This window comes from Winogradskyella sp. J14-2 (assembly GCF_001971725.1).
In the GTDB taxonomy this organism is placed as follows: Bacteria; Bacteroidota; Bacteroidia; order Flavobacteriales; family Flavobacteriaceae; genus Winogradskyella.
Genome location: NZ_CP019388.1, coordinates 288,357 through 403,699 on the forward strand (window position 1 = coordinate 288,357; position 115,343 = coordinate 403,699).

At 33.5% G+C, this 115,343-nt stretch carries 110 protein-coding genes (2 of these 110 cut by a window edge); 41 read left to right on the forward strand and 69 right to left on the reverse strand.

The features are described from left to right. From BWZ20_RS01425 to BWZ20_RS01450, 6 genes are all read right to left on the reverse strand, one after another. Positions 1–540, reverse strand: partial view of a heparan-alpha-glucosaminide N-acetyltransferase domain-containing protein gene (locus tag BWZ20_RS01425; RefSeq protein WP_076615270.1) — the beginning only. 555 nt of this gene lie to the left of the window's left edge; only the first 540 of its 1,095 coding nucleotides appear in the window; it begins with the start codon at positions 538–540; its stop codon lies beyond the left edge, outside the window. A 131-nt stretch (positions 541–671) separates the two neighbouring features. After that, positions 672–1,418, reverse strand: coding sequence for a YebC/PmpR family DNA-binding transcriptional regulator (locus BWZ20_RS01430; RefSeq protein ID WP_076615273.1), 747 nt, complete (start codon positions 1,416–1,418; stop codon positions 672–674). A 55-nt stretch (positions 1,419–1,473) separates the two neighbouring features. Then, positions 1,474–1,761 carry a 4a-hydroxytetrahydrobiopterin dehydratase gene (locus tag BWZ20_RS01435; RefSeq protein WP_076615276.1) on the reverse strand — a complete coding sequence of 96 codons (288 nt, stop codon included), beginning with the start codon at positions 1,759–1,761 and terminating at the stop codon, positions 1,474–1,476. Between the two features lie 53 nt (positions 1,762–1,814). Then, the gene (locus BWZ20_RS01440; RefSeq protein ID WP_076615277.1) at positions 1,815–2,645 is read right to left on the reverse strand and encodes a sugar nucleotide-binding protein; all 831 of its coding nucleotides are present in this window, start codon (positions 2,643–2,645) and stop codon (positions 1,815–1,817) included. A 30-nt stretch (positions 2,646–2,675) separates the two neighbouring features. Continuing rightward, positions 2,676–3,758, reverse strand: a complete 1,083-nt coding sequence (gene gcvT, locus BWZ20_RS01445) for a glycine cleavage system aminomethyltransferase GcvT (protein WP_076615280.1) — start codon at positions 3,756–3,758, stop codon at positions 2,676–2,678. A gap of 136 nt (positions 3,759–3,894) precedes the next feature. Beyond that, on the reverse strand, positions 3,895–4,371 hold the full coding sequence (locus tag BWZ20_RS01450; RefSeq protein ID WP_076615282.1) for a hypothetical protein: 477 nt from the start codon (positions 4,369–4,371) through the stop codon (positions 3,895–3,897). Positions 4,372–4,517: 146 nt separating this feature from the next. On the opposite strand from BWZ20_RS01450, the gene BWZ20_RS01455 reads away from it, so the two are divergent. Beyond that, entirely contained in the window at positions 4,518–7,454 is a 2,937-nt protein-coding gene (locus BWZ20_RS01455) for an FAD-binding and (Fe-S)-binding domain-containing protein (protein WP_076615284.1), read from the forward strand. Here the strand turns inward: BWZ20_RS01455 and BWZ20_RS01460 are convergent. Further along, on the reverse strand, positions 7,446–8,297 hold the full coding sequence (locus tag BWZ20_RS01460) for a UDP-2,3-diacylglucosamine diphosphatase (protein WP_076615287.1): 852 nt from the start codon (positions 8,295–8,297) through the stop codon (positions 7,446–7,448). The two genes, BWZ20_RS01455 and BWZ20_RS01460, sit on opposite strands and share 9 nt — an antisense overlap. Before the next feature lie 208 nt (positions 8,298–8,505). On the opposite strand from BWZ20_RS01460, the gene aroC reads away from it, so the two are divergent. The 7 genes from aroC (at position 8,506) to BWZ20_RS01495 (ending at position 15,022) form a co-directional block, all read left to right on the forward strand. Then, positions 8,506–9,576 carry a chorismate synthase gene (gene aroC / locus BWZ20_RS01465; RefSeq protein ID WP_076615289.1) on the forward strand — a complete coding sequence of 357 codons (1,071 nt, stop codon included), beginning with the start codon at positions 8,506–8,508 and terminating at the stop codon, positions 9,574–9,576. 80 nt (positions 9,577–9,656) lie between these two features. Beyond that, positions 9,657–10,982, forward strand: coding sequence for a dicarboxylate/amino acid:cation symporter (locus tag BWZ20_RS01470; RefSeq protein WP_076615291.1), 1,326 nt, complete (start codon positions 9,657–9,659; stop codon positions 10,980–10,982). Between the two features lie 61 nt (positions 10,983–11,043). Further along, on the forward strand, positions 11,044–12,081 hold the full coding sequence (gene gshB / locus BWZ20_RS01475) for a glutathione synthase (RefSeq protein ID WP_076615294.1): 1,038 nt from the start codon (positions 11,044–11,046) through the stop codon (positions 12,079–12,081). A 10-nt stretch (positions 12,082–12,091) separates the two neighbouring features. After that, positions 12,092–12,691: a hypothetical protein gene (locus tag BWZ20_RS01480; RefSeq protein ID WP_157358295.1), complete on the forward strand. Its 600-nt coding sequence runs from the start codon at positions 12,092–12,094 to the stop codon at positions 12,689–12,691. Positions 12,692–12,696: 5 nt separating this feature from the next. Continuing rightward, a complete protein-coding gene (locus tag BWZ20_RS01485) occupies positions 12,697–13,032 on the forward strand; it encodes a hypothetical protein (RefSeq protein WP_076615298.1) in 336 nt (111 codons plus the stop codon). After that, the gene (locus BWZ20_RS01490; protein ID WP_076615300.1) at positions 13,032–13,862 is read left to right on the forward strand and encodes an N-formylglutamate amidohydrolase; all 831 of its coding nucleotides are present in this window, start codon (positions 13,032–13,034) and stop codon (positions 13,860–13,862) included. The genes BWZ20_RS01485 and BWZ20_RS01490 overlap by 1 nt, the downstream gene beginning before the upstream one ends. Beyond that, on the forward strand, positions 13,862–15,022 hold the full coding sequence (locus BWZ20_RS01495; protein ID WP_076615302.1) for a flavohemoglobin expression-modulating QEGLA motif protein: 1,161 nt from the start codon (positions 13,862–13,864) through the stop codon (positions 15,020–15,022). The genes BWZ20_RS01490 and BWZ20_RS01495 overlap by 1 nt, the downstream gene beginning before the upstream one ends. A gap of 505 nt (positions 15,023–15,527) precedes the next feature. Here the strand turns inward: BWZ20_RS01495 and BWZ20_RS01500 are convergent. The 3 genes from BWZ20_RS01500 to BWZ20_RS01510 form a co-directional block, all read right to left on the reverse strand. Continuing rightward, complete coding sequence (locus BWZ20_RS01500; protein WP_076615304.1) at positions 15,528–15,950, reverse strand: thiol-disulfide oxidoreductase DCC family protein; 423 nt, start codon at positions 15,948–15,950, stop codon at positions 15,528–15,530. 60 nt (positions 15,951–16,010) lie between these two features. Beyond that, entirely contained in the window at positions 16,011–18,176 is a 2,166-nt protein-coding gene (locus tag BWZ20_RS01505) for an endonuclease MutS2 (protein WP_076615306.1), read from the reverse strand. 181 nt (positions 18,177–18,357) lie between these two features. Beyond that, a complete protein-coding gene (locus tag BWZ20_RS01510; RefSeq protein ID WP_076615308.1) occupies positions 18,358–19,167 on the reverse strand; it encodes a prohibitin family protein in 810 nt (269 codons plus the stop codon). 148 nt (positions 19,168–19,315) lie between these two features. Between BWZ20_RS01510 and BWZ20_RS01515 the strand changes: the two genes are divergently transcribed. Continuing rightward, positions 19,316–19,990: a uracil-DNA glycosylase gene (locus BWZ20_RS01515; RefSeq protein WP_076615310.1), complete on the forward strand. Its 675-nt coding sequence runs from the start codon at positions 19,316–19,318 to the stop codon at positions 19,988–19,990. 346 nt (positions 19,991–20,336) lie between these two features. On the opposite strand, the gene BWZ20_RS01520 is transcribed toward BWZ20_RS01515, so the two are convergent. From BWZ20_RS01520 to BWZ20_RS01540, 5 genes are all read right to left on the reverse strand, one after another. Further along, positions 20,337–21,194, reverse strand: coding sequence for a substrate-binding domain-containing protein (locus BWZ20_RS01520; RefSeq protein WP_076615312.1), 858 nt, complete (start codon positions 21,192–21,194; stop codon positions 20,337–20,339). Positions 21,195–21,275: 81 nt separating this feature from the next. Further along, entirely contained in the window at positions 21,276–22,148 is an 873-nt protein-coding gene (locus BWZ20_RS01525; RefSeq protein ID WP_076615314.1) for a nucleoside phosphorylase, read from the reverse strand. After that, positions 22,138–23,079, reverse strand: coding sequence for a DUF1835 domain-containing protein (locus BWZ20_RS01530; RefSeq protein ID WP_076615317.1), 942 nt, complete (start codon positions 23,077–23,079; stop codon positions 22,138–22,140). The genes BWZ20_RS01525 and BWZ20_RS01530 overlap by 11 nt, the downstream gene beginning before the upstream one ends. A gap of 5 nt (positions 23,080–23,084) precedes the next feature. Further along, positions 23,085–23,414, reverse strand: a complete 330-nt coding sequence (locus tag BWZ20_RS01535; protein ID WP_076615320.1) for a translation initiation factor — start codon at positions 23,412–23,414, stop codon at positions 23,085–23,087. After that, on the reverse strand, positions 23,414–24,364 hold the full coding sequence (locus BWZ20_RS01540; protein ID WP_076615322.1) for an isopenicillin N synthase family dioxygenase: 951 nt from the start codon (positions 24,362–24,364) through the stop codon (positions 23,414–23,416). The genes BWZ20_RS01535 and BWZ20_RS01540 overlap by 1 nt, the downstream gene beginning before the upstream one ends. A gap of 142 nt (positions 24,365–24,506) precedes the next feature. Here BWZ20_RS01540 and BWZ20_RS01545 point away from each other — a divergent pair, with 142 nt between their 5' ends. The 4 genes from BWZ20_RS01545 to BWZ20_RS01560 all read left to right on the forward strand — a co-directional run bounded on the left by BWZ20_RS01545 (position 24,507) and on the right by BWZ20_RS01560 (position 30,261). Beyond that, the gene (locus BWZ20_RS01545; RefSeq protein ID WP_076615324.1) at positions 24,507–26,507 is read left to right on the forward strand and encodes a thiamine pyrophosphate-dependent enzyme; all 2,001 of its coding nucleotides are present in this window, start codon (positions 24,507–24,509) and stop codon (positions 26,505–26,507) included. 227 nt (positions 26,508–26,734) lie between these two features. Then, on the forward strand, positions 26,735–26,917 hold the full coding sequence (locus BWZ20_RS01550; protein WP_076615327.1) for an Hsp20/alpha crystallin family protein: 183 nt from the start codon (positions 26,735–26,737) through the stop codon (positions 26,915–26,917). A 228-nt stretch (positions 26,918–27,145) separates the two neighbouring features. Beyond that, positions 27,146–29,458, forward strand: coding sequence for a T9SS type A sorting domain-containing protein (locus tag BWZ20_RS01555; protein ID WP_076615329.1), 2,313 nt, complete (start codon positions 27,146–27,148; stop codon positions 29,456–29,458). 413 nt (positions 29,459–29,871) lie between these two features. Then, a complete protein-coding gene (locus BWZ20_RS01560; RefSeq protein WP_410529705.1) occupies positions 29,872–30,261 on the forward strand; it encodes a 3D domain-containing protein in 390 nt (129 codons plus the stop codon). Here the strand turns inward: BWZ20_RS01560 and BWZ20_RS01565 are convergent. After that, positions 30,258–30,824: a biopolymer transporter ExbD gene (locus BWZ20_RS01565; protein WP_076615334.1), complete on the reverse strand. Its 567-nt coding sequence runs from the start codon at positions 30,822–30,824 to the stop codon at positions 30,258–30,260. The genes BWZ20_RS01560 and BWZ20_RS01565 overlap by 4 nt on opposite strands. Before the next feature lie 138 nt (positions 30,825–30,962). Here BWZ20_RS01565 and BWZ20_RS01570 point away from each other — a divergent pair, with 138 nt between their 5' ends. Further along, a complete protein-coding gene (locus tag BWZ20_RS01570; protein WP_076621221.1) occupies positions 30,963–32,471 on the forward strand; it encodes a DEAD/DEAH box helicase in 1,509 nt (502 codons plus the stop codon). Between the two features lie 98 nt (positions 32,472–32,569). Further along, positions 32,570–33,310 (forward strand): hypothetical protein, encoded by a 741-nt coding sequence (locus tag BWZ20_RS01575; RefSeq protein WP_157358296.1) that lies wholly within the window; start codon positions 32,570–32,572, stop codon positions 33,308–33,310. On the opposite strand, the gene BWZ20_RS01580 is transcribed toward BWZ20_RS01575, so the two are convergent. The 8 genes from BWZ20_RS01580 to BWZ20_RS01615 all read right to left on the reverse strand — a co-directional run bounded on the left by BWZ20_RS01580 (position 33,300) and on the right by BWZ20_RS01615 (position 50,278). Next, complete coding sequence (locus BWZ20_RS01580; protein WP_076621222.1) at positions 33,300–33,872, reverse strand: pseudouridine synthase; 573 nt, start codon at positions 33,870–33,872, stop codon at positions 33,300–33,302. The two genes, BWZ20_RS01575 and BWZ20_RS01580, sit on opposite strands and share 11 nt — an antisense overlap. Then, a complete protein-coding gene (locus tag BWZ20_RS01585; protein ID WP_083677133.1) occupies positions 33,863–34,678 on the reverse strand; it encodes a DUF1853 family protein in 816 nt (271 codons plus the stop codon). Before BWZ20_RS01585 ends, BWZ20_RS01580 begins: the two co-directional genes overlap by 10 nt. 53 nt (positions 34,679–34,731) lie before the next feature. After that, positions 34,732–35,721, reverse strand: coding sequence for a type IX secretion system membrane protein PorP/SprF (locus BWZ20_RS01590; protein WP_076615343.1), 990 nt, complete (start codon positions 35,719–35,721; stop codon positions 34,732–34,734). Between the two features lie 31 nt (positions 35,722–35,752). Next, positions 35,753–43,975, reverse strand: coding sequence for a T9SS type B sorting domain-containing protein (locus BWZ20_RS01595; RefSeq protein ID WP_076615346.1), 8,223 nt, complete (start codon positions 43,973–43,975; stop codon positions 35,753–35,755). 65 nt (positions 43,976–44,040) lie between these two features. Next, a complete protein-coding gene (locus BWZ20_RS01600; protein ID WP_232217128.1) occupies positions 44,041–46,626 on the reverse strand; it encodes a PorP/SprF family type IX secretion system membrane protein in 2,586 nt (861 codons plus the stop codon). Positions 46,627–46,675: 49 nt separating this feature from the next. Beyond that, entirely contained in the window at positions 46,676–48,145 is a 1,470-nt protein-coding gene (locus BWZ20_RS01605) for a gliding motility-associated C-terminal domain-containing protein (protein WP_076615351.1), read from the reverse strand. A 75-nt stretch (positions 48,146–48,220) separates the two neighbouring features. Continuing rightward, positions 48,221–49,543 (reverse strand): hypothetical protein, encoded by a 1,323-nt coding sequence (locus BWZ20_RS01610; RefSeq protein ID WP_076615353.1) that lies wholly within the window; start codon positions 49,541–49,543, stop codon positions 48,221–48,223. A 267-nt stretch (positions 49,544–49,810) separates the two neighbouring features. Further along, positions 49,811–50,278, reverse strand: a complete 468-nt coding sequence (locus BWZ20_RS01615) for a hypothetical protein (protein WP_076615355.1) — start codon at positions 50,276–50,278, stop codon at positions 49,811–49,813. Between the two features lie 425 nt (positions 50,279–50,703). Between BWZ20_RS01615 and BWZ20_RS01620 the strand changes: the two genes are divergently transcribed. From BWZ20_RS01620 to BWZ20_RS01635, 4 genes are all read left to right on the forward strand, one after another. Beyond that, positions 50,704–51,288 (forward strand): hypothetical protein, encoded by a 585-nt coding sequence (locus tag BWZ20_RS01620; protein WP_076615357.1) that lies wholly within the window; start codon positions 50,704–50,706, stop codon positions 51,286–51,288. A 218-nt stretch (positions 51,289–51,506) separates the two neighbouring features. Next, positions 51,507–51,857 (forward strand): hypothetical protein, encoded by a 351-nt coding sequence (locus BWZ20_RS01625; RefSeq protein WP_076615359.1) that lies wholly within the window; start codon positions 51,507–51,509, stop codon positions 51,855–51,857. A 1-nt stretch (position 51,858) separates the two neighbouring features. Beyond that, positions 51,859–52,935 (forward strand): hypothetical protein, encoded by a 1,077-nt coding sequence (locus BWZ20_RS01630; protein ID WP_076615361.1) that lies wholly within the window; start codon positions 51,859–51,861, stop codon positions 52,933–52,935. An 11-nt stretch (positions 52,936–52,946) separates the two neighbouring features. After that, entirely contained in the window at positions 52,947–54,620 is a 1,674-nt protein-coding gene (locus BWZ20_RS01635; protein ID WP_076615364.1) for a patatin-like phospholipase family protein, read from the forward strand. Positions 54,621–54,633: 13 nt separating this feature from the next. On the opposite strand, the gene BWZ20_RS01640 is transcribed toward BWZ20_RS01635, so the two are convergent. Beyond that, positions 54,634–55,158, reverse strand: a complete 525-nt coding sequence (locus BWZ20_RS01640) for a 5' nucleotidase, NT5C type (RefSeq protein ID WP_076615366.1) — start codon at positions 55,156–55,158, stop codon at positions 54,634–54,636. A gap of 211 nt (positions 55,159–55,369) precedes the next feature. Here BWZ20_RS01640 and BWZ20_RS01645 point away from each other — a divergent pair, with 211 nt between their 5' ends. Beyond that, positions 55,370–55,798: a peptidylprolyl isomerase gene (locus BWZ20_RS01645; protein WP_076615368.1), complete on the forward strand. Its 429-nt coding sequence runs from the start codon at positions 55,370–55,372 to the stop codon at positions 55,796–55,798. A 791-nt stretch (positions 55,799–56,589) separates the two neighbouring features. Here the strand turns inward: BWZ20_RS01645 and BWZ20_RS01650 are convergent. The 8 genes from BWZ20_RS01650 to BWZ20_RS01685 all read right to left on the reverse strand — a co-directional run bounded on the left by BWZ20_RS01650 (position 56,590) and on the right by BWZ20_RS01685 (position 63,542). After that, positions 56,590–58,080 carry a ThiF family adenylyltransferase gene (locus BWZ20_RS01650; protein WP_076615370.1) on the reverse strand — a complete coding sequence of 497 codons (1,491 nt, stop codon included), beginning with the start codon at positions 58,078–58,080 and terminating at the stop codon, positions 56,590–56,592. Continuing rightward, positions 58,077–58,436, reverse strand: a complete 360-nt coding sequence (locus BWZ20_RS01655; protein ID WP_076615372.1) for a hypothetical protein — start codon at positions 58,434–58,436, stop codon at positions 58,077–58,079. Before BWZ20_RS01655 ends, BWZ20_RS01650 begins: the two co-directional genes overlap by 4 nt. A 2-nt stretch (positions 58,437–58,438) precedes the next feature. After that, positions 58,439–58,882, reverse strand: a complete 444-nt coding sequence (locus tag BWZ20_RS01660) for a multiubiquitin domain-containing protein (RefSeq protein WP_076615374.1) — start codon at positions 58,880–58,882, stop codon at positions 58,439–58,441. A 234-nt stretch (positions 58,883–59,116) separates the two neighbouring features. Next, on the reverse strand, positions 59,117–60,139 hold the full coding sequence (locus tag BWZ20_RS01665) for a type II TA system antitoxin MqsA family protein (RefSeq protein ID WP_076615376.1): 1,023 nt from the start codon (positions 60,137–60,139) through the stop codon (positions 59,117–59,119). Between the two features lie 2 nt (positions 60,140–60,141). Then, positions 60,142–60,489, reverse strand: coding sequence for a type II toxin-antitoxin system MqsR family toxin (locus tag BWZ20_RS01670; protein WP_076615379.1), 348 nt, complete (start codon positions 60,487–60,489; stop codon positions 60,142–60,144). Between the two features lie 580 nt (positions 60,490–61,069). After that, entirely contained in the window at positions 61,070–61,642 is a 573-nt protein-coding gene (locus BWZ20_RS01675) for a DUF4251 domain-containing protein (RefSeq protein ID WP_076615381.1), read from the reverse strand. A 59-nt stretch (positions 61,643–61,701) separates the two neighbouring features. After that, positions 61,702–63,006, reverse strand: a complete 1,305-nt coding sequence (locus BWZ20_RS01680; protein ID WP_076615383.1) for a GAF domain-containing sensor histidine kinase — start codon at positions 63,004–63,006, stop codon at positions 61,702–61,704. A gap of 86 nt (positions 63,007–63,092) precedes the next feature. Next, positions 63,093–63,542, reverse strand: coding sequence for a DUF2452 domain-containing protein (locus BWZ20_RS01685; RefSeq protein WP_076615386.1), 450 nt, complete (start codon positions 63,540–63,542; stop codon positions 63,093–63,095). Between the two features lie 63 nt (positions 63,543–63,605). Here BWZ20_RS01685 and BWZ20_RS01690 point away from each other — a divergent pair, with 63 nt between their 5' ends. Beyond that, complete coding sequence (locus BWZ20_RS01690) at positions 63,606–63,965, forward strand: DUF2237 family protein (RefSeq protein ID WP_076615387.1); 360 nt, start codon at positions 63,606–63,608, stop codon at positions 63,963–63,965. 21 nt (positions 63,966–63,986) lie between these two features. Here the strand turns inward: BWZ20_RS01690 and BWZ20_RS01695 are convergent, their stop codons facing one another. Further along, complete coding sequence (locus BWZ20_RS01695; protein WP_076615390.1) at positions 63,987–64,496, reverse strand: hypothetical protein; 510 nt, start codon at positions 64,494–64,496, stop codon at positions 63,987–63,989. 117 nt (positions 64,497–64,613) lie between these two features. Here BWZ20_RS01695 and hpf point away from each other — a divergent pair, with 117 nt between their 5' ends. Together hpf and BWZ20_RS01705 are read left to right on the forward strand one after the other, a co-directional pair. Then, positions 64,614–64,955, forward strand: coding sequence for a ribosome hibernation-promoting factor, HPF/YfiA family (hpf, locus tag BWZ20_RS01700; RefSeq protein WP_317041687.1), 342 nt, complete (start codon positions 64,614–64,616; stop codon positions 64,953–64,955). A gap of 2 nt (positions 64,956–64,957) precedes the next feature. After that, positions 64,958–65,401, forward strand: coding sequence for an arsenate reductase family protein (locus BWZ20_RS01705; RefSeq protein WP_076615392.1), 444 nt, complete (start codon positions 64,958–64,960; stop codon positions 65,399–65,401). A gap of 44 nt (positions 65,402–65,445) precedes the next feature. Here the strand turns inward: BWZ20_RS01705 and BWZ20_RS01710 are convergent, their stop codons facing one another. The 3 genes from BWZ20_RS01710 to BWZ20_RS01720 form a co-directional block, all read right to left on the reverse strand. Then, entirely contained in the window at positions 65,446–66,516 is a 1,071-nt protein-coding gene (locus BWZ20_RS01710; protein ID WP_076615395.1) for an alkene reductase, read from the reverse strand. Between the two features lie 83 nt (positions 66,517–66,599). Beyond that, the gene (locus BWZ20_RS01715; RefSeq protein ID WP_076615397.1) at positions 66,600–66,971 is read right to left on the reverse strand and encodes a hypothetical protein; all 372 of its coding nucleotides are present in this window, start codon (positions 66,969–66,971) and stop codon (positions 66,600–66,602) included. A gap of 168 nt (positions 66,972–67,139) precedes the next feature. After that, positions 67,140–68,693 (reverse strand): DEAD/DEAH box helicase, encoded by a 1,554-nt coding sequence (locus BWZ20_RS01720; RefSeq protein WP_076615400.1) that lies wholly within the window; start codon positions 68,691–68,693, stop codon positions 67,140–67,142. A gap of 155 nt (positions 68,694–68,848) precedes the next feature. On the opposite strand from BWZ20_RS01720, the gene BWZ20_RS01725 reads away from it, so the two are divergent. Beyond that, the gene (locus BWZ20_RS01725; protein ID WP_076615403.1) at positions 68,849–69,778 is read left to right on the forward strand and encodes a M23 family metallopeptidase; all 930 of its coding nucleotides are present in this window, start codon (positions 68,849–68,851) and stop codon (positions 69,776–69,778) included. A gap of 57 nt (positions 69,779–69,835) precedes the next feature. Further along, on the forward strand, positions 69,836–72,052 hold the full coding sequence (locus tag BWZ20_RS01730; RefSeq protein WP_076615406.1) for a type IA DNA topoisomerase: 2,217 nt from the start codon (positions 69,836–69,838) through the stop codon (positions 72,050–72,052). 120 nt (positions 72,053–72,172) lie between these two features. Here the strand turns inward: BWZ20_RS01730 and BWZ20_RS01735 are convergent, their stop codons facing one another. From BWZ20_RS01735 to BWZ20_RS01750, 4 genes are all read right to left on the reverse strand, one after another. Next, complete coding sequence (locus BWZ20_RS01735; protein ID WP_076615408.1) at positions 72,173–72,637, reverse strand: GyrI-like domain-containing protein; 465 nt, start codon at positions 72,635–72,637, stop codon at positions 72,173–72,175. A gap of 21 nt (positions 72,638–72,658) precedes the next feature. Further along, complete coding sequence (locus tag BWZ20_RS01740) at positions 72,659–73,114, reverse strand: cold-shock protein (RefSeq protein ID WP_076615411.1); 456 nt, start codon at positions 73,112–73,114, stop codon at positions 72,659–72,661. Between the two features lie 169 nt (positions 73,115–73,283). Continuing rightward, the gene (locus BWZ20_RS01745; RefSeq protein ID WP_076615414.1) at positions 73,284–73,739 is read right to left on the reverse strand and encodes a DUF4251 domain-containing protein; all 456 of its coding nucleotides are present in this window, start codon (positions 73,737–73,739) and stop codon (positions 73,284–73,286) included. Between the two features lie 5 nt (positions 73,740–73,744). Beyond that, positions 73,745–76,216, reverse strand: a complete 2,472-nt coding sequence (locus BWZ20_RS01750) for a zinc-dependent metalloprotease (protein WP_076615417.1) — start codon at positions 76,214–76,216, stop codon at positions 73,745–73,747. Between the two features lie 135 nt (positions 76,217–76,351). Between BWZ20_RS01750 and BWZ20_RS01755 the strand changes: the two genes are divergently transcribed. Both BWZ20_RS01755 and BWZ20_RS01760 read left to right on the forward strand, forming a co-directional pair. Next, complete coding sequence (locus tag BWZ20_RS01755) at positions 76,352–76,645, forward strand: DUF3817 domain-containing protein (RefSeq protein WP_076615420.1); 294 nt, start codon at positions 76,352–76,354, stop codon at positions 76,643–76,645. After that, a complete protein-coding gene (locus tag BWZ20_RS01760) occupies positions 76,638–77,876 on the forward strand; it encodes a mechanosensitive ion channel family protein (RefSeq protein WP_076615422.1) in 1,239 nt (412 codons plus the stop codon). Before BWZ20_RS01755 ends, BWZ20_RS01760 begins: the two co-directional genes overlap by 8 nt. Here the strand turns inward: BWZ20_RS01760 and BWZ20_RS01765 are convergent. Together BWZ20_RS01765 and BWZ20_RS01770 are read right to left on the reverse strand one after the other, a co-directional pair. Continuing rightward, a complete protein-coding gene (locus BWZ20_RS01765) occupies positions 77,873–78,271 on the reverse strand; it encodes an acyl-CoA thioesterase (protein WP_076621224.1) in 399 nt (132 codons plus the stop codon). The two genes, BWZ20_RS01760 and BWZ20_RS01765, sit on opposite strands and share 4 nt — an antisense overlap. Before the next feature lie 28 nt (positions 78,272–78,299). Continuing rightward, a complete protein-coding gene (locus BWZ20_RS01770) occupies positions 78,300–79,193 on the reverse strand; it encodes a DUF72 domain-containing protein (protein ID WP_076615425.1) in 894 nt (297 codons plus the stop codon). Positions 79,194–79,371: 178 nt separating this feature from the next. On the opposite strand from BWZ20_RS01770, the gene BWZ20_RS01775 reads away from it, so the two are divergent. The 4 genes from BWZ20_RS01775 (at position 79,372) to BWZ20_RS01790 (ending at position 81,699) form a co-directional block, all read left to right on the forward strand. Continuing rightward, positions 79,372–79,788 (forward strand): glyoxalase, encoded by a 417-nt coding sequence (locus tag BWZ20_RS01775; protein WP_076615428.1) that lies wholly within the window; start codon positions 79,372–79,374, stop codon positions 79,786–79,788. A 9-nt stretch (positions 79,789–79,797) separates the two neighbouring features. Further along, a complete protein-coding gene (locus tag BWZ20_RS01780; protein WP_076615430.1) occupies positions 79,798–80,244 on the forward strand; it encodes a hypothetical protein in 447 nt (148 codons plus the stop codon). Between the two features lie 72 nt (positions 80,245–80,316). Then, the gene (locus tag BWZ20_RS01785) at positions 80,317–80,898 is read left to right on the forward strand and encodes a TetR/AcrR family transcriptional regulator (protein WP_076615433.1); all 582 of its coding nucleotides are present in this window, start codon (positions 80,317–80,319) and stop codon (positions 80,896–80,898) included. A gap of 51 nt (positions 80,899–80,949) precedes the next feature. Beyond that, positions 80,950–81,699 carry an SDR family oxidoreductase gene (locus tag BWZ20_RS01790; protein WP_076615434.1) on the forward strand — a complete coding sequence of 250 codons (750 nt, stop codon included), beginning with the start codon at positions 80,950–80,952 and terminating at the stop codon, positions 81,697–81,699. Between the two features lie 73 nt (positions 81,700–81,772). Here BWZ20_RS01790 and BWZ20_RS01795 read toward each other — a convergent pair whose 3' ends face one another. The 6 genes from BWZ20_RS01795 to BWZ20_RS01820 form a co-directional block, all read right to left on the reverse strand. Further along, positions 81,773–82,450 (reverse strand): DUF2461 domain-containing protein, encoded by a 678-nt coding sequence (locus BWZ20_RS01795; protein WP_076621225.1) that lies wholly within the window; start codon positions 82,448–82,450, stop codon positions 81,773–81,775. Positions 82,451–82,539: 89 nt separating this feature from the next. Then, positions 82,540–82,758: a hypothetical protein gene (locus BWZ20_RS01800; RefSeq protein ID WP_076615437.1), complete on the reverse strand. Its 219-nt coding sequence runs from the start codon at positions 82,756–82,758 to the stop codon at positions 82,540–82,542. An 11-nt stretch (positions 82,759–82,769) separates the two neighbouring features. Then, the gene (locus BWZ20_RS01805) at positions 82,770–82,949 is read right to left on the reverse strand and encodes a hypothetical protein (RefSeq protein ID WP_076615440.1); all 180 of its coding nucleotides are present in this window, start codon (positions 82,947–82,949) and stop codon (positions 82,770–82,772) included. A gap of 30 nt (positions 82,950–82,979) precedes the next feature. Continuing rightward, positions 82,980–83,144: a DUF1328 family protein gene (locus BWZ20_RS01810; protein WP_076615442.1), complete on the reverse strand. Its 165-nt coding sequence runs from the start codon at positions 83,142–83,144 to the stop codon at positions 82,980–82,982. A gap of 107 nt (positions 83,145–83,251) precedes the next feature. After that, entirely contained in the window at positions 83,252–84,154 is a 903-nt protein-coding gene (locus tag BWZ20_RS01815) for a mechanosensitive ion channel family protein (protein ID WP_076615444.1), read from the reverse strand. Between the two features lie 54 nt (positions 84,155–84,208). Then, positions 84,209–84,700 carry a Dps family protein gene (locus BWZ20_RS01820; protein ID WP_076615446.1) on the reverse strand — a complete coding sequence of 164 codons (492 nt, stop codon included), beginning with the start codon at positions 84,698–84,700 and terminating at the stop codon, positions 84,209–84,211. A gap of 253 nt (positions 84,701–84,953) precedes the next feature. Here BWZ20_RS01820 and BWZ20_RS01825 point away from each other — a divergent pair, with 253 nt between their 5' ends. Further along, entirely contained in the window at positions 84,954–85,175 is a 222-nt protein-coding gene (locus tag BWZ20_RS01825; RefSeq protein WP_076615449.1) for a hypothetical protein, read from the forward strand. Positions 85,176–85,337: 162 nt separating this feature from the next. After that, a complete protein-coding gene (locus BWZ20_RS01830) occupies positions 85,338–85,772 on the forward strand; it encodes a hypothetical protein (protein ID WP_076615451.1) in 435 nt (144 codons plus the stop codon). Between the two features lie 56 nt (positions 85,773–85,828). Here the strand turns inward: BWZ20_RS01830 and BWZ20_RS01835 are convergent, their stop codons facing one another. Next, positions 85,829–86,614, reverse strand: coding sequence for a tRNA pseudouridine synthase A (locus BWZ20_RS01835; RefSeq protein WP_076615454.1), 786 nt, complete (start codon positions 86,612–86,614; stop codon positions 85,829–85,831). 62 nt (positions 86,615–86,676) lie between these two features. On the opposite strand from BWZ20_RS01835, the gene BWZ20_RS01840 reads away from it, so the two are divergent. Beyond that, complete coding sequence (locus BWZ20_RS01840; RefSeq protein ID WP_232217129.1) at positions 86,677–87,480, forward strand: LytTR family DNA-binding domain-containing protein; 804 nt, start codon at positions 86,677–86,679, stop codon at positions 87,478–87,480. Positions 87,481–87,576: 96 nt separating this feature from the next. Then, complete coding sequence (locus tag BWZ20_RS01845; protein WP_076615462.1) at positions 87,577–88,782, forward strand: S41 family peptidase; 1,206 nt, start codon at positions 87,577–87,579, stop codon at positions 88,780–88,782. A 158-nt stretch (positions 88,783–88,940) separates the two neighbouring features. Here the strand turns inward: BWZ20_RS01845 and BWZ20_RS01850 are convergent, their stop codons facing one another. From BWZ20_RS01850 to BWZ20_RS01940, 19 genes are all read right to left on the reverse strand, one after another. Then, positions 88,941–90,743 carry a zinc-dependent metalloprotease gene (locus tag BWZ20_RS01850; protein ID WP_083677136.1) on the reverse strand — a complete coding sequence of 601 codons (1,803 nt, stop codon included), beginning with the start codon at positions 90,741–90,743 and terminating at the stop codon, positions 88,941–88,943. Between the two features lie 94 nt (positions 90,744–90,837). Next, entirely contained in the window at positions 90,838–91,437 is a 600-nt protein-coding gene (gene hisIE, locus BWZ20_RS01855; protein WP_076615467.1) for a bifunctional phosphoribosyl-AMP cyclohydrolase/phosphoribosyl-ATP diphosphatase HisIE, read from the reverse strand. A 48-nt stretch (positions 91,438–91,485) separates the two neighbouring features. Next, on the reverse strand, positions 91,486–92,241 hold the full coding sequence (gene hisF, locus BWZ20_RS01860; RefSeq protein WP_076615470.1) for an imidazole glycerol phosphate synthase subunit HisF: 756 nt from the start codon (positions 92,239–92,241) through the stop codon (positions 91,486–91,488). Positions 92,242–92,320: 79 nt separating this feature from the next. After that, entirely contained in the window at positions 92,321–93,055 is a 735-nt protein-coding gene (gene hisA, locus BWZ20_RS01865; protein ID WP_076621226.1) for a 1-(5-phosphoribosyl)-5-[(5-phosphoribosylamino)methylideneamino]imidazole-4-carboxamide isomerase, read from the reverse strand. 76 nt (positions 93,056–93,131) lie between these two features. Next, on the reverse strand, positions 93,132–93,713 hold the full coding sequence (gene hisH / locus BWZ20_RS01870; protein WP_076615473.1) for an imidazole glycerol phosphate synthase subunit HisH: 582 nt from the start codon (positions 93,711–93,713) through the stop codon (positions 93,132–93,134). Between the two features lie 122 nt (positions 93,714–93,835). Continuing rightward, on the reverse strand, positions 93,836–94,969 hold the full coding sequence (gene hisB / locus BWZ20_RS01875) for a bifunctional histidinol-phosphatase/imidazoleglycerol-phosphate dehydratase HisB (protein WP_076615476.1): 1,134 nt from the start codon (positions 94,967–94,969) through the stop codon (positions 93,836–93,838). Between the two features lie 87 nt (positions 94,970–95,056). After that, on the reverse strand, positions 95,057–96,133 hold the full coding sequence (gene hisC / locus BWZ20_RS01880; protein ID WP_076615480.1) for a histidinol-phosphate transaminase: 1,077 nt from the start codon (positions 96,131–96,133) through the stop codon (positions 95,057–95,059). A gap of 155 nt (positions 96,134–96,288) precedes the next feature. Beyond that, on the reverse strand, positions 96,289–97,569 hold the full coding sequence (gene hisD, locus BWZ20_RS01885; RefSeq protein ID WP_076615483.1) for a histidinol dehydrogenase: 1,281 nt from the start codon (positions 97,567–97,569) through the stop codon (positions 96,289–96,291). Between the two features lie 131 nt (positions 97,570–97,700). Next, positions 97,701–98,558: an ATP phosphoribosyltransferase gene (gene hisG, locus BWZ20_RS01890; RefSeq protein ID WP_076615485.1), complete on the reverse strand. Its 858-nt coding sequence runs from the start codon at positions 98,556–98,558 to the stop codon at positions 97,701–97,703. Positions 98,559–98,796: 238 nt separating this feature from the next. Continuing rightward, entirely contained in the window at positions 98,797–99,612 is an 816-nt protein-coding gene (locus BWZ20_RS01895) for a prohibitin family protein (protein WP_076615488.1), read from the reverse strand. An 11-nt stretch (positions 99,613–99,623) separates the two neighbouring features. Continuing rightward, positions 99,624–101,657 carry a hypothetical protein gene (locus BWZ20_RS01900; RefSeq protein WP_076615491.1) on the reverse strand — a complete coding sequence of 678 codons (2,034 nt, stop codon included), beginning with the start codon at positions 101,655–101,657 and terminating at the stop codon, positions 99,624–99,626. 31 nt (positions 101,658–101,688) lie between these two features. Beyond that, the gene (gene fabG, locus BWZ20_RS01905) at positions 101,689–102,435 is read right to left on the reverse strand and encodes a 3-oxoacyl-[acyl-carrier-protein] reductase (RefSeq protein WP_076615494.1); all 747 of its coding nucleotides are present in this window, start codon (positions 102,433–102,435) and stop codon (positions 101,689–101,691) included. Between the two features lie 161 nt (positions 102,436–102,596). Then, entirely contained in the window at positions 102,597–103,469 is an 873-nt protein-coding gene (gene sucD / locus BWZ20_RS01910) for a succinate--CoA ligase subunit alpha (RefSeq protein WP_076615497.1), read from the reverse strand. A 98-nt stretch (positions 103,470–103,567) separates the two neighbouring features. Continuing rightward, entirely contained in the window at positions 103,568–104,503 is a 936-nt protein-coding gene (locus tag BWZ20_RS01915) for a UDP-3-O-(3-hydroxymyristoyl)glucosamine N-acyltransferase (RefSeq protein WP_076615499.1), read from the reverse strand. A 68-nt stretch (positions 104,504–104,571) separates the two neighbouring features. Further along, complete coding sequence (gene efp / locus BWZ20_RS01920) at positions 104,572–105,138, reverse strand: elongation factor P (protein WP_076615502.1); 567 nt, start codon at positions 105,136–105,138, stop codon at positions 104,572–104,574. An 18-nt stretch (positions 105,139–105,156) separates the two neighbouring features. After that, entirely contained in the window at positions 105,157–105,942 is a 786-nt protein-coding gene (lpxA, locus tag BWZ20_RS01925) for an acyl-ACP--UDP-N-acetylglucosamine O-acyltransferase (RefSeq protein ID WP_076615504.1), read from the reverse strand. A gap of 91 nt (positions 105,943–106,033) precedes the next feature. Further along, positions 106,034–107,440: a bifunctional UDP-3-O-[3-hydroxymyristoyl] N-acetylglucosamine deacetylase/3-hydroxyacyl-ACP dehydratase gene (locus tag BWZ20_RS01930; protein ID WP_076615507.1), complete on the reverse strand. Its 1,407-nt coding sequence runs from the start codon at positions 107,438–107,440 to the stop codon at positions 106,034–106,036. Continuing rightward, entirely contained in the window at positions 107,427–108,455 is a 1,029-nt protein-coding gene (gene lpxD, locus BWZ20_RS01935) for a UDP-3-O-(3-hydroxymyristoyl)glucosamine N-acyltransferase (RefSeq protein WP_076615511.1), read from the reverse strand. Before lpxD ends, BWZ20_RS01930 begins: the two co-directional genes overlap by 14 nt. A gap of 51 nt (positions 108,456–108,506) precedes the next feature. After that, positions 108,507–109,730, reverse strand: coding sequence for an HD domain-containing protein (locus BWZ20_RS01940; RefSeq protein ID WP_157358297.1), 1,224 nt, complete (start codon positions 109,728–109,730; stop codon positions 108,507–108,509). Positions 109,731–109,763: 33 nt separating this feature from the next. Here BWZ20_RS01940 and BWZ20_RS01945 point away from each other — a divergent pair, with 33 nt between their 5' ends. The 6 genes from BWZ20_RS01945 to BWZ20_RS01970 all read left to right on the forward strand — a co-directional run. Continuing rightward, positions 109,764–111,317, forward strand: coding sequence for a PglZ domain-containing protein (locus tag BWZ20_RS01945; protein WP_076615517.1), 1,554 nt, complete (start codon positions 109,764–109,766; stop codon positions 111,315–111,317). 97 nt (positions 111,318–111,414) lie between these two features. Then, positions 111,415–111,879, forward strand: a complete 465-nt coding sequence (gene tsaE, locus BWZ20_RS01950; RefSeq protein ID WP_317041688.1) for a tRNA (adenosine(37)-N6)-threonylcarbamoyltransferase complex ATPase subunit type 1 TsaE — start codon at positions 111,415–111,417, stop codon at positions 111,877–111,879. 243 nt (positions 111,880–112,122) lie between these two features. After that, on the forward strand, positions 112,123–112,677 hold the full coding sequence (locus BWZ20_RS01955; RefSeq protein ID WP_076615519.1) for a hypothetical protein: 555 nt from the start codon (positions 112,123–112,125) through the stop codon (positions 112,675–112,677). Between the two features lie 112 nt (positions 112,678–112,789). Continuing rightward, positions 112,790–113,989, forward strand: a complete 1,200-nt coding sequence (locus BWZ20_RS01960) for an alanine dehydrogenase (protein WP_076615522.1) — start codon at positions 112,790–112,792, stop codon at positions 113,987–113,989. Positions 113,990–114,003: 14 nt separating this feature from the next. Continuing rightward, positions 114,004–114,381: a hypothetical protein gene (locus BWZ20_RS01965; protein ID WP_076615523.1), complete on the forward strand. Its 378-nt coding sequence runs from the start codon at positions 114,004–114,006 to the stop codon at positions 114,379–114,381. A gap of 80 nt (positions 114,382–114,461) precedes the next feature. After that, positions 114,462–115,343, forward strand: the 5' portion of a protein-coding gene (locus BWZ20_RS01970; RefSeq protein WP_076615526.1) for an NAD-dependent epimerase. 141 nt of this gene lie beyond the right edge of the window; the window shows 882 of its 1,023 coding nt (coding positions 1–882); it begins with the start codon at positions 114,462–114,464; its stop codon lies off the right edge, out of view.

The window sequence follows — 115,343 nt, forward strand, 5'->3', positions numbered from 1 at the left end:
TGTTAGCCAATTAGCAAAAACTCTTGGTACATTTGGTAAATCTAAGAATCTATAAAGCGGTTCTGTAAGAAAAAGAGTAAAACCAAAAAAACACATTAGTGCTGAAAACAAAAGTGTTTTTTTTAAGGTAAATTTATAAATTCCAACCACTAAAATGAGTGATAACCCTATACATTGTAATACATCTATAAGTAAGAAGTAAGGTGAATTAAAATTACCATATAGCCATTGAAAAATTGGTGCACGCAAAAGGTAGCCTATACCTATTAATAAAAGACCTCTGTATAATCCTTTTTTTATTCTAAACGCTACGTTACCGCTGCGTTTTGCTTTTATTAGTAGGTAGGAGAATATTAATCCAGAAATTGTAAAAAAGGTTGGTGCAGTAATACCTCTAAAATATTTCCACACAATAAAAACTGTATTATTGTCATCTCTGTAAGACACATCTAAGAGTGTGTCAATAAAATGACCCTGTAACATCATTAAGATAGCAAAAGCTCTTACAGCATCAATAAAATAAAGACGTTGTTTGCTCAATTTGAAATGAGTTGAATAACAAAGATAGAGTTTACGTATTTAATTGTCCTTAAAAAATTAAGTTTCTAGTGCAGAGCACAAAAAAGAGAGCATAAACTCTCTTTAACTTTTTGAAATATTTAGATAAGCTCTTAGCCTTCTATTTCTTCCATTGTATGATACACATTTTGAACGTCATCATCTTCCTCTAGCTTTTCGAGAAGTTTTTCTACGTCTTCAGCCTGCTCTGGTGTAAGTTTTTTTGTAACCTGTGGAATACGCTCAAAACCAGACGAAACAATTTCAATATTATTATCTTCTAAGTAAGATTGTATACTACCAAAACTTTCAAAAGGCGCATATATTATAACGCTAGTTACCTCATTTCCGTCTGCATCTGTGTCGGTATCTTCAAAGATTTCTTCTACACCAAAATCTATAAGTTCGAGCTCTAGTGCTTCTAAATCTAAATCATCACCTTTTATTTTAAAATTACAGGTATGATCAAACATAAAAACTACAGAACCAGATGTGCCCAAGCTACCGTCACATTTGTTAAAATAGCTACGAACATTCGCAACTGTACGCGTATTATTATCTGTTGCTGTTTCTATGAGAACTGCAATGCCGTGTTGCGCGTAACCTTCGAAAATTACTTCTTTATAGTCTCCCTGGTTTTTATCTGAGGCACGCTTTATGGCGCGTTCTATATTATCTTTTGGCATATTTACAGATTTTGCATTCTGTATTACTGCCCTTAGACGGGAGTTGCTGTCTGGATCTGGTCCACCTTCTTTTACAGCCATTACAATGTCTTTGCCAATACGAGTAAAAGCTTTACTCATGGCAGACCACCGTTTCATTTTTCTTGCTTTTCTAAATTCAAAAGCTCTTCCCATAGTGATTAAAATTTATTCGCGTAAAAGTAATTAATTAAGTTAAATATTTTAAAGTCTAATCTTCTGCTTCTACAATAGCTTCTATAGCTTCAGCTAGGTCAAAATCTTTTTGCGTTACACCACCTGCATCATGCGTAGATAACGATATTTTTAAAACGTTGTATACGTTACTCCAATTGGGATGATGATTTAATGCTTCACACTCAAAAGCAATTCTGCTCATAGCGCTAAAACAATCTTTAAAGTTGTTAAATTCTAGTTCTGCATGAATAGCATTATCATAATATTCCCATTCAGGAAAGTGAAGCAATTTTTTTTCAATTGTAGAATCATCTAATTTCATATGTTATGTTTTTTATTAACCGAATTTAATAAAATACCATGTGGTAGTCAAGATTATTTTATAAGTTCTTCTAAAACCTTATCACTGGTAATTTGAAGATGCTTAGGTAATTTATTAAACTTTGGTAAAACGGCAAGGTAACGGTCGTCGTTAGTGGTGTAAACATGCTTTAGTGATACTTTTTGGGGACTAATTGCTTCTAAAATCTGTTTTACAAATTCATCATGATGCACCAAATCTGTACTTCCTAAATGAAATATCCCATATTTGTTTCTATTAATAATGTAATGGATTTGCTGTGTTACTTTTTTATCTAGTGTAACATTCATAATGAGATTGGGAAAGATTTCAACCGATTCGTTTTCTGCAATACATAGTTTCATTTCTTGTATTCTGGGACATTGTTGACCAAAAACCATTGGTAACCTTAATATAGCTACTTGTTTTTTTGGCAGACGTAGCAACATATTCTCAATTTTTATTTTAAAATGCCCATAAATGCTATGACTTAACGTTTTATCTAGCTCGTAACTTGGGTATTTGCTGTATGCATCAAAAACATTGGCAGATGACAAAAAGATAATTTTTGTGCCATACTCTAGTGCATACTCAGCGATGTGTTGATGTGCAATGGTCTGTGCGGTAAAATCTCCTCTAATTACAGAAATTACAATTGTGGGTTTTGTAGCATTTAAAATTTCGTAAACATCGTCTTCTTCAACATTATATTGAAAAAAATGTTTATTACTTTCAAACATTTTTTTGGGAGTTCTATAGGTGCCATAGGTTTTAAAATAAGGGCCCAATTCCTTATAAAGGGCATTACCTATGTAGCCACTAGCCCCAAGAATAAGGATTCTGTGTTTGCTTAAATGCTTCTTCATTAATTCCTACTACCTAATTCTCAAAACGTTTTATCCTTTATAAAACGGTAATTTTACAACCGTTGCAGGAATAGCCTTTTTACGCACCTGAATATTAATTTTACTATCTACTTTAGAGAAAACTTTAGGCACATAACCTAGGCCAATGCCAATCCCTAAGCTAGGGCTCATTGTACCAGAAGTTACATTACCAATGGTATTACCATTATTATCTACTATGTCGTAACCTTGACGTGGAATACCTCTTTCGTCTAACTTAAAAGCGACTAATTTGTGCTCTGGTGTGCGTTCTTTTTCTGCTTGTAAGGCTTCACTGTTTGTAAATTCTTTGTTGAATTTGCAAATCCAACTTAAACCAGCTTCAATTGGCGACGTAGTATCATCTATATCATTTCCATATAAACAATAACCCATTTCTAAACGTAAGGTGTCTCTTGCTGCTAAGCCAATTGGCTTAATGCCGAAGTCGGCACCAGCTTCTAATACTTTATCCCAAATTTGCTTTACTTCAGAGTTTTTACAATATATCTCAAAACCACCACTACCAGTGTAACCAGTAGCAGAGATAATTACATGCTCTATACCTGCAAAATCACCAACAACAAAATTGTAGAATGTAATAGCAGATAAATCATGACTAGATAATGACTGCATAGCTTCAACAGCTTTTGGACCTTGTATTGCTAAAAGTGAATAATCTTCACTTAAATCTCGCATATCTGCACCAACATCATTTTTTGAAGTAATCCAGTTCCAGTCTTTTTCAATATTACTGGCATTTACAACAAGTAAATAGGTTTCGTCTTTAACTTTATAAATAATTAGATCGTCTACAATTCCTCCATCATCATTTGGTAAGCAACTGTATTGTGCTTTTCCAATTTCTAATTTTGAAGCGTCATTACTCGATACTTTTTGAATAAGCTCTAAAGCATGTGGGCCTTCAATTAAAAATTCGCCCATATGAGACACATCAAAAACACCAACAGCTTTACGTACAGTTTCGTGTTCTATGTTTACACCTTCATATTGTACAGGCATATTGTATCCTGCAAAAGGAACCATTTTTGCGCCTAGAGCTACGTGTGTTTCTGTTAAAGCAGTATTTTTCATCTAAATATATTTTATGACCTAAAATTAGGATTATAGTCGGTTTAAAAAAGTTGCGCTAAATTAAAGAATTTTTATGGCTTATTATCATAAAAAAAGCCACCAGATTTTGGTAGCTTTATTAATATATTTTTAATAATTAGAACTGATACCTAATACCTAAGGCAATATCAAAATCTAAGTCGTCTCTAAAGTCACCAAAACCAAGCTCTGGTCTAAAGTCTAAAGATAGAAGCAATGGGATGTCAAAGTTATATTCAATCCCTATATCTCCGGCAACAAATAAAAATGTTTCGTCATCAAAATCATTGTCATCAAAGCTATAAGAGCCTAAGCCTCCACCAGCACCAGCATACCAGTTAAAGTTTCCGTCTAATTGCCAAACCCATTGGTATAATCCTGTCAATTTAAAACCATCGTATCTGTTTCCACTTCTCCACCCTAAGTCAACCTCTAGGCGGTTGTTATCGCCAAGAGCGCGTTGATATGATATCTCTGCACCAAAGCCATCGCTATCTCCAAGTCTAAGACCAATAGCGTTATCAGCAATTTCTTGCGCGCTTGCGGCAAAAGTAAAACTTGCAAAAACTGTAAGTAATAAAATTATTTTTTTCATAAGAATTTTGAGTTTTAGTGTTTATATTTCCAACAAGTTGTTTTATTGTTAAACCATAATAACGACGAAATTATGTTAAAATTGAGTTTGAACAATGAGATTTAAGACAACATTAATAGTTGTTAATGTTGAATATTTGAATTAACATGACTGCAAATTTAGAAGCACATTTACAGATCTTAAGCAAGAATTTTGAAGGCGAAATTTACTTTGATGATTTAATGCTGAAGCTCTACGCGACCGATGCATCAGTATATAGAATGTTGCCAACAGCAGTGGCTTTGCCCAAAACAAAAGCAGATATTAAAAAACTTATTGCGTTTGCAAATATTCATAATATAGGACTTATACCCAGAACTGCCGGAACTTCTTTGGCAGGGCAAGTTGTGGGCAAAGGTATTATAGTAGATGTTTCTAAATATTTTACTCAAATTATAAAGGTCAATGAGGTTAAAAAAACTGTTACAGTTCAACCTGGTGTGGTAAGAGATCAACTAAATAACCATCTAAAACCTTATGGTTTGTTTTTTGGACCTAATACCTCCACATCAAATCGTTGTATGATTGGTGGTATGGTAGGTAATAATTCTTCAGGAACTACATCGATTCAGTATGGTGTAACACGAGATAAGGTACTAAGTTTAAAAACACTTTTAAGTAACGGGAGTGAAGCTGCCTTTGAGACAATAACAAAAGATGATTTTCTTCGAAAAACAAAAGAAAACACCTTAGAAGGGCATATTTATAAATCGATTTATGAAGAATTAAAATCTGAATCAGTACAAAAACAAATAAAGGAGAACTTCCCTAAAGCCAGTATTCATAGAAGAAATACAGGTTATGCGATCGATGAATTAATTAAATCTGAAGTTTTCTCTAATTCGGCATCTGAGCGTAGTCAAAGTTCAAAATTCAACATGTGCAAATTGCTAGCAGGAAGTGAAGGTACACTTGCATTTACAACAGAAATAACGCTTCAACTAGATGATTTACCACCAAAAAATAGTGCTATGGTGGCTTTTCATTTTGAAAGCATAGCAAATTGTATGAAGGCTGTAAAACCATTAATGCAACACAATTTGCATACGTGTGAGATGATGGATGACACTATATTAAATCTCACAAAGCATAATAAAATGCAGCAAGAAAACAGAGTATTTATAGAAGGAAATCCTACAGCTATTTTAATGTGCGAGCTAAAAGCTGAAACTCAAGGCGCATTAGATCTTGAAATTAAAAACCTTGTAAAGACAGCTGATGAGCTCGGTTTAAGTTATGCAGCTCCAATTCTTAAAGGCGAAAACATTACCAAAGCATTAGAGTTGCGGAAAGCAGGTTTAGGGCTTTTGGGCAACATGATTGGTGATAAAAAAGCAGTGGCTTGTATTGAAGATACTGCTGTGGCTTTAGATGATTTGGATGCTTACATTGAAGAGTTTACAACACTTATGCGCTCTTATAACCAAAACGCAGTGTACTATGCGCATGCTGGAGCTGGTGAATTGCATCTTAGACCAATTTTAGATTTAAAACAGTCTGAGGATGTTAAATTGTTTAGAGCTATAACCACTGATGTCGCCAAACTTGTAAAGAAATATCAAGGCTCTATGTCTGGCGAGCATGGTGATGGTATTGTGCGTGCTGAGTTTATTCCTTTAATGATTGGTGAAGCAAATTATCAATTATTAAAACGAATAAAATCAGCCTTTGATGTTGATAATATTTTTAATCCTGGAAAGATTGTAGATGCTTTTCCAATGGATAAAAATTTACGGTACAAAAGTGATAGAGAAGAACCGCAAATAGAAACGTTTTTAGATTTTTCACACTCCAAAGGTATTCTTCGTGAAGCCGAAAAATGCAATGGGTCTGGTGATTGTAGAAAGTTACCAGAGTTTGGTGGAGTAATGTGTCCGAGTTACAGAGCTACACGAAACGAAAAAGATACCACAAGAGCGCGAGCTAATGCGTTACGTGAGTATTTAACAAATTCTGAAAAGAAGAATAAATTTAACCATAAAGAATTAAAAGATGTTTTTAGCCTTTGCCTAAGCTGTAAAGCATGTGCAAGTGAATGTCCAAGTAGTGTAGATGTCGCAAGCTTAAAAGCCGAATTTTTATATCAATATCAAAAAGAAAACGGAGTAACTTTTAAAGATAAGTTTTATGCCAATGCAACTAAGTATAACAGAATGGCATCTCGTTTTCCTAGTTTAGCTAATGTATTATTTACAACAAAATTTATACGAGGTTTTATGAATGCTTCTTTAGATCTTCATCCTAAAAGAAGTTTGCCTTTGTTTTCTAAATCATTTTCTAAATGGGCTAAAAAGAAATCATTTCTTGTACGAAACCCAATTAAAGAAGTTTACTTGTTTGTAGATGAGTTTAGTAACTCTTTAGAATTTGATATAGTTTTAGATCTTAAAGTATTACTTTTTAATTTAGGGTATAATGTTATAGATATAAGTCATTTAGAAAGCGGTAGAAGTTTTTTGTCTAAAGGGTTTTTAAAAGAGGCTAAGGCTATAGCTGATAAGAATATAACGTTCTTTAAAAATTTTATTAATGACGATTTTCCTTTGATAGGTATAGAACCTTCAGCCATATTAACATTTAAAGATGAATACTTAAAATTAGCAGATGATAAAATGGCAGCAAAATCTATTGCAGATCGTACTTTTTTGATAGAAGAGTTCATTCAAAAAGAAATTGAAATAGGTAACATTACTTCCAATCAATTTACCAAAGAAAGCAAAACGGTTAAATTTCATGGCCATTGCTATCAAAAGGCGTCAGGTAATCAAAAATCAAGTTTCGATATTCTTAATTTACCAAAAAATTACAAAGTTACCATAATACCAAGTGGCTGCTGTGGAATGGCAGGTAGTTTTGGCTATGAAAAAGATAACTATGAAATTAGTATGCAAATAGGTGAGCAAACGTTGTTTCCTGCTGTAAGAAAAGCGTCAGATGATACTATAATTGCAGCAAATGGCACAAGTTGTAGACATCAAATAAAAGATGGTACAGGACGTATTGCTAAGCATCCTGTTTCAATTCTTAGAGAAGCTTTAGTTTAACTTTTTCTTTTTGGGTTGCTCTACAATGGTAATGGCAGCAATAAGATCTTTAACATCCATATCCTTTAGATCTTCGTCGGCAAAGAAAGGAGAAAGTTTGTCATTATTGTAGTTATAGACTTTCCAGCGTTTAAATTGATACTCCAATGCCGTAAAATTCTCTACCCAATCACCAGAGTTTAAATAGGTGGTTTTACCGTGCTTGTTTTCTTTAATAAGCATTTTTGGCTGATGTATATGACCGCAAACCACATAATCATAACCATTTTTTATTGCAAGATCAGTAGCAACTTTTTCAAAGTCATTTATATACTTCACAGCACCTTTAACACTGTTTTTAATGCGTTTAGAAAGGGAATATCGCTCTTTTCCAAGCTTCTCTAATCCCCAATTCACCACGCTATTCATTAAAATTAAAAGGTCATATCCCCAACCACCAAGCTTGGCAAGCCATTTAGCATTTTGTATAGAAATATCAAAAACATCACCATGAAAAAACCATGCCTTTTTACCATCTAAATCAAGAACTAGTTTATTTACAATAGAGATGTTTCCGATGGCTGTATCGGTAAATTTTCTAAGCATTTCATCATGGTTGCCTGTAATGTAAATGACTTCAGTGCCATTTGCAGCAAAGTCCATCACTTTTTTTATAACGCTTAAATGAGATTTTGGGAAGTAACGTTTTTTAAATTGCCAGATATCAACAATATCGCCGTTAAGAATTAACTTCTTAGGCTCAATACTGTTTAAGTAGGTTAAAAGTTGTTTGGCCTGGCAGCCAAACGTTCCTAAATGAACATCAGATATTACCGCTATTTCTACTTTTCTCTTTAAATTCAAGGCTAAAAATCAATGCTACAAATTACATGTATAGTTATTAACTGATTGTAATGATATAATTAACTAACTATGAGTAAACTGTTACGAAATTGTTATGAGAAAAGTTGTGTTAAAATCACTGGATTTGAAGTTATAATGAATCTCAAAAAACAGATGATGATTTTTGTTTCTGTAATAATACATTTACATTAGCGTAAAATAAGAATTAATGGCAGGAAATTCTTTCGGCAAACTATTTAAACTCACAACTTTTGGTGAATCTCATGGTGTTGCAATAGGTGGAATAATTGATGGATGTCCATCGGGTTTAAAATTAGATTTTGAGGCAATTCAAAACGAACTAAATAGGCGTAAACCAGGACAGTCTAAAATTGTAACGCAACGTAAAGAACCAGATACAGTAGAATTTTTGTCTGGTATTTTTGAAGGCGTAACAACAGGAACTCCAATAGGTTTTGTGATAAAAAACACTAACCAAAAATCAAAAGATTATTCGCATATCAAAGAGGTATACAGACCTAGTCATGCAGACTACACATACGATAAAAAATATGGTGTAAGAGATTACAGAGGCGGAGGAAGAAGTTCTGCACGTGAAACTGCAAGTAGAGTAGTGGCTGGTGCTATTGCTAAGCAAATGTTATCTTCAATAAAGATTAATGCTTTCACCTCTTCTGTAGGTGATATTTTTATAGATAAACCTTATCAGGATTTAGATTTTAGTAAAATTGAATCTAATATCATCCGTTGCCCTGACGAAGCTTCTGCTGAAAAAATGATTGCCAAAGTAAAAGAAGTTAAAAAACAAGGCGATACTATTGGAGGTACCGTAACTTGCGTATTACAAAATGTACCATCAGGATTGGGCGAGCCTGTTTTTGACAAACTACACGCTGAGTTAGGCAAAGCCATGTTATCGATAAACGCAGTAAAAGGTTTTGAGTATGGAAGTGGTTTTTGTGGTGCAAAAATGATTGGTAGCGAACATAACGATAAGTTTAATGAGGATGGAAGTACACAAACCAATTTATCAGGAGGTATACAAGGCGGTATTAGTAACGGTATGGACATTTACTTTAGAGTTGCGTTTAAGCCAGTTGCAACAACATTACAAAAACAAGAAACTATAAACAGCAAAGGCGAAACTGTAGTAATGCAAGGTAAAGGTAGACATGATCCTTGTGTTGTACCGCGTGCTGTGCCAATCGTAGAGGCTATGGCAGCCTTGGTTTTGGCGGATTACACACTCCTACGTAGACAGGAGTCTAATGATTGGTAATGAATTTCTGAGGAAGCAGAAATTTCAGAACATAAAAGTAAGTTTAATTAAAAAGATTCCTGTATTCGCAGGAAGTATGTATGAAGAAACTAGCATTACACTGGAAGATTATTATAGGAATGATTCTGGGAATTATTTTTGGATTCATTATGAATGCCGTGAATGGTCAGCAATTTGTTACCGATTGGATAGCACCTTTTGGCACTATATTTATTAATCTGTTAAAATTAATCGCAGTCCCATTAATACTAGCTTCATTAATAAAAGGAATTTCAGATTTAAAAGACATTTCTAAAATAAGAGATATGGGTTTGCGCACTATCACCATTTATATTGGTACAACATTAGTTGCTATTGTAATTGGACTATCTATTGTAAATATTGTACAACCCGGAACAGGAATGCCAAAAGACACTATTGAAAAAATTAAGACAAAGTATGAAAATGACGAAGGTGTCACTGATAAATTAACCAAAGCTAGTGCCCAAAAAGATTCTGGACCACTACAAGCATTAGTAGATATTTTTCCTAGTAATATTTTTCAGGCCATGGGTGAAGCAAAAATGTTACAGGTGATATTTTTTGCGCTATTTGTAGGAATTTGTTTGCTTTTAATTGGTGATGAGAAAGCCAAACCCATGATAGATATTTTTGATTCGCTCAATGAAGTCGTCATGAAAATGGTAGATCTGATTATGTTGTTTGCGCCATATGCAGTATTTGCGCTTATGGCAAATGTTATTATTGCATTTGATGATACCGAAATATTATTGAAACTACTTCAATATGCATTATGTGTTGTGGTAGGTTTGTTATTAATGATTTGTTTCTATCTGCTATTAGTGAAGATTTTTACAAAAAAATCGCCAATGTGGTTTCTTAATAAAATTAGTCCGGCTCAGTTATTAGCATTTTCAACAAGTAGCAGTGCAGCTACACTTCCTGTAACTATGGAGCGTGTTGAAGAACATCTCGGTGTAGACAAAGAAGTTTCTGGTTTTGTTTTACCAGTTGGCGCAACTGTTAATATGGATGGAACTAGTTTATACCAAGGTATAGCGGCAGTGTTTATTATGCAAGTTATTTGGCCCGAAGGGTTAACCTTTACTAATCAGTTGGTTATTGTATTAACAGCGCTATTAGCATCAATTGGTAGTGCAGCGGTACCAAGTGCAGGTATGGTGATGTTGGTGATAGTTTTAGAGTCGATTGGTTTTCCTGCTGAACTACTTCCCATAGGACTCGCGTTAATATTTGCAGTAGACAGACCGTTAGATATGTGTAGAACAGTAGTAAATGTTACTGGAGATGCTACTGTCTCTATGATGGTTGCTAAATCTTTAGGTAAACTTCATGACGACCCTAAGCCGAAGGAATGGGATGATAATTATAAAAAAGTAAAATAAGTTTGCTAATTATAATTTCATTAAATTAGACAGTCCATTAACCAACAATACATAGATTTAGATGAATATTTGCTTTATAATGTATCCTTGGGATAAAGTAGATCCCGAAAATGATACTAGTCTTGCCTTGATAAAAGAGTGCTCTAAAAGAGGTCATGGCGTAGCCATGTGCACTCCAGCCAACTTAACAATTAGAGATAGTGTTACTAATGCTTTTTGTAATGTTATTGGTAGAATGGATAAGGTGCCCTCAACCCTTAAATCATTCTATAATAAAGTGAAATTAAGAGAAGAAATGCTGCCGCTAGCAGGATTTGATGCTATTTTTTTTAGAGCAAATCCACCTTTAGATCCCATAATGCTCAATTTTTTGGATTCAGTAAAAGATGATGTATTCATTATAAATTCTTTAGAAGGCATGCGTGAGGCCAATAATAAGCTATATACTGCTGCATTTGGAGATGCCCACAGTAATATCATTCCAAATACGCATGTTTCAAAAAATAAAAAGTATTTGGTGCGTCAGATTAAGGAATCTAAGGCAGATAAAATGATTATAAAACCTCTAAATGGATTTGGAGGTTCAGGAGTTATTCTGATAGAAAAGTCAGCTATGAGCAATATTAATTCGCTTTTAGATTTCTATATATCTAATTCCGATGGCACTTCTAATTATGTCATCTTACAAGATTATATAGAAGGCGCTGACCAAGGCGATGTAAGGATTTTAATGCTAAACGGCGAGCCTGTTGGTGCTATGAAACGTGTTCCTGGTTCTGACGATCATCGTTCTAACGTCTCAGCAGGAGGGAGCGTACAAAAGCATACACTTACTAAGGCAGAGAAGGCACTATGCAAACAAATAGGACCAAAACTGGTTAAAGATGGTTTATACTTTGTGGGTATAGATGTTATTGGAGGTAAATTGGTTGAAGTTAATGTAATGTCACCAGGCGGAATTACCTACATCAATAAAGTGTACAAGAATAAGATTAAGGTTGAAGAAAAGGTTATTGACTTCTTAGAAAGTAAGGTACTAGATCAACTTCAAGCTTTTGACAGACGTACAAGACTTCGTAAGGCTGTTGATGAGGCTTAAATTTATTTTGATGAGAAGTAATACTTTATTCATTTCAATAATTACTCTTTTTTGCTTTTATAATTGCGCTACTAAGAGATATAAAAAATCTAAATTTCATGATGGCAAATGCGAATATTTGTATGTTGATGATTTTTCTGGAACGTCCATCTCAACCTCAGATTTTATAGTTCAAAAAGATACTATATCGGTCAGTGCTTTAAAGTTTGAGTGTACTTATTCAGCATTTTATACTTCTTGGGTAATGTATAATAATTATGGGGAATGGAATGATGGTGTTCAACCAGAAAATAGCTACAATACCTATCTTATTTGGAAAGACATAGATTTGTTTTCTAATGGTGGTAAATATACTGTAGTAACGTATGGTGCAGAAAAACCTAGTGATATTTATTCATCATTAATGGTATTTGATGATAAGGGAAGAGACATGCTTTTTGAAAACTCTGGAGTTAAAACTAAATTAATTGATTTATTTTCGACTGAGATTAGGAAGAAAAAGAAGAAAAAATTAAAATCTATTTTTCATCAAAAATACATTAAGCAATTTAGACCTGAATTTTGGGAAACATACAAGACTTATCCTAACGTAAAAATCTATATAGAATAACGATTATGAAAACAATCGACTGGACAAGAGACGAACTTGTGGCATATATTTTATTATTTGCTGCAAACTCAGACTTTAAAGAAAACAATAAAGAGCGTAATGTCATTATTTCTAAAGTAGATATGAAAACCTTTTCAGAAATTCATGATGAGTTTGATAAGGATAACGACTACCAAGGCATCCAAAAAATAATGACTAGTCTTAGACAGCATAATTACGATAGAGAAGATGTAGAAATCCTTCTAGAAGATATAAAAACGCTGTTTTTTTCAGATGGCGATTTTAATATTAATGAACGCATTATGCTGAAATCTTTAGAACGACTCTTCAAGACTTTATAATGGAGCGACTTTCAATAAATGCTATTGTAGCTAAAATAGAAACAGAAGAAACCTTTCATGCAGTTTCTGATGATTATTCTTTTACTTTAAAAGTAGATGATTATGTGCCTTATGTATGCGGAGCAGTGCATGATGGGCAACAATTTAGAAAAGACCTTTGGGATAATTGCCTACACTCAGCGTATGATAGGTGGTATGAAGAAGATCCTGAAACCAAAAACATGGTTATTTCTCATCCTATAGTAATTTCTGGTTGCGATTCACGTTTCGAATATGACCTTAATAGAGATCCGAGCAATGCCGTTTTTGATACTGCTTGGGGAAAACAACTTTGGAAGCATCCTTTACCAAAAACCGAAAAAACCAAAAGTCTGCAGAAACATGCTAGTTTTTATAAAGTCGTAAAAGCATTAATCTCCAAGATTGAAGAAAAGTTTGGTGTGTGCATAGTTTACGATATGCATAGTTATAATTGGCAACGTTGGGATAGGGAAGTGCCAACATGGAATTTAGGAACCTCTAATATTGATAACAATCGCTTTGGTGAAGAAGTGGAATCTTGGCGATGTATGCTAGAAAGTATCGAGTTGCCTAATGATATAAAGCAAACAGCCAAGATTAACGATACCTTTCAAGGAAATGGATATTTCTTAAAATTCATTACCAATACTTTTGAAAATACTTTAGTTTTGGCAACCGAAATAGCTAAGGTGTATTGCGATGAATATAAACAGATAATTTATCCCGAAGTTGTTGCTGCTGTAGAACAGCAATTAAAGACACTTATACCGAAGCATGCAGACGAATTTTACACAAAGTTTAAGGCCTAATGTCCCAGATTAAGACTACAGAAGAGTTTCAAGATTTATTTGATATTGATGCTAATCTTAACAGGTTGGTAAAGAATATAGAGTTACTAAATTATATCAACCCTCAGAATATTGCTGCAGAAAAGAAAAAGTTCTATTCAGCAAAATTTAATTACGAACCAGAGTTTAATTATCCAAAAATGCGATTTAATGGTTACAAGTTACATCGCTTATTTTTTTCGCAGCGTCTAGAGCGTATAGAAGATGAGGCTATTAGACAGTTGTATGAAGACATTATTTACGAATATTCTGGTTTAATAGAATGTATAGAAACTATTGGTCAAGGTCGTAAGTTTTATTTTAATAGTCTTAAGAGTTTTGGTACTCCAACCGAAAAAGACATTGAAAACGCAAAGTTTATTCTACGCTTTGATGATTCTGAGTTTGATGAGGAAATGCTCCCTATGTATAACGCGAGTGAAGCTAGAGATTATTTTGCTGAATTTTCTAAGCGCTACGATTTTAAATACAACATAAAGATTTCTAATAATCTTTCTGCAGCTGCCATGGTTTTGAATAATACGCAAACTTTGGTATTAAGAAAAAGTCATAAATACAGTTTAAATCAGCTTAAAGTATTATCAAATCACGAGATTGGAGTACACATGGTAACGACTTTTAATGCACTAGAACAACCATTAAAAGTATTTTCTAATGGTTTACCTAACAATGTTGAAACTCAAGAAGGTTTGGCAGTGTATTCTGAATTTATGAGTGGTTGCTTAACTATTGAACGGTTAAAAGAGCTGGCATTTAGGGTTATTGCTGTAGACAGCCTAAATAAAGGGTATAATTTTGCTGACACATTCCATTTGTTACACAACCAACATAAGCTAAACCGAGATAAAGCTTTTGCAATTACCTTAAGAGTACACAGAGGTGGTGGATTTACAAAAGATCATCTATACCTTAAAGGCATTAGAAATATTTATAAATACGCTAAAGCTGGAAATGATCTAGGTGTCTTGTTGACAGGTAAAGTTAGTCAAGAATATATACCTACTATGAACAAACTTATTGATCTTGGCTTAGCAGTAAAACCAAAGTATTTTACAGATGCCTATGTGGTAAATGACAATACTAATCCTAACTTAGATTTTATTTTAAAGAGTTTAAAGTAAAAACCTCAAAGCTAAATATTTTCTATCCATATTTTCAGGATACCTCAAAGAAGTTAGACTTATTTCTTTAAGGAATTTAACTCGTTCCTAACTAACAGAAGTTAGGGTTAAACTGAAAATTATCTTGCCTTGAGGCTTAAAATTACTAAGCTTAAAACCATTAACTTAAAAAAGCTCGCAACCAAAAGTATCTTAAGCTATGTTTTTAGAAAACTAGTATTTAGCAAGGTTTTGTTTTCAGTAAGTAAATGGTGTTTCTCAGTGAGTATGCTATCATGTTATAGAAGATATGTGCATTTTTAACATTTAGAACAATAATAATGGGTTTATATCGAGTTTTTTCAATTAGACAAAGTTGATTGTTTTATTTTTGAGTAAACAAAATTGTGCTATTAACCAATTCGAATTTCCCTCAAAACGAATTGAATTTTGTTTGAGTTAAATTAGTTTTAAGTAAGTTGTTAATTTGAAGAAGGCCTTTTAGAATTTATTTTAAAAGGCTTTTTTACATCAAGAATTTAGCTTTTAACTCAGGTGTAGGTATCATACATGCATCTTTCTTTCCGTACCATTTGTATCGATTTTTAGCTACAAAGTCATAAACCCAGTTTCTAATAAACGCAGGTATCAGAAAAAATATAGCCATTAATTTTGTCGGAAAATTAAGTTGTTTTGCAACGTACAAAGCTGCGGTAGATTTATGATAAACCTTTTGCTCTAATGGATTATAAAGTAAAATAGAGTCTACTTTATTAGTGTCTATTTTAAATTGAGATGTTATAGATTTTCCAATGTCGCTTTGGAGTGGTGCAAACAAGAACTTATTCTTTGTGTCGCGTTTAATCACATACAAGACACTGCTGTTGCAAAGATTGCATACACCATCAAAAAGTATAAGTTGCTTATTTTTTGGCACACCGTTCACCATATTACAAAGATAAGGTTTAGAACAGTTATTGAGATTGGTATTAACAAGGTCTTAAGGCAATTATTTTTTTGCTTGGACTAGTTCCAATAAATTGAGGCTTACGTTAGTTGTAAACATACCATAATTAACGATTGCTTTACCTTTTTCAATGTCTTCAATATTGCCTACTGCCTTTCCATCGTGCATTCGCACGCGATCTCCAACCTTTAATATTGGTTTTGGCTTTTCTATAACCACTTCTTGCTTTTTGGCAGCTTTCTTCTTTTTACGTATGACTTCAACTTTCTTTTCAGCCTCTTGTTTTATCTGCTTTTCTTTGGCTTTTTCTGCTCGCTTTTGTTTAGCAGACATTTTTTTGCGCTTAGCATTTTCTATTTGTACGAGTCTGAATAACTCAGACATCAATTCGCGCTTTCGTTTATTTTCAAGAAACTTCTCCGCAAGATCGTTAACTTTCTGTCCGAGATAAATTAACCGTTGATTACTATCATACAATTCTTGAAAGCTTTCTAACTTCTTCTGAATCTTTTCATTAGTTGCTTCAAGCTTTTCAGCTTCAGAAAGTTTCTTCTTTTCGTTTTCTTTTAGAGAGCGCTCAGTACGTTCTAGCTTACTGCGTTCTTTTTGTAGTTTAGCAATTGTAGCATCAAACCTTACTTTGCCTCGTTCTATCTTCTTTTTTGATTTGTTGATTAAACTGTATGGAATACCATTTTTCTGCGCTACTTCAAAGGTAAAAGAACTTCCTGCTTGTCCTGTAACAAGCTTGTACATAGGTTCTAAGCTCTTTTCATTAAAAAGCATATTGGCGTTTTGCATGTGTGGTAATTCATTAGCCAATAATTTTAAGTTAGAGTAGTGGGTTGTAATTATTCCAAAAGCTTCTCGTTCATAAAAAACTTCTAAAAATGTTTCAGCCAAAGCTCCACCAAGCTCAGGATCACTACCAGTACCAAATTCATCTATTAAAAAAAGCGTTTTGTTATTGACTTTCTTTAAAAAATAATTCATTTGTTTTAATCTATAACTGTAGGTGCTCAGATGATTTTCGATGGATTGATTATCGCCAATATCACTCACTACACGATCAAAAAGACAAGCTACACTGCGCTCATGAACTGGAATAAGCATACCGCTTTGCAACATAACTTGTAATAAACCAACCGTTTTTAGCGTAATACTTTTACCACCAGCATTTGGGCCAGAAATAACGATAATTCTATTGTCGCTAGACAATGCCACTGTTTGTGGAAAAGTTTTCTCACCTTTTTCATTATTTGTTAAATAGAGTAGTGGATGGTAAGCATCTTTTAATAACAGTTTGCGTTCACTGCTTATTTCTGGTAATATGCCATTCATGCTTCTAGCGTATTTTGCCTTTGCAGAAATGACATCTATCTTAGTTAAAAATGTTTGATAATCGTTTAATAGTGGAAGAAAGAGCCTTATGTAATCAGTTAATTCCTTCAGAATTTTGATGACTTCTTCTTTTTCTTCGTATTCTAAGTTGTTGAGTTCTCTGGTATATTGTAAGGTCGTTTCTGGTTCTATGTAAACTATACTACCAGTTTTACTACCTCCCATTATAGCACCTCTTACCTTGCGTCTGTACATTGCTTTTACAGCAAGCACACGTCTGTTATCTACAACAGATTCCCTAATGTCATCTAAGTAATCTAAACCATGATATCTTGAAAGGGCTGATGAAAAACTACTGTTAATCTTTCCTTTAAGCTTACCGATTTCTTGTCTTAATGTAGAAAGCTGTGGTGAGGCATCATCTTTAATATCACCAAAGCGGTCTACAACAGCATCAACCTGTTCTATAATTGCAGTGGTAACTTCAATATGGGTACTATATTGATATAATTTTGGATAATATTCTTTAAACTTTTCTAAAAACTTAACAATTGCATTAGACGTAAGTGACATACTAACGAGCTTTTGCAAACTCGCCACTTCTAAATAAGTGTTTTCAATATTTAGAAGTTTAATTTCTTTTGAAATCGGATCAAACCCATGATTAGGAATTCGGTTATCATTATCAAAAGAAGATAGGTATTCATTGACGTACTCTAACTCACGCAGCAATTGTGTTTCAACCTCAATAGGTCGTATATTTAATACAGCGGCTTTACCTAAGGCTGTTATGGTGTGTTCGGAAATTTGTTCTAAAACCGTGAAAAACTCAAGGTCTTTCAGGGTTTTTTCATGAATACGTATCATGAGGTTTTTTTAATTTTAGAATTGCAAATTTAGGTTAAAAGTAGCGATATGCCTAATGCCATGGAAAACCCCATAATGAATAAAACAACGTTTAAAAAGTGTTTTCTAATGATTCAGTCATCTTATAAAAAAATCGCCTAAAACAGTTTAGGCGATTTTTAAATATTGATTATAAACGCTTTTATTTTTGTTTATCATCGATAATTAATGGTGTTTGGCCATCAGTTACGATAATTTTAGCATTTGGTGAATTGCTAAGTTTTTCAAAAGCTTGAATTGCCCGCAAGCGAAGCAACAATTCATTTAGTCCAACGCTTAGTTCTTGATTGGCTTTTGCCTTTCCCTTCGCAGCTATTATACTTGCTTGTGCTTCACCGTCAGCCTCAATAAGTTTACGCTCATTTTCTAAACGCTCTCTTTCTAGTACAAATTGCATTTGTTGTGCCTGTTGTTCTGCGGTTAGTTTTTGTTCTATAGCCATGGATAATGATTGAGGTAGAACAATGCGTTTCATCAATACTTGCTCAATTACAATACCTTTTTCCTCTAACGTTGCATTAATCATACTTTTAACTTCATCCTCAATAGAAGCTCTGTTTCCTGTATGCATATCTTTTGCCATAAACCTAGCACTTACATCGGCTAAGGCAGAACGAAAAACAGGTGCAATTAATTCTTGTTCGTAATTCATTCCAACATTTTCAAGCAAGTTAGTCACCTCGCTCGATTTTACTCGATACAGAATTGACATTTCCGACCCAATGGTTAACCCTTCTTTTGATGGTATATCCAAATTGATTTTAAGGTTAACAATGCGTGTGGGTATTTTAATGTAGGTTGCCACTAACGGATTGTAAATCCTAGCGGTTTGTGTAATTGGTTGGCCAATTAGTTTTCCTTGTCGACGCTTTACAGCGACTTCATCTTGGCGTACGACAACACACGAACTAAACAAAAACAGGAACAGGAATAAGTAATAGTAGACTTTCATAGTTTTTTTATTTTAAAGATAATTATAATGTCACTTTTTTATTTAGTGTTTAATTTAATATTAACAGATCCTTTCGTTTTTTATGAAGGTTTTTAACAAAATGGATGTGTTTTAAGTCGCTAAGTATGGGTTGTATATATTTGTATTTATGAACGTATCTATTGACCAAAGTTGGAAACAACATTTAAATTCTGAATTTGATAAACCTTATTTTAAGAATCTGGTGGAGTTTGTGAAAGATGAATATCTAAACCATATTTGTTACCCAAAGGGTTCGGAGATTTTTAATGCTTTTAATCATTGTTCATTTTATAACACCAAAGTAGTTATTATAGGTCAAGACCCTTATCATGGTATTGGGCAAGCCAATGGTTTATGCTTCTCTGTTAATGATGGTATTGTTCATCCGCCATCACTAAAAAATATTTTTAAAGAGATTGAAGAAGACTTAGGCCTACCTTATCCTAAAGGTGGTAATCTAATGCCTTGGGCAGACCAAGGTGTTTTATTATTAAACGCTACACTTACAGTTAGAGCGCACCAAGCAGGAAGTCACCAAAATAAGGGCTGGGAACAATTTACAGACGCTGTCATTAAACTCATAAGTGAGAAAAAACAAAATGTAGTATTCTTACTTTGGGGAGGTTTTGCTAAAAAGAAAAAGAAATTAATTGATAAGTCTTCTCATTCAATTTTAGAAACAGGACATCCATCCCCATTGAGCGCTAACAGAGGTTATTGGTTTGGTAATAAGCACTTTAGTAAAACTAACTACCTGTTGCAGCAAGCTGGCCAGTCTGTAATTGATTGGAAACTAGAGTAGGTGTAGGCTTTTTGGTGCGTATAATACGCGGCTTTTTGTATTCAACTTTCTTTGAAGTTTTGTTGCAACTGAATATTAATAATAAAAAGTTAACAGCAACTAAAAAGGATAGAATCAGAGTAATTGTTAAAATCATATTAATCTTTTTCTTGTGTTAATAGCGTCGATTTGGTTAAACAAATGTAACTAAAAATTTGAAATACTGAAAGTTATGAACAAAAAGTGAAAGATTTAACTTTATGATATTTAACAATTATTAACGCCATTGGTCGACTTTTACTAGTGTTTCAGCGATTTTTGTTTACTGTAAATAGATTGTAAAATTGTTGACTTAAAAGCTACCTTTTTAGTGAATGTTGTGTATTAAATCAGCATATTCTGCTTTTCTAGGGATAATATTTAAATCAAAGAGCTGTTCTTGTACATTGTTAATAGTCTTTTTATCTATTAATTCTTGAGACCATTCGGTTAGAGATAGCCACTCTTTTACATCATCAATTTCTTGGTCATACCGATTAGAAATTGTCTTGTCAATACTAGGTATAGATTTAAAATCTACAGTGGTTGTATTTATGATTTCTAAAATAGTTTTTAGATCGTTTTCATTGTTTTTTATAAAGTTTTCTCTTACAGCAATTACAAAACATGGCCAAGGTGTAGGGCATTCTCCTACGCGTCTAAATATACCGTCGTCTACCAAAGGTTTAGTAGTAAACTTTTCCCACATAAAATAATCAGCATCACCACTGGTTAGACCTTCTACAGCACCATCAAGATTTTTAATAACCTCAAAATTAAGATCATCTTGTAAATCCCAGTTGTTATTTTTTGCATTGATATATGCCATTAAGTGTGAACCAGAGCCATATCTACTAATGGCAGCTCTTGTTCCTTTGATATCATTAATTGTTTTAAACGCTGATTTTTTTGCAACATGAATTCCCCAAATTAAAGGTGTTTCAACGAATGTTTGCACTATGCGTGAAGGATTACCATCGATAATATCTTTTATTATTCCTTCTGTAAGAATTACAGCAATATCAATAGCTCCAGAACGGAGTCCTTTGCACATATCTCCTGTGCCGCCATAGTAATCGTGCCAACGCAGATTTATGCCTTCTGCTTTATACTCACCGTTTTTTAGGGTTAAATACCATGCTAGATTAAAATGTTCTGGTACTCCACCTATGTTTACATTCTTCATACTAATGCCACAAAAATGTGGTATATCATTAAATTATACTTTTTTGTTTTGCCATTTCAGTAGGCTTAGTGTCACAATATTTTAAATATTTACTATGCGTTCTAATGCATAAACTATTAATTTTTCAACCGTAATTTTAGGTCTTTTACTAAAATCGCCAGTTGCTCTATTGGCTATTATAGCATTTAGAGATAAGGCTTCGTGACCTAATAATTTTGATAATCCATAAATAACAGAAGTTTCCATTTCAAAATTTGTGATGCGGAAGTCTTTATAATTAAAGTTGTCTAATTTTGCATTTAAAGTGGCATCATGCAAAGCTAAACGTAATACGCGTCCCTGTGGGCCATAAAACCCTCCTGCTGTGCCAGTCATTCCTTTAAACATGATATCACTTTCAAAATATTTTTCCAAATATTTACTGTTGTTAATAATAATTGGTCTTGCTTTATTTTTGTCCCAATTTGTATGGGCAATAAAGGCATCTTCAATTTCAGGATTGCTGATGCCATCAATCTGATAAAAATGAAGCATACCGTTAATATCTAGCCCGTGCGTGCTCATCACAAAGGCATTTACAGGTATATCTGCTTGTAAAGAACCTGAAGTTCCTATTCTTATAATGTTAAGGCTTGTTAATTGTGTTTTTGGCTTGCGTGTTTTTAAATCTATGTTTACTAAAGCATCAAGCTCATTTAGCACAATATCGATGTTGTCTGGTCCTATTCCGGTTGAGATTACCGTTATTCTCCTATCTTTGTAATAGCCTGTTTGTGTCTTAAATTCTCTTTTTTGAGTGCTGAATTCAATACTGTCAAAGTGTTTGGTTATTTTCTCTACACGATCTTGGTCTCCAACAAATATAATGGTGTCCGAGATATTTTCTGGTTTTAAATTTAGATGGTAAACGCTACCATCTGGATTTAAAATTAATTCTGAGTCTTTAATCGACATGTAGTATGGTCTTAATAAGTTTATTCTGGTCAACGCTAAACTGAAATTCTAAACGTTTTACACCACCGTAGGTCATGTTGTTATTAACTTCAGTGGCAAAATTATGTTGTCTTAGCAAGGCTTCGTGGCCTTTTCGGTTGAGTTTTAAACTGTTTTCAACTTCTTCAAAAAAGATACTTAATTTATCTATTAATCGACGATGTTGTGTGTCTCCAAACCCATAATAGCCTTGATAATTAAGGCTATAACCTAATAAATGATGTCTAGATTTTATATCATTATCTCTAATTAACCTAAGTATGTTGTCTTCTAATACACTGAGTCCACTTTTTTGGTGAGGAAATCGTTTTAGGTGTGCTTTTAGGCAGCTACTCATGTATTTAAAACTAGATTCTTTTACAATGTAGGGTTTTAAAATATTGTGGTCTTTGCCACAATAGGTTCGCCAGAGCGCAATGGCAAGCTCTATGTCTTCCTTATTTAATTTTATGCGTTTATCGTAATGATCTAATAATTGAGTTTGTGTGAGTTCGCCCAATCCTTTAAGATTTTTTTCTCCTTCAACACGACCGCTACAAATAGGATAAAGCGGTTTTTTTATTTTTTTCTGATGCAAAAGATTTAAAACACCTAATAGGTTAATGTGGCAAAACAAGTCATATTCAAACCAAAGGTGTATTTCTTCATATTTCTCCGTATTATCGAGTTTAGATAACTCTTTTTGAAGTTCTCTTTCGTCAACTTCGATATTGTAGTGGTCTTTTAAAAATGTGCGCCGAAGGTTAAAGAACTCTTTTGAATCGATCTTCGGAATTGTTGGACCCTCGCACAGCATTTCTTGCCATGTTAAAATATCATCTTTAAAATCTAACTCTCTTAAGTAGCCTGTTAAAGCGCTACCATTGGTAATATGAAGAATTTTTTGGGTCATAAAAATTAACCTCCAACACGTTTTACTTTAAACCCTTTGTCCTTAAGAATGGTCATAATCTTATCTCTGTAATCTCCCTGTATGATGATTTTATCTTCCTTAAAACTACCACCAACACTAAGCTTAGTCTTTAGCTCTTTTGCTAGTTTTTTAAAATCTTCAGTAGCGCCTGTGTAACCCTCTAAAATTGTGATGGGTTTTCCTTTACGTTTTTCGTATTTGCAAATGATAGGAGCGTCCTGTAACCAAATGTCACTTTGCTCATCAGTTTGTTCTTCTGAAGGCTCAGGCTTATGATCTGGAAAAAGATTTTTTAATTGATCTTGTAAATCCATTATTTTTTAATCAGTCCAAGTTCTACTAAACGTTCGTTTAAAAACTCACCAGCAGTAATATCATCATATAATTTTGGATGTTCTTCGTCTATACAACTATCTAGAACATCTAATTTCATTTCACTGATTGGATGCATAAAGAAGGGAATAGAGTAGCGTGATGTGCCCCAAAGTTCTCTGGGTGGATTGACAACACGGTGAATAGTAGATTTTAATTTATTATTTGAATGCCTAGATAGCATATCACCAACATTGATCATAAGTTCATCTGGTTCTGCAATGGCATCTAACCATTCGCCATCATGACGCTGCACTTGCAGGCCACGCCCTTGAGCGCCCATTAAAAGTGTAATTAGGTTAATGTCACCATGAGCAGCTGCTCTTACAGCATTCTTAGGTTCTTCAGTAATTGGTGGATAATGAATTGGTCTTAAAATAGAATTTCCATTATGGATGTAATTATCGAAATAAGTTTCTTCTAATCCAAGGTGCAAAGCTAAAGCACGTAATACGTATTTCGCGGTTTTCTCAAGCATTTGATACGTTTCTTTACCAACTTTATTAAACTCTGGGAGTTCTTTTACTTCAACGTTTGCAGGATATTCTTTTTTTCGCTCTTCATCATCTTCAACATATTGGCCAAAATGCCAAAACTCTTTTAGATCACCTTCTTTTTTACCTTTTGCACTTTCTTTACCAAAAGATACATAACCTCTTTGTCCTCCTATTCCAGGTATTTCATAACTTTCTTTAACCTCTAAAGGTAAATTAAAAAAGTTCTTAACTTCGGTGTAAAGTCTATCAACTAATTCATCATCTAGGAAATGTCCTTTTAAAGCTACAAAGCCTATATCTTGATATGCTTTACCAATTTCGTCAATAAATTTTTGTTTTCTATTTGGGTCGTCCGAAAGGAAATCCTTTAAATCTACGCTAGGTATTCTATCCATTGGAATTTTATTTAAAATATTGTCAATATACAAAAGTAATTAAATAGTCGTAAAATGTGAATATCTAGTGAAGACATTTATATTGTTGACTCCCTATTATTAAAGCATTTTATTTACATTTGAACCTCTAGAATTATAATATATGCCAACAATAACAAAAAGCAATATAGACTACGATAAGCGCAATCTAAGTGATAAAGTATTACTAAAACTATATTACAACATGTTGAGACCTCGACTTATAGAGGAAAAAATGCTCATATTGCTAAGACAAGGAAAAATATCTAAATGGTTTTCTGGTATCGGACAAGAGGCAATTTCAGTAGGTGTAACTATGGCTCTAAAACCTAGCGAGTATATATTACCAATGCATAGAAATCTTGGTGTTTTTACCACCAGAGAGATTCCACTTCATCGTTTATTTTGTCAATGGCAAGGTAAGGCCAGTGGTTTTACAAAAGGAAGAGATCGCTCGTTTCATTTTGGTACGCAAGAGTACAATATTGTTGGTATGATTTCTCATTTAGGACCTCAACTTGGTGTGGCAGACGGTATTGCTTTAGCTAATCTATTAAAAAACAACGGACAAGTAACTGCTGTTTTTACAGGTGAAGGTGGAACTAGTGAAGGTGACTTTCATGAGGCATTAAATGTTGCTTCGGTATGGCAACTGCCAGTAATTTTCTGTATTGAGAATAATGGCTACGGTTTATCAACACCAACAAATGAGCAATATTTCTGTAAACACCTTGCAGATAGAGGCAAAGGATATGGTATAGAGTCTTTTATATTAGATGGCAACAATATTATTGAGACCTATTCTAAAGTTAAAAAGTTAGCAGAGAGCATAAGAAAACGACCAAGGCCAATATTAATTGAGTTTAAAACCTTTAGACGTCGAGGTCATGAAGAAGCCAGTGGTACAAAATATGTTCCGAAGGAATTAATGGAAGAGTGGGAAGCAAAAGATCCTATTGAAAACTTTAGAAGCTACTTGTTCAGTAAAAAGATCCTTTCTGCTGAAATTGATGATAAATATGTAACTGAAATTAAGGCTGAAATTGACGCTTCTCTTGAATCTGCATATGCAGAAGCTGAAATAACACCCAATGAAAGTGTTGAATTAGATGATGTGTATCAATCATTTAATTATGAGGAATTTAAACCAAATAATGAATTAAAAGAACAACGTCTAATTGATGCGATTTCTGAAGGTTTAAAACAATCTATGGAAAAGCACTCAGACTTGGTGATTATGGGACAAGACATAGCTGAGTATGGAGGTGTTTTTAAAATTACTGAAGGTTTTGTAGAACAGTTTGGTAAAGACAGAGTTAGAAATACACCTATTTGTGAATCTGCAATTGTTGAAGCGGGAATGGGTCTGTCTATCGCTGGTATGAAGGCTATCGTAGAAATGCAATTCTCTGATTTTGTAACATCTGGTTTTAATCCTATAGTTAATTACTTAGCAAAATCACATTACCGATGGAAACAGAATGCAGACGTCGTAGTGCGGATGCCTTGTGGTGCAGGTGTGGCTGCGGGTCCTTTTCACTCACAAACTAACGAAGCTTGGTTTACTAAAACACCAGGTCTTAAGGTAGTCTATCCTGCGTTTCCTTATGATGCAAAAGGCCTATTGGCAACAGCAATAAACGACCCAAATCCTGTGCTGTTCTTTGAACATAAAGCTCTTTATAGAAGCATAAGACAAGATGTACCAACAAATTATTACACGTTGCCTTTTGGTGAAGCAGTATTGTTAAAAGAAGGTGACGATGTTTCAATTATAACTTATGGCGCAGGTGTACATTGGGCTTTAGAAACTTTAGAAAACAATACTGATATATCTGCAGATTTAATTGATTTGAGGACACTACAGCCTTTAGATAATGTTTCTATTATTAATTCGGTAAAAAAGACTGGTAAAGCTATTATCTTACAAGAAGATAGTATGTTTGGGGGCATAGCAAGTGATATTTCTGCACTAATAATGGAAGCGTGTTTTAAATATTTGGATGCACCCGTTAAACGTGTCGCAAGCTTGGAAACACCTATTCCATTTGCACCGCAACTAGAACAACAATATTTAGCCAAAGGAAAGTTTGAAAAGGCTTTAATTCAGCTTTTAGAATACTAAATTATTGTAAAACATATGATTAACTTAAAAATTGTCAGTATTTCTGAAAGTTTTTTCAGTTAATTTTTATTGGCACTTGCTTTTCTGCTTATTAAAAACTGTAATGTCTAATTTAGATTTTAAAACGAAAAGTATGAAGTAGAAATGGCGGTGCCTGTTTTAAAAAGAATTGGATTTTGACGTTTGTTTAGACAATCTAATGCTATCCACTACCAGAGAATTAAGTAATGAAAATAGAAAGCTCTACCCAAAATTTTCCGAGACGTGAGTTTGGTTACGCTTCATTGACTTTACCTGAAACGGTAGGAACTGAAAAAATAAAGGCAATGTATAAAGATGATATTCTTAAAACTGTTGTTGCCAAAACACGAAAATGTAAAAACCCTTTAAAACAGATAAAGATTTCTTAACATTCTAAGTATCTTTAAAACAAAGCCGACTAACAAATGCTGGCTTTTTTTTTGATAATTTTTAAACAATAGCTATTAATTCCTTTAAAACTTTAATATTTATTGTTTTGTATTGTTTCATCGATAAAATATGTTTTTTGTCGATTGTTAAAAAATAGTTAATTGATTTTATTGATTTAGTCATTGTATCATTTATTTTTAACAATTCTTAATAATAAAAATAGAGTTATGAGACTAAAATTACTTTTTGTGTTAGCGCTTTTTATGTCTTTCACATTTGCCCAACAAATCCCTAATGATATTAAACCTCCTAGTTGGTTTAAGAATAATTTAAAAACGGTTAAGCCTTATAAATTACCATCTTTTAATCTTAAGAAACTACAGGATGAAGACAAAATCAATGATAAAGATAAATCTAAGCCTTGGCGCTTTGGTCACGATATTTATGTAGATCATAATTTTAATGCTGTTGGTGAGTGGACAACTTTAGAGAACGGTGATCGTATTTGGAGAATGGCATATAAATCTGAAGGCGCATATACATTAAACTTTATGTTTGATGAATTTTGGATACCAGAGGGTGCAACACTTTATGTATACAATGACCAAAAAGATGATCTATTAAGACCATTTACGCACCACAACAACAATCCCGACGATGTATTGGGCACATGGATGGTTAATGGCGATCAGGCTTGGATAGAATATTACGAACCTGCAAATGTAGTTGGTCAGGCGAGACTTACTGTAGGTTCTGTAATACATGGTTACCGTACCGCAGAGACCTATCAAAAAGGACTTGGCGATTCGGGCGATTGCAATCAAGACGTAGATTGCGATATTACACCACCTTCAGATCCTTTTCAACTTAATACAAGGAAAGAGGAGGTAAAACGTGCTTCAGCCATGATTACAGTTGGAGGTGGAACTGGGATTTGCTCTGGTACTTTAATAAATAACACCAACAACGATGGTACTCCATATTTTATAACTGCCAATCATTGCGGCTTTAATCCAGGTTGGGCGTTCCGATTTAATTGGAGAAGTCCTAATCCCTCATGTAGTACTACAGCTAATAGTCCAAATGGTTCTTTCGACCAGACGGTTAGTGGTGCCATTTTAAGAGCAAATAGCTCTCAGTCTGACATGGCTTTGGTTGAAATTACAGATGCTAGTTTTTTTAACAACAATCCAGATGTGGTTTGGTCTGGATGGAACAGATCAACAACCTATAATCCTACCGTAAATTTTGGTATTCACCATCCAAGTGGTGATATTCAGAAAACCTGTAGAGAAGATGATGGAGCCTACAGACAAGTTGTTAATTTTGGTGGTAATCCAAATACACAAATGTGGTTTATAGATCAGTGGGAATTAGGAGTAACAGAACCAGGCTCGTCTGGCTCAGGACTTTTTAATGAAGTAGGGCATTTAATTGGTGTACTTTCTGGTGGTTCAGCAGCTTGTACTGGAACGTCCAATAATGGTGGAGTTGATTTTTATGGGCGTTTTGATGTGGCATGGAGCTTTGGTAGCACTGCGTCCTCAAGATTGAGCGATTGGCTAGATCCAGGAAATACTGGTGTACAGACCTTAGATATTTTTCCTGCGATTCAAATATTTGATAACGATGCATCTGTAAACGGTGGGCCAGGCTTAGAAGCTGAACTATGTGGTGCTGATTTTACTCCTCAAATAACTGTTGTAAACAGAGGAAACCTACCATTGACCTCAGCAATTATTACATATAGTTTTGATGCTGGAGCAGATACAGTTGTAAACTGGACAGGCTCTTTATTAACTGGTGAAGAGGCTGTAGTAGCAACACCAACTTATGGAAATTTATCAGTTGGAAACCATATTTTAAATATATCTGTGTCTAATCCAAATGGTGTGGCAGACGAGAATATGGCAAACGACAACTTTACTCACAGTTTTGATGTTTCTCCAGAATACTCAACCAACACAGTGATTTTTAATTTAACTACTGATGATTGGGCAGGTGAAACCTCTTGGGAATTGTTGGACAGCAACGGAACTATTGTAGCAGATGGTCCTAACACTCCTTATGTAGATTTTACTACGTATCAAGAGACGATAACCATCCCTACGTTTGACGAATGTTATGTGTTTACAATATTTGATTCTTATGGAGATGGTATTTGTTGTAGTTTTGGTAATGGTACCTATAATTTACAAGATGAGAACGGAAATATTATCATTACTGGTGGTGATTTTGGAAGCAGTGAGTCAGTACAATTTAATGCGCTAAACCCACTAAGTATTGATGAATATGGTTTAGAAAACAATATTTCGTTTTATCCCAACCCTGTTAATGATAACTTAAATATTACGGTAAAACAGACAACTGAAAACTTAAAATATGAAGTTTTCAATATGATGGGACAGGTAGTATCTAAAGGAGATTTAGCGCCTAATAATACTAGTGTTATAGATATGACAAGCTATCAATCTGGTGTTTATTTTGTAAAGTTGTCTACAGCAACTAGTGCATTTACTAAAAAGATAATGAAAAACTAGAGTTAATCTTTAAGCATAAAAAAGTCAGTTTCAAAAATGAAACTGACTTTTTTTTTTTGGAAAGTTTGATTGATTGTTTTTTACATCTTAATGTTCTCTAAGTCATCATCTAAACTGTGAGATGTATTAACAATTCTTGATAAGGCTTTCATAATTGATTTTATTTAATGATTGATGAATTACGTTATTATCTATAACGTCTTTTATTATTCCAAGTGTAACTTCTTGTTTCTGTTGTTGTACTTGTTAATTGATTGTTGTTTAATGTTCTCATGATTTATTGTTTTTTAATTGATTACACTAAATAGACGACTATAAAATAGTTTTGTTACAGTACTTTGCATAACATGGTAGCGGTTTAACATATTTTAACGTTTTATTATCTTTAGTGTATGAAAGTGAGCGTTTTATTATTGATATTATTTCTCAGTTTGCATAATTGCAAAACCCATAAAAAAGAGGATTGTTTTTCAAAATCCTTTGTTGTAACTGCTACTGCATACAATTCATTAGCATACCAAACAAATTCAAACCCTAGCATTACTGCTTTTGGTGATAGTCTTAAACCCAGTTTAAGATATATAGCCGTATCTAGAGATTTATTAGATTCTGGTCTGGTACATAACACTAAAGTAAAAATCGAAGGCTTTGATAGTCTCTTTACTGTTAAAGATAAAATGAATAGACGTTGGCGAAAACGTATAGATATTTACATGGGAAACGATGTGCGAAAAGCTAAAAAATGGGGCAAAAAAAAGGTAAACATTGCGTATTGCATCAAAGGCAATGACACATTGCTTTAATTTCGTTTCACCATAACTTCAGAAACTATAAAAGGATATGCTTTTTTTACAGCTTTAAATTCCTCATCAGTAATTTCACTAGGTGTTTTATTGAATTTATGTTTTATATATTGAGCTCTTAAGTCGTAATACGCTTTTGTAATTTCATCTTGTACAGAAATGAACAATTGATATTTTGTTAATGCATCATGACTCAACGAAATAACCGCTTTTTTAGGATGATCTGATGAAATTGACCGTTTTTCGCCAGCACAATAATCACAATCAGCCCCTCCATTATTATCAACAAATGCTTTTACAATGGTTTTTACATCTTTAAGCTGTACCACTTGGTCTTCAATAAAAATTTCTTGTTTCCCGTTAAGGCTAATACGTAGAATATTACGTTCATTAATATTATCCTTACAGTCTTTAATATTAGGGCAATCGCTTGGTAGTTGTCTTAAAATGCCTTTATCAGCAGAAATGGTCGTCGTTAACAAAAAGAAAATGAGTAACAAAAAAGCAATGTCTGCCATAGATCCTGCGTTGACCGTCGCAGAATGTCTTCGAAATGATTTCATAATGTAAATATTTAAAATGTTATTCTTTATTAATACACAATAACAGTACCAATATTGTTAAAGGTTATTAACAATTCATTCCAAAAACACCAACAATATGTTATTTTTGCGAAAATTAACGCTGGAGCAAATAACTTTATGTCTACAGACACCATTAAGGATAAAACATCAGAAAAACGACTTTACGATTATCAAATAAAAGATTTGTATCGCATTTTTGATGTTATGGCAGAAGAAGCAGATAATTTTAATTTGCTCTACCAATTACCTACAGGTGGTGGCAAAACTGTTATCTTTTCTGAGATTGTAAGACGATATATAGAAAAACACAACAAAAAAGTCGTGATTCTTACACATCGCATAGAGCTATGTAAGCAAACATCTAATGTACTTTCTGGGTTTAACGTTAAGAACAAGGTTATTAATAGTAAGGTTAAAACTTTACCAGATCAGGACGAATACCAGTGTTTTGTTGCTATGGTAGAGACCTTAAACAATCGGCTATCCGACAATGATTTTAAGCTAAAAAACGTTGGATTGGTTATCATTGATGAGGCGCATTACAACTCGTTTAGAAAGTTATTTAAATTTTTTGAGCACTGTTTTATTCTAGGAGTTACTGCCACGCCTCTAAGCAGCAATATAAAGCTACCAATGAAGGATAACTATGATAGACTTATTGTGGGAGATGATATTGCTACTTTAATAAGTAATGGATTTTTAGCTAGTGCAGAGGTATACCATTACGATGTTGGTTTAACATCATTAAAAATAGGCATTAATGGAGATTACACTGTTAAATCTTCAGAGGCTTTGTACACCAACTCTTTAATGCAAACTAAACTACTTTCTGCATACGAAGAATTAGCAAAAGGCAAGAAGACCTTAATTTTTAATAACGGGATTTACACCTCTAAAGAAGTCTATTACACTTTTAAAAAAGCTGGTTACAACGTACAACATTTAGATAATACCGCAAGTAAACAAGAACGAAAAGATATTTTAAAATGGTTTAAAAATACACCAGATGCGGTTTTAACATCTGTAAGTATTTTAACAACCGGTTTTGATGAACCCTCTGTAGAGTCTATAATTCTTAACAGAGCGACACGCTCGTTAACCTTATATTTTCAGATGATTGGCCGTGGCAGCCGTATTTACAAAGACAGAAAAACATTTCAAGTTATAGATTTAGGAAATAATGTTTCGCGCTTTGGGCCTTGGAGTCAACCTGTAGACTGGCAACACATTTTTAGATATCCAGATCTATATTTAGAGAATATCATTGATGACGAAGCTTTAGAACGTGATTTTGTCTACGTAATGCCAGACACATTAAAGGAGAAATTTAAAAACTCTAATAATTTAAATTTTGATGTTAGAGCCGAGTATAAAGATGTTATCAGTTTAGGTAAAAAATCTTTTACAGTTATAGAACGCTCTATAGAACAGCATTCTAAAATTTGTATTGAGAATAGCAGTGATGTTTATGATGCTAGAGACTTGGTTAAATTATTGCAAGACGAAATCGCATACCGCATAAAGCAATACTGTTACTGCATAATGAATAGTACTGATAATTATAAAGATTGGCTGTTTGAAGAGTACAACCGTAAATTGCGTATTAGCTTTAACGGTAAGTTTTAACTTTTTTTTGTAAGGAAATACATTTTTATACGTTTATTTTGGAGTAGGTACGGTTTTTGAACTATAAGGTTATAACTTAATTATTCATCTTTATTTTAGTGCGAATTACTAAATACATATTACTCTTGCTTTGTCTGCTTTTTGGCACATCGATTTATGCGCAAGTACCAGATAAAGAAAATAAAACTATTCGCATTCCTGCAGAACCATCCGAAACCAAAAAAGATTCGCTCCCTACCAAAATAAAAGTGGAACCAAAGCTCGATAAAAAAGATGATAAAACGAGCGGTAAAGAAGATGAAAAGAAGAAGTTTATTATAAAAAAATCTGACAAACCTTTTTCTATGATTGAAGAAGATGGATTAAAAAGTCCGTCTGAGATTTTTGAAAAACGTTGGAGTAAAGATTTAGAAAAAGGTGGTGTTATTAAAACAATGTCAGACCAGTTTTTAGGTGAGCATCGTGTAGACACTAAATTTGTAAATATTGTTTGTAGAGATCACCAATTTCCAGATGGAGACCGAGTAAGTATTTCTATTAATGGTGCCGTTATTAAGCAAAATTTAGTACTAACTAGTAGCTACAGAAGAGTAGAGGTAGATTTAATACAAGGTAAGAATACAATTGAAATAACAGCATTGAATCAAGGTGAGTCTGGTCCTAATACAGCTGAGTTTATTGTATACGACGATCAAGGCAAGCAAATCTCTTCTAAAGAATGGAATTTACTTACAGGTGTAAAAGCTATTATTGTTTTTAATAACGAAAAAACAGTAATTAAAGAAAAGACTGAAGAAGAAAAAGCTTTAGAAAAGAAAGAAACAGCTTCTAATAATTAATCCTTTCTATGGCACCAGGTTTAAGCATTCCTAGTTTATAATCGCCAATGCGAACTCTTACTAAGCGTAAAGTAGGAAAACCTATTTTTGCTGTCATTTTACGTACTTGTCTAAATTTTCCTTCTGTTAAAACTATTTTTAGCCAAGATGTTGGCCCATGCTTACTATCTCTAACAAAGCGCTTAGTTATGTGAGAAGTGTCTGTTAATAGTGTTGCATGGCAAGGTTTTGTTAGGTAGGGCTTACCACTAACAGAAATTTCTACACCTTTTTCTAATACTTTGATGTCATTTATTGTTAGTATACCATCAACCATAACATGGTACTCTTTTTCAATACCGAAACTAGTAATATAGTTGCTAAATTTTCCATCAGTTGTGAGTAGCAATAAGCCTTCAGACTTTTCATCTAATCTGCCAACAGCCATAATATTTTCAGGAAAATCAAATAATTCAGACAACAGCTTCTTATTCTTTCTTTTGTTTTGATTATTTACAAACTGACTAAGGTAACCGTAAGGTTTATAAATTTTAAAATAACTATTGCCTTTTATTACCACCATGTTACAAAACATTTTATGAGTTGATTATCGTTGTCCTTTAACCAACAAAGTGGCGATTGTTGTTTAGATATTAATATCCGTAAGATATTTTTGGCGTTGTTAAAACTCAGCCATTCAACATTCAATTTGGGTTCTACCAGCCAATCTAATTTATTCGGAATATAAAAGTGGTTATTCTTTAATATTTCAACATTATTAAAGTGTAAATAAAACCCAGCAATACACTTTTTATTTAATAGGTTAAAATCTATCTTCTTTTTGTTTAATGGTACAAATAATTGTGCTTTAAAGTTTACATACTGTTCAAAATTTTGATTCTCAAAACCCAGTTCTTTCAGTGCTAATTTAGTTTCTGTCTTATACAGTAATGGGAGTTGTTTCTGAATTAGTTTTTTAAGTTTTAGCGACAAACTATCAGTTCTGTTTGGCCCAATCCAATAATCTAAAGGGTTTAAGTATTCATTTGTATAATCATACAAATAAAATTTATAAGCAATCTCTAAGTGAATAGGAACCTCATTATTGAGCAATAAAAAATCAATCTCACCAATAGTTTGCTTATTGGTTATAATTTGAAGATTTTCAGCAATAAATTCTATTCCTTCAATTTGTTGTAATTGAAAAGCCGTAAAGCTCTCAACCCATTTGCCTAAGCGCATTTTTTTTTGATTACTTTTAACATTGTAATTGCGTTGCGTAGGTGCGATATTAAATTGAACGAGAGTATCTATAGCATCAGAATTCCATAATAGAGGAGTGTTTTGAAAACCAATAAACCTATCTGTAAAATCAAAATACGTTTTCAATATTTAATTCATTTAATAAATTTTATGCATACCAAAACTATTGAAAATAAGTATTATAAACGATAATAACTTTGACTTGTTCCTTTAGTACAAGGACAATTACTTGCGCTTTGTAAAAGATTAAGACCAATGGTTATAACGTGTGTACCAGAATTAAAACCAGATAGATCATTGAAGGTTAATTGGTAAGAATACGCAAAATAAAGTTTATTATGAAGTATGCCAGCCATAGGTCCTAGGTTTAATGGATCTAAAAACTGGTCATTTAAAAAACGGTAGGATGCACCAATCCAATAATAATCACCATCTCTATTAAATTTTCTGTACTTAAAGTTAATATCTGTTGCGGAACGATTATCACTATCAAAAAACTGAAAGAAAACAGAGGGTTCAAACTCAACATATTTATTGTGCTTTGGTGTAAAAACGTACCCAGAATACATCTGATAATTTAATAATAAGCGCGGCTCTATTCCTCCTGTAAATTCATCAATATCTTTAGATACGAGGTTATTGGCATTAAAACTAAAGTAAAATTTGTCCCATCGATAAAGTAAACCAGCATCAAAGTTATTGTTATTTATGGCTCTATCTCCATTTATTGCAGGATCTAAAATTGGGATTTCATACGTGGTATTAAAGTTTTCAATATCAATTCTAAAATTATTGATGTTATACGAGAGACCAAGCGATAAGTATTGCTTAGATTTCCAATCTAAAATTAAGTGATGTGCAAAAGATAACTTAAGCCCTTTTTGACGCGTATTACCATTTTTATCATTATAAGCCGAAACTCCAATTCCTGAACGATTAGAAATTCTAAAATCGGCATAAATAGATTGATTATCTGGAGCATCTTTAATACCAACCCATTGCGTCAATCCGTTAGCTCGTATCTTTAAATTATCACCAATACCAGCATAGGTTGGCGAAATTACAAAATCATTATCTGCTAAATATTGCGTCCAAACTGGTAAATTGAGTTCTTGGCTAAAGCTTTGAGCTACCGTTAGGAATAGTATGTATATTAAAATTCTTTTCATCTTAGTAGGTTTAGTTCATTAGAATAAGGGATTACCTGTATAGCGTAAAGTGGCCGACAAATTCTTTATTCACATTCGGGTCGTTAGTCTGTACAACAAACCAATAGTCACCAGTAGGTAATTCGTGACCATTGTATCTGCCATCCCAAACTTCACCAACTCTGTAGGTAGCTATTTTACGACCATAACGATCAAAAATATCGAAGGTTAGGTTAGGGTAGTTGTCTACACAACCTGGCGCCCAAGTATCATATTCTCCATCTCCATTTGGTGTAAACCAGTTTGGTATACATGGCCCAACAAATTCTAGTTCAATTTCAGCTTCAGCAGTACAGCCAGCACTATCGGTAACTGTTACGACATATACACCAGTTTCTGTTATAGCATAAACATTTGTACTTCCATAATTCTCATCATTCAAAGTAAAGGTGTAGTCTCCTGTGCCACCAGTAGCAGTTGCGATGATTTCATTAAGTTCACCTTCAGCTAAGGTTAAAGCAACAGGCTCATAACCTTCAATATCAAATAGTTCTGTTCTTTGTATACATCCATTAGTATGTCTTACGTCTATGTAATGTCCTGTGCCTACAGGTACATTTTCAAAAACATTGTTCAATTGATAGTCACCACCATCCAAAGAATAATCAAACTCTGATAATTCTTCATCAGACACGTCAAGTATTACGGTTACCATATTACTTTGTGCATTATTCTCGCAGGTATATTCTAAAGTAATTTCAGGATTAAAGACAATAGGCTCAGGGAAAGTGATGTTCCATTCAGATTCACAACCTTGAGCATCACGTACATAAACGATGTGGTCACCACCTTCAAGATTAGTAAAGTCGAATACGGTTTGTGTTGCATTTCCTGTGGTATAAGGACCTTCATAACTATCAAGACTTACACTGTATGGTAAATTACCACCATCAATTTCAATACTGAACTCGCCATCTGTATCGCCATCACATAACACAGGGAAAAAGGCGTCTGGTAATATGGTAATAACTACTGGTTCTGGATCTATAATGGTGAAGTCAAACGTTAAATAACAACCTAATTGATCTTGAACAATTAAGGTATACTCACCAGCAGAAAGATTTTCAAACGAATTCGTTTCAAAAAACTGATTTAATTGTGGTGAAATGGCATATTGAATAGTTCCTGTTCCACCAGTAGCAGAAACGATTACAGAGCCATTATTGTTTCCTGCACACGTAATATTGTTAACTTCTATAGTTGCGTCTAATGCCGTTGTAGGCTCAGTAATTGATATTGGAGCAGATGTTACTTCACAATCTCCACTTTCTACCATCACCACATAATCACCAGCTATAAGTTCTGTAAAATATCCAGGTGTATTTTGAGTCGCATTTATAGTTGCACCAGATGTATCTTGAAGCGTATAACTATAATCTCCTAATCCACCTTGAGCTGTGGCTAAAATTGATCCAGTATTGTCACCAGCACAATTAATAGTTGGATTAGAAGATTCTAGATTTATTACTAACTCAGGTAATGGATCAACGGTAATATCATTAGATACGTTAGAAACACAACCGTTGGCATCTCTCACGTAGTAGTTATACGTACCTTCTGGAACTGAGAACGTTGTAGAAGACGCAAAACTTCCTATAACTGTTGTAAAATCAACAGTACTACTATACTCGTATGGTCCTGTTCCACCTGAAGCACTAAGTGTTAATGTAGATTCGGTTAAACAGGTTTGTGTTGTTGTTCTTACTAAACTAACATCGAGTGGAGTAGGGTTTTCTATTTCAATTTCAAGGGACGTCATTTCACATTCAAAACCATCAGTAATGGTTACAGTGTAAGTTCCTGCGCCTAAATCGTTAAACACGTTAGACATTTGTGGGCCAGAAGAGCTTACAACAGGTGAAATAGTATTTAAAGTATATACATAGTTGCTACCTTGCCCACCAGAAACCATATCTACAGTTATACTTGCATTCTGATCACCAAAGCAATCTAAAACAGTCGTGCTTGGTGTAAACGTCGCTGTGATTGGATCTGGTAAACTTAGTGTTATCGTTTCTGAAGCAATACAACCTTCAGCATCTCTAACATTTACTGTATATGTTCCTGCTGATAAATTTTCGAATACATTATTTGAAGAAAAAGTAACAGTAGCATCACCTGTTAATTCATATTCATAATTGCCCCAACCACCATCTGCGATAGCTGTAATTGTACCCTCACTATCTGTACAGGTTACGTTTGAAGATTCAACCAGACTTAAAGTTAAAGCCTCTTGTGGAGAGGTTATAACTACACTAGCTGAATTAGAACAATAAGGAAAATCTGTTTGAGTGATTACAACATCAAAACTACCAGCTTCCATACCTGTTACCGTCAATGGGTTTGTAGCTGTGTTAGCATTTACAATACCTGTAACAGATGTACCAACACTATCAAATATTTCATAGGTATAAGCACCAGTAAAGTTTGTGATATTAATATCGAAGGCACCTGTATTATCACCAAAACATGTTACACTATCTGATGTTAATGTAAACTGTGGTAAAGTTGGCTCACTTACTGAAATTGTAGTTTCAGAAGTACAAGACAATACCGTATCCGTAATTGTAATTGTATAAATACCTGAAGGTACACCAATAAAGGTGTTACCAGATAAACTTACTGAAGCAGGACTAGGAGAAATACTATAAGCATAAGTACCAGAACCACCAGATCCTGTTACTGTAATTTCACCATCATCATTATTACAAGACGGCAATGTAGTAACATCTGCAACAACATCGATTGGTTCAGCAACATCAATAGTTACCAAATCAGAACAACCATTAGCATCTTGAATTTCTATAGTATGTGTACCTGCAAATACATTAGAGATTGTGAAAGGTGCAGACTGTGTTTGAAAAGCACCTCCATCTATACTAAAACTATATGGTGCAGTACTTGGTGTATCTAAATTGACTACGATTTCGTAATTACCATCTTGCAGCTCACAAGCGTTAGTTGCTGAAGCCGATATTTGAGGGGAATCATCCATATCTACAATGGTTGCAGGACTTGTTACAATACAGCCATAAGCATCTAAAACATGAATGTAATAGGTACCAGCATCAACATTAAACACACTTGAAGCATCCCAATCAGCATCAGTAGCTAGTGGAGCAGTAGCAGTAGTAGTGATTTGATATTGATATGGTGACGTTCCATTTTGCCCTATGGCACTAATAACACCAGAGTTTGGATTACAATTAGCATTTTGATCTACCGAAACAGTTAAATCTAAAGCCACTGGAGATTCAAGAATTTCGAATATTTGTGAAGCCGTTTCACAACCATTAAAAGAGCCTGAACCATTTTCTGTAAAGACTAAGTAATATTGACCAGGTGATAATGTTCCTGGGTTTGGAGTTGTAACCGTTTCAGGAGTACCAAATGTTACCGAAATAGTGTTTGGTCCATCTACCAATTGATTATCAAACGCTGAATAGATTGCATAATCAACAGAAGCTGTTGTGCTATCAAAATTATCTATTGTAAATGTTACACTTCCATCAGCTGCTCCAAGACATGTAACATTGTTTGGAGCCACGGTAGAAGTTAGGGTAGAAGCAGGGTCAATTGCAAAATCAGCAGATTTTACAAAGTAACAATCCGTCACTAAATCATGAACAACAAAGGTGTAAACCACACCAGGAATTAAGTTGGTGAAGGTTCTTGTATCTCCACCTGGAGTGTCTGGTGGTAAATAGCTTGTTGTATATGGAATAGTGTTGAACTCTAAAATACCAAACTCATAACTACCACTACCTACAGCAGATACAGCAGTAACTTCAGCAGTACCACCTGTTGTACAATCTGGAACAGAAATATTAACATTAATAATTAAATCTGATGGAGGAGAAGCCATAGTTATTTGTTGCGACAAACTACAACCATTAGCATCTACAACATTAATAGTATAGTTTCCATAGTTAATAATATTAAACGTATGATCCTCGTTTGAAGTCGCATTATATGGGTTGCCAGGAATGACATCTCCAAAATTGTTAGAAATAAAATAAGTAAATGGCGCAGTACCACCAGCAACATTTTCAACGGTAATAGAACCTAAAGAAGACCCTCCAGGATTATTACATGTAATATCTACTTTACTTAAATCGAAAGTGATGGCATCTGGCTCAGAAAGTGTTATGGTTTCAGTTGTAGCACACGAGTTAGCATCTGTTATAGTGATGGTATAGGTACCAGCAGTTAAACCAGAGGTCTGTGTGCCATAATCAGTTCCTGTAGTGTCATTATTGACATTTATAGTAAATGGAGGAGTACCAACAGTAGTATCTATGGTAATGTCTATAGATCCATTTGCATCTCCATTACAAAGTATCGGTTGGCTTTCAACAACTGCACTAAAAGCAGGAGGCGAAATAGGATTTACTGTTATAATTCCAGATTCAGCAGTACAACCATTAGCATCAGTTACCTGAAACTGATATGTACCTGCTGTAGAAGTATTATAAGTAAAAGTTGAAGGAGTACTTCCTAAAGCACTATAAGGTGCTCCATTTATAGAAACTTCATAAGTGTAAGGAGCAGTACCTGTAATGGTTCCTGTTAACTCAGCATCAGGAGTTGCAGTACAATCTAATGTTTCAGCAAGTACAACATTTATAGTTGGACTTGGTATAGGATCTATAGTATAAGATTCGCTATATGTACAATCGTTTTCATCTCGTACCTGAAAAGTATAAGTGTTTGGTGCAAGACCAGTAAATACATTTGAAGTTTGATACGCTGTAGCAGCAGAAGCTGGTGCTATAATTTGATATTCTAAAGTACCATTTCCACCAACAACGTTAGATATAGCAACATCGCTAGTTAATGTAGGACACGTTACAGGAGTATTTGTAAAATCCATATCAGTTGGTGGATTTAACGCGTCGATTGTAATAGTGTTTGTAACAGCTGTACAAATATTAGTATCTCTAATAGTGATGGTATAAGTGCCTTGCGTTAAGCCTGTGAATACATTACTGGTTTGAAAATTAACACCATCTATACTGTATTCGTATGGTGGATTTCCACCAGATACATTTGTAACAGTTATCTCTCCTGTACCATTACAAGTAAAAGGTGCCGATAATTCTGCCGTTCCAGAAATAGCTGTATTTTCAATAATAGTTACAGTTTGAGGATCAGTAGTACAAACCGAAGGACCTGATGTGTATTGTAAAACAACATCGTAGTTTCCTGCCACTAATCCTGTAAATAATGATGCGTTAGAGAATGTAGTTCCGCCATCAATACTATACGCAATAGCATTTCCGTTTGGATTTGTAACATTGATCGTAATTGTACCTGTATCTCCTGTACCACCACATAAAATATCTGTTGATGCTACATTAAATTCTGGTGCAGGAATATCATCTACCGAAATTGTAGTTGTTGCCGTACAGTTGTTAGAGTCCATTACCAAAATATCAAAAGTACCAGCAGAAGTCACTACAATTTCTGGTACAGTTTGAAAATCTGTAGAACCGTTAATAAAGTAGAAGTAAGGTGGTGTTCCACCTTCAGGATAAATGGTTATTTCACCTTCAGTACAAGTTAACGGTACTGTTACGGCTGCTGTTACCGTTAATAAAGGTGGCTCAACAATAGTTACATCTTCGGTGTGTAAACAACCATTTTCAGTTTCTACAGTTGCTGTATAAGTTCCTGGATTAAGATTTTCAAATAAATAAGAGTTTTCCATTATTGGACCAACAGTATTAACTATGGTTCCATTTTCACTGAGCGTGAAGGTATATTGAGGGTCTACATCATTTGCTGCTAACTGAATACTCCCTAATTCGCCAAAACATAATGGTTGTGTCACTGTAGAAGTGACCGTAAAATCTCGCTCTCTAATTAACACATCAGGAACTGAGAAAATACAAGGATTGGTTGGCACACCAATCTGTCTTACATAAACTTGATAAATTCCAGGTGTAGTTACTGTAAATACATTACTAGTTTGATAGTTTGTGCCATCGATACTAAACTCATAGCCAGAAGGCACATCATTAACCGTAATGCTTCCGTTTGTAGTACAAATAATATCTGTTGATACTACTGTTGGCACTAATAAATTTTGATATACGTTAAAATAGAACTGATTAAAACATCCGCCAGGATAATTGATGGTTAATCGGAATTGACCAGCAGTATTAGCTAAAAAGTCAGCACCTGTAGCCACTTCATTCCAAGTACAACCAGGATCTTCATTAGCACAATCAGGATCGGAAACCGCAGCACAACTAGATTCATCCAATTGTTCCCAGATAATAGAGATTGAATCAGATATATTGGTTTCAATAAATCTTGAATCATCAGCACCACATAGGAAAATATTCGGTAATAACTTACCGTCATTAGGGCAAGTCACAACTTCATCTGCATAAGGAATTATCGGATTTTCAATATCACCACCAAAAAGTTCAACTTCATAAATTTGCTCAATAGATTGACAAGGAGCAACAGCAGTGTTGAATGAATAATAAGTTCCGGTAGCATCTACATTAATGGTTTGTGTATTTCCAATCACAGGAGTGCCTGTAGGACTTGTAGACCATGCATAAGAATCATAGCCATTGGCTGCTGTAAGTTCAACGGTATCGCCACAAAGAATAATTTCTTCAACAAATTCGCAATCTAAATCTGCTAAGAAATTAGTTGCTTGAGGAGACAATAGACAACCTGTATTACTGTTTAAACTTGGATCATCTGTAATTTGAAATGTTGGATTATAGAATCCATTATATGTGGCAAAAGCCTGATTATTTATAATGTTAGAACAGGCATCTGCTAAATCTCCACAACTACTTACAACTTCAACTTCAATTCTAATTTCGTATCGAGGATCATTTTCTTCTACAAGAGAATTATCAATATCAAAAACCAATTCTCGAGTTACAGGATCGTAACTTGCAACTGTTACACCAGGCGGAAGAATTAAGTCTGTTGGGTGATTATAAATAATATTAATCGGTAAAACATCTCGAATCTGAAAATTGGTAGCATTGTCATTACCTACATTCTGAAAACCAATAACATAATTCAACTGAGCACCAAGATCAACGAGTTGGCCACCAATATCATTGCCAGCATCATCCTCAACAAGTTTTGTAAGTACAATATCTGGTTCAATAATTTCAACAGCAAAAGCAAAGAAATACGGAAAATAGGTATCACCACTTGTTTCTAATCGAATAGTACCAGAAGTAGCGTCATTGGCTATTACCGAGTTTCCTGGATTAGGAATGGCAATAGTACCTGTATCAAAACCAAGTGTATTTGTACTATTAGGAACACGGTTTGTCACCGGAGTGGCATCTAATCTTGTTACCGAACTGTTGAAAAAATTAGCCACAGGACGATCTGCAGTAGATAAACTAACACCATTTAATCGTAATCTATCACCTAAGATAGGGCTATCACCTTCTAGCGTAGCAAACGCAAAATTAGCTCGTACTGGCGCAGGAGCAGGAACTGTTCTGAATCCACTTACAGGAATGTCCAAGTTTGGATTGCCACCAGGAACACTAATTGCACTAAAACCATCAAAACTAGTAATGGATTTACCCGGAAGCGTAGGATCTTCATACACAATAAATAAAGACCAACCAGCAGATTGACCTGTACCGTTATATGGATTAAAGTTTGCTGTTTCACCAACTCCAGATGACACGTTTGCAACGGTGTAAGTACCTAGGTCTGCACCAGATCCAAAGCTGGTTACAAAATTGGTGACATCTGCAAAACAGGCATATGAAAAACTATCGCCACCATCTATGGTTGTACCGTTGGCATCAAATATTATAGTTCCTGTTACATCTGTATATGCTCCTGTTGGTCCTTTAAGTTTAACTTCAGTGATTGGCTCGTTTCCAGGATTTACGGCTCCCCAATATAAGCCGGCATATATAATTTGGTAACAATTAGGATTCGGAATTTCTAAATCTGCGCTCGATGAGCTAAAGGTTGAAGGATCACTATCAATATCTATATATTGCATATTGACATTGTGGTTGTAGACAGCTCCGTCATTAAACGGATCATTGTTTGGACCCAGAATATTATTCCCAATTAATACAATGTCTCCTTTTAAATCCTGATTAAATCTTGGTGTGAATGGCACATAATTTTGTGCATAATTCACCATACCAAAGCATAGTAATATTATAATTATTAATGCTCTTGAAAAAGTAGGTTTTTTCATGATACTTGGTTTTAATTCCTTATAAATACTTGGGGCAAAGTACCTATGAAGAATGGCTTAACTTATTAATTTTCAATTTTTATGAGGGACATTTTTTCATTGTATGGTTTATTTCCTTTGTCTTCCATAGCCTTATTGGCAGCACTTATACTATCAAACTTACTGTAGTAAATGTAGTATTTACTCGTGTTGACATCGTAGAAGAAATCTACATTAGCGCGACCCGAAGCTATTACTTTAGTTAAAAAATCGTTTCTCTTATTTATATCACTATGTACAGCAATGATTAGGTAGTAACCACTTTCTGTGTTTTTAACATTCTTTAAAATCTGAATATTTTCGCTTTGCGCTTCTCCAAAGTCAAAATCATCAGAAGTATATGGTGTTTCTGCAGGTTTTGTTGTACGTTTTATATTTTGAAGCATCGTTCTATCTTGCGCATATCTATCCTGGTCATTATCATAGGCGGCACGCTTAATTCGTCTTCTTTTTTCAAACTCTGTTGCTTCTTTAATAATTTCTAATCTATTGTTGAGTTGAATTCTTAACGTTTTGGCTTCGGCTTGTTTAAGTTTTAAATCTTCTATTTTCTTTCTATAGAATAGATTGACTTCATCAAGCTTTGTTGTTTTATAACGTTCTTCATAAAGTGAATTTAAAGAATCTATTTTCTCAGTTTGAGATTTAATGACTTCATCTAAATCAGACTTTATAGCATTAAGTTTGTTGTTTTCAGCGGTTACACTTTTAAATGGTTTTGGCTTAACAGCTATTCCTTGGTCACTTAAATCATTTTCTTCTTTTAAATCCTGTAAATCTTCGTCTTTTATATTAACAATCTTTTCAAATTCTTGAAGAAGTTTATTTTGCTGTTCACTAGATGATTCAGCATCTTTAGTCAGCGAAGCAATAGTTTTACCTATGTCATCTTTTGGATTTTCTACTAATTCCTCTTTTGCATTCGCTTCTTCCTTAGCTTGTTGCTCAGCTAGTAACCTAGCTTTTTCAGCAGCTTCTTCACGCGTTTTCTGTTCCGCTAACTGTTGTGCCTTAGCTCTTGTTTCAGCTTCCTCTTTAGCCTTTTGCTCTGCCAGTAACTTTGCTTTAGCGTCGGCCTCTTCCTGCGCTTTTCTTTCGGCTTCTTCTTTGGCTTGTTTCTCAGCTAACAATCTTGCTTTTTCAGCAGCTTCTTCACGAGCTTTCTGTTCCGCTAGTTGTTGTGCTCGAGCTTTGGCTTCGGCTTCCTCTTTGGCTTTTTGTTCTGCCAGTAGTTTTGCTTTAGCATCAGCTTCTTCCTGTGCTTTTCTTTCGGCTTCTTCATTGGCTTGTTGCTGGGCCAGTAATCTAGCGTTTTCAACAGCTTTTTCACGCGCTTTCTGTTCCGCTAATTGTTTTGCTTGTTCTTTAGAACGTTCTTCAGCCAGTTTCTTTTCACGTTTATAAATTTCTTCTCTAACTTTTTGTTCTTCCACTAACTTTGCTTTAGCTTCAGCCTCCTTTTGTGCTTTTCTTTCAGCTTCTTCACGAGCTATTTTTGCTTTAGCCTCACGTTCAGCTTTTTCTTCTGCAAGTTGTTTTGCCTTTGCTTTAGCTTCTGCAATGGCATTAGCCTCAGCATCTTTCTTGACTTTTTCTTCAGTTTCTCTGTCTAATTTGGTTTGCGCTCTACGCTCAGCAGCACGTTCTCTTATACCTGCCAATTCTTCATCAGAGGCTTGCACTGTAGGTTTATTTCGTTTTTTAGTAAACAACCCACTAACTTCTTCGTCGCCATTATAGTCTAACTTCTTTCTGGTAATAAATCTGTATGCCAAAGTAACCTCATGTGAGGATCCAAACTCCACTAACTCACCAATAGACTTTTCAATATTATACTCTAGGGCGATGTTTTTTGTAACATTGAGACCTATTCCACCAGATACACCATAGCGATTATTATATCCTACCTGCAACCAAATACCTTTAGGGACATTTATCATTGCTAATCCAGATATGATGGTTTCGTCATTTCTAAATTCAGACATCAAGATTGCAGAGAACTTGGTGTCCTTAAAGAAGCCGCGACCATCAAAAAAGCCTGTGTGCATTGCATGGGCTTTTATACTTTGTTTAGGATCTTCTTCTATAAGTGAAGACGTTTCAAAATTATATAATACCAGATTGTTAATGGATACACCAAAATCTAAAAACTCTGTTCCGTAGTTAATACCTGGATTTACAGTTAGTAAAAAGTTTTCAGGAACATTCTGTAACGATGGGTCGTCGAAATTTACTACAATATTAGATGTGTTAACTCCACTTTTATAGGCAGCCGAATTAAGACCAAAAGTTAAATTACTATTGGTATTTAATTTAACGTTGTAAGCAAAGTTTAAAAGACCACCAAAAGTGGTTAAAACACCATAGTTTTGTTGAAATGCAGCAACACCAGCACCAATATTTTCAGCAAAACGACCTGAGAAACTTCCTAAGAACATTTCTGGAGCATTATCAAACTGAACCCACTGTCTTTTATTATTAAAACTAATGTATTTGTTTTGCTCTCTAACAAACGTAAAGGTAGGGTTGATGTTGTAACGGTTAAAAACCAAAGAGTTTCTTATTGGTAAATCAAAAGAAACAACTCCGTCATCTTGTTGCGAAAATGCCATCTGAATGGTAAGGGGCAATATAAATAGTATCAATAGATGTGCTTTCATGCTACTTTACTATGGTTATTGATCCTTTTTTTACATTACCTTCTACAGGTGTTATAATGTAGTAGAACACTTGATTAACACTTGTAAGGTTTAAATTATCTTGTGGCCAATTATTTTGATAATCTAATGTTTGAAAAACGACTCTGCCTTGTTCGTTTAGTATTATTACCTCCGTATTTGTTCCAGTTGTATATTCTAGTGGAATAACCCAAGTATCATTAATAAAATCTCCATTAGGGCTTATAACATTTGGGATATTTGATACATCTGGAAAAGGCTCAACACCTCGTTCTATAACAAAATCGTAAGTTCTGGAACCATTACAACCTACGGTTTCAGTAATTATTACACTGTAGTTTCCTATCTCTGAAGCTTCGTATGTATTTTCAGTTGCTTCTGTGATAACTTCATCGTTTAAATACCATGTAAATTCTGGACTAACTGCATCTGTTGTAATTTCAATAGTTAAGGTTTCGTCCTCTAGAATTTGATTAACGTCCTCTACATTTATTGCACTATTAAAAAGCTCACTAACTAAGTCTATACTGCCAAATGCTGAGCAATCACCCAAATCTACCTGAACTGAAAACGTACCAGACTCGTTAGTTTGGTACATTTGATTTGTAGCATTTGCTATTTCAACACCATCTTTAAACCATTGGTAACTATTGCCACCAACTGTACTTAATGTTGTAAGTCCTTGTTCTGGACAATACGGGTTTCCTAAACTCGATGCTATGGTAACATCGGCTTCGCCAGATGTACTAACCTCGCTTATTGTTACTCTGTTTGAAAATGAGTTAGATGTACATGTCCCATAATTTGTTTCTACAAAGTAAGTTCCTTCTTCATCAACCAATAGCGAAGATCCTTCTGCCACAAAAACTGAGGTCGTTGGACCAGTTTCCTTAAACCAATTGAATGTTAAAGAAGGATAATTGAGAGGGGAATCATTATTAGCTGTGCCAGGATTGTCAATGGTTAACAAGTAATTTCCACCCGTACAATAAGCACCAGTTGAAACTAAATTATTTATTGTAAAAGGTGAATCTTGAAGCTTATAATACGCAGCAAAAGGCACAGAAGGTGTACTCGTTGCAACAGGAGAACTACTTTTAACTCTAATTCTATAATTTTCGCCAGAAGTAGTTTGAGGAATTGAAAAGTCTATTGTTGCAGGTGATGTAGTGACCGATCCTGTTGAAGACGTATAAATAACTTCTGCGTTAGAGAAGCTTCCATCTGCATCAGATAGCTCAACAGAGAACTGATTTGAAGGATTTAGAGCAGACGCTGGTGAAAATACAAATGTAACGCTATAGGTATTAAAAGCATCACTAGCACATGCTTGGGTAAAGCCTAAATTAGGCTGACCAATGACCAACTGTGCCTCAACTTGTTTTAATGAAAGCAGAGATACAACTAGGCAGAACGATATAAGCAACTTATTTAGTTTAGTAGTTTGAGGCATATGCTTATTGTAATTTTTATTCTATAGGCTTTACGGTATTAAGATGGGTTAATCTATAATCTCCTTTTTATAGTATTAATCGTCATCATCGTCGTCATCTATAAAATCATTTGAGGCAATGATTCTGTTAACTTGTAATCTAAAATCAGGATTTCGTGTATCAGAGGCTGCAATAAAAGTTTCTTTATCGGACCCTTTTGCGTAAAGATTGTTAAAGGCTCTACTGCCATACCAACTTTCTAAGTCATCATTATTGGTATATCCTTTTCTGTATATATTTCCTTTACAGTTATTAAAGTAGGTTTTAGTAAACTGAATTTTTTCAAGGTTTTCGTTATTAAGTTTTATGTGATCATCTAAAATAACAGCAGGATAGAAACCAGAAATTACACTCTTGTTAATGGCAAAAGATGCATCGGCACCTATGTATATAGCTTCTTGCACAAGACCAACTTGTATATCTGATTTTATGTTATCAGAAACATTGACTAGTGTCAGGTTTTCGGCATTGACAAATGTTTGACGCTTAGAAGTATCTGATTCTTCTTTGTTATCATAAGATTTTATAACCATACATCTCGATCCGTTTGCACTAGATACGTAAGGCGATCTTATGGCTAATGAGTTTATTAATTGGCATTGTGTACCATAATTAAATTCATAATCATTGATTTTTGAACGATATGATACTAATTTCTCTAAAATTGCAGAGCCACCAAGAATGCTAAATGAGTTACCAGCACAATAGCTTACCATAACATTTTCAATAACGGTTTTGTTTCCTATACCTGCTAGTGTTAATGCATTAAAATAGCCAAATCTTTTGGTTCTTTTACCGGCAAACTCTATCCTAACATATTTTAACTCTCCAGAATTACTTTCTGCATTATTACCTCCGTAAGCAATATGCTCTGTAGACGCAGGTTTTAGTCCATAATTAAGTGAGGCTAATTGTCCGTAGGTATTTAGAGGTGCATCTCCTAAAATAAAAATACCGCCCCAGTCACCAGCTTTTTTACTGCCTCTACTCGAAGTAAAAACTATAGGATCTGTCTGAGTTCCTTTTGCAATTAGCTTAGCACCTTTAGTTATAATCAATGACGCCTTAGAATCAAAATCACCAAGAATTTTGGTGCCTGGCTCAATGGTTAGTGTAGCACTATCGGTTACAAATACATCACCTAAAAGAAGGTAAGTATCTCTTTTTAATAATTTAGTATCTTTAGTAATCTTGCCACTTAAAATCTGTGTAGGCTCACCATATTCAGATTGGCTAGGCTTAAACTCTGTCCATGTGTTTAACCAGTTATCGTAGCCAATTATTCCTTTTTCCTGCTGTGCAAAAGAGTTGCTTAACACTAATAGAAAAATAAGCGCGGTTTGAAATAAATTTTTCATAGTAGTTAAATTTGATAATTTGGGTTTTAAAATAGTTTTTCAACTAATTGCATCAAACATATGAATTAATCCTATGAAATACAAGAAATTATCGTTGAAATACTTATTTTAAATACTGTATTAGTATTTTTCTTACAAATATGACATTTTGTACGTTAAAATGTATAAAATATTAAATCACTGAATATCAATAAATTATTTTTTGGCAGATACCAAATAAAAAACCTCGCAAAACTGCGAGGTTAAAAACATAAAATTGATTTTAGACTAATCCTCTTTGAAATCGTTATAGGTATGTAAAGCTTTTAAAGTAGATTCATAAAACAAAATCGCTGCAATAAGATCATTGGTGTCTGAATAGGGTAGGATTTTGGTCTGAAATTCTACAGTGCTTTCAAAATAATCATCTGAAGCTTCTTTATTATCTTCTAAGGCCTTTTTGTTCTCCTTTGTCTCAGGAATACCTAAGGATTTCATGGTTACACCAGGTTTTGTAGCAAAGGCAATATTTGGAAGAATATTCACAATAACTTCTATACGTTCTATATATAATGTTAATAATTCACCCTTAGACATATCATCTAATTGCTCTCTACTATGGTATTTAGATATATTTACCTTGCCACTTATTATACTTTGTGAATCATCTCCCTTTTTAGTATCCGATTTTTGGGCGTTGCCTAAACCTATTATAAGGAACAACAGGGCACTAAATAAAGTAAGTTTTGTTTTCATATTTATAGTTTTGATTTGGACTAACACTGACAAATCTATATAAAATAATCACAAAAACAACTAATTTTACGCATTTTTCTTGGAAAAATTTTAACACTTTAAGTGTAAATTTCATAGATAAACTACGTAAATAGTAGATTAAATGCGTATTTTACCGACAAAATACAACAGGTAATTTTAACATTTTTAAGGCAAAAAAGAGATTAATAAAAGATAGATTTAGAAGACTTTTTTCGATAAAAAGTAAAATTAAAACCTACAACAAAAGAAATTCCATCTCTTTTATAGTTACATTTTATGGTGCATTTCATCGTTAATTTTAGCATTCCTTTACACTTTATCGCAAAATTATTGCAATCATATGATTTTTAAGGCACTACAAATTATTTGAAGCAAATTTGACAAAATCCAAATCTTTATTTGTCATGAAAAACCTAATCGCAGCCTTTTGTTTGATTTGTTTTTACAGCGCTTTCAATACAACCTTTGCGCAAGAAAGTCCAATTTTTGATAGAGCAGAGGATCAGTTGGCTAACACAGATACAATTCCAGATTTTAGATCTAAAGTACATAAGCTAAAATTAACTGGCATCATTTACAAAAACGATGGTGTAACTCCTGCAAAAGATGTTATCCTTTTTATAGAACAACCAGATGAGGATGGTAATTTTGATTTAAGACGTGCTGGTGATCAGCGCTATGTTTTTCACAGAAGTTGGGTAAAAACCGATGCTGATGGTAGATATACTTTCTATACGTTTATACCAGGTAACGACAGACGATATAACCAAATGCAGCAGATATTTCCAATTATCAAGGAAACATCGAAAGAAGCTGTACCGCTAGAATCGTTATTATTTGATGATGATCCTATGTTAACAAAGCGTTGCAGAAAACAATTGGCAAAAAAAGGCAACACAGCTCGGATATTAACTACTAAAAAAGTAGATGGTATTTTAGTTGCCGAAAAAAACATTGTATTACCAGAAAATACTGAACCGATAAAATAATCAACATTATTATTAATTAACCGCAAGAGCCTTGGATTTGTATTCAAGGCTTTTTTTATGGTATTATTCGGCTAATATGTCATCAAAAAATTCATATCTTTAACTATCCCTTAATTAATTCCCTTATTATTTACTCGGTTGTCGCACGGCATTTACCCAAAAAATGGGGTAGGTATTTTTTATGTAAAGAATAGATACATTTAACAAAACATATATTTATGGAAACTATTGAAATTAAGGCAGGTGAGGAGGTTAAACTCAATGTGAAAATTAGCTCTGATGCCAATGCAGGATCTAATGTAAGCCTTAACGATAAGGTTATTAAAAAAAGTATAACCAACAATTTCAGTTTAGATTTAGGTGAAATAGAGCAGTTAGATGAGGGTATATTATCTGTTGTTTCAAATTTCTTTGTTTTAGGCGGAAACATAGATGCTATTATTGAAACTACGCATGTTGTAAACACCTTATCCTCAGACACAACTACAATAGAGATTACTTCAGAAAAAGTTAAGATCAGTCCTGTTTTATTTATGGCTTATATCGTTATTAAATTAAAAAGAATATAGTATGAAAAGGCTAATATATACTACAGTAATAGTAGTTAATTCAATATGTGTGGCACAGAATGTAGATTTAAGCCAATTTACATTATCAAATCCATCAAGCCCAGCATTTGTGCTTGTTGAAGAAACACCAACGGCAATTTACACACCAGACAATTTTAAAGCTTTGGCTCTGCATGCCTTGAATAACTTTGGCGAAAGCTTTTCAATAGAAGCTACGCCGTATTTCTTGATTAACCAAGAGAGTAAAAACCGAACCTACCAAAAGTATGTCGGTGTTATGAAAGATGACTCGGGTGAACTTAAACAAAACCCTTTTAGTGGTTTAAAAACCACAACCATTTCATTGGCTTACGTAGATAAAGAATTTAGTGGATTGCCAAATGAGCGTAAAACCTACTCAATAGGTGCAAGAACCACGTTACTGCGCTTTTATAATAAAGATAAAGTTCATAAAAATACCGTAGCTATGGCTACAGCACTATCTAATATTGTAACACCTCAAAACGTACTTATACAAGGTGAAGAAGCCATTCAGGCTTATTACAATGAAAAGCAAGACGAGATCAATGCGCTCTTAAAGCCTTTTGAAAAAACCATTAAACCCATCTTTAGATTAGATTTTGCCGCAGGCTATAGTACAATGTTTAAGGAAAACTCTATTTCTTCTGGTACAGCCAATAGGATAGGAGCTTGGTTGACTTCAGAAACCAGTCTTATTTTAAATGAAGGTAGTGATGCAAAAACCAATAACTACTTTAATCTGTTTTTAACGGCCAGATATGTTGAAGATGGCTTTAATATTAATACCAATGATGATTATTTTACAACATACTATCGTGATTTTGGCGGCAAGCTAGATTTTGAATTCGGTAAACTTACGTTCGGTTACGAATATATTTCAAGAAGTGGAACGTTCACTAGCGAACGCTCGGTTGGTAATATAATGTATAGCATAAATAAAGACATTAGCATATCTGGTGGTTTTGGTAAGGATTTTTCGGTTACTGATGATAATCTACTGACCATATTTGGTATTCATTGGGGCTTAAACACAGGCAACAGTAAGGTAAAACTATAATTCTTTTCGCTATGGCAGAACATCAATTTCAACCATTAGAACATATAGGACTCTGCTTTAGTGGTGGAGGCTATCGTGCAACGTTTTTTGCCCTTGGTGTTGTATCATACCTAGACCATTTGGTATATAAAGACCAATCCTTACTAAAATCCGTAAAAGCAATGAGCACGGTTAGTGGTGGAACTTTACTGGGAGTAGGCTTAGCAAAAGCAATGCAAAAAGACGATTATGATTTTAAAACATTCTTTAAGTCATTCTATAATACGTTTACACCCAAAAACGATAAACTATTAGAAACAGCGATTGCTAAGCTTGAAAATGATGCCATCTGGAAAGCCAATCCGCATAAAAAGCGATCACTAATTAATGCCTTTGCGCTAACCTATGCCGAAATGCCAATATTTTCTGGTGATTTTGAATATTTCCATAAGAACTCTATAAAAAGGTTAGAGCAGGTTTGCTTTAACGCTACGGACTTTTCGTTCGGATTGACCTATCGCTTTCAAAATCAAGGCTTTTTTGGTAACAGTCCGTTATATAAAGACAATAGAAAGCAAGTAGATGCGCTACGCAACAAGGTGCAGCTAGGCGATGTTATAGCATCGTCCTCATGTTTTCCATTGGGTTTTGAACCGTTGGTTTTTCCTGATGATTATTTTAAAGATCAAAATGCGCAAGACTACAAAAACCTAAAAGGTTTAGACCTCTATATCAAAGGAGTAGGAATTATGGATGGTGGTATTGCCGATAATCAAGGTATTGGGAGCATGATGAAAATCAATGATCGTATGAAAGGCAAATTAGATCTTATTATGGTGAATGATGTAGGCAGCTATAAAATGGAACCTTGGCAACAAGATACTTCGGAAATAGGAAAAACATCTACAGTCCAAAAGGCCGTAAATAAGGTATTGCAATATTTTACAATTAAACCTATGTATTGGATAACCTTAGTCGTAGGTCTCATTATTGTTATCGCTAATTCGTATTTTGAATGTGAAGGTAAAGCCTGGACTGCACTTTATATTGTTGGTGGTATTATTACGGGAATTGGACTCATCATGACTGTTTTAGGGCTTTTAGCAGCAACAATTAAAGGGTTTGCACTCAGTAAACTTAGACATCTCTTTAAAAAAAACATACCTGAACCCTTGTTGGATGATATTCTAACTTTTCAGAAATTGGATATTACCTTGGTACAGCGTATGCTTACTGAGCGAGCAACTTCGGCCATAAAAATGATAAATGATGTATTCTTAAAACAGATGCGTCGTCTCAACTATGATTTATTCTATTCAAAATCTAGCTTAAACCATAAGCGATTAACCACTACGGTGTATAAACTAAACGGACAACAAACGCCTTACACCAAAGGAAAGTATAACGAAGCCATTAAGCCCAAACCTTCAAAAAGTCTAAAAAGGGTTGGTCTTACAGCATCTGAAACACCAACCACTTTATGGTGGGATAAAACCGATGTTGAGAAAAATAGAATGGATACGCTCATTGCTTGTGGTCAATTCACAACCTGCTATGAATTAATGGATTATATACTATCACTTAAAGCAGAAGAGAGTAGTGGTGTCACCGATTTTACTGCGCTCGATAAACTCTATGAGGCTTTAGAAAAGGATTGGAAAACCTTTAACAAAAATCCATTATGGCTTACTGAGCAATTAAAATAAAGATGATATGTCTCTACAACAAACGTTGAGCAACTTCCAACCAATTGTAAACACTTGTGTAATCCGTTTCGTGCTGGTTGTGTGGTGAATTAAACAATAAGGTATCGCCAGCAAAACGCTCTAAGTTGTAACTACGATCATCTATAAGCAAATCACCATGAAGAATAAACTTATGGCCACACATAATGCGATGTTGCCAGGTTATAAAAGGCATATGCTCATCTAACCAATCGCTTTTTTCCTTTAATGAGTTGGGGAATTGGGTGGCAGCCGTGGCTATATAAACATCGTGCTTATTGCAAAGGGCTTCCATAACCTGAATACTATCCTTAATAGGTTTTAGGTCTCTAAAAAATCCTTTTTTGTGTGCATGTTGCCATATACTTTCTTGATGAATCTCTGGGACATTTTGCCAAACTTCGCCAGATTCTATATGGGCTAGAGAGAGTTCTTGGTTGTGTTCTTCGTTGTATAATTCTATGTGCTTACCGTAGGTGTCGGCAAGTACATCGTCCATATCTACAAATATTGTGAGCATGTATCGTTCTTTTTATGCAAAGCAAACTATAATTACAAGGTATGCCAAGCCTTAAGTTTAAACTTTATGATTTTTTAATATATTGGTAAGGCATTGTTGTTTAAATGTTAAGGTTATGGTAAAGTTTGGTATTTCACCAAAAAAATGCGCTGAACCATATTTAAGCCCATACCTTTGCAACGTTTTTAAATAATACGACAACTAAATAATTATGAGTACAGTAAAAGAAAATGATGTGGTAAAAGTTCATTATACAGGAAAACTAAGCAATGGACAAGTTTTTGACAGTTCTTTAGAGCGCGAACCTTTACAAGTAGAGCTTGGTAAAGGTCAATTTATTCCTGGTTTTGAACAAGGGCTTATTGATATGGAAGTAAACGAAAAGAAAACCATTACCATAGATAAACAAGATGCCTACGGTGAGATTAATGATGCTTTATTTCAAATGGTTAAAAAAGAACAATTACCACCAGATTTAAAACCAGAAGTCGGTATGGGTTTGGTAGGATCTAGTGCAGACGGTAAACAACAACAGTTTAGGGTTGCTAAAATTGAAGATGAGCATATCATTGTAGACGCTAACCATCCGTTGGCAGGACAAGATTTAACCTTTGAACTAGAGGTTATAGATATCTTATAAGCTTTATAGTTTATAATAGTTTACAAAACGTTTTACATTTACTGTAGGACGCTTTTATTTTTTGTCTAGTATTGTGAAGCGTGGTTGCTGAATACTTATTTTACATAATGTAAATTATAGGACATTTGCTATTATTTGGTTTTCTATGTGAGTGTACCAATTGTCAGCTATAATGTTATTATGTAAAATATCCCACAATAATCAGTTTTCATAAGTATATGCAGTACTTGGGCATTAAACTAGAAATCGGTCTGCTACGCAGCGTTAATGCAATGTTCCTATAATTAGACGTTATGTAAAATGTCCGCTATCCAAACGCTCATTGCTTTTGTAAAATCAAATTACTATTGTAATTTATTTTAAACACAATCTCCAGCCGCTTGCCAGCCGCACAATAAAAGCTAGTTTTTGATTACTATTTAAAAATCGCGTAAACGACAAAATGTACGTGATAAAAAATTTTAGACGATTCTCGTGGATTGCCACTAGAGCATAAATTTTAAGAATAATAAAATTCTATGCACTTGTTATATTTAGAATTCCAAATTGGCTTTTTTTAGTTTCTAATATCTTTTGTCTTGAAACAAAAGAAACAAAAATTCAAGGATGCATATAATTTTGGAAACAATTAACGGTTCCTTCCACTATATTTTAGGAAACATTTGAACACTCAAGATTGTGTTTCATATTATGTAAAATAGAATTCTTAAGAATGTTTATTGGTAAACCCCTAAAATAAGACCGTTCCACTCACCTATTGTTTTGACCAAAATTTTATGAGGCCAAGAAAATTAAAAACTAAACAAGGAATTTATAGATTCTTTTAAAAAGGAATAAAATCCTCGATTCTTTTTATTTAATATCGAATTTTCATGTTTAATTCTACTATTCTCTGCTGCCAAATGATTCATTATTAGTGATTTATTTGTTTCATCTGCACTACCAAGCAAACCTTGAGAAATAGAGCAATCTTGCTTGCATTCATTGTCAAAATCGAAATCTATATTTCCTGTATTAAAATCCATTTCTTTAGGACCATAATAAATCCCTCTTGGTTTTAAAATCAAAGATAAAAACTGTTGTATTTCCATTCCAGCTAAACTTAAGCTAAAACCAAAAACGTTTTCACCTCTATTAACAAAATGGTTTTTCGGTAGTCCTTTAATATAATTTGGATTATCCAATTCTCCTGATAGTTCTAATGAAGCATCTTCAGGTTTATATTGACCTAAACATTGCATGCAAATTCTATCAGGTCCTATTGTATGAGCCTTCCATCTTGATTGATCTAAATTTGACAAATCTTCCTTTGGATTTGTGTCAATTCCTCCATCAATTACAGGTATTAAATTTGCAAATGACAGACAATCTAAAGTGTATCTTGGTAATGGCATATCTACACAAGAAAATAAAATATCGCAATCTAGAGCTGCCTCTTGTCCTTCTTTTTCAGTAATACTATATGGTACTGCATTAATACTTAAATCTGAAATAAGCTCAGTATTTAAAAGACGCTCTTTCAGAACATCTACTTTATACTTGCCTACATCTACTCTATTTACTGCTAATAATCTATCTAAATTTTTCAATTCAACTAAATCAAAATCTATAAAGGTTAAGTTTTTTACACCAGTCCTTAAAAGAGCTTCAGCAACTATGGAACCAACACTACCTAAACCAACTATTCCTATTTTTAATCTAGAAATTTCTTGTTGTTTTGAATCTCCCCAAGATGAAATTGTGCGTTTAAATTCTTCTCCGAAATCGGATTCTGGTAAAATTTTGTTGCAGAAATATGATTTTAGGGACTTCCCTACTATTCTTACTGATTCACACCAATATCTTTCATAAGTATTTGGAGCTTCCTTAATCCAAAAGCGTGCGCTCCAATAGTTATCAGTTCCTATTGTCATTCCAATCAGTGGTAAACCAGTAACTGCCTTAACCCTTGGTGCTAACATTTTCTCAGCTTCTATATCATCGAAACTCATTCCTTGCCAGCCAGGATATGGATGACTATGAATAAAACAAATTCCTAAATTATTAGCTAATGCATAAGAGGTAACCTTGTCAAAATAGACAGAGTTAAAACTAACATTTCCATGTACATTTCTATCTTCAAACTCAGGTAATATTACTTCATTGATAACACCTGTTTGTCTTGACTTTCCAGTAGATAATTTATAAAATGCAAAACATAAATCTTCTTGACCATCCTCTCTAATGAGGTGTTCAAAAAATATCCTATTGACATTTTCTGTCATTGCTATGCTATATTTCATTCGAAATCTAATAATGTTCTTAAAAAAGCTAAATAATCATCCGCAGTCATACCTGAAGTCCAACCTTTAAATGGACGACTCCAATATTGATATTCAGGTGTAGGTACTTGTCTTGCGTGTATACCACCAAAAGGATGATTCCCTCCGCCTCCAGTTATAGGAAGTAAATGTGGTTTAATATGTGGGCCTGAAGGTGCTAAGAGTGGAAATTGATGACCTTGCAAAGCAATTTCAATTTCTTGTCCTTTAAACCTACCTAACGGAACGATAAACTTGAAGCACACAAAATTATTTGTGTGCATCCAAGTTTCGAGTCCTTTGCTCTGCAACTGACTCATTAACTCTTGATTTCCCATAACTATGAAACAGTTGTAGGTTCAAGTTTGCAAGAACTAAATTTAAGACCATTCTTAATGGCTACTTTATGTTCTCGATCATTTTTGTAACTAATCTCTCTATGTCCGCTAATTTGTTTCAAATAAAAGCCACTAGCATTCTTACCTGATGCAGTTAAAATCTCGTTTGGTGTTAAAAAACACTCATCAACTTCAACTGGTTCATCATCTACATAAATTATTAGCTTTTTATAAGGTTTGGCAAAAAAACCTTCAATTCCAGCCCCTTTTAGATTAATTTCTTCATCTAATTGTACTGGCTCAAAGCCCTTTTCATTAACCTTTATTAATAATTCATAATCTTCTACAGGTAATAAATCAGCTTTTTCTAAAATTTCCTTACCTGTAATAATTGCACTAACAGATTCAAATTTTTGTCTGTTAACTTTAAATATAAATTTTCCCATCTTTTTAATTTTTAATGGATTAACTCATTTCTTAAAAATAGCTTGAGCTTACTATTCAGGTAGCAGTTATACAAGGAATTGTGTAGTTAATTTTAATTTGTACCTTTGTACAACAAAACACGGGAAATGTTAAGATGATAAGTCTTAATTATTGAAGTCCTCGAAAACTTTAAATCCCATTTATATCCAATTTATTGTTACCAGCAATAGATTGGATTTTTGTTTTTTATCGGCTTATATATTTAAATTAAACGCATATTTATAATCAATTAAACTTTTACCATTTTCAAAATTATCTTTCCAAGCATCTTCAAGATGACTTCTCTCAATAATTTCAGTAGTGTTCTTACATTTAAATTCTTGATAAACTATATCTAAAATTTCTAATTCTTTTTCAGTGAATTTTTCAGAATCAAAATCTTTATTACCTAAAAATTTTTTACTGTAGCCCCAATCATTTTCCTTTTTAATTATTTTAATTGCATTTGTACTTTCTATGTAATCGAAAATACTATCATAGTTATTAGGAACTGGACCCATATTAATTGCTCTATATCGTGTACCACTGATAGAAACCGCTTCATGTTTATAATGAAGGAAATCACAATAAAATAAGAGTTTATTTAATTGAGTAACATATGGCTGCATATTTTTAGCAAAGAAAACCACCATTTCAGTCAATTTCTCAATATTAGGTCTTATATATCCTGTAAAATTATCAGGTAACTTATCACCTAACAAATAATTTTCAAAACCGATAGAAAATCTAATTTTCTTCTTCTCATCTATTAACCTATCAATTTTATTAAGAAGTTTGAAACCTTCATCTGTGAAATCACTCTTATCGTCATTGTTAACTTTGAAAACATTACTTAACTTGACTAAAGACTTAAACTGAATAGGATTTTTGGCTAACTGAATCAAATTTGCATTTGATTGATTTGGCACTTCTCCATTTTCATAATTTCTATAACTATTAATGCCAAAACCTAAAATTTCAGACATTTTTGTTGCAGAAACCCCATATTTTGCACGTATTTCCTTGATTTCTTCAGGAAACGGCAAATTATACTTGTCGCGATACTGATTATAAGCTTGTCTCATCTTAATAGTATCAAATTCTGTTGTAGTAAAGTATTGTTTACTATCTGTACAATAAAAACTAGGATAGGTAACATTAAAAGTTTCCTTTCTAAAAGTTAAATCCTCTTTTTTAATTTTAATAGACATTTCTTTACCTGTAAATGGGCTTTTCATAATTACTTAAATTGATATTCCATTGGATACTCTGCTATATGAAAAGAAATACAAATCACACTTGTGTTTTCAATTCCAAGTGTTATTTTGATATAAACTTCCTTTCCTCTCAACGTCCTGCCGAACACCCACATTTCAGAACCTCCATATTGAGTTTCTTCAAGAGGGCCTTCGCAGTAATCATCAATTACTAAATTTTCGAGAATTTTTTTTCTTTCATTAGGCATTAATTCCAAGTCAGCAAGAGTCTGAGAGTTTTTTCCTCTATCGTCGAGGAAAAGAATATCCCAGATACTCATATTTACTTTGAACTCCTTTAAGAAGTTTTTTACTTGTTCTTTTGATGCCATGATATAAATTCACAGTACAAATATAGTAAAAATAATAATAAACAACTTTAAAGTGTTATTAATACTTATTAACAGTTGTGTTTATAACTTTAAAGTGATAATATACAAATATAATGCCATTCCACACACATTTTCTTCCACTCCTCTGCCCTTTCAGAAAAAGAGTGTTCCATTAACTGAGTAAAGAAACATTAGAGAAGAAAAAAATAAAGAAACCTATTATTTAAGATGTGCTTTTAACCAAAGCCCATCTTTACATAACGCAAGTACATTATAGGACATTTTGTAACAATAAGCATAATAGCGATATTTAGCGATATCTGACATAATCATAGTTCTAGAGATACTCAGTGTTCTATAACGTAAATGATTATGTACAAGCTTATTGTGGTTTAAAAATTGATTTCTTATTTGACTATATAAATAATCACGTATCCAAATAAAACCAATCATGTCTGCTTATTGTAAGTGCAACTATAATTTGTTTTAAAATAGACACATCTTCAGGATCTTTCCATTTAAAAAGTATGTAAAATGTCCCAAAAGCTTTAGGGTTAATCTCAAAGTACAAAAGCCATTTTTAATTAGCATTTTCAAGTTGCCCTCTGTAATTTATACTATTGCGATGTGATGAGACAATATTAACATCGGCCGTGTTACTGGGAAAGAAAGTAATAAAAACTTTATAGGTCTCTGTGGTATCTCTATTATCATTAATGGTAAATTGCATGACGTAAGCATCTTTTCGTTTGTGTTTATCTAAACTGAACTCTTGTGGCATCCCAGAGAATTCGATGCCCAAATCCGAATTGTAGCGGTTACTGCTAAGTCGCTGTTCGCCATAAAAAGGCAGATAACCAATAATGCTGTCGTTTTTAAAATCTATAAAGTAACCGTTAACAAATATTCTATCGGCTGTGTTACCTGTATACCGCGTTAAGTTGTTTAGAACTTGGGTTGTGGCATTGGTATTAAACGGTAATACAGTAGTAATATCTATTTTAAAGTTTTTACTACGTATTTTGGTTTCTAAAGCGCTAAGATCTTGGGATCGCTCATTCTCAGTTTTTGACGATTTACAAGATAAAACTACCAAAACTATAAATAAGGTTATGAAACCTAAAAAAGGCTTAATGCTTGTGTAACTCTTCATAATTAACTTAAAAATAGTTATTTAAGCTCTAACCTGCCAGAACATTAACATGCTTTTAGCTACTGTACTTTAATCTGAGTGTCTGGTTGAACTACTTCTGATTTTGGTAGGTTGAAATAAAAGGTGGTACCTCTACCCTCTTCACTCTCGACCCAAATTTTGCCTTTATAAAATTTTATGATTTTTTCTACAATGGATAAGCCAATACCTGAAGATGCTCCTGTACTTTCTAACTTGGTAAATATTTTAAAAATCTTATGAAAATAGTTAGGATTAATACCCACACCGTTATCTTTTACAAAAAACTGAAAGTGTTCTGCGTCTTCTGTATAACTCACCTCTACATAACCTTGTTCTTTATCGCTATATTTTACTGCATTGAGTATTAGGTTTTGAAATACTTGTTTAAATCGCCAAGTATTACCAAAAAGCGTTGGCATGTTGGTATCGATGTTAACTGTTATGTGCTTTGGAATAAGCATGGTTTGTAAAACTTCGTCTAATAATTTATTAAGGTCTACCTTACTGTTTTCGGTATCGATACGGTCTACGGTAGAATAGTCTAAAACGCCCTTAATAAGCAAATCCATCTTTTCAACATTAAACAACACCTGTTGTAAAGGATACCATTGACTTTCCGAAATTTTATCTTTATTATCATCCATAAACCAGCTAACTAGCGTATGGATGTTTATAAGAGGTGCTTTAAGATCGTGAGATACCATATGCGCATATTCACTCAAGGATTTGTTTTGTTGCGACAAATGTTCTAAAAGCTCTTGTTTCTTTACTTCTTGCGCTTTAATCCTTTCTTCGTATTCTTTTCGCTGCCTGAGGTTTACCAACATATTGGCATAGACAAAGAGAATTTCTTTTTCGTGGTCGTTGTATTTATTTAGTTTTTTTACCGAATCGAAACCAATAAAACCAACCAGCTCGTTGTTTTTAAACTTAGGAATGGTAATTAAACTTTTAATCCCTTGAGGTTCTAAAATGGCTCTTAAGCCATACTCACCATCATCTGGTAGTTTACTAACATTATCTACCCAGAAGGCTTCACCTTTTCGATGCGCTTCTAGCCATTGTGGAATATAATCTACAGGAATATCTTTTAGATTATCAATTTCTGGCTTAATTCCTTCAGCACACCACTCGTAAGTATTTGTTGTAGTGTTGTTTACAAAGTCGTACGAAAAGATATAACTACGGTCAGACCCTACAAACTCACCCATTTGCTTAAGCGATTTATGAATAAGTTGATCGATATCAGATATATCGGCATTAATGTAAGTGGTAGATATGCTAATTAATAGTTGTTGAAATCGAAGCTGACGCTCTATGATTTGATCTTTTTTTGGAGGCATTTTTATAGATTTTATTCAATAAAAACAAAGTACTGCATATCCTTTGATTTTAGAAAACAAAAGTTGCGTAAATTATAACGTGTTTTTTAAAGTTTTGAAATTGTTGTACCGTCATTCTGCTTTACCTTTTCCCACAGATAATCTGATGTTAAGCGAAAACTACCTAAATATTCAAAACTACAGCTATCTGGTGCTATAATGGAGAGAAAAGGTTCTTGTTTAGAATTGTTGTAAAGGTGATACGTTTCCCCAATTAGAGGCTCAAAAGTAAATTTAGCATTGGTAACAAGTTCGTTATACTCCATAATCTCAATGAGTGCATCGTATTCTGCTTTTATGGCTTGGTATTTTGCTTTGAGATGTTTATTGGCCTTGTAGATTTGAGAGTTCTTCCATGTACCATTATTTGGCAATGTAATTTGTGGCGCACCTACGCTAGTGGCATAGGGTCTAAACGCAGCGTCATAGCGTTCTTTGTTTTCATCATACACAACCAAATCGGGCCGTTTTTCAATTTTCTTTTTTTTAGTTGCCATAACAATTTTAAGCAAAAATACATATTTTTATCAAGTAAAGATATCTTAATAAATCGCTAAATAATGAATGGTATCAACGTTTACGGAAAGCCATTACAGGTGTGTTGTGCAGATCCTGTAACTGGTTACTTTAGAGATGGCTATTGTCGCACTATGCCGCAAGATACAGGAACTCACGTAGTTTGTGCTGTGATTACAGATAAATTTTTAAACTTTACAAAACGACGTAGTAATGATCTTACCACACCCATTCCGCAATGGAGATTTCCAGGACTAAAAGCTGGAGATAAATGGTGCTTATGTATATCGAGATGGCTCGAGGCAGAAAAAGCTGGTGTAGCACCCAAAATTGATTTAGATGCTACACATATTAAAGCTTTAGAATATACAAGTCTCGATATTTTAGAAAAGTACCGTTTATAATTTAATCAAGGGAACCTTAGTTTACTCAAAATCTATTTGTACAGTGACTGTTCCTTCAATACTCCTTAGATTGTTTTCTATTTGATTTAGACCATCACTACCTAGCTGGCAGCTTCCACCAGGAGGACCTTCACAGCCAGTGCTTAAAATTACAATATGGTACTGACCGCCTACAATTCCTAAATTGTAACCAGGAATATCGTCTGGTACAACTGGTGCACCTCTCGTAGGTATTGCCTCACCGTTTTCCCAAGAAATTGTAAAGTTTAGATTAGGACTTGTTGAGCTCTCATAGGTTAATGTATACAGTGTTGCAGCAGGCTGTGGTGCAAAAACAGCCATGCCATAAACGGCGGCAAAATCGTTTGTAGATGGTGGACGTTCTATATCATACTGCCTAAATATTAAAGGGTCAACTTCAAAAATCATTGGTTGTGGGTCTTGGTCATTTTCTTGGCTGTCATCACTAGAGCAACCTATTGATAATCCTAAAAGAATAAACACTATAAAAAGTTTAAATGGTGGTTTCATTGTCTTTGGTTTTTGTTATTATAATTACAAATCGAACAATCTTTAAAATGTCATCATCTTATTTCAAACATTTCCATTTCATAAAATATTATTAAACTTCTTGGTTACAAACATTTAGTGAATTATATTAAAGAGAACCAAAAAACAGAAGATGATATGACTATTATTTATGAATATGATAATGTTACCGCGAGTGATAGTTTGGAAGCATTTACAAAAGAAAAGCTAACAAAACTCTTTCAGCGCAATGAACTTGTAATAAGAGCAGATGTTTTTTTTAAAACAGAAAACACTACCAGCGACGAAACAGGCATGATTGCAGGCATACGCCTTAGTGCACCTGGACCTCGTTTATTTGCTGAAGCCTCTAAGGCTAATTTTAGAGATGCTGTGAGTGAATGTGTAAAGGAGTTACAGCGTCAGTTAACAAAGCGAAAAGAAACAATGAAAACTTACTAAAAATGACAATAGATAATAAAAAAGGACTAATTAATTGTATTTATGCAGGTGGTACCCAATTTAGTGCACAAATTGAAGCTATTTTAAAAGCTGCTAAAAAGGACACACATGGCATAGACATTACTAAAACCATGCCTTCTGATACCTTGTGGCACGATATGGCGAAACGATTAAATACCTCTTTGCGAACTTTTATAAACATACCAAAGATTGAAGGATATAATGCAGACGCAAATTATTCTGAAGAAAGTTTGGTAAAAATATTAGCCAAACATCCTAAAGCTATGATAGGTACCATTGTTATGGAAGGTGAAACTATAATGCATATAACCAGATATACAGAATTACTTAATTTTTTTAATGTTGATTCTGCAGGACTCGAAAAAACAATGCATACCCAATCACCAACAACGAAGCGGCAAACAGAAAACGAAAGTTTTGTATAATAAAAAAACCTCTGAATCTTCAGAGGTTTTTTTATTCATAAGTCTTAGTAGTCTGTGTACCCTTCCTTACCTGATGTGTAAAATAAATCAGGATTTGGGTCTTTAAGGGTTTTTCTATCTAAAAATTTCTGAACTAAATCTGGATTGCTTATAAAGGGTCTACCAATGTACACCAGGTCGTAACCATTAGATATTACTTTTTCTGCATCATCCACACTGTTAACATCACCACCTGTAATGATGGTATCTTGAAAGTGTAATTTTATAGTACGTTTTATATCTGTTTTAAAATTTGGAGCACCCATACTGCCAGAATGGTCAACGATATGTATATAGGCTATACCTATTTGTCTGAGTTCTGATGCTAGGTAGCTATATAAATCAACTAAATCTTCATAATCGTAATCCACATCATTCATAGCTCCGTAAGGCGATATTCTAATCCCAACTTTGCCTTTACCTATGGCAGCAACTACCTTTTTAGAGAGTTCTAATACAAACCGTGCCCTATTTTTAAAATCGCCACCATAATCATCTTCTCTTATATTAGATTTAGGATTTAAGAACTGATCTAATAAATAACCATTAGCAGCGTGCAACTCTACACCATCTACTCCTGCCCTATTTACCAATGCCTTTGCGCTATCTACAAATTCTTGCTGGGTTTGTATAATGTCTTCTAAACTCATAGCCTTTGGCGTAACGTGCGGTACCATTCCGTTGGTGTCGGTAAACATTTCACCTGCAGCTTTTACCGCACTTGGTGCTAATACTTCACCTGCCTCTGGTAGATTTTCTGCACCAACAATACGTCCGCAATGCATTAATTGGACAAAAAATTTACCGTTTTTAGAATGTACAGCATCCGCTACTTTTTTCCAGCCCTCTATTTGTAAAGGTGAATATGCACCAGGTATTCTGGCGTAGCCGAGACCATTTATAGAAGGTGATGTTCCTTCAGAGATTATTAATCCGGCTGATGCACGTTGCGCATAGTATTCTGCCATAAGATTATTAGGTACATTGTCTAAAGCTCTACAGCGCGTCATTGGTGCCATAACTATTCTGTTATTAAGTGCTAAATCTCCTAATTTGTAAGATTGAAAAATACTCATAAATGCTTATCGTTTTTATATTAAAAATTAAAGTGATAACTTTTTTAAAAGTTACCACTTTTTTTATTATTCATTAATTAAAGTTAAGACTTCTTACTGTCTAATACCGCTATGGGCTGAAGCTGAGGTTTCAGTTGCTTATACAAGCTGAACTGTGGTTTGGTAAGAATGTTTCGCATTTCTAGTGACTCTGCTTTTCGTAGCTTATACAAACGGTCTAGCTTTTCTTCTCCTTCATAGGTTGCGTGAATCTTTTCTTCTCGGATTAAAAATTCTTCCACTTTTCTCTGAAACAAAATAAATTGTTTAGCATCTAATGCCAACTCATCATCATACTTATCGGTTATACTGGTGGCAATAGTTTCTAACGACTCATTATTTTTTTGTAGTATAGGATCTTGAGAAAAACCTAGTATTGAGAATGCTGTAAAGCATAGGATTATTAAAATTCGCATATCTGTAAATGTTTTGGTTTACTTTAATATAGCCAATACTCAGGAGGTCTTAAAATAATTTAAGAGACCTTAACATCATTTATTCGAATTTAACATGGTATTAATATATTATATTTTTAATCGTAAATACCTATTTACCAAACACTTAAATTAATTTATCTGGGATCACTAATCTTCTGGTGGATACCCATGGATTTCTTCAAACTTTTGGTCAAAGTTGTTACGGATATAAGAATTTAATTTCTTTTGGTAGTCGTCTTTTAACCATTTTAGGAAATTGTGCGTACTTTTACTAATGCATTTTGCATAGATTTCGATACGCTGGTTGATATCTTCCTTTAGTAGTTTAGCCAATGCTAAAGCGTCGTAAACATCCTCACTGTTTTCGATACAGATTTTAGCATGATGTTCTATAGAGCGCTCTAAAACCACCTTAGAAGATTCGCCAGCTGTAATGGCATCTTTATAAGTTTGTCTTATATCAAAATAAGTATCTTCAGATTTAGAAAATTCTTCTTTAATCTCATCAGATAAATCGTGCTTAAAATTGGCTTCAATTGCTTCATCATCTTTAATACGGTCAATATACCAATTTGGTGACTTAAAAATTAATTGCCAATCGAGATCAGCTCCCCAAGGTCCAAAACGGTATAAGTTGTTACCAAGGTCTATAACCGTAAACTTTTCTTTATTGTTTAGAATCCTAGAGCCACGACCAATCATTTGGTAGTAAAGGGTTAATGATTTTGTTGCTCTGTTAAGAATAATAGTATCTATTGTTGGTTCATCAAATCCGGTTGTTAAAATACTTACGGATGTTAATATGGCATTTGGTGTTTTGTGAAACCAATCTAAAATTTGTTTACGTTGTTTTTTGGTTGCGGTATTATCTAAGTGCATAATTGGTAGGCCTGCTTCTCTAAATGCGTAATAGACACTAATCGATGTGTTGATGCCATTATTAAAAATAAGGGCTTTTTTGCCTAGTGAATGTTTTTTATAAGCGTCTACTGTCTTTTGGAGCATAGCAGGACTTGTATATAAGTCTTCGGATGATTTTACAGTATAATCGCCATTAGAACCTACCTCTAAAGACGTTAAGCCCATATCATAGGCATAGGTTTCGCAGCGTGCTAAAAACTCATTCTCAATTAAATTTTCAATAGTCTCACCAGTAATTAATTCATCATAATTATCTTTCATTGGCAACTCTTTGTTAGAGCTTAAAGGAGTTGCAGTAACACCTAGGATGAAGGCATTTTCAAAGAACTTAAACAATTTGGTAAATGAATTATAGTGTGCCTCATCAATGATTACCAAACCAACATCCGAAATATCGAGTTTATTATCATTCAGCCTATTATTTAGAGTTTCTACCATAGCCACAAAGCACGAGTATTCGGCTTGGTCATCTAAGTTTGCCTTACTACTTACCACTTTATTGGTTACACCAAAACTAGTTAGCATCTTAGAGGTCTGGTTACAAAGCTCAATACGATGCGTCATTACCAATACTTTTTTATCGTGATTTTTTAAATATTGACGCACCATTTCTGAAAAGATAACCGTTTTTCCACCACCTGTAGGCAGTTGATACAATAAGTGATAATCATCTGGAGCGGTATCAAATTTTTCAAAAATCTGACTTATGGCACCTTGTTGATAATCATATAATTCTTTATCGGTTTTTTTTTCTTGAACAGCTTGTTTTGTTTCAGACATAAAGGGTTTAATATTTTTAAGGAAAGTGCAAATTTACGATACTTTTCTACAATAGCTGTTAATAAATTCTGAAGCCCTACAATTGAAATCTACTAAACAATATTAATTTTATGCGGTCGTTATAAAAAATTGAAAATAAAATTTCTTTTAAATATATGATATATAGACTTTTTTGCATTGGTTTTTTGGTGAGTGCGTGCTTAGGTTTTGCTCAAGAAGATTCTAAAAACAATACTATAAAGTTAAAATTACCGACTACAGACGGAAAAAGCTTCATCTTTAAAGCGGTTGAAATCCCAACAGAAAAAGATACTTCTGTTTACAAAAATACGATAGATATTAAAGCTGAATATTGGGATACTTCGGTGTACAATCCATACGGAAATGTTGTTGCAGAGTTTCCTATTGAGCTTACTTTTACAGATAGCACCTATGCTTCACCTGTATCGCATCCCAAGGTGATTACGTCTCGTTACGGATGGAGACGCGGAAGACCACATAAAGGTATTGATATTGATTTAGTTACAGGCGATTCTGTAGTTGCTGTCCTTAATGGTATTGTTCGTTTTGCAAAATATAGTCATGGTCATGGTAAAACGGTGGTAGTTAGGCACTATAATGGATTAGAAACCACCTACGCTCATCTCTCGCATATTGCAGTTAAAGCTAATGACACGGTACTTAGAGGCCAATTTTTAGGCAAAGGTGGTAATACAGGACGCTCTAGTGGGAGTCATCTACACCTTGTTACCAGCTATCTAGGCCAATATATTCATCCCGATTATTTGTTTAATTTTAATAGTAGCAATGCCATCCGTTCTCAAAATATCTGGATCACCAAAAAATGGACCAGACCTAGCTATCATAGCTCTAAACGTTTATCAAAGCTTACTCTTTTTAAAACACGAGAAGAGGCCTTAGCAAGTATAGAAAAACAACGCAAAATTTATGTTGTGAGAAAAGGTGATACATTATCTCGAATTTCTCAACGTAACCGAACAAGCATTGCTGCCATTTGCAGAACTAACAATATTAAAAAAAATGCAACGCTTAAGATTGGACAAAAGCTAATTTTAGAGCTTTAAAAGCACTTTTATAATTCTTTATTTTACTTATTTTGCGGTTCTAAAATTCAATAAATTTTGAAAGTCTGTATTGCCGAAAAACCAAGTGTTGCAAGAGAAATTGCGAATGTTTTAGGAGCCAAAACCAAACGTGATGGTTACTTTGAAGGCAATGGTTATGCAGTTACCTATACCTTTGGTCATCTTTGTTCGTTATGCGAGCCAAGCGATTATAAACCACATTGGAAAAGTTGGGATTTAAACAATTTACCAATGTTGCCAGAAAAATTTAAAATTAAAGTCTCGGATAATGAGGGTATTAAAAAACAATTTAAAACTGTAAAACATCTTTTTGATAAAGCAGATGTTGTTATAAATTGTGGTGATGCTGGCCAAGAAGGCGAATTGATACAACGTTGGGTTCTCAATAAAACTAAGTATAAAGGTGTTGTAAAACGGCTGTGGATTTCTTCACTTACTACAGAAGCTATAAAGGAAGGTTTTGAGAATCTAAAGCCTGCCGAAAATTACGACAATTTGTATCATGCAGGTTTTTCGAGATCTATCGGAGATTGGCTTCTTGGTATTAATGCTACACGCTTATATACTGTAAAACATGGCGGTTATAAACAAGTACTATCTGTAGGACGTGTGCAAACTCCTACCCTTGCGATGTTAGTTAATCGTTATAAAGAGATAGAAAACTTTGTACCACAACCTTATTGGGAGCTTCAAACTTTATATCGAGACACTTTATTTAGTTACGAAGAAGGTCGTTTTCTAAAAGTAGAAGATGGTGAAAGGTTGGCAAATAAAGTAAAAGACCATGAGTTTGAAATTGTATCTATCACCAAAAAGAAAGGTACAGAATATGCACCTAAACTTTTTGACTTAACAGGGTTACAGGTTTACTGTAATACCAAATTTGGTTTATCCGCAGATGACACTTTAAAAATTGCACAAAAACTTTATGAAAAGAAGGTCGTAACATACCCTAGAGTTGATACAACTTTTTTACCAAGCGACATTTATCCTAAAGTAAAAACTATTTTATCAAAACTAACTGATTATAATCAACTTACAGCACCTTTACTTAATAAAAAGATAAAGAAGTCATCACGCGTTTTTAATGATAAAAAAGTAACCGATCATCATGCCATAATTCCCACAGGAATACAGACTCATTTACAGCATAATGAACAACGTGTTTATGACATCATTACCAAACGATTTATAGCTGTTTTTTATGATGATTGTAAAGTATCTAACACTACAGTTATTGGTAAAGCAGATGATGTTAATTTTAAAACTACAGGCAAAGAAATACTATCTAAAGGCTGGCGTGTTGTATTTGATACTTCGACTTCGCTTAGCAACCAAAAGGATAACATATTACCTGTTTTTACTAAAGGCGAAAAAGGACCACACGAGCCTTCCTTTTTAGAAAAGCAAACTAAACCACCAAAACAGTATACCGAAGCCTCCCTTCTACGCGCTATGGAAACTGCAGGAAAGCAAGTAGATAACGATGAATTAAGAGATTTGATGAAAGAAAATGGTATTGGCAGGCCTTCTACTAGAGCCAATATTATTGAAACACTCTTTAAACGTAAATATATTAAGCGGAATAAAAAGCAAATCTTACCAACCGTTACAGGAATACAATTAATAGATACCATTCAGAATGAATTATTAAAATCCGCTGAACTCACTGGTACTTGGGAAAAACAACTAAAAGATATAGAAAAGGGTAAAATTAGTGCTAATACGTTTATAAAAGGTATGAAACGCATGGTCGATGCCTTAGTCTACGAGGTAAGAAGCGAAAAGGTAGAAACACGTATTTCTGCGATAAATAATAAACCTGTTAAAAAATCTAAATCGAAACCTAAAAAAGAAAAGCTGGTTGGTACTACTTGCCCAAAATGCAAAAATGGGCATATCCTAAAAGGAAAAAGTGCTTATGGCTGCAACCTTTACGGAAAAGGGTGTGATTTTGTTTTACCTTTTAAATATGGTGAGAAAAAAATTTCAGAAAATCAATATGTTAGATTATTAGATAAAGGGTCTACAGTTAATCTTAAAGGCTTCAAAATTAATGGGAAATCTATTGAAGGCTTATTGCGTTTTGATGATGCCTACAAACTTAAGTTAGAACCTAAACTAACTGCAAAACCTAAAATTAAAATTGGTGATTCTTGCCCAAAATGCAAAACCGGCCGTATTCTAAAAGGAAAAACAGCTTTTGGCTGTAGCAATTATAAAACGGGTTGTGATTTTAGGGTTAGTTTTTAAAGTTTATTTAATGTCAGCTCGAGTGATTTTCTATAGAAAATTGTAGCGAGAGCTATTTTAAAAGACTTCTCGATAATATTCCTCATGCTTCGGAATCACTCGAAGTGATGTTTCATTTTGTTATGTTTTGATTATAGGTACATAAAAATCCTCTTCAGAATCGGGACTTCCGTGAATATATTTTTGGCCCATTACCTGAAAATGAGGTCTGCTGTCTATAGAATAGTTAGAATTGGGCAACCATTGCTCCATAATCTTTTGATATGTTGCACCTGCATCGTTACCTTTATGAAGAAACTTAGCATACTTACCAGCTGGTATTGTAAAGATTTCCATTTTATTAGGTATATCTATAGTTTTAGACACTTCTACGCAAGCCCAAATATCAAAAGGAACTTCAAAATTACCAAAAGCAGAATAATCTTGCAATGCCATTAACTCTAGACTAATAGTATTTTTAATGTGATGTTTTCTTGGCATAAACTGTTTCCAAAGTGCTACAATATTTTTAGATTGGTGTTGCAACATCTTACTTTTTTGGCCAATAACTATCTTCTGTTTAATGTCTATGATTGTTGGTTTCATAGCACACAATTGGTGGTGTAATTATACTTTTTTTACTTTAACGGCATTCATGCCACGTTGTCCTTTTTCCAACTCAAAAGTCACTTTGTCGTTTTCTACAACATCATCTATAATGCCACTAATGTGCATAAAATACTTTTCGTTGGTGTCTGCATCTATGACAAAACCATAACCTTTAGAATCATTAAAAAACGAAACTTTACCCTTTCTAACAGGATCAAAATCATCCTCTACATCTTCTTTTTTTGGTATCCCTATTTCAATATTTTTAGCCTTCACTTTTACCTTCATTGAAGGGTCTGGAGGTGTGTCTGTAAGATTACCATTATGATCTACATACGCGATAGGAATGCCGCTGGAGCCATTTTCTTCTTTTTCAAGTTTTCGCGCTTCCATCTTCTTTCGTTTTTCTTCACGTTTTTTCAAGCGCTTTTTTTCTTTTTCGGTTTTACTAAATGTTTGTTGTGATCTACCCATTCATTTTAATTTGTGTTAATATCTGTGTTTGCCCATGAAAATATACAATGCAAACAAGTTAATTAACTTAACAATGAATAGTATTGGAAACCAAAAGGATAACTTAAGAATTAATGTTATTTGTGAGGTGTATCTTCAATAAACTATAACAAAGATACTGTAATAAATATTATTTGACGAAACCTTTATACTTTAATGTACCTTTATTTTCTGAATTTAAAAACAAAAAAGCATTGCCGTTTGATTTTACTTCTAACTTAGCATTGTATGAACCAATTTTGAAAGTAATTGTAATTTCATGACTGCTATCGTTAAATTGTACATTGTAATTAAGCAAGGATCCTTTTAGCGTTGTTGACGGTTTATCAGTTTCTAAAGTTGAAAGCGAACCATTAATATTGGCATTAGTTATGGTAATTGTATTTGCCCCTTCTGAAACCTGATCTCTTTTATCATTGTTAAAAACCCATGATGCTATAAACTTATAGTTTTGAGATTCAACTATTTTTTTGTTGATACTGTACATGGCCTGTACTTTCTGGTCTTTGGTTATAACAGATTGCGAAAAACTTGTAAATGGCAACGCAATTGTAAGCAATAGAGAATATATAATTAATTTTTTCATAATCTTTATTTTGGCTCTAATATAGTGTTAATTCTTTCAATACAATCTCTATAATGGTATTTTGTATCGGTATTTATACCAGTATTAACTGCAGAAGTTAAGATTCGTTTTAAAGTGTTTAGTTCACCTCTAACGATAGATCTTACATCAGATTGGTTAACATTAAAGTACTGATTGCTTCGTTTAGAATCTATTTTTTCTGTCATTAAATACTCCATTCTATCAACATATGCACGTTGCAAATTTCTTCTAAATACTGTAACGTTAGAAGATGATCTGGTTTCTGACCACAATCCGTAACGCAACGCTTTCATCATATCTAAAGCAGAATAGTTATTGTTGTTCATAGCATTGTGGTCTATGAGTCTTCCTAAACGTTCAAAATTCATTAAATTATTTAGATGACGCGTTTGCAATCTTCGAATTCTATCTGTGTACCCGGCAAAATCAATATTTCTTAAAATAGTTTCATCAACTAGCCACTCTGGTGTTTCAAAAGCATTTTGGTGCAACCATTGCATTGCGGATTTCTGATATGCTTTATCCACAGGATTGTAAACCAAACCTTCTTGAGATGGGTTCTTGGTATCTTCCACTACTCCACCAACATGTGTGACTACATGACCAACATAACGGCTCCAAACACCTAAAAGTTCACCATAAAGTTCTTCTAAATCTTCATAATTGTTCGTCTTATCGCTCGTCCAATCAGGTAAGTTTTTAGCAACAATTTTGAGGTTCTTAAGCCCATAAGTACTGGCTTTTATACTATTATTGCCAATATCTTCGGTTTGTGCTGTTGGGTCGAAACGACTGCTTTGTTTTCCGAATTTATAAATAGGATTTCCTGCCTTTTCAATGATCCAAAGGTTTAAAATTTCTTTTTCATCGTCTGCTGATTTAGCCTCTGGAATGTATCGATAACCGTAATTTATGGCATAATCGTCATAAGGTCCTAACTGACGAATAAATCTAATATTTTTGTCGCCTGGCTGTGCAATATAATTGTAGCGTGCATAATCCATAATAGTAGCAGCTATACCATTTTTTTGAGTGAATGTACCATTTCTATAATCTTCTACATCATAGGCATAACTTGCACTCATGTTATGAGGTAGACCCAAGGTGTGTCCAACCTCGTGAGCAATTACCATTTTCATCATTTCGCCTATTTCTTCATCTGGAGTATTTAAAGTTCTTGCAGAAGGATTCGCAGCTCCAGTTTCTAGCATGTAACGGTTTCTGTAGGAACGCAGATGGTTATGATACCATATGATATCACTTTCTATAATTTCGCCGCTTCGAGGATCAGATACACTAGGTCCTGTGGCATTGCGTGTAGTACTAGCCACATAGCGCACCACAGAATAGCGAATATCCTCAGGACTAAACTCAGGATCTTCTTCCCTTGTAGGAGGATCTTTTGCTATAATGGCATTTTTAAATCCTGCTGCTTCAAAAGCTTTTTGCCATAGCTCTATGCCTTCTTTCATGTATTTTCTAAACTTCATTGGTGTGGCAGGATCTAAATAATATACAATTGGTTTAACAGGTTCAACCAATTCACCTCGTTTATAGGCTTCAATATCTTTTGGTATTAATTTCCAACGTCTTATATAAGTTTTTTCATCAGCTTTTAACTGTTCACTACCATAGTCGTATTGGCTTAAAGTAAACCAACCTACTCGCTCATCAAAATAACGAGGCTGCATTGGTTCTTCTGGCAATAAAATCATAGATTGATTCATTTGAACGCTAATAGTTTCCGTTCCGTAATTAGAAGGCGGTTCTGCAGCATTATAGGTAAAATCTTGTATGACTTCAATATTTTCTGGATAACTGCGCATGGCGTTAATAAAGCTTCTAGATTTATCTAAACTTCTTACTTTATATTGTTTTCTAAAGTATGAAGGTAAACCACTTATGGCCTTAACATCTGAGCTATAAAATTTGGTAACATCAACAACTACAGCAGAGGAATCTTTAGAAAAGGCTGCTATATCGAACGCATACAAGGTTGGCTCGTAATTATTGGCACGTACAGATACATGTATTGGCAAACTATCCGCAGCTATTGCACTCGATGATTTTTCTTTAATAAGAATCTTATCTCTAAAACGTTCCCAATTAATCATTCTGGTATTGGTTTTTGTACCTGCATTAACATATCCTCCACCAAGGTTTGCTGGTAACTTAGCCAGTCTACTTACCAAAAGCATATCTGTATTTAAATATTTGGTCGGTATTTCAAAATAATACTTATCATCTACAACATGAATATCAAATAAGCCTTTGTCAGTTACGGCATCTTTTGTGATTACCGTATTGTAGTCTTTTATTTTGCCTGGTTTCTTTTTTGGTGCTTGTGCTTTTGTAGCCACAGCTGGTTGCTTAGTTGAAGTCTTTTTTGAGTTATTTACTGTAGCACACGAAAAACAAAGACTCACAACGAGTGCTAATACCAAAATTTTTTTCATTCTTAATAATTTAGGTTTTTTAGTAGAAACCCTAAAGATAAATAATTGAAACGTAGTTTTGTTTTATTTCTTAAAAGCTGTTAAAATGCTATGGTTGTTACTAAGTTGTACAGTATTTTTGCATAAAAATAAAGTATGTCTAAGTTATTACCAACTTTTAGAATTGTAGCACTCTTAGAAGGTGTATCGTACATTTTATTACTTTTTCTTGCAACTCCATTAAAGTATTTTGCCAATGACCCTAAATACGTAAAGATTTTAGGTATGCCACATGGTTTGCTATTTATCGCCTATGTTGTTATGGCCGTTTTAATGAGTAAGAACATGAAATGGAATAGTCGTACCTTATGGATTATACTTTTGGCAGCTATTATACCTTTTGGAACGTTTTACATTGATAAAAAATATCTAAAAACTAAAAATGCTTAGTATAAGACATTATATATACGATCTTCTTATTGAACAAGGTATTTCTGAAAATACAGCGAAGTATTTGAACATGCTCGCCCTCTTGCTGGCATTACTCATTATTGCATTTATTGTAGATTTTATTACCAAACGTATTTTGTGGCGGTTTTCTGCAGGAGTCGCCAAGCGCACAAAAACTAATTTTGACGATATTTTAATCGGTAATAAGCTACCTAGAAACATAGCGCACATTATTCCGCTGGTTATACTTATTGAGTTTGTGCCAGATGTGTTTTCTGATTTTACTTATTTTGAAAATATAGTTGAAAAAACACTGAAGATTATTGCTATTTTACTAACGCTAAGGATTATTAGAAGTTTCCTTAATTCAGTAAAAGATTATCTTAAAACATTACTACGTTACAAGGATAAACCTATAGATAGTTACATCCAAGTATTTATGATTTTTGCTTGGATACTTGGTATATTTGGTATTTTCTCTATTCTAACAGGTGTAACGTTTATAAAATTTGCTTTCACATTAGGAACAGCTTCAGCTGTAATTCTTTTGATTTTTAAGGATACCATTCTTGGCTTTGTAGCCAGCATACAAGTATCTATAAACGATATGGTACGTATTGGAGACTGGATTACGTTTGAAAAGTATGGAGCAGATGGTGATGTAATAGAAATTAATTTAGCCACAGTAAAGGTCCAGAACTGGGATAAAACCATAACCACCATACCAACCTATGCCTTAATATCTGACTCGTTTAAAAATTGGCGAGGTATGATGAACTCTGGCGGAAGACGTATAAAGCGTTCTGTGATTGTTAAAACATCGACTATAAAATTTTTAACTGATGAAGACATAGAGCGTTTTAAAAAGATTGAGCTTATCTCTAATTATATTGATGAACGTTCTAAAGAGATAAAAAAATTTAATACTGAAAAAGGTGTTGATAAATCAATTCTTATTAATGGCAGAAACCTAACAAACTTTGGTGTATTTAGAAAATATTTGCAGACTTACATGGATAATCACTCTGCTATTAATAAGGACATGACCTTAATGGTGCGACAATTAGAGCCTACACCACAAGGTATACCTATGGAAATATATGCCTTTAGTAGTGATATACGTTGGGAAAACTACGAGTATATTATTGGAGATGTGTTTGACCATGTTTTGGCCTCTGTGAGTTATTTCGATTTAGAGATCTACGAATTGTCCATTGTTAATAAACATTAAGGTTCGTCTTCGTCTAACCTATCTTTTACAAATTCGACTTCTGTTTTACCATGGGGTTTTGGTTTACCATCAGGACCAAGATTTACCATAATAATCTTATCTATGGTGAGAATAGTTTCTCTCGTCATCTTATTACGAACTTCGCACTTCATCGTTAAAGAGGTTTTCCCAAATTTTATGACCTCTATGCCTATTTCAATAATATCGCCCTTTCTAGCAGAAGCCATAAAATTAATTTCGGACATGTACTTGGTAACTATTTTAGGGTTTTCTAGTTGAATAACAGTATAGAGTGCAATCTCTTCGTCAATCCACGCTAAAAGCTGTCCGCCAAAAAGTGTGCTATTAGGATTTAAATCTTCGGGTTTAACCCATTTACGAGTGTGAAATCTCATTTTATTAGTAGTTTCGCTATAATATAATTTATAATAACTTTTGTTGACCTTCCGAATCATCATTAGGAATCTTTAAGTCCATCCCCAATTCAGCATTTAATTTTTTAATGAAATACGCAGAAAGTAATGGCGATTCTTTTTCAATATTTTGATGCACAAAAAAGTTGATATGCTCAAGTCCGTTGTCTTTCCAATACTTTAGGCGTTCTACCCAATCATCTAATCGTGTATAGTCACTGGCATAATTTGCACCAACATAACGCACAAAAGCTCTAGAATTGGTGAGGCGCATATGCATAATATCGCGTCTACCAGCACTGTCTACAATAATGTTAGAAATATTATTCTCTTCTAAGAGTTGATATAAATCTTCAGCTATAGATTCATCATTATACCAATCTGTATGCCTAAACTCTACAGCTAGCGGAATTTCTTTTGGCCAACCTTCAATAAAATTTATAACACGATCAAAGTCTTTAGGTGCAAAATTATTGTGCATCTGTAAAAAAACACAACCTAGTTTTTCTTTAAGATTAACAACACCGTATAAATAGTTATCTACAACAGGTGCAACATCGTCATTAAGACGTTTCCAGTGGCTAATTTCCTGATTTAACTTTGGAAAGAACTTAAAACCCTTTGGTGTTTTATCATACCACTTAATAAACTGCTCTGCCGGAAAAATTCTATAAAACGTAGCATTAAGTTCTATAGAGTTAAACTGACGCGAATAATATTCTAATTCATCCTTTGTTCCTCTTGGGTAGAACCCTTTTAAATCTGCTTTATTCCATTTAGCACAGCCTACAAAAACATGTGTTGACTTTGAAGGTTTTTTTTGCAAAGCCTTTAAAGTATCTGGATGATCCTTGGGCAAAACAAAATTAATAGCCTCTGGGTTGTTTACACTTCCAAATTTCATAAAAATGCATTTTTACCAAATATAATGGTTAATAGTGAGTTGCTGCCGTGTTAATTTTATTTTTTGAATTCTAAAATCCTTAATGTTAATAACACCGTTAACAACAATATATGATAGTACTGCTGTAGTAAGACTTAATGATTAAATTTAATCTGAGATTAACCAAAATAACTTAACCATGTCTACACGCACAGACTGTTTATTATCTATTAGGCCAGTAATTTCTTCAGCTAAAATTAATGATTCTATGAGTTCTGATGAGTTGTTTCAAAATAGAACATTACGCCCCATCATAAAGATGCAACATAATTTATTTATTGCTGTTTTTAAAAACTACATAGCTAAGCGAAAAAATGTTTTTTATGAATTAACACTGCCTAAACAATTGTCTTATATAGATAACGCTATTCATAAGGACATGAAATTTAGAAATTCTGTAAAAGGAATGATAATTGGTCAGTTTACAGAGGAAGAATATGCGCAATACATTAACAACTCGTCTGCGCTAAACAAACGTATGATGAATATTGTAAAAGAACGCTTGTTAGACAGCGTACAAGTATTTACAAAGCCAAAAGTTTTAAAGGCGGTATAGGTACCAAAGATGAGATTAAAGCAAGAACTTTTAGACATTTGCCTACAGGATGTGAGCAAAAGAATTTTAAGCTACAAGAACGAAATATCATTTATTAAAGAGTCTATAGAGAGTAACGACAAAATTAGTGACGAAGAAGGTGAGTCTGGCAACGCTAAACTATTAGAAGATTTAGAAAAAAACCTAAATTATCTTAGTGATGCCCAAAACGTAAAAGACTACCTCAATCTTATAAAACCCAATGTTATTTCTCAAAATGCGGTTTTAGGAAGTATTGTAAAAACGGATAGTATTAATTTTTACATAGCCATAAGTAAAGGAAAGGTTACCGTAAATAAAGAGGATTACTACATTATCTCAATACAGTCGCCAATTGGGCAACTTATTAAATCTAAATCTGTTGGCCACAGATTTGAATTTAATGGAAATAACTACACCATAAAAGAAGTATTTTAATATTTATTTATGAAATAGCTTTTGCATTGTCACTATTTTTTGGTTAATTTTGAAACGATCATTTCAAATAAAATGCCAAAGACCGAAATTTTCGATAGAAAATTAGTACTAGATAAAGCAACAGAAGTTTTTCATCTTAAGGGATATAATGCCACATCTATGCAAGATTTAGTAGATGCTACAGGATTAAATAGATCTAGTATATATAACTCTTTTGAAAGCAAAGAAAACCTGTACATGCATTGTTTAATTAATTATAAAAACCTGTACAACAGTAAGTCTAGTGCTTTGGTAAACGCATCTAAAGGTGCAATAAATGCCATAGCAACAATTTTTGATTTTTATATAAACGATATAGTTAAAGACAGTCAAAACAAAGGCTGTATGTTGGTAAATTGTAAATCTGAAATAGGTACTAAAAATCTTAATATTCTTAAATTTTTATTAGATCACCAAAAAGAAACTTTAAGCTTTTTAGAAGCGCTGATTAGGCAAGGGCAAGAACACTCAGAAATAAATAGAAAAAAGAACGCACAAGATTATGCTTTATTTCTGTTTTCTGCGCTACAAGGACTAAGAATGACAGGTATTTTAGTAAATGATAAAACCAAACTGCAACACATTAAAGAGACAACAATAGCTATTTTAAAATAAATTTTTTTTAATCAATTTTGAAACGAATGTTTCAAATAAAATCAGAATAACATGAATAGATTTAAAGACAAAACAGTAGTAATAACAGGTGGTACAAGTGGAATAGGCTTAATTACCGCAAAAGAGTTTTTAGACGAAGGTGCAAAAGTAATCTTTACGAGTAGAAGTAAAGAAAATGTAACAAAAACAGAAAAGGAATTAGGCTCAAATGCTGTAGGCATAGTTAGTGATGCTGGCAAAATGGCAGATCTTTGGTCGTTAAAACAAAAAGTTAATGAACTTACAAACAAAGTAGACATACTATTTGTGAATGCTGGCTTTGGAAAGTTTAATTCCTTAACAAACACCACTGAAGAAGAATTTGATGCACAGTTTAATACGCTCGTTAAAGGTGGTTACTTTACAGTACAACAATTAGAGCCTTTAATGCCAAGTGGCAGCTCCATAGTTTTTAATACAAGTGTAGTTACAGATACAGCCATGCCAGGCGCAAGCGTTTATGGAGGCGCTAAAAGTGCGGTAAAATACTTTAGTAAAAGTTTTGCAAATGAATTAAAAGACAGAAAAATACGAGTTAATGCTGTTAGTCCTGGCCCTATAGGAACTAACTTTTTTAATGAGGCTGGCGTACCACAAGAACAGCAAGAGCAGATGGCTGAGCAAATTTTGTCTCAGGTACCTATGAACCGTTTTGGTGAACCTAAGGAGATAGCTAAAACAGTACTTTTTTTAGCTAGTGATGACAGCAGTTTTATTACAGGACACGAGGTGCAAGTAGATGGAGGTATGGTACAAGTATAACTACAGAACATAATAAAACGAACTAAAAGCAGAGAATATAACGTATTTATTCTTGGCTTTTTCTTTAACTATTTTAAAGAATAGATTCACCGTTTAGGTTTGTTGTAAGCACATCGCTCATGTAATCAAAGAAAGGTCTAATTTTCTTAAAATCATCATTTACACTCTCAAGAAAATTGGGCTCTAGCACAGCTTCATCCGAGTATTTTTTTATGAAGATGTATTGCTTTCTACGAATAAGATCTATAGCAGGATGATCTCTATCAAAGCCTTTTGGTGCTGTTTTTAGTTCATCACCAACAAAATTGCCCCAGGTTTCACTAAAAGTTTTATTATTAAGAATATCTCTCATCTCACTATCGTCCATCTCAAATTCTTTTCTAATTCGTAGTAAATCTTCCTTATTTGGCTCCCAAAACCCTGTTGCAATAAACGATTCGTTATTAGGTTGAATATGCAAATAATAACCTCCTCTTAATTCAGGTTTTTTTCTTGTAAAAGAGCCCCCAAAATGGGTTTTATATGGTAATTTATTTTTTGAAAAACGAATATCTCTATAAATTCTAAAAACTTTTATCTTTTCAATCTGGTCGTGAGTGCTAATTAACTCACCTAAATAATTATAGGCAGATTTTACTTTCGCTTCTAGGGCTTTAAACTCAGTTTTATGTTCATTAAACCAGTCTCTATTATTGTTTATGGTTAACTCTTTATAGAAAAAAAAAGTCTCTTTTGGTATGGTAATACTCATATTATTTTTGTTTGTATAAAAATAAAAAAAAGCCATCACTATTGATGGCTTTTAGAGGTTATGTAAGTTATATTTAGGTTTTAAGTGTTTTAAATTCCATTTGTACTATCATCTTCTTTAACCTCTTTGATATTGTCTTTTAAGTCTTCAGCAGCATCTTTAATTTCATCACTGGCATCTTCTAATTCTTCGTCAAATTCGTCTAAAGCCTGCTCGACTTTTTCATCTGGTGTTTTTTGCTCTCGGCAGTTAAATAATAAAATATTTAAACTAAAAAGCGCAAAAACTAGATATGTTGTATTTTTCATTTTTAGGCTTATTAATTATCAACAGCATCTTCTACCTCGTCAGATACATCTTCTGCGGTGTCTTCAATAGCATCGCCTGTGTTTTCTACTGCATCCTCTACTTTTTCTCCAGTAGATTTTTGTTCTCTACAACTTGTAGTTAACAAGCTTAAACAAAATAGTGAAATAAATAAATATGTGAATTTTTTCATCGTTTTAAATTTTAATAATTATTGTTTTTTTTAAGATTTTTTTGCAGATCCTCTAAATAAAGAAATGACAAAAAGTATTAAAAATAGGAAGAAACATATTTTTGCAATTGTGGCTGCTCCTCCTGCTATACCACCAAATCCTAAGATTCCTGCGATTATTGCAATAATGATAAATGTGATTGTCCAACGTAACATAGTTTTAAATTTTTAAAGATTAGTGTTTTTAGATTTCTGACCTTTCAGAAATCATGGTTCATTCGGTGACTTTCACTGAATGAAGCCTAACATGTAGGGTGTTAATTTTAATTATTTGAGAACGCTTCTTGTAAGTCGGGTGACTTTACACTTAGTTTATTATCAAATTGTAGTGTTCTGATTGGGAATGGGATATTAATACCTTCTTTATCGTAAACCTTTTTAATCTCTATAATAGCTTTAGTTTTAGCTCTCAATTTTTCGAGCATACTTTCTGCATCAATCCAAAATCTACACAAATAATTTATAGAACTATCTCCAAATTCTGTGTAATAAAATTCAACATCCTCTGGTTTTTCTACCTGATCGAATGTATTAGAAATAACCTCTTTAGTAAGTTGTTCTACCTTTTCTAAATTAGATTCGTATCCTACTCCGCACTCTAAAAAGACGCGCATTCTTGTGGTAAGGGAATAATTCTTTAGTGGATTTTCTAAGATTGTTTTATTAGGGATTACAACAATATTATTGTCGGCTTCCTTTAGTGTAAAATCTTTAAGATTAATATCTATGACTTCACCCGAAAAACCTGTTGTTTCTACCCAATTACCGATTTGGATTTTTTTTCGAAACGATAATATTAAGCCAGCAAAAGTATTAGCCAGTGTTCCTTGCAAGGCCAGACCTATAGCTAAACCTACCACTCCGGCACCTGCCAGCAATGAAGTTAAGGCTTTTCCCAGATTCATTACACCAAGTGATATAAATAAACCGAGCATAACTACTACAACGGCCGTTACTCTACTAATGGCAGCAGTAATAGACTTTTGATTAACCTTTTTAGACACTAGTTTACTAACTAGCTTACTAATATACTTGGCAGCAAAATAAGAAGCTACCATAACCAAAATGGCTAATATAAAATTGGGTATATATTCTATTATTGTGTTAAACCAGCCTTGTAGTTTAGAAATAAGATTACCAAAGGCAGTATTAAATTGCTCTTTCATTTTAAGTATTTTAAAAGTGTTAAATGTTTGTATTTACGTTACTGATTAAGGGTATTATACCTCATTTAATTGAGACGCGGTCTCTTTGGTAAATGCATTTAACATCCAACTGCTTTTTTCTAATTCTCTTATGTAAGCACCAATAAGATCTATAGTTCCTTCATCGTTTGTTTGTTCTGCTTTATTGATTACTTTAGACATTTGCTTTAAAAGAATTGCATGATTCTCTAAAATGTCCTTTACCATTTCTTTATCTGTTTTTTTTGAAGAAACCTCAGAAATCGACGACGTCTTTAGATAATCTTTTAAATTGCTCATTGGATGGTATCGTAGTGTTAATATTCTCTCGGCAATTTCATCAATTTTTACTCTGGCGTCTGTGTATAATTCTTCAAATTTTTCATGTAATTCAAAAAAATTATCACCTAAGATATTCCAGTGGAAATTCCTTAAATTCTGATAATAAATGTGATAGTCTGCTAGTAAAGTGTTTAGTTCTACAACAGTTGGTAATAATTTTTCGTCTTCTATGTTTAAATAACTCATAACTATTGTTTTCTTTTAATGGTTTTGTTTTAGACTCATATTTAATATAGCAGCATAAGCAATTATGGCAAGAGACTTAACAAGCTTTAACCATTGGTGAAGTCTTTTAACATAATATTCTGTTAAAAAAAAGTAGGAATGTTAAGAGAATTTAACGTGTTGATCTTTTAAGTTAGAATAGTTAAAAATAAACTTGTGAGTTGAAAGAATTTTCAGTATAATGCGGTACTTTTAAAACACACACACAAATTTTATGGGTAGACCAGCAACAAGACCAACAAAGCTTAAAGATGGTTTCTATATTGAAATCAGAAACAAGGGTTCTAAATCAGGTGTTAAACTATATAGTGGCACCAAATTGCAAATGCATCGCGCAATAAAAATGTACGAACGTTCTAAAGAAGTACTTATTCTCGGTGAGTCTGTAGACGGTAAATTTGTTGAAAAAGAACCGAAATTACATGTTGTAGAATAACTAAATATACAAAATTGAAAAAGGGTGAATTTTAAATTTCACCCTTTTTTATTTCACTTAAAAAAACATACTACAATTTAAAACTACTTATTTTTTTTATAAATTGTTAATTAGATTGCAAATTTTTAATTGTAGAAAACTAACTAATTAAATCAATTTATTATGACAAATTTATTGCAAAAACCACCTACTTGGTTTTGGATTGTGAGTGTTATAGCGCTTATTTGGAATAGCCTCGGTATTCATGGATACATTAGTCAAGCCTACAAATTATCAGCTTACACAGATGCTTATACCAATGAGCAACTCAACATTATGTCTAATCTACCATCTTGGTATACTGCGTTATTTGCCATTGCAGTTTTTGCTGGTACACTAGGATGTGTACTATTGCTTCTAAGAAAAAAAGTTGCAAAGCCTATTCTTGTTTTATCTTTTACTGCCGCAACTATACAGATGGTTTACTTTTTGTTTATAGCAGATTTAAAAGGAATAGATTTTAGTAGTAATAAAATTATGGCATATATAATTATTGTATTTTCTTTATTTTTAGTTTGGTTCTCAAGCCATTCGGTAAAAAAAGGCTATATCCATTAATTATATAACCAACCCAAACACTAAAGCGGAATTAGCTTAAGGGTTAATTCCCTTTTTTAATCAAATTTTAATTTATGAAGTATAAGCCCAGAGGCAGGAGCAACATAATCCATAATTTCCTTACTATCTTCCTTAAGACTATTGCTAATGTAATCTAGTGTTACCTCTCCTCTACCTAATTTTATAAGACATCCCATCATTAATCGAATTTGGTTGCGCATAAAACCTTTCCCTCTTATGATAAATACATACGACTTCTGCGGGAAGAAATTAGCTGTGTATATAGCATTATCCATAATCTCACAATATTCAATTGTTCTCCGATATTCACCTTTGTCCGTAGCTTTATAGCAATAGGGTTTAAAGTTGTGGGTACCTTTAAATAATCTTGCTCCTTCCTTCATTACATTGATGTTAAGAGGTTCTAAAATGGTCGTTAAAATCGGCGCACAAAACGGGTGATTTTTTTGACCGTGAGAAAACACATAGTGGTATTCCTTTATTTTAGAATCTTGAATAATATTAAAATCCTTATCCACTTCTTCAATAGACAAAGCCCTTATATCTTGCGGTAGATTATAATTAAAAAGATCTAAAAAAGCTGTAAAATCTGTAATTGGCGTGTTGTATATAAATAATTCTAATGCAGCCTCATTTGCAGAAACCATGGCATCTGTTCGTCCTGCTCCAAGTGTTTTAAATCTTGTTTCGCCCAATATATATTTTAAGGTTTTATCTATCATGAGATGTAATGTTTTTACATCTGGCTGTTTTTGCCAACCATGAAAGCGATAGCCAAGATATTGTATTTTTATAAGGTAATAAAAGCGTTTATCAAACATAATCACAAGAACGTTAATTTATCAAAATTTCCAAAAACTATTCTTATTTTATAATTTAGCCTATGATGCTGAAAACACCTTATCCTTTTGATCCCTCACTAAAACACCATGCTATAATTGGTTTATTATTAGCACTTTGGATATTTGTGTTTCTATTTTTTTCAGAACCATTAGATGTTAACCAATTTAGTTTCAAAGAAAAACTTACATATCTTCCTGGCTATGGCATGGTTGGTGGTTTTTGTTATCTCATTTTTTTACCTTTTCAGAGGTTTTTACATAAAAGCTTATATAGTTGTTGGACAATTTTAAACGAAATAGTTTTTCTACTTAGTTTTTGTGTTTTGGCAATAACAATAGCGCGTTTATATTACTTATATATAATTATGGCAAATGAGCGTTATCCATATACGTTAGGCTATATGCTAAAAACAATTTTATTACCTGCTGCAGCCACTATTTTACCCATTATAACTGTGGCTCGTTATGCGTTTGGAAAGTATTATGAAAAACAACTAAATAACCAGAAAATTGAAATTAAAGGTAGCGGTAATTATGAAGGACTAAGGTTACATTTTAATGATATTGTCGGTATTAAATCCTCTGATAATTATATTGAGGTACAGTACTTATCTGGTAACGCATTAAAAAAGACACTCATTAGAAATAAGTTGTCTGTAATAGATAAAGAATTTCCTAAACTTATAAGAACCCACCGCTCCCATCTTATAAATCCATACCATTTTAGGCAGTGGAAAACAGATAACGGAAAATATATTTTAATACTCTCTCACGATATTAAGACACCTGTTTCTAAAACCTACCTCCAAGATGTAAAATCGATTTTAGATTCTACCACAAATTAAGGTTATTTCGCCCCAAACACCCATTTTTACTAGACGCGACAAAAACTTCTAAAGTATATTTGCCCTAGAAAGTTTAATCCTAAAAGCCATTAAATCATGAAAAATTTAGTAATTGCATTTACAGTAATTTCTATATCATTTGCATCCGCTTTGTGGTCTCAAAGTCCACAATGTGACTGTAAAGCTGATTTAGATTTTATTATTGAAAAATTAAAAAAGACACCGTCATACAACAAGCAGATAAAAAATGCAGCCTTAGATGAGTTCAATCAAACATATCAAAACTTAACCAAAGATTTAGACAGCACTATATCAATTATAGACTGCTACAAAAGGATTCAGGATCTCATAACGACTGTCAATGATTTTCACTTTAATCTTTACTTTAATTATAAGGATGAAAAATCATATTTAGGACGTTATTCTGAAGATGAAATTTCACGATTGCATAAATCTTTAAAAAGCGTTAATTCAAAATCTATAGAAGGTATATACAAGTTAGGTAAGACCGAAATAAAAGTGGGTATTAAGCATAAAAACAAAAATATTATTGAAGGATTTGTTCTTTCTAGTAACGATTCACTATGGCAAAAAGGAGATATTCTCCTTGTTGGCAGCAAAAATAAATTTGGTAAATACAACCTCACGTATTACAAGTCAAACAACAAACAATTACAGATGTTAAATAATATTTCTTTTGATAATGAACGACTAATGAGTTTTAAAAAATTGGAGAACTTATTTAACGAAGAATTTAAAAACGACAAAACTAGTAACTGGGAATTCAAAGAACTTAACAAAGATGTGCAATATCTTTACATGGGTAGTTTTAACAGAAATGACGCCAATAAAAAAGCTTCTAAAGAATTCTACAGACAGATAAAAAACAAACTCAAAGCACCTTATATTATCGTTGATTTAAGAAGTAATGGTGGTGGTGCAAGTAAGATTTCAGACCCTTTTTTAAAATTACTCAAAAAGACAAAATCCAAAATCTATATTATTACCAATAGTTTTACAATAAGTAATGGTGAACAATTTACTTTAAAATTGAAAAACGAAACCAATTCAGTTCACTTAGGGCAAACCACTTTTGGCGCTTTAGCCTACGGGTCTAATTATGGTAACCTATACACAACACCATCTGGATATTTCTCTTTCTATCCGACCGATATGGATTTTCATAATATATATTACAAATATGAAGGATTTGGGATTATACCAGATATAACATTAGAGTTTGACAAGGATTGGGTTGAGCAAACTCTGGATATCATTAAAAATGAAACTCAGAAGCAGTGATATGGTTCTAATGTGCGATTAAACTTTCACTTTTAGATTAGATGAACTGCCAATATAAAAATTGGCAGTTTTTTGTTTATAATATATAATACAGAAAAAAAAAGACCATTTAGTCAATCTGCTTAATAGTCTTTTGCAACTACCAATTAACTACATATCTAATCTAAGATTACTTTTTTAACCTTTAATTGGCTGCTATTTGCAACTTTTATAATATAAATTCCACTATTTAGTCCTGTCACGTTAATGGTATTCTGAGTAGATGAGATGTCTAATATTTCACTCTTTACTAGTCGTCCTTGCATATCGTACAAATCTGCTCTAGAAATTTCCAATAACTGTCCCTTTATAATCATTTCATCATTTAAATTGTCAAGATATATAGTTAGATCAAATGTGTCATTATTATCAATGGATAATGTACCAGGTTCAATGTACAACGCATAATCTTCAGACTGACCATATGCTAATGACGAATAACAAGCCGAATTTATTGTACTAACTCCACCGTATCTATTATCAACATCTGTCATTAATCTCACTCTAACATAACTATCGTATGGTATTGTTGTAGGATATGTTAAAGAAACTGGTACTATAGAACCGCCAAGAATATCTTCTGAATAATGCTGTGTTTCAGCATCATCATCAAAATCACCATCGTTATTCCAATCTATCCAAACACCCAATTGATGAAAATTACCAGCTGCAATTTCAACATTTATAGTATAGGGATTATCAGTATCAATATTAAAAAGACCACTACAATTAACGCTTCTATCCAAGTTTCCACCATCGTTATCTGTTGTAGATGAAATAAACGTGGTAGAATTTAATTCAACACTCAATATACCTGCTAAATTTGTGCCTGCTGGTGAGTTTGGTGAACATGTGCTGGCAGGTGCTATAAACCCTAACTCTGGTTCCTGATCTCCTTTAGAGTCGACAATTCTACTTCCATTTATCGCAGCCCTTGCCCTTGTTTTTTGGTCTTCGGTTAACCTATCAGTACAAAAATAATAACTCATAACATTGTTAATTGTGTTATTATCTACCCATGGGCTTCCCGTACAAGTATTGTTGGCTGGGCATGTACTTGTTTCTCTTTGATGTGGCACTGTATCCGCACAACCATCACTATCTGTTCCAACAGCTACATCTGCAGGACAAGCGTCAGATATACCGTCGTTATTAGTGTCATCACCTTGAAAAGTGTGATACAAATGAAGGTAATGCCCTATTTCGTGTACAACTGTACTATTATCTCCATTTGAATTGAGTCCCCAACCATTAGTATTACCAGGATCATGGCCAAAAACAGTAGACATCATTACAGATCCATGCGTACTAAAAATTTCATTATAAAAATAGGCGTACCCTTGAAAACCAAATCCACCATTGTTGTTATCTAATTCAGTAACAATCCAAATATTCAAGTAATCTGTTTGTGGCCAGCTAACTAAGGACCTTATATCACTATAATTAGCACCATTTGAGTTTAAAACATTGACACCATATTGCGAATAACCAGCCAAACCGGAAGCATCTATTCTATTGATGCCATTTGTTGCACCGCAATTAGGATCTCTTTGTGCTAATTCAAATTCGATTTCAAAATCAACTGAACTGCCGGGAGTAAGACCTCTGTAAAAATCATTAAGATTATCTATACTGCTTTGAATTTGAGCATCTGAAATATTAGAACCTGTCCCTTCTGCTTCACCCAAATGTAATACATGTACAACAACAGGTATGGTATAAACTGCACCATTTCGCTGAGCCAGATCACCACTTGCAATAATATTTTGAATCTTTTGCTCAGCTAACTGCTCTTGCTGAACATAACTTGGGTCTTGTAATAATAATTCTCTTTGACTATCGAATGCACATTGCTGAGCAAAAACAGAATATGCATTTAAACAAAAGAAGGTCATTACAATGATAATTGTAAAGTTTTTCATCGAGATTTGGGTTAAGATTTAGATGCGCAATATACACATTTTCAACAAAAAACAACTTTTTATCGTAAATATTTACGTTTAATCGGTAAAATCATCATTTATGCCTTTCTTTAAGAGTAGAAACTACATCTTCCAACTTAAACCCTTTGGCTTGTAACAACATTAAATAATGAAATAATAAATCTGCACTTTCGTTTAGAAATAAATCGTCGTTATTGTCTTTAGCTTCGATAACGACTTCTACAGCTTCTTCACCAACTTTTTGAGCCACTTTATTGATACCTTTTTCAAATAAAGAAGCTACATAAGATTTTTCAGTATTACCAGCTTCTACTCTACTTTGTATGGTGTTTTCTAACTGTGTTAAAAATCCATAAGATTCGGTATTAGCTTCATACCAACACGTATCACTTCCTTTGTGACACGTTGGTCCTTTTGGATTTACTGTAATTAATAACGTATCGTTATCGCAATCTAATTTAATATCTATTAAGTTTAAAACGTTACCACTTTCTTTTCCTTTGGTCCAAAGTCGGTTTTTGGTACGGCTAAAAAAGGTCACCAACTTCGTATCTAGTGTCTTTTTTAACGCTTCTTCGTTCATATAACCCAACATCAACACATTTTTAGTTACTGCATCTTGAATGATTGCTGGGACTAATCCGTCGTTATTTTTATTGAAATTTATGTTCATTATATTTTTTCGCTTTATGAGATCCTGAATCAAGTGCGGAATGACAAGTTATAATCTAACAGAAATACCTTCCTGCTTTAATTCTTCTTTTAAATTTTTTATTTCAATTTCACCAAAATGAAATACACTTGCAGCCAAAGCAGCATCTGCATTTCCTACTTTAAAGGTATCTGTAAAATGCTGAATTGTTCCTGCTCCACCAGACGCAATTATCGGGATATTTACAGTGTCTGATAGTTTAGCCAAAGCTTTATTTGCAAATCCGTTTTTAGTTCCGTCGTTATTCATAGACGTAAACAGAATTTCGCCTGCGCCTCTTGTTTCAACTTCTTTTGACCAATCAAATAAATCTAATTCGGTTGGTATACTTCCACCAGCTAGATGTACTTTCCATTGTCCATTAACTTGTTTAGCATCTATAGCAACCACAACACATTGACTACCAAATTTACTTGATAATTCGTTTACCAATTCTGGTCGTTTTACAGCTGAAGAATTTACAGATATTTTGTCTGCACCAGATTTTAAAAGTATATCTACATCTTCGATACTTGAAATTCCGCCACCAACAGTAAATGGAATATTGACTTGTTCGGCGACTTTTAGCACCATTTCAATCATTGTTTTTCTACCTTCTAAAGTTGCTGAAATATCTAAAAACACCAATTCGTCTGCACCTTTTACCGCATACTGTTTTGCTAATTCTACAGGATCGCCTGCGTCTCTTAAATTAACAAAATTAACGCCTTTAACGGTTCGACCGTTTTTGATATCTAGACAAGGTATGATTCGTTTTGTTAGCATAGTTTTTCTTCCTGCGAAAGCAGGAATCTATTTTTTAAATTTTCAAAGTGGATTCCGCATCAAGTGCGGAATGACAGTTTTATAAAAAACGTTCTAATTCTTTTAAACTTATTCTGTTTTCGTAAATGGCTTTCCCGATTATGACTCCATCGCAACCTATGTCTGCTAAAACTTCAACATCTTCAATAGTTGTTACTCCGCCAGAAGCGATAAGTTTTACAGATTGATCTGCACTACCATTGGTACATTGGTTGATTATTTTTTTATACAAATCTACCGATGGACCTTGAAGCATTCCGTCTTTTGAAATATCTGTACATACCACATACTGAATACCATTTTTTTGATATTCCTGAATAAACGGAACAACCTCTAAACTACTTTCTTCTAACCAACCAGAAATAGCGATTTTTTCGTTTTTACAATCGGCACCTAGGATAATTTTTTGCGTTCCGTATTTATTAATCCATCTTAAAAAAGTGTCGGTGTTTTTTACGGCTATACTACCACCAGTAATTTGTCTTGCACCAGAATTAAAAGCCGTAAATACATCGTCGTCTGATTTAAGTCCGCCACCAAAATCAATTTTTAAATTGGTTTTTGTTGCCACCTTTTCTAATACTTTATAGTTGACTACGTGATCTGCTTTAGCGCCTTCTAAATCGACCATATGCAAGTATTCTATACCTGCATCTTCAAATTGCTTGGCAACTTCTAACGGATTTTCATTGTACATTTTTGTAGTGCTATAATCGCCTTTAGTTAATCTAACGCACTTTCCTTCTATTATATCTATTGCTGGTATTATTCTCATAATCATTTCCTGCGTAGGCAGGAATCTTTTTAGTTAATATATAGGCTTCGACTACGCTCAGCCTGAAATTTTTATTTTATAAATTGATGAAATTTCTCAAAATTTGTTCGCCTGCTAAGGATGATTTTTCTGGATGAAATTGCACACCGTAAAAATTATCTTTTTGTAATGCTGAAGCGTATGCTACATCATAAGTTGTTGTTGCGATTGCGTCTTTGCATTGTTCTGCATAAAAACTATGCACTAAATACATAAATTCATCGTCTTTAACACCTTTAAACAAATCTGATTGAAGGTTATTAATCGTGTTCCAACCCATTTGTGGCACTTTTACCGTGTTTGAAAAGCGTTTTACACCTACATCAAAAATACCTAAACCTTTTGTATGTCCTTCTTCTGTAGATTTACACATTAATTGCATACCTAAACAAATCCCTAAAACAGGTTGTTTTAACTGCGGAATCAAACGATTCAAACCTGATTCTTTTAGCTTTTGCATTGCACTACTCGCCTCGCCTACACCAGGAAATATCACTTTGTCTGCTGCTTTAATTTCTTCAGGATTATTGGTTAATAATGCTTCAAAACCTAAGCGTTTAAAAGCAAATTGAATGCTTTTGATGTTACCTGCACCGTAATCAATAATTACAAGTTTCAAATTTCTTAGTTATTAAAATTGATATTTTTAGTTGTTGAAACTTATAATTATAAATTCCAATTTTTAAATTCCAAAGACATATGTTATTGTCAGTTTGGAATTTAGTTTTTGTTTTTTGTGATTTACAAAACACCCTTTGTACTTGGTAAAATCATTTTTTCAACGTCGCGTTTTACAGCCATTTTTATTGCTTTTGCAAATGCTTTAAAAATCGCTTCAATTTTATGGTGCTCGTTTGTGCCTTCTGCTTTTATATTTAGGTTACATTTTGCACCATCTGTAAAGGATTTAAAGAAGTGAAAAAACATTTCGGTTGGCATTTTACCTATCATTTCGCGTTTAAAATCGGCTTCCCAAACCAGCCAGTTTCTACCACCAAAATCTATTGCAGCTTGCGCAAAACAATCGTCCATTGGTAAGCTAAAACCATAACGCTCTATACCCAATTTGTTTCCTAAAGTTGTAGCAAATACTTCACCTAAAGCAATTGCTGTATCTTCAATGGTGTGATGCTCGTCTACTTCTAAATCACCTTCAACTTTAATGTTTAAATCTAATTGTCCGTGACGCGCAATTTGGTCTAACATATGGTCAAAAAACGCAATGCCAGTGTCGATATTACTTTGTCCAGTTCCGTCAAGGTTTAAATCGATTTTAATCTTGGTTTCGTTGGTGTTTCGTTCGATACTTCCTGTACGTTCTTTAGCTTTTAAGAATTTATAAATTTCTTCCCAATCGTTACTTTCTAAAGCGATAAACTGGTCTAAAGCATCTCGTTTTACCGTAATTTCGTCCGTTCCTAAATTGGTGTTATCATTGATAAAAATACCTTTAGAACCAAGGTTTTTAGCTAATTCTACATCGGTTAATCGGTCACCAATGACAAACGAATTTTCTAAATCGTAATCCTCACAGAAATACTTGGTTAACAAACCTGTATTTGGCTTTCGTGTTGGTGCGTTATCTTTAGCAAATGTTCTGTCAATAAATTGTTCTTCAAAAATAACACCTTCGTTTTCAAAAGATTGAAGTACAAAATTATGAACAGGCCAAAACGTATTTTCTGGATATACATCTGTTCCCAATCCATCTTGATTGGTAATCATTACAATTTCAAAATCTAATTCTTTAGCGATTTTACTTAGATAGGTAAACACTTTTGGATAAAACACCAACTTCTCAAAACTATCAATTTGCTCATCTGCTGGTTCTTTAATTAGCGTGCCGTCTCGGTCTATAAATAGTACTTTTTTCATTTGATTAACTTGTTAATCAATCCTGAACTGTCCCACTGAGCGCAGTCGAAGTGTGTTACAGGATTTTATTTATTTTGTTTTATTTCATTAAGACCAGCTAGGTTTTGTGAAACCTGCAAGGTCTTTTAATACTGCAATCAATTTCTCATTCTCTTCACTTGTGCCAACCGTAAAACGCAAACAGTTTTCACAAAGTGGCTGATTGGTTCGGTTACGAACAACGATGCCTTTTTCAACCAACTGATTGTATCGATTAGTCGCATCATCAACCTTTACTAGCACAAAATTAGCTTGTGTTGGATATATAGTATTAATCCAAGTAACTGATGCTAACGCTTTTATTAACAAGCGTCTTTCTAAAATTATATTTTGAATTTCGTTTTGAACGTCTTGTTGATTTTCTAATCGTTGAATTGCCTTTTGCTGCGTTAGTTGATTGACGTTATATGGTGGTTTTATTTTATTTAAAATTGAAATAATTTCGGTAGATGCGTAGCAAATCCCGAGTCTGATGCCTGCCATTCCGTAAGCTTTAGACAGCGTTTGTGTAACTATTAAATTAGGAAAATCTGATAATCTTGACAACCAACTTTTATCTTCTGAAAAATCGATATATGCTTCGTCAATCACAACGATTCCATTGAAATTAGTTAATAATTTTTCAATTTTTGAAGCTTCAAAACTATTCGCTGTTGGATTGTTTGGCGAACATAGAAATAACAGTTTTGTATCGTCGTTTTGAGTGTTTAAAATTTCTTCTACTTTTGGTTGAAAATCAATATCCAATTCAACTGTTAAAACGTCTATAGCATTTGTATTTGCTAATACGTCGTACATACCGTAAGTTGGTGGCAATGTGATGATATTATCTTGATTTGGCTCACAAAAGGCTCTAAAAATTAAGTCTAACACTTCATCACTTCCGTTTCCTAACAAGATATTTTCGGTTGGAATGTTTTTGATCTTTGACAATAACGATTTTACATCTTTTTGTTGCGGATCGGGATAACGATTTACGCCATTTTCGAACGGGTTTTCATTTGCATCTAAGAAAATCATTTGGTTTGATGTTGCATCCTTAAACTCATCTCTCGCCGAAGAATACGGTTTTAAGGCTGCAATGTTTGGTCTGACTAAGTTATTTATGTTGAAAGTTGTTTTCATTTAATTTGATTTTCGTCAGTTCGAGTGATTTTCTTTTGAAAATCGTATCGAGAACTTTAACATCTCGATACAATTTCTATAAGCTTCGCTTAGGTATCTTCAATCAAAATATATTTTGATTTCGATAATTTCGAAATCACTCGATGTGACGTTTGCTATATATCTTTTAATCTAATGGAAACTGCGTTTTTGTGCGCTTGTAATCCTTCAGCTTCTGCCATTAGTTCTATAGTGTTTCCTATGTTTTTTAAACCTTCTTTTGTGATGTTTTGAAACGTAATTGCTTTTGTAAAACTGTCTAAATTAACGCCAGAATACGCTTTACTAAACCCATTAGTTGGCAAGGTGTGATTGGTGCCAGACGCATAATCGCCAGCACTTTCTGGTGTGTAATTACCTATAAATACCGAACCTGCATTTTGAATACAATCAACATAAAAGTCGTTGTTTTTAGTCGCAACAATAAAGTGTTCTGGACCATAATCATTAATTAAATCTAATGCTTCTTCATCCGTTTTTACTAAAATAGATTTTGAATTATTGATCGCTTGTTTTGCAATATCTCGTCTTGGTAATGCTTTAATTTGCGTGTTAATTTCAGCTTCAACTTTATTTATAAAATTTTCAGAAGTTGATACTAAAATGACTTGACTATCAGTTCCGTGTTCTGCTTGACTTAATAAATCTGAAGCCACATAACTTGCGTTTGCACTATCATCCGCCACAACCAACAATTCGCTTGGTCCTGCAGGCATATCGATAGCGACACCGTATTTTGTGGCCAATTGTTTTGCTACGGTTACAAATTGATTTCCAGGACCAAAAATCTTATAAACTTGCGGAATAGTTTCAGTTCCAAATGTTAATCCTGCAATTGCTTGAATACCACCAACTTTTATAATTTTAGTCACACCGCAAAGTTGAGCTGCATATAAAATTTCATTTGCAATTTTACCATCTTTATTTGGTGGCGAACATAATACAACTTCTTTACAACCAGCAATATTTGCTGGAATTGCTAACATTAAAACTGTTGAAAATAATGGCGCAGTACCAGCAGGAATATAAATCCCAACTTTTTGAATGGCACGTTTTTCTTGCCAACAGGTAATTCCTATAAATGTTTCTACACTTACCTTTTCTGTTTTTTGTGCTCTGTGAAATGCTTCAATATTTGACTTTGCTTGGTTAATCGCCGCTTTTAGTTCTGATGATAATTTAGAAGATGATTCTTCAATCTCTTGCGCAGTTACGAGATTTGATTGCAAATCTGCACCATCAAACAACTTGGTGTATTTTGAAACTGCTATATCACCATTGCGTTGTACGTCTTCAAAAATTTGATTAACCGTACTTTCTATATCGTTAACGGTTTGTGTTGGTCGTTTTAAAAGTTCTGACCACGTGTTTTTATTTGGGTATTTTATTGTTTTCATATTCATTTCCCACGAAAGTGGGAATCTTTTTTATGTTGTTGTGTTATTTAGTTTTTGCTTCTGGATAAAAGACTTCGACAAGCTCAGTCTGACATATAATTGTATTTTTAGATTCCTGCCTGCGCAGGAATTTAGAGCACCATATTTTCAATCGGACAAACTAATATGCCTTCTGCTCCTTTTGCTTTAAGTTCGTCTATAATTTCCCAGAAATCGTTTTTATTGATTACAGAATGTAATGAACTCCAACCTTCTTCTGCCAACGGTAAAACGGTTGGACTTTTCATACCAGGCAGAATATTTATAATATCGTCTACTTTGTTATTTGGTGCGTTAAGTAAGACATAGCGTGAATTTCTAGCTTTTAAAACCGATTGTAATCTAAACTGTAGCTTGTTTAAAATCGCTTGATTTTTAGAAGAAATTTTAGGGGAAACTGCTAATACAGCTTCCGACTTTAAAATGACTTCAACTTCCTTAAGATTGTTTTTAAACAAAGTGCTTCCGCTCGAAACAATATCTACAATAGCATCTGCTAATCCAATGTTTGGCGCAATTTCAACAGAACCGTTAATGATGTGTAAATTGGCGTTAACGTTGTTGTCTTTTAAGAATTGGTTGACTGTGTTCGGATAAGACGTCGCAATACGTTTTCCTTCTAAATCTTTGATGGAATTATAGCTTTTTCCTTTTGGAATGGCTACAGACACTTTACAGCTAGAAAATCCTAATTTCTCTGCAACAGTGATGTCTTGCCCTTTTTCTACTAAGACATTTTCGCCAATAATGGCTACATCTACAATGCCATCTTTTAAGTACTGTGGAATGTCTCCATTACGTAAATAAAAGACTTCTAATGGGAAGTTTTTAGCCGAAGCTTTAAGTTGATCTTTACCATTATCGATAGAAATACCAACGTCTTTAAGGATTTTCATAGAATCCTCGTTTAATCGTCCTGATTTTTGAATTGCAATTTTTAGTTTACTCATTTTTCTTTTTTGTTTAAAGCGTTTGAGTAAATCTTGGTGAAGTTTTTATAAATAAAAAACCGCTTGATTTACTCAAACGGTTTTAAAAAATATCTTGGTTTTATTCAATACATTTTCAACTCGCTTGAGTGCGATTATGAAAATGATGATGATGTAATTGAATAAAAGTCATGTTTTGTTTTGTTATGCACAAAGGTTCAAAAAATAAAACTAGAATTCCAAGTGATTAACAAATTTTTTATTGATTGCCCAAAATTATTGGCATTCCACTATCGCCCGAACCAATGATAACCACTTTACTGTTAGGTGATTCTGCTAATTTATTAGTGGCTTCAATACCTTTGTCCTGAAGAATTTTATCTGTTAAAGAAGCGCTTAAAATCTTATTGGCCTGCGCTTTACCTTCTGCCTCAATGATTTGGCGTTCAGCTTCTTTTTCTGCAGTCACCAACCTAAATTCGTATTCTAAAGATTCTTGCTCCTGTTTTAGCTTACGCTCAATGGCATCTTTAATTGTTGGTGGTAATGTTACATCACGGACTAAAATCTCATCAAGAACAATGTATTGGTCATCTACAATTTTTTTGGTTTCTTCAAAAATTTCTTTTTGTATTGCATCTCGTTTACTAGAGTACAATTGTTCTGGCGTGTAACGACCTACAACGCTTCGTGCGGCAGATCTAATGGTTGGTAAAATGATTCTATTAAGGTAATTTTCGCCTATTTCTTGATGCAACTTTCCTAAGTTATTCTCATCTGGCTTATACCACGCAGAAGCGTCTAGCTGAATATCTAAACCGTTTGAAGATAGCACCTTCATTTTTTCGAATATCTCTTGGCGTCTAACTTCGTAGACGTAAACCTTGTTCCAAGGTGCCACAATATGAAATCCTTCACCTAGTGGTGGCTCGTCGGTGACTACACCTCCACCAAAGGTTTTGTATAAAACCCCTGCTTCACCAGAGCCTATGGTCACTGCAGACTTCGCAATAACAATGATCAAAAAAACAATCCCAATTAAGATTGGTAATCCAATTTTAGGTAATCTTTCCATTTTCAATTTTTTTAAATTAATCCGTTATATTTTCTTATGAACCACTCGCTAAATAAGCTCAGGGCTATTAGAACAAGTAGATATTTCCAGTCTATCAAAGGTACAACATTTTTAGTGCTTTTTTGAATAGTAGCATATCTGTTGTCAGAAAGTAATTCTGATATTAATTTGTCTGTTTCGTTATAAAAGATGGCTTTACCTTCACTATTTTTAGCTAAGGCGTTAAGCTTAGGTACGTCTGCGTTTAAAAATTGCTGTTCAACATTGTATTCTAAAACTTCAAAATTGCCCGACGCAGCTATGGATTCCGTATTATGCTTTATTGTAAAGTTGTAAATTCCAGCTTCTATACCGCGTAAATCTACACTGTAATTTCCATTATTTAATAAAAGCGGGACTTCTCTAATATTACCTTTGTCTTTGTTTTTGAGAGTTATTGTCAGTGCAGCCGAATTATCAAACTCATAGTTTTTGTTAAAATACTGTGCTGAAATGACAACATCATCATTACCATTGTAAAACGAATTATAATCAATATTTAATCGGCTTCGTTTTTTTGATGAGCTAAGATATTGCACTAATTTCCCAATAAAATTATCGAAATCATTGAAACTTTCAGACTCTAAAAAAGATTGTGCTCGCCATCGCCATATACCTTCACCAGACAATAGAGCATGCTTTGTGTTACCGATTTCAAAAGTTGATAACATTGGTTGATTAGTATTAATACCATTGACAGATTTTGATAAAATAACGTCATTAGGCACAGAAAACGCTATAGTTCCGAATTCTGATTGCAATGGTGGGTAACCTTCAAAACTTAAATTATCTATTATAAATGTGTTGTAATTTCTGTTTAATTCTGGCTGAAAATCTTCAGACTGATTTGTTATTGTTTGCTTAAAAGCTGTTTGTAAATTATTAAGCAAACTAAAGCTTGTTGTATTACCAGTAATAATAAAACTATTTAAATTTTCATCTGAAACCTTACTCAAAACCTCATTAAAGTTATTGTTTGGCTGATAAAGTATAACTAATTGAAAATCATTAATTTTATTAAGATATTCGCTAGGTTTTAAAATTGAAACACTTCGTTGTTCATTACTTTCAATAGATTTTTTTAAAGCACCTAAATCTGGATGCAAAATATCAGATACTAAAGCTATATTTGTTTTTTGATCTATGACTTCTACACCAAAGTTTTTGGAATTGTTTACTATGTTTTTTTCTTCATTAAGAGGTGTTAACTCTACGCTGTATGTTTTTACTCCAACTGAATTTGCAGGTAACGTTGTTGAAATGATTTCTGAAGTTTTTTCCGCATCGAATTGTATGGGTTTTCTGAATATGACTGTATTACCAGACCAAATTTTAAGCTCAGTATTTACAGACTCTAACCCATTGTAATTAGCTATGATTTCTACAGGAAATTTATTTTTTAAAAACACATACCGATTTACATTGAGCTGCTTAATACTTAAATCTGTATATATTGTAGAATCTCCCATAATTACAGGATATACAGGCTGCTTTACTGAATTTGAAATAAAGCTATAATCTGCACCATAGGTTTGATTGCCGTCTGTAATTACAATTATTGGTGCTGTTTGTTTGGCATAAACCTCTCCTATTTGCTTTAATGCTTTAGAAATATTAGATTTTTGGTTGATAAACTGTAAGGAATCTAAAGGTTGCAATGCTTTACTGAAGCTGTATGATTCGACATTAAATCTTTTTTGAATTTCAGGATTAGTTTGAAGTTTTGTTAAAACTTCTTGTAGCTTCTTATCTTGTTCTAAATATGCTATAGATTCTGAGTTATCTGCAGCAATTACAAGTGTTGGCTTTTGATCGTAGTAGGTGTTAGTTTCAAATTTTGGGTTTATAAGTAACAATAGTATACCAAAAATTGACACTGCTCTTAATACTGTTAAAGTGGTTTTAAGTGTTGTACTAAGCTTTGATTTAAATACATATTGAAACAGCGCTAATAAAAGCGCTGTTATAAGTGCAAAGATAATGTATAAGATTATTTCAGTATTCATTAATGAGATTTCTGCCTATGCATAAATTTTTTTAAGTTAACATTCCGCCATCTACATTTAAAGTTTGCCCTGTTACATAAGCACTCATATCACTTGCAAGAAAAACACAAGCATTTGCAATATCTTCAGGAGTTCCTCCTCGTTTTAAAGGAATTGCGGCTCTCCAACCCTTTACAGTATCTTCATCTAATTTTGCTGTCATTTCAGTTTCAATAAAACCTGGTGCTATAACATTACTTCTAATATTTCGCGAACCTAATTCTAATGCTACAGATTTAGAAAATCCAATAATACCAGCTTTAGAAGCAGCGTAGTTTGTTTGACCTGCATTACCTTTTACTCCAACTACTGAACTCATATTAATAATTGAGCCTTTGCGTTGTTTTAGCATAGTGCGCTGTACAGCCTTAGTCATATTGAATACAGACTTTAAATTTACTTCAATAACTTTATCAAAGTCCTCCTCACCCATTCGCATTAATAAATTATCCTTTGTAATACCTGCATTGTTTACCAATATATCTATTGCGCCAAATTCTGCCACAACATCTTCTGCTAATTTTTGCGCTTCCTCAAAACTGGCGGCATTACTTTGGTAGCCTTTGGCTTTTACACCTTTACTATTCAGTTCTTTTTCAAGTTCATTTGCTGCTTCAACAGAAGAACTGTATGTAAACGCCACGTTGGCGCCATGATCTGCAAAAATTTCAGCTATTCCTTTGCCTATTCCTCTACTAGCGCCAGTAATAATTGCTGTTTTACCTTCTAATAACTTCATTTTAATTTTATCTCGATTAGTTAGTTAAATTATAAATTGCTCTATCAAATATAGTGATTACAAGTTGCATGAAATAAAAAAACCTTACAAGATTTTGTAAGGTTTTTAACAGTTTATATAGTTTCTGAATCAAGTTCAGAATAAAAATATTCTTAAATTAATTATCCTAAAACTTCAGCTACTTTCTTACCTATTTCAGCAGGAGAATCTACAACGTGAATACCACATGCTCTCATAATTTTCTTTTTTGCTTGAGCTGTATCATCACTACCACCTACAATAGCACCAGCATGACCCATCGTACGTCCGGCAGGTGCAGTTTCACCAGCTATAAATCCTACAATAGGTTTTTTGCTTCCACTGGTTTTGTACCAATTAGCCGCATCAGCTTCTAATTGCCCACCTATCTCACCAATCATTACAACAGCTTCTGTATCTGGATCGTTAATTAAAAGCTCCACAGCTTCTTTAGTTGTTGTTCCTATAATTGGATCACCACCAATACCGATTGCAGTTGTGATACCTAATCCTTGTTTTACAACTTGGTCTGCAGCTTCATAAGTTAGTGTACCAGATTTTGAAACGATACCAACCTTACCAGATTTAAATACAAATCCTGGCATAATACCAACTTTAGCTTCACCCGGAGTAATAACACCTGGACAGTTAGGACCAACTAATCTACAGTCTTTATCTTTAATATAATCTGCAGCTTTTACCATATCTGCCACAGGAATACCCTCTGTAATCGTAATAATAACTTTAATTCCGGCATCAGCGGCTTCCATAATTGCATCTGCAGCAAACGCTGGTGGAACAAAAATAATCGTAGTATCTGCTCCTGCTTTTTCAACAGCTTCTGCCACTGTATTAAAAACAGGCTTTCCTAAGTGTTCTTGCCCACCTTTTCCCGGAGTAACACCACCAACTACATTTGTGCCATACTCGATCATCTGACCTGCATGAAAGGTACCTTCACTACCCGTAAAACCTTGAACAATGATTTTAGAATCTTTATTTACTAAAACGCTCATTTGATATTGTTGTTTTTAAGTTTTTATAATTTTAAGCTGCACAAAAATAAGTCTTTTAAAACGTATTTGCGAACTGTTTTTATCTTTTCTATTAGCAATTAAAAGTCTTTTAATTTTTTAAGAATATCTGGAATTCTTTTTATCGATGCCATCTCTTTATACTTTGATCTAAAATCATCGGCAGGAATACCAAAATAGCGTTTGTTACCATCCAACGATTTACTCACTCCCGACTTTGCAGAAATTACTGCTTTAGCACCAATGGTTACTCCGCTAGTAATACCTACTTGTCCCCAAATGGTCACTTCATCTTCAATTATAGTGCAGCCAGCTATACCAACATGAGAGGCGATGAGGCATTTTTTGCCAATTACAGTATCATGACCTATTTGAACAAGATTATCGATTTTTGTTCCCTCTTTTATAGTTGTATCACCTGTTACACCTTTATCTATGGTGCATCCAGCACCTATATCTACATTATTCTCTATAACAACTCTTCCACCAGATTTTAGCTGATCGAAGCCTTCAGGTCTATTTTTGTAATAAAATGCACTTGCACCTAAAACAGTATTGGCATGTATTATAACGTTATCACCAATAACTGCATCATCATAAATACTCACGTTAGAATGGATGATGCAATTTTTACCGATAACGACGTTATGACCAATAAAGCAGTGCGGTTGTATAATTGTTCCTTCGCCAATTTTTGCATCTTCAGCAATAGATATATTAGAAGATTTAAAAGGCTTGAAATGAAGTGTTAACTTATTGAAATCTCTAAAAGGATCGTCTGAAATTAGCAGTGCTTTTCCATCAGGACATTCCACCTCTTTATTGATTAATACAATGGTGGCATTAGATTGAAGCGCTTTATCATAGTATTTTGGGTGATCTACAAAAACGATATCACCAGGCTCTACAACATGGATTTCGTTCATTCCTAAAACAGGAAAGTCGTCTTGGCCAACATAATCCGTACCGATAAGGTTGGCTATTTCTTTTAGTGAATATTGTCTAGGAAATTTCATGTGATCAGTTTACAGATAACAGTCGTAGTTTACAGCCTTGTAAACTTAATACTGTGACTGAGGACTATTTACTCTTTTATACGCTCTTTGTAGGTACCTTTTTCAGTTTCAATTTTAATCTTATCGCCTTCATTAATAAATAAAGGTACATTGACTTCTGCGCCTGTTTCTACCGTTGCAGGCTTAGTTGCATTTGTAGCAGTATTTCCTTTTACACCTGGCTCTGTATGCGTAACCTCTAAAATTACTGTAGCTGGCATATCTACCGATAGTGGCATGTTATCTTCAGTGTTAATTTGAATAGTTACAATTTCTCCTTCTTTCATAAGGTCTGGTCTGTCTAAAGCAGATTCTAACAATCTAATTTGTGTATAATCTGCTTCATTCATAAAATGATAGAATTCACCATCATTGTACAAATACTGAAATTTATGTGTTTCAACACGTACATCTTCAATTTTGTGACCAGCAGAAAACGTATTATCAATCACCTTTCCTGTGGTTACACTTTTTAATTTTGTTCTTACAAAAGCAGGACCTTTACCTGGTTTAACGTGTAAGAATTCAACAATTTTGTAGATGTCATTATTATACCTAATACATAATCCGTTACGGATGTCTGATGTGCTTGCCATTATATATTTTTTTCTTTGTTAATTTGATTTAAAGTAGCCTTTCATAATTCCACGATGCGAATTCTTAATAAATTGAAGAATTTCGTCACGCTCTGGTGTGGCTTCCATTTCAGCTTCTATAATTTCTGAAGCCTGCGTGTTGTTATAATTTTTTTGATAAAGAATTCTGTATATATCTTGAATTTCTCTAATTTTTTCTGTTGTAAATCCTCTACGTCGCAATCCTACTGAATTAATGCCCACATAAGATAATGGCTCTCGTGCCGCTTTTACGTATGGTGGTACGTCCTTTCTTACTAAAGATCCACCGGTAACAAAGGCATGGTTTCCTATGGAACAAAATTGGTGAACTGCCGTCATACCTGCTAAAACTACATAATCGCCTACTGTGATATGCCCAGCAAGTGTACTATTGTTTGAAAAAATACAATTATCTCCAACAATACAATCGTGTGCAATATGGCAATAGGCCATAATAAGACAATTATTTCCTATAACCGTTTTCATCTTATCTGTAGTACCACGGTTTATTGTAACGCATTCTCTTATAGTAACATTATCACCGATTTCTACTGTGGTATCTTCGTCATTGTATTTTAAGTCTTGCGGAACTGCAGATATTACGGCTCCAGGAAAGATATTACAGTTTTTACCAATTCTTGCGCCTTCCATTATGGTGACATTGCTTCCTATCCAGGTACCTTCTCCAATTTTTACGTTATTATGAATTGTCGTAAAAGGCTCTATAACTACATTCTTTGCTATTTTAGCTCCAGGATGTACGTATGCTAAAGGTTGATTCATTTTCGGAATTTTATTTTTGATAAATAGGTGAAAATGTGTTCGCCTACCAACATATTATGAACGATTTGAAAATTAATATTCGCTCGGTTCATTACTTAACTTTTGAAATTTGTGCCATTAACTCAGCTTCTGCACAAAGTTTGCCGTTGGTATAGGCATAACCTTGCATGTGACATATACCGCGTCTTATGGGCGTTATAAGCTCACATTTAAATATCAATGTGTCACCAGGCACTACTTTTTGTTTAAACTTTACATTGTCCATTTTCATAAAAAATGTGAGGTAGTTCTCTGGATCTGGGACAGTACTTAGTACTAATATACCACCTGTCTGCGCCATGGCCTCAACAATGAGTACACCTGGCATTACTGGTGCTCCAGGAAAATGACCTCTAAAAAACTCTTCGTTCATAGTGACATTTTTCATGCCAATAACGTAGCTTTCTGTTAACTCATAAACTTTATCTAAGAGCAAAAAAGGCTGTCTATGTGGTAACATACTCATAATTTGGTTTACATCCATTAATGGTGGCGAATTCAAATCTATTTGAGGTACATTATTCCGTCTTTCGTTTTTTATAATTTTAGACATCTTTTTTGCAAACTGAGTGTTTACAAAATGCCCAGGTTTGTTTGCAATAACTTTACCTTTAATTCGTGTACCGATTAGAGCTAAATCACCAACTACATCTAATAGTTTGTGCCTAGCGGCTTCATTAGGGTGGTGTAATGTTAAATTATCTAAGATACCATTAGTTTTTACAGCAATGTTATCTTTATTAAAGGCTTTGCGAAGTTTATTCATAGTTTCTTCGGACAGCTCTTTGTCTACATAAACTATAGCATTATTTAAGTCACCACCTTTTATTAAGCCATGTTCTAACAACATTTCTATTTCGTGTAAAAAGCTGAATGTTCTGGCATCTGAGATTTCGTCTTTAAATTCTGATACAGAATTCATAGTTGCGTTTTGGGTTCCCAAAACTTTTGTGCCAAAGTCTACCATAGTGGTTACTTTATAGGTATCGGCTGGCATTAAAATAATTTCGCTTCCGGTAGACTCATCTGCATAAGAAACTACGTCCTTTACTTCGTATTCCTCTCTGTAAGCGTTTTGTTCTACTATCCCTGCTTTTTCTAGAGCTTCAACAAAAAACTTTGAAGAGCCATCCATTATGGGTGGTTCTGATGCATTTAATTGGATAATTGCATTATCGATGTCTAAACCAACTAACGCTGCTAATACATGTTCGCAGGTTTGTATTGTAACTCCGTTTTTTTCTAAGCATGTACCTCTCTGTGTATTGGTGACGTAATTTGCGTCTGCTTCTATCTTTGGATGCCCTTCAAGATCGATGCGCTCAAATACAAAACCCGAATTTTCTGTACCGGGTTTAAACACTAAAGTTACGTCTGCTCCTGTATGGAGACCTACACCTTCAAGTTTTATGTCCTTTTCAATGGTCTTTTGCTTTATCTCGGTTTTAATTATTGCCATTTACTTTTTTTTCTATTTCATTTATATTCTTTACGATCTTAGGTAAATTTTTAAAGTACACATAAGATTTGTTATAGTCACCGTAAGTTAATGCTGGAGAACCTTGTAAAACTTCGTTATCCTTAACGTGTCTTCCTATGCCTGATTGTGCTTGTATTTTTACGTTATTACCTATGGTAATGTGACCTACAATACCAACTTGTCCACCGATCTGACAATTTTCGCCAATCTTTGTAGAACCTGCAATGCCAGTTTGTGCTGCAATTACGGTGTTTTTACCTATCTCTACGTTGTGGGCAATTTGAATTTGATTATCTAGTTTTACACCTCGTCTTATAATTGTTGAACCAAGTGTTGCCCGATCTATAGTAGTGCCTGCACCAATGTCTACATAATCTTCGATTATAACATTACCTATTTGTGGTACCTTAGAATATTCGCCTTTTTCATTTGGAGCGAAACCAAAACCGTCGGCACCTATTATTGCGCCTGAATTTATGACACAATTATTACCAACAATACAGTCTGAGTAAATTTTTCCGCCTGAAAAAACTATAGTATTATCGCCTATGGTTACATTGTCACCAATGTAAGAATTGGGAAAAATCTTTACATTATTTCCTAATTTTACATTGTCGCCAACATAAGTAAATGCACCAATATAGATGTCATTAGCAATTTTGGCTGAATCTGAGATAAAACTTGGCTGTTCTATACCTAATTTGTTTAGCTTTATTTGATTGTAATACTCTAGTAATTTTGTAAAAGCACCATAGGCATCCTCTACTTTAATTAGTGTGGTGGTTAGGGCTTCTTCGGGCTCAAAATTAGAGTTAACAATTGTAATCGAAGATTTTGTTGTATATATGTAGGGCTTATATTTTGGATTGGCCAAAAACGTTAAAGACCCCTTTGTTCCTTCTTCTATTTTAGCAAGCTTAGAAACCTCTGTATTTGGATCGCCAACGACTGTACCTTCTAATATACCTGCTATTTGTTCTGCTGTAAACTTCAATTAATTGAATTTAAAATGTTTGTTGGTTTCCGCAAAAATAGAAAAAATGTATTACATTTTCTTTTTAGGGTAACACATATAATATTTGGTAACAGGTTTACTAAGCGCTTTTAGATTGAGTTGGTCTGAAGCTTTGACTATATCTTTTATTTTTCCGGATTTTAATTGAATATTAATGTGTTGCTTTTTACTCTGATAGGCTAAATTGGTTATCTCACCACTAAAAACAAAATAGTCTGCTTCTTCTTTTGAGATATCATATTTATCCACTAACGCCTTGTTGTGCGTTAGTAAATCTGCGGTTTTAATAGGTTTGTTTTTTATTTTTATTTTCAACAGATCTCTATCAACAATCATTTGGCATAGGTTACTTAGAACAAAATCCGTATGATTTCTCCATGATTTCATGGCGGCAACAATATCATAGTCATCGAGATTAGAAAATATCTCTAATGTATTACTATTAAAACTGTTTACTTCTGAAATTAAAAAGTAATTTAAGGGCTCACTACATTGTAAGTGTTCTCCTTGCTGAACTAACTCTTTTGCTCTTTTTAAAATCCTTGTGAGCAACTGCTCTGCAACAATACCTGTTTTATGCAAATATACTTGCCAATACATAAATCGTCTTGCTACCAAAAACTTTTCTACACTGTAGATTCCTTTTTCTTCTACAACCAACTCATCATCTACTACATTGAGCATGGTAATTAAACGTTCACTGTTTATATTTCCTTCTGCAACACCTGTATAAAAGCTATCCCGCTTAAGGTAGTCTGCTCTGTCCATGTCTAATTGGCTAGATATAAGCTGGCACATAAACTTTCGAGGATACTCACCTTTAAATATAGAAATGGCTAACGTTAAACTTCCGTTAAACTCTTTATTGAGTTTTTTCATAAATTGAAGTGAAATCTCTTCATGCGAAATGTCATTTACAATACTATGTTCCATAGCATGAGAAAAAGGGCCGTGACCAATGTCGTGCAGTAAAATAGCAATTAAAAGTCCATTTTCTTCTTCTTTAGAGATTGCAACACCTTTAAAACGAAGTACATTGATGGTTTTTTGCATTAAATGCATACTACCTAATGCATGATGAAAACGTGTATGATGTGCGCCTGGATATACCAAATAAGACAATCCCATTTGCGTTATACGACGCAATCTCTGAAAGTATTTATGCTCAATAAGATCAAAAATTAAGGAATTAGGAATCGTAATAAATCCGTAAATTGGATCGTTAAATATTTTAAGTTTATTATTAGACTTCAAACCAAACATTCATTAATTAGAAAACAAATATACATGAACAACATAAATATTCTGTGGGTAGATGACGAAATTGACTTATTAAAGCCTCACATACTTTTTTTAGAACAACGACATTATAGCGTAACAAAATGCAAGAGTGGTACAGAGGCTTTAGATATTATTAATGATACTAATTTTGACATTGTTTTTTTAGATGAAAACATGCCTGGACTTACTGGCCTAGAGACACTTAATGAAATTAAGGAGCGTCGCCCAAACCTTCCTGTTGTAATGATCACTAAGAGTGAGGAAGAATACATTATGGAGGAAGCTATAGGAAGTAAAATTGCCGATTACCTTATAAAGCCAGTGAACCCAAATCAGATTCTGTTGAGCTTAAAAAAGAATTTAGACCATTCGCGTTTAGTATCTGAAAAAACAACATCTAACTACCAACAAGAGTTTAGAAAAATTGCTATGGATTTGTCTATGGTGAATACTTACGAGGAGTGGGCAGAATTATACCAAAAACTAATATATTGGGAGCTTCAGCTAGAAGATATTGAAGACATAGGGATGACCGCTATTTTAGAGTCCCAAAAAACTGAGGCCAACCTTCAATTTGGAAAATTTATCGAAAAGAATTACGAACAATGGTTTCAGCCCAATACAGATGCGCCTGTAATGTCTCACACTTTATTTAAGGAAAAGGTCGTTTCAGAATTAAATAACAAACAACCAACACTAATGATTGTTATTGATAACTTGCGTTACGATCAATGGAAAGCCTTTGAGCCTATAGTCAATAATTATTATAAGAAAACATCAGAGCTATCCTTCTACAGTATCTTACCCACAGCGACACAATATGCCAGAAACGCTATATTTTCTGGACTTATGCCTGCGGACATGGAAAAGTTATATCCAAACTACTGGAAAAATGATACAGACGAGGGTGGCAAAAACCTTCACGAAGATGATTTTTTAAGAGAACAATTAAAACGCTTAGGGCTTAGTCATATTAACTATGAATACCATAAAATCACAAATTTAAAATCTGGTAAAAAACTAGTTGAAAACTTTAGAAATCTTAAAAACAACGATTTAAGCGTTATTGTGTATAATTTTGTAGATATGCTCTCGCATTCTAAAACAGAAATGGAAGTAGTGAAAGAACTGGCTTCTAACAATAAGGCATATCGATCTTTAACTCAAAGCTGGTTTAAGAACTCTCCATTATTAGAAATGATTCAACTATCGCAACAGTTAGGTTTTAAATTAATCCTTACAACAGACCATGGTACTATTAATGTAAAAGCACCTTCTAAAGTCATTGGAGACCGAGACACCAGCCTAAACTTAAGATATAAAACAGGTCGTAGCCTTACATATCAAGATAAAGATGTTTTAGCTGTTAAGGATCCCAAATCAATACATTTGCCATCTTTAACAATGAGTAGTTCATTTATTTTTGCTAAGGGAGATTTGTTTTTAGCGTATCCAAATAACTATAACCATTATGTCAGTTATTACAGAAACACCTATCAGCATGGTGGTGTTTCTTTAGAAGAAATGATTATCCCATTTGTAGTTTTAGACCCTAAATAAATCTTTTAAAAGCATAAAAATCCGACGAAATGCACATTTTTCTAGGTTTTTAAAAAATTTATTACTAACATTGTACTTTAATATGTAAGTTATAGGTGTGCATAATATTGAGTTAACATATCATTTAAAAAACATAGATGCAGTAGCATTAGATGTATTCAAACATTTAAAGTCTAAAATCATTTTATTTAATGGAGAAATGGGAGCTGGCAAAACAACATTTATTAACGCTTTGCTAAAGACAATGGACAGTGGTGACATTGCCACGAGTCCTACATTTTCTATCGTTAACGAATATACATTACCAAATGATAAAATTTTTCACTTTGATTTCTACAGAATAGAAACAATTGAAGAAGCTTACAATTTTGGGGTAGAAGACTATTTATATAGTGAGCACTGGCTATTTATAGAATGGCCAGACCGAATAGAACAACTACTACCAGAAAATGCACAAACTATTACTATTACTAAGATAGATAATAACACAAGATCCCTCAAATTAACTATAAACGAGAAACTTTTAACCGAAAATAACGCTATGACAGACTCGAAATTTTAGACAAATTTCAACTAACATTCTATTCCAAGAGCTATAGAATTACGGAAAAACCGTAATTAAAACCTCATAATTTTTTGGATTTTAACATTAATTGATTTTCAGAGGCTTTAAGAGCACTGTAAATTTGTAAAGAATTAATTAATTAAATCCCTTAAATTATGAAAGCTAAAAAATTAGTACTAGCAATCGCGATCTTCGGAGGAATGTTATTTACTGCACAGGCAACTAACATTATCGACTTAGATGGACAAACGACAACAAAAGTTGACAGAAGAAAACTTAAAGTTCCGACACACGGATAAAAAATCTTACAATAAGAAGATTATTTTAGGGAGTATAGTTGCATCATTTGTAGCTGCTACTCCTTTTTTATTTTATTTATACGAATATGTACCCGATTCAGAAAAATGGGAAACAATTTTTGGAACGTACAGCAGTGTTGAATACGGAAGTGCTAATGTAGCAATGTGGGTGCTTGCAATGAAAGCTGTACCTCTTTTGTTATCACTTGTTTGGTTCTTTACTTGTCGCCATTGGTGGTATCATGCACTTTTAGTGCCTATTGCAATGTTTACCTTTCAATTTGTTAGTGCATTAAATTTTGATTTAAGATATGTAGATGAGTTCGAAATTATTTGGCTTCTACCAATAATGGCAATTGTCTTTCCATCAATTTACTTAATAAGAGCAAAGATGTTTAATAAAATCAATGATGCTGGCAAAACAATGGAAGAGCTAGAAGAAGAGTTTATGATTAAGCCAAAAACATTTTGGGGTAAGATTAAGCAGTATTTTTAAAAATTTTATTTTCATTTCAGTTTTATTCGTAACTTAAAAGTTAGTTTATTTAATTTTATGTTGCGAGATTGTGTTTTACTATCTTGCGGCCACTAGTCAATTTCTAACTTTAATGAGTAAATCTTTATCACCGTTTACAAAGGCCCAATTACTACCTCAAGAAGAAACCTTAGAAGTTTTTAAGAAAAAAGGGGAACTTTTTATTGGGATACCCAAAGAAACCCATTTTCAAGAAAGTCGTGTTTGTCTTACACCAGATGCAGTTTCTGCATTAACAGCAAATGGCCATCGCGTTTTATTTGAGTCTGGTGCTGGGGAAGGAGCCAATTTTAAAGACAAAGATTACAGTGAAGCTGGTGCAGAAGTTACCAAAGATACAGCAAAGGTCTACTCCTGCCCTATGGTTTTAAAAGTTGAGCCACCCTCATTAGATGAAATAGCACTCATTAACCCACAAACTATACTTATTTCGGCACTACAAATAAAAACGCAAAGCAAATCATATTTTGAGGCCTTGGCAAAAAAACGGATTACAGCACTAGCTTTTGAATATATTAAAGACGATGATGGAGCCTATCCAGCCGTGCGCTCTCTCAGCGAAATTGCTGGTACTGCTTCTATACTTATTGCATCAGAGCTGTTATCTAACGTAAATGGTGGTAACGGCCTAATGATGGGTAACATTAATGGTGTGCCACCAACAGAAGTGCTTATACTAGGTGCTGGTACGGTTGGAGAATTTGCAGCGCGTTCTGCAATGGGCCTTGGTGCCAACATAAAGATTTTTGATAGCTCCATAACTAAACTCCGTTGTATTCAAAATAATTTAGGTAGGTCTGTCTATACGTCTACCATGCAACCAAAAAATTTATTAAAAGCACTAAAGCGTTGCGATGTTGCTATTGGTGCTGTTAGAGGCACCAATCGTTCGCCTGTTGTGGTTACAGAGACTATGGTAGAACACATGAAACCCGGTTCTGTTATCATAGATGTTAGTATAGATATGGGAGGTTGTTTTGAAACCAGTGAAGTTACCACTCACGATCACCCTACATTTGATCACAATGGCGTAATACATTATTGTGTACCTAATATACCTGCTAGATATTCTAGAACTGCTTCGGTATCCATTAGCAATATTTTTACCCCTTATCTTCTTGAAATAGGTGAGCATGGTGGATTAGAAAATGCTTTACGTTTTGATAGAGGATTAAAAAATGGATTGTACTTTTACCATGGTATTTTAACTAACAAATCTGTGGCAGAATGGTTTGGTTTGGATTATAACGATGCTAACCTATTAATCTTCTAAAATTTACTATACGCATGAAGTTTACACAGCGCTTGGCCTACTATCTTGGTGGTTTTTCTATTGGCCTAATAATATTAATGTTTTTTTTAAATGGCAAAGAGGCTTCATGCGATTATGGCCCAAATGCCAGAACAGTAAAAAATATAAGCTCAAAACCCATTACCTATTCTAACGAAGTTTTGGGTTTTACAAACTATCACACCATAGATTCAACAACAGTTATTAATCTTATAAAATATGGTAATGTAGATTTTTCTAAAAGCAGTACCGATTTAGATTCTTGTAAAATATACCATATTAATAACATTTATAAAGACAAAGAGATTCAATTAAGCATAGAAAATTGCGATTCCATTGCTAAAATATTAGTTATGAGTTATGTTAACGAATAAAAATATAGTTTCGTAGTATAAATATTTATTCTAACAATTAAATTTTAATATTTGAATCCTAAACTTAAATCTACCAAAAAATGAAAATTCTTGTAACTGGAGCTGCAGGATTCATTGGCTTTTTTACATCAAAAGTACTACTAGAAAAAGGTTATGAAGTTGTAGGTCTAGATAATATCAATGATTATTATGATGTTAATCTTAAATTTTCGAGATTAGGAGAATTAGGAATTAACAAAAGTGACGCTGAAAATTTCAATAATCTGTGTAAAAGTACAAATGATAAATTTTCATTTGTAAGAATGAATCTTGAAGACCGAGAAGCATTACCAAAACTTTTTAAACAAGAAAAATTTGATGTGGTGTGTAACCTAGCTGCACAAGCTGGTGTTAGATATAGCCTTGAAAATCCTGAAACCTACATAGACTCTAACCTAGTTGGCTTTTTAAACATACTTGAGTGTTGTAGGCACAACGATATAAAACACTTAGTATATGCTAGTAGTTCTAGTGTTTATGGGTTAAACGAAAAAATACCATTTTCAACAGAAGATAATGTAGATCACCCTATTAGCTTATATGCTGCTACTAAAAAGAGTAATGAGCTAATGGCACATACATACAGTCATTTATTCAAAATCCCAACTACAGGACTACGCTTTTTTACCGTATATGGCCCTTGGGGAAGACCAGATATGGCTATGTTTTTATTTACCGACGCTATTGTAAATGATAGACCTATAAAAGTGTTTAACCACGGAAAGATGGAGCGCGATTTTACGTATATAGATGATATTGTAGAAGGCGTTGTGCGTATTTGCGAAAAACCAACAAAGGAGCGTTTAGACACAAAAACACTATATAAAGTTTACAACATAGGAAATAATAACTCAGTAAAACTCTTAGACTTTATAAAAGAAATTGAATTTAATCTAGGTAAAGAAGCCGATAAAAACATGATG

Excerpts from the sequence above, each read along its gene's own strand:
- BWZ20_RS01430 (WP_076615273.1), bottom strand. The coding sequence starts at position 1,418 with ATGGGAAGAGCTTTTGAATTTAGAAAAGCAAGAAAAATGAAACGGTGG.
- BWZ20_RS01435 (WP_076615276.1), bottom strand. The coding sequence starts at position 1,761 with ATGAAATTAGATGATTCTACAATTGAAAAAAAATTGCTTCACTTTCCT.
- BWZ20_RS01440 (WP_076615277.1), bottom strand. The coding sequence starts at position 2,645 with ATGAAGAAGCATTTAAGCAAACACAGAATCCTTATTCTTGGGGCTAGT.
- gcvT (WP_076615280.1), bottom strand. The coding sequence starts at position 3,758 with ATGAAAAATACTGCTTTAACAGAAACACACGTAGCTCTAGGCGCAAAA.
- BWZ20_RS01450 (WP_076615282.1), bottom strand. The coding sequence starts at position 4,371 with ATGAAAAAAATAATTTTATTACTTACAGTTTTTGCAAGTTTTACTTTT.
- BWZ20_RS01455 (WP_076615284.1), top strand. The coding sequence starts at position 4,518 with ATGACTGCAAATTTAGAAGCACATTTACAGATCTTAAGCAAGAATTTT.
- aroC (WP_076615289.1), top strand. The coding sequence starts at position 8,506 with ATGGCAGGAAATTCTTTCGGCAAACTATTTAAACTCACAACTTTTGGT.
- BWZ20_RS01470 (WP_076615291.1), top strand. The coding sequence starts at position 9,657 with ATGAAGAAACTAGCATTACACTGGAAGATTATTATAGGAATGATTCTG.
- gshB (WP_076615294.1), top strand. The coding sequence starts at position 11,044 with ATGAATATTTGCTTTATAATGTATCCTTGGGATAAAGTAGATCCCGAA.
- BWZ20_RS01480 (WP_157358295.1), top strand. The coding sequence starts at position 12,092 with ATGAGAAGTAATACTTTATTCATTTCAATAATTACTCTTTTTTGCTTT.
- BWZ20_RS01485 (WP_076615298.1), top strand. The coding sequence starts at position 12,697 with ATGAAAACAATCGACTGGACAAGAGACGAACTTGTGGCATATATTTTA.
- BWZ20_RS01490 (WP_076615300.1), top strand. The coding sequence starts at position 13,032 with ATGGAGCGACTTTCAATAAATGCTATTGTAGCTAAAATAGAAACAGAA.
- BWZ20_RS01495 (WP_076615302.1), top strand. The coding sequence starts at position 13,862 with ATGTCCCAGATTAAGACTACAGAAGAGTTTCAAGATTTATTTGATATT.
- BWZ20_RS01500 (WP_076615304.1), bottom strand. The coding sequence starts at position 15,950 with ATGGTGAACGGTGTGCCAAAAAATAAGCAACTTATACTTTTTGATGGT.
- BWZ20_RS01505 (WP_076615306.1), bottom strand. The coding sequence starts at position 18,176 with ATGATACGTATTCATGAAAAAACCCTGAAAGACCTTGAGTTTTTCACG.
- BWZ20_RS01510 (WP_076615308.1), bottom strand. The coding sequence starts at position 19,167 with ATGAAAGTCTACTATTACTTATTCCTGTTCCTGTTTTTGTTTAGTTCG.
- BWZ20_RS01515 (WP_076615310.1), top strand. The coding sequence starts at position 19,316 with ATGAACGTATCTATTGACCAAAGTTGGAAACAACATTTAAATTCTGAA.
- BWZ20_RS01520 (WP_076615312.1), bottom strand. The coding sequence starts at position 21,194 with ATGAAGAATGTAAACATAGGTGGAGTACCAGAACATTTTAATCTAGCA.
- BWZ20_RS01525 (WP_076615314.1), bottom strand. The coding sequence starts at position 22,148 with ATGTCGATTAAAGACTCAGAATTAATTTTAAATCCAGATGGTAGCGTT.
- BWZ20_RS01530 (WP_076615317.1), bottom strand. The coding sequence starts at position 23,079 with ATGACCCAAAAAATTCTTCATATTACCAATGGTAGCGCTTTAACAGGC.
- BWZ20_RS01535 (WP_076615320.1), bottom strand. The coding sequence starts at position 23,414 with ATGGATTTACAAGATCAATTAAAAAATCTTTTTCCAGATCATAAGCCT.
- BWZ20_RS01540 (WP_076615322.1), bottom strand. The coding sequence starts at position 24,364 with ATGGATAGAATACCTAGCGTAGATTTAAAGGATTTCCTTTCGGACGAC.
- BWZ20_RS01545 (WP_076615324.1), top strand. The coding sequence starts at position 24,507 with ATGCCAACAATAACAAAAAGCAATATAGACTACGATAAGCGCAATCTA.
- BWZ20_RS01550 (WP_076615327.1), top strand. The coding sequence starts at position 26,735 with ATGAAAATAGAAAGCTCTACCCAAAATTTTCCGAGACGTGAGTTTGGT.
- BWZ20_RS01555 (WP_076615329.1), top strand. The coding sequence starts at position 27,146 with ATGAGACTAAAATTACTTTTTGTGTTAGCGCTTTTTATGTCTTTCACA.
- BWZ20_RS01565 (WP_076615334.1), bottom strand. The coding sequence starts at position 30,824 with ATGAAATCATTTCGAAGACATTCTGCGACGGTCAACGCAGGATCTATG.
- BWZ20_RS01570 (WP_076621221.1), top strand. The coding sequence starts at position 30,963 with ATGTCTACAGACACCATTAAGGATAAAACATCAGAAAAACGACTTTAC.
- BWZ20_RS01580 (WP_076621222.1), bottom strand. The coding sequence starts at position 33,872 with ATGGTGGTAATAAAAGGCAATAGTTATTTTAAAATTTATAAACCTTAC.
- BWZ20_RS01590 (WP_076615343.1), bottom strand. The coding sequence starts at position 35,721 with ATGAAAAGAATTTTAATATACATACTATTCCTAACGGTAGCTCAAAGC.
- BWZ20_RS01595 (WP_076615346.1), bottom strand. The coding sequence starts at position 43,975 with ATGAAAAAACCTACTTTTTCAAGAGCATTAATAATTATAATATTACTA.
- BWZ20_RS01600 (WP_232217128.1), bottom strand. The coding sequence starts at position 46,626 with ATGGCATTTTCGCAACAAGATGACGGAGTTGTTTCTTTTGATTTACCA.
- BWZ20_RS01605 (WP_076615351.1), bottom strand. The coding sequence starts at position 48,145 with ATGCCTCAAACTACTAAACTAAATAAGTTGCTTATATCGTTCTGCCTA.
- BWZ20_RS01610 (WP_076615353.1), bottom strand. The coding sequence starts at position 49,543 with ATGAAAAATTTATTTCAAACCGCGCTTATTTTTCTATTAGTGTTAAGC.
- BWZ20_RS01615 (WP_076615355.1), bottom strand. The coding sequence starts at position 50,278 with ATGAAAACAAAACTTACTTTATTTAGTGCCCTGTTGTTCCTTATAATA.
- BWZ20_RS01620 (WP_076615357.1), top strand. The coding sequence starts at position 50,704 with ATGAAAAACCTAATCGCAGCCTTTTGTTTGATTTGTTTTTACAGCGCT.
- BWZ20_RS01625 (WP_076615359.1), top strand. The coding sequence starts at position 51,507 with ATGGAAACTATTGAAATTAAGGCAGGTGAGGAGGTTAAACTCAATGTG.
- BWZ20_RS01630 (WP_076615361.1), top strand. The coding sequence starts at position 51,859 with ATGAAAAGGCTAATATATACTACAGTAATAGTAGTTAATTCAATATGT.
- BWZ20_RS01635 (WP_076615364.1), top strand. The coding sequence starts at position 52,947 with ATGGCAGAACATCAATTTCAACCATTAGAACATATAGGACTCTGCTTT.
- BWZ20_RS01640 (WP_076615366.1), bottom strand. The coding sequence starts at position 55,158 with ATGCTCACAATATTTGTAGATATGGACGATGTACTTGCCGACACCTAC.
- BWZ20_RS01645 (WP_076615368.1), top strand. The coding sequence starts at position 55,370 with ATGAGTACAGTAAAAGAAAATGATGTGGTAAAAGTTCATTATACAGGA.
- BWZ20_RS01650 (WP_076615370.1), bottom strand. The coding sequence starts at position 58,080 with ATGAAATATAGCATAGCAATGACAGAAAATGTCAATAGGATATTTTTT.
- BWZ20_RS01655 (WP_076615372.1), bottom strand. The coding sequence starts at position 58,436 with ATGGGAAATCAAGAGTTAATGAGTCAGTTGCAGAGCAAAGGACTCGAA.
- BWZ20_RS01660 (WP_076615374.1), bottom strand. The coding sequence starts at position 58,882 with ATGGGAAAATTTATATTTAAAGTTAACAGACAAAAATTTGAATCTGTT.
- BWZ20_RS01665 (WP_076615376.1), bottom strand. The coding sequence starts at position 60,139 with ATGAAAAGCCCATTTACAGGTAAAGAAATGTCTATTAAAATTAAAAAA.
- BWZ20_RS01670 (WP_076615379.1), bottom strand. The coding sequence starts at position 60,489 with ATGGCATCAAAAGAACAAGTAAAAAACTTCTTAAAGGAGTTCAAAGTA.
- BWZ20_RS01675 (WP_076615381.1), bottom strand. The coding sequence starts at position 61,642 with ATGAAGAGTTACACAAGCATTAAGCCTTTTTTAGGTTTCATAACCTTA.
- BWZ20_RS01680 (WP_076615383.1), bottom strand. The coding sequence starts at position 63,006 with ATGCCTCCAAAAAAAGATCAAATCATAGAGCGTCAGCTTCGATTTCAA.
- BWZ20_RS01685 (WP_076615386.1), bottom strand. The coding sequence starts at position 63,542 with ATGGCAACTAAAAAAAAGAAAATTGAAAAACGGCCCGATTTGGTTGTG.
- BWZ20_RS01690 (WP_076615387.1), top strand. The coding sequence starts at position 63,606 with ATGAATGGTATCAACGTTTACGGAAAGCCATTACAGGTGTGTTGTGCA.
- BWZ20_RS01695 (WP_076615390.1), bottom strand. The coding sequence starts at position 64,496 with ATGAAACCACCATTTAAACTTTTTATAGTGTTTATTCTTTTAGGATTA.
- BWZ20_RS01705 (WP_076615392.1), top strand. The coding sequence starts at position 64,958 with ATGACAATAGATAATAAAAAAGGACTAATTAATTGTATTTATGCAGGT.
- BWZ20_RS01710 (WP_076615395.1), bottom strand. The coding sequence starts at position 66,516 with ATGAGTATTTTTCAATCTTACAAATTAGGAGATTTAGCACTTAATAAC.
- BWZ20_RS01715 (WP_076615397.1), bottom strand. The coding sequence starts at position 66,971 with ATGCGAATTTTAATAATCCTATGCTTTACAGCATTCTCAATACTAGGT.
- BWZ20_RS01720 (WP_076615400.1), bottom strand. The coding sequence starts at position 68,693 with ATGTCTGAAACAAAACAAGCTGTTCAAGAAAAAAAAACCGATAAAGAA.
- BWZ20_RS01725 (WP_076615403.1), top strand. The coding sequence starts at position 68,849 with ATGATATATAGACTTTTTTGCATTGGTTTTTTGGTGAGTGCGTGCTTA.
- BWZ20_RS01735 (WP_076615408.1), bottom strand. The coding sequence starts at position 72,637 with ATGAAACCAACAATCATAGACATTAAACAGAAGATAGTTATTGGCCAA.
- BWZ20_RS01740 (WP_076615411.1), bottom strand. The coding sequence starts at position 73,114 with ATGGGTAGATCACAACAAACATTTAGTAAAACCGAAAAAGAAAAAAAG.
- BWZ20_RS01745 (WP_076615414.1), bottom strand. The coding sequence starts at position 73,739 with ATGAAAAAATTAATTATATATTCTCTATTGCTTACAATTGCGTTGCCA.
- BWZ20_RS01750 (WP_076615417.1), bottom strand. The coding sequence starts at position 76,216 with ATGAAAAAAATTTTGGTATTAGCACTCGTTGTGAGTCTTTGTTTTTCG.
- BWZ20_RS01755 (WP_076615420.1), top strand. The coding sequence starts at position 76,352 with ATGTCTAAGTTATTACCAACTTTTAGAATTGTAGCACTCTTAGAAGGT.
- BWZ20_RS01760 (WP_076615422.1), top strand. The coding sequence starts at position 76,638 with ATGCTTAGTATAAGACATTATATATACGATCTTCTTATTGAACAAGGT.
- BWZ20_RS01765 (WP_076621224.1), bottom strand. The coding sequence starts at position 78,271 with ATGAGATTTCACACTCGTAAATGGGTTAAACCCGAAGATTTAAATCCT.
- BWZ20_RS01770 (WP_076615425.1), bottom strand. The coding sequence starts at position 79,193 with ATGAAATTTGGAAGTGTAAACAACCCAGAGGCTATTAATTTTGTTTTG.
- BWZ20_RS01775 (WP_076615428.1), top strand. The coding sequence starts at position 79,372 with ATGTCTACACGCACAGACTGTTTATTATCTATTAGGCCAGTAATTTCT.
- BWZ20_RS01780 (WP_076615430.1), top strand. The coding sequence starts at position 79,798 with ATGAGATTAAAGCAAGAACTTTTAGACATTTGCCTACAGGATGTGAGC.
- BWZ20_RS01785 (WP_076615433.1), top strand. The coding sequence starts at position 80,317 with ATGCCAAAGACCGAAATTTTCGATAGAAAATTAGTACTAGATAAAGCA.
- BWZ20_RS01790 (WP_076615434.1), top strand. The coding sequence starts at position 80,950 with ATGAATAGATTTAAAGACAAAACAGTAGTAATAACAGGTGGTACAAGT.
- BWZ20_RS01795 (WP_076621225.1), bottom strand. The coding sequence starts at position 82,450 with ATGAGTATTACCATACCAAAAGAGACTTTTTTTTTCTATAAAGAGTTA.
- BWZ20_RS01800 (WP_076615437.1), bottom strand. The coding sequence starts at position 82,758 with ATGAAAAATACAACATATCTAGTTTTTGCGCTTTTTAGTTTAAATATT.
- BWZ20_RS01805 (WP_076615440.1), bottom strand. The coding sequence starts at position 82,949 with ATGAAAAAATTCACATATTTATTTATTTCACTATTTTGTTTAAGCTTG.
- BWZ20_RS01810 (WP_076615442.1), bottom strand. The coding sequence starts at position 83,144 with ATGTTACGTTGGACAATCACATTTATCATTATTGCAATAATCGCAGGA.
- BWZ20_RS01815 (WP_076615444.1), bottom strand. The coding sequence starts at position 84,154 with ATGAAAGAGCAATTTAATACTGCCTTTGGTAATCTTATTTCTAAACTA.
- BWZ20_RS01820 (WP_076615446.1), bottom strand. The coding sequence starts at position 84,700 with ATGAGTTATTTAAACATAGAAGACGAAAAATTATTACCAACTGTTGTA.
- BWZ20_RS01825 (WP_076615449.1), top strand. The coding sequence starts at position 84,954 with ATGGGTAGACCAGCAACAAGACCAACAAAGCTTAAAGATGGTTTCTAT.
- BWZ20_RS01830 (WP_076615451.1), top strand. The coding sequence starts at position 85,338 with ATGACAAATTTATTGCAAAAACCACCTACTTGGTTTTGGATTGTGAGT.
- BWZ20_RS01835 (WP_076615454.1), bottom strand. The coding sequence starts at position 86,614 with ATGTTTGATAAACGCTTTTATTACCTTATAAAAATACAATATCTTGGC.
- BWZ20_RS01840 (WP_232217129.1), top strand. The coding sequence starts at position 86,677 with ATGATGCTGAAAACACCTTATCCTTTTGATCCCTCACTAAAACACCAT.
- BWZ20_RS01845 (WP_076615462.1), top strand. The coding sequence starts at position 87,577 with ATGAAAAATTTAGTAATTGCATTTACAGTAATTTCTATATCATTTGCA.
- BWZ20_RS01850 (WP_083677136.1), bottom strand. The coding sequence starts at position 90,743 with ATGAAAAACTTTACAATTATCATTGTAATGACCTTCTTTTGTTTAAAT.
- hisIE (WP_076615467.1), bottom strand. The coding sequence starts at position 91,437 with ATGAACATAAATTTCAATAAAAATAACGACGGATTAGTCCCAGCAATC.
- hisF (WP_076615470.1), bottom strand. The coding sequence starts at position 92,241 with ATGCTAACAAAACGAATCATACCTTGTCTAGATATCAAAAACGGTCGA.
- hisA (WP_076621226.1), bottom strand. The coding sequence starts at position 93,055 with ATGAGAATAATACCAGCAATAGATATAATAGAAGGAAAGTGCGTTAGA.
- hisB (WP_076615476.1), bottom strand. The coding sequence starts at position 94,969 with ATGAAAAAAGTACTATTTATAGACCGAGACGGCACGCTAATTAAAGAA.
- hisC (WP_076615480.1), bottom strand. The coding sequence starts at position 96,133 with ATGAAAACAACTTTCAACATAAATAACTTAGTCAGACCAAACATTGCA.
- hisD (WP_076615483.1), bottom strand. The coding sequence starts at position 97,569 with ATGAAAACAATAAAATACCCAAATAAAAACACGTGGTCAGAACTTTTA.
- hisG (WP_076615485.1), bottom strand. The coding sequence starts at position 98,558 with ATGAGTAAACTAAAAATTGCAATTCAAAAATCAGGACGATTAAACGAG.
- BWZ20_RS01895 (WP_076615488.1), bottom strand. The coding sequence starts at position 99,612 with ATGGAAAGATTACCTAAAATTGGATTACCAATCTTAATTGGGATTGTT.
- BWZ20_RS01900 (WP_076615491.1), bottom strand. The coding sequence starts at position 101,657 with ATGAATACTGAAATAATCTTATACATTATCTTTGCACTTATAACAGCG.
- fabG (WP_076615494.1), bottom strand. The coding sequence starts at position 102,435 with ATGAAGTTATTAGAAGGTAAAACAGCAATTATTACTGGCGCTAGTAGA.
- sucD (WP_076615497.1), bottom strand. The coding sequence starts at position 103,469 with ATGAGCGTTTTAGTAAATAAAGATTCTAAAATCATTGTTCAAGGTTTT.
- BWZ20_RS01915 (WP_076615499.1), bottom strand. The coding sequence starts at position 104,503 with ATGAAATTTCCTAGACAATATTCACTAAAAGAAATAGCCAACCTTATC.
- efp (WP_076615502.1), bottom strand. The coding sequence starts at position 105,138 with ATGGCAAGCACATCAGACATCCGTAACGGATTATGTATTAGGTATAAT.
- lpxA (WP_076615504.1), bottom strand. The coding sequence starts at position 105,942 with ATGAATCAACCTTTAGCATACGTACATCCTGGAGCTAAAATAGCAAAG.
- BWZ20_RS01930 (WP_076615507.1), bottom strand. The coding sequence starts at position 107,440 with ATGGCAATAATTAAAACCGAGATAAAGCAAAAGACCATTGAAAAGGAC.
- BWZ20_RS01945 (WP_076615517.1), top strand. The coding sequence starts at position 109,764 with ATGAACAACATAAATATTCTGTGGGTAGATGACGAAATTGACTTATTA.
- BWZ20_RS01955 (WP_076615519.1), top strand. The coding sequence starts at position 112,123 with ATGGACAAACGACAACAAAAGTTGACAGAAGAAAACTTAAAGTTCCGA.
- BWZ20_RS01960 (WP_076615522.1), top strand. The coding sequence starts at position 112,790 with ATGAGTAAATCTTTATCACCGTTTACAAAGGCCCAATTACTACCTCAA.
- BWZ20_RS01965 (WP_076615523.1), top strand. The coding sequence starts at position 114,004 with ATGAAGTTTACACAGCGCTTGGCCTACTATCTTGGTGGTTTTTCTATT.